This is a genomic window from Thalassobacillus hwangdonensis (assembly GCF_042675915.1).
GTDB lineage: Bacteria > Bacillota > Bacilli > Bacillales > Halobacillaceae > Thalassobacillus_A > Thalassobacillus_A hwangdonensis.
Window position 1 is genome coordinate 910,138 of sequence record NZ_JBHTKL010000005.1, and the last position, 115,343, is coordinate 1,025,480.

General features: G+C 44.5%; 119 protein-coding genes, 1 tRNA gene and 1 riboswitch (2 of these 121 only partly in view). Of the genes, 93 read left to right on the plus strand and 27 right to left on the minus strand.

Annotated features, from left to right (window positions below):
• Window positions 1–1,157 carry the 5' portion of a C39 family peptidase gene (locus tag ACFQ2J_RS13925; protein WP_386061601.1) on the minus strand. 64 nt of this gene lie to the left of the window's left edge, so the window shows 1,157 of its 1,221 coding nt (coding positions 1–1,157); the start codon lies at window positions 1,155–1,157; the stop codon falls past the left edge of the window.
• Between the two features lie 133 nt (window positions 1,158–1,290).
• Window positions 1,291–1,710 carry a hypothetical protein gene (locus ACFQ2J_RS13930; protein WP_386061603.1) on the minus strand — a complete coding sequence of 140 codons (420 nt, stop codon included), beginning with the start codon at window positions 1,708–1,710 and terminating at the stop codon, window positions 1,291–1,293.
• Window positions 1,711–2,048: 338 nt separating this feature from the next.
• On the opposite strand from ACFQ2J_RS13930, the gene ACFQ2J_RS13935 reads away from it, so the two are divergent.
• The 5 genes from ACFQ2J_RS13935 to ACFQ2J_RS13955 all read left to right on the plus strand — a co-directional run bounded on the left by ACFQ2J_RS13935 (window position 2,049) and on the right by ACFQ2J_RS13955 (window position 5,521).
• Window positions 2,049–3,776 (plus strand): phospho-sugar mutase, encoded by a 1,728-nt coding sequence (locus tag ACFQ2J_RS13935; RefSeq protein ID WP_386061606.1) that lies wholly within the window; start codon window positions 2,049–2,051, stop codon window positions 3,774–3,776.
• A 183-nt stretch (window positions 3,777–3,959) separates the two neighbouring features.
• A riboswitch (cyclic di-GMP riboswitch) is annotated at window positions 3,960–4,069 on the plus strand.
• A gap of 28 nt (window positions 4,070–4,097) precedes the next feature.
• The gene (locus tag ACFQ2J_RS13940; protein WP_386061609.1) at window positions 4,098–4,256 is read left to right on the plus strand and encodes an anti-repressor SinI family protein; all 159 of its coding nucleotides are present in this window, start codon (window positions 4,098–4,100) and stop codon (window positions 4,254–4,256) included.
• Window positions 4,257–4,435: 179 nt separating this feature from the next.
• A complete protein-coding gene (locus ACFQ2J_RS13945; protein WP_386061612.1) occupies window positions 4,436–4,885 on the plus strand; it encodes an IDEAL domain-containing protein in 450 nt (149 codons plus the stop codon).
• A gap of 267 nt (window positions 4,886–5,152) precedes the next feature.
• Window positions 5,153–5,377 carry a helix-turn-helix domain-containing protein gene (locus ACFQ2J_RS13950; protein ID WP_386061614.1) on the plus strand — a complete coding sequence of 75 codons (225 nt, stop codon included), beginning with the start codon at window positions 5,153–5,155 and terminating at the stop codon, window positions 5,375–5,377.
• A gap of 3 nt (window positions 5,378–5,380) precedes the next feature.
• Window positions 5,381–5,521, plus strand: a complete 141-nt coding sequence (locus ACFQ2J_RS13955) for an anti-repressor SinI family protein (RefSeq protein WP_386061617.1) — start codon at window positions 5,381–5,383, stop codon at window positions 5,519–5,521.
• Window positions 5,522–5,547: 26 nt separating this feature from the next.
• Here the strand turns inward: ACFQ2J_RS13955 and ACFQ2J_RS13960 are convergent, their stop codons facing one another.
• The gene (locus ACFQ2J_RS13960; protein WP_386061620.1) at window positions 5,548–6,198 is read right to left on the minus strand and encodes a YigZ family protein; all 651 of its coding nucleotides are present in this window, start codon (window positions 6,196–6,198) and stop codon (window positions 5,548–5,550) included.
• 161 nt (window positions 6,199–6,359) lie between these two features.
• Between ACFQ2J_RS13960 and ACFQ2J_RS13965 the strand changes: the two genes are divergently transcribed.
• From ACFQ2J_RS13965 to ACFQ2J_RS14075, 23 genes are all read left to right on the plus strand, one after another.
• Entirely contained in the window at window positions 6,360–7,499 is a 1,140-nt protein-coding gene (locus ACFQ2J_RS13965) for a sensor histidine kinase (RefSeq protein ID WP_386061623.1), read from the plus strand.
• 163 nt (window positions 7,500–7,662) lie between these two features.
• Window positions 7,663–8,343, plus strand: coding sequence for a response regulator (locus ACFQ2J_RS13970; protein ID WP_386061625.1), 681 nt, complete (start codon window positions 7,663–7,665; stop codon window positions 8,341–8,343).
• Window positions 8,344–8,547: 204 nt separating this feature from the next.
• Window positions 8,548–9,390 carry a DegV family protein gene (locus ACFQ2J_RS13975; RefSeq protein WP_386061628.1) on the plus strand — a complete coding sequence of 281 codons (843 nt, stop codon included), beginning with the start codon at window positions 8,548–8,550 and terminating at the stop codon, window positions 9,388–9,390.
• A gap of 51 nt (window positions 9,391–9,441) precedes the next feature.
• Entirely contained in the window at window positions 9,442–10,896 is a 1,455-nt protein-coding gene (locus tag ACFQ2J_RS13980; protein WP_386061630.1) for a DEAD/DEAH box helicase, read from the plus strand.
• Window positions 10,896–11,576, plus strand: coding sequence for a ComF family protein (locus tag ACFQ2J_RS13985; protein WP_386061633.1), 681 nt, complete (start codon window positions 10,896–10,898; stop codon window positions 11,574–11,576). The genes ACFQ2J_RS13980 and ACFQ2J_RS13985 overlap by 1 nt, the downstream gene beginning before the upstream one ends.
• Before the next feature lie 161 nt (window positions 11,577–11,737).
• Complete coding sequence (locus ACFQ2J_RS13990; protein ID WP_386061636.1) at window positions 11,738–12,151, plus strand: TIGR03826 family flagellar region protein; 414 nt, start codon at window positions 11,738–11,740, stop codon at window positions 12,149–12,151.
• Between the two features lie 79 nt (window positions 12,152–12,230).
• Window positions 12,231–12,494, plus strand: a complete 264-nt coding sequence (flgM, locus tag ACFQ2J_RS13995) for a flagellar biosynthesis anti-sigma factor FlgM (RefSeq protein WP_386061638.1) — start codon at window positions 12,231–12,233, stop codon at window positions 12,492–12,494.
• 16 nt (window positions 12,495–12,510) lie between these two features.
• Window positions 12,511–13,005, plus strand: a complete 495-nt coding sequence (locus ACFQ2J_RS14000; protein WP_386061641.1) for a flagellar protein FlgN — start codon at window positions 12,511–12,513, stop codon at window positions 13,003–13,005.
• A 15-nt stretch (window positions 13,006–13,020) separates the two neighbouring features.
• On the plus strand, window positions 13,021–14,619 hold the full coding sequence (gene flgK / locus ACFQ2J_RS14005) for a flagellar hook-associated protein FlgK (protein WP_386061644.1): 1,599 nt from the start codon (window positions 13,021–13,023) through the stop codon (window positions 14,617–14,619).
• A gap of 10 nt (window positions 14,620–14,629) precedes the next feature.
• Entirely contained in the window at window positions 14,630–15,508 is an 879-nt protein-coding gene (flgL, locus tag ACFQ2J_RS14010) for a flagellar hook-associated protein FlgL (protein WP_386061647.1), read from the plus strand.
• A 58-nt stretch (window positions 15,509–15,566) separates the two neighbouring features.
• A complete protein-coding gene (locus tag ACFQ2J_RS14015; protein WP_386061650.1) occupies window positions 15,567–16,154 on the plus strand; it encodes a DUF6470 family protein in 588 nt (195 codons plus the stop codon).
• A gap of 13 nt (window positions 16,155–16,167) precedes the next feature.
• Window positions 16,168–16,632 (plus strand): flagellar assembly protein FliW, encoded by a 465-nt coding sequence (fliW, locus tag ACFQ2J_RS14020; protein WP_386061653.1) that lies wholly within the window; start codon window positions 16,168–16,170, stop codon window positions 16,630–16,632.
• Window positions 16,604–16,846 carry a carbon storage regulator CsrA gene (csrA, locus tag ACFQ2J_RS14025; protein ID WP_386061656.1) on the plus strand — a complete coding sequence of 81 codons (243 nt, stop codon included), beginning with the start codon at window positions 16,604–16,606 and terminating at the stop codon, window positions 16,844–16,846. The genes fliW and csrA overlap by 29 nt, the downstream gene beginning before the upstream one ends.
• Before the next feature lie 125 nt (window positions 16,847–16,971).
• Window positions 16,972–17,835, plus strand: a complete 864-nt coding sequence (gene hag, locus ACFQ2J_RS14030) for a flagellin Hag (RefSeq protein ID WP_386061680.1) — start codon at window positions 16,972–16,974, stop codon at window positions 17,833–17,835.
• Between the two features lie 57 nt (window positions 17,836–17,892).
• Entirely contained in the window at window positions 17,893–18,936 is a 1,044-nt protein-coding gene (locus ACFQ2J_RS14035; protein WP_386061683.1) for a flagellin N-terminal helical domain-containing protein, read from the plus strand.
• Between the two features lie 287 nt (window positions 18,937–19,223).
• Window positions 19,224–21,287 (plus strand): flagellar filament capping protein FliD, encoded by a 2,064-nt coding sequence (gene fliD, locus ACFQ2J_RS14040; RefSeq protein ID WP_386062513.1) that lies wholly within the window; start codon window positions 19,224–19,226, stop codon window positions 21,285–21,287.
• Window positions 21,288–21,398: 111 nt separating this feature from the next.
• Window positions 21,399–21,740, plus strand: a complete 342-nt coding sequence (gene flaG, locus ACFQ2J_RS14045; RefSeq protein ID WP_386061686.1) for a flagellar protein FlaG — start codon at window positions 21,399–21,401, stop codon at window positions 21,738–21,740.
• Window positions 21,741–21,761: 21 nt separating this feature from the next.
• On the plus strand, window positions 21,762–22,151 hold the full coding sequence (gene fliS / locus ACFQ2J_RS14050; RefSeq protein WP_386061689.1) for a flagellar export chaperone FliS: 390 nt from the start codon (window positions 21,762–21,764) through the stop codon (window positions 22,149–22,151).
• On the plus strand, window positions 22,151–22,507 hold the full coding sequence (locus ACFQ2J_RS14055) for a flagellar protein FliT (protein ID WP_386061691.1): 357 nt from the start codon (window positions 22,151–22,153) through the stop codon (window positions 22,505–22,507). The genes fliS and ACFQ2J_RS14055 overlap by 1 nt, the downstream gene beginning before the upstream one ends.
• 8 nt (window positions 22,508–22,515) lie before the next feature.
• On the plus strand, window positions 22,516–22,896 hold the full coding sequence (locus tag ACFQ2J_RS14060; protein WP_386061694.1) for a hypothetical protein: 381 nt from the start codon (window positions 22,516–22,518) through the stop codon (window positions 22,894–22,896).
• A gap of 100 nt (window positions 22,897–22,996) precedes the next feature.
• On the plus strand, window positions 22,997–23,272 hold the full coding sequence (locus tag ACFQ2J_RS14065; RefSeq protein ID WP_386061697.1) for a DUF4190 domain-containing protein: 276 nt from the start codon (window positions 22,997–22,999) through the stop codon (window positions 23,270–23,272).
• A 221-nt stretch (window positions 23,273–23,493) separates the two neighbouring features.
• Window positions 23,494–24,048, plus strand: a complete 555-nt coding sequence (gene hpf / locus ACFQ2J_RS14070) for a ribosome hibernation-promoting factor, HPF/YfiA family (RefSeq protein WP_386061700.1) — start codon at window positions 23,494–23,496, stop codon at window positions 24,046–24,048.
• 290 nt (window positions 24,049–24,338) lie between these two features.
• Entirely contained in the window at window positions 24,339–24,539 is a 201-nt protein-coding gene (locus ACFQ2J_RS14075) for a hypothetical protein (protein ID WP_386061703.1), read from the plus strand.
• A 16-nt stretch (window positions 24,540–24,555) separates the two neighbouring features.
• Here ACFQ2J_RS14075 and ACFQ2J_RS14080 read toward each other — a convergent pair whose 3' ends face one another.
• Window positions 24,556–24,762 carry a hypothetical protein gene (locus tag ACFQ2J_RS14080; RefSeq protein WP_386061705.1) on the minus strand — a complete coding sequence of 69 codons (207 nt, stop codon included), beginning with the start codon at window positions 24,760–24,762 and terminating at the stop codon, window positions 24,556–24,558.
• Window positions 24,763–25,170: 408 nt separating this feature from the next.
• Between ACFQ2J_RS14080 and secA the strand changes: the two genes are divergently transcribed.
• The 15 genes from secA (at window position 25,171) to ACFQ2J_RS14155 (ending at window position 42,842) form a co-directional block, all read left to right on the plus strand.
• Window positions 25,171–27,684: a preprotein translocase subunit SecA gene (gene secA, locus ACFQ2J_RS14085; RefSeq protein WP_386061709.1), complete on the plus strand. Its 2,514-nt coding sequence runs from the start codon at window positions 25,171–25,173 to the stop codon at window positions 27,682–27,684.
• Window positions 27,685–27,762: 78 nt separating this feature from the next.
• A protein-coding gene (gene prfB, locus ACFQ2J_RS14090; protein ID WP_386061712.1) for a peptide chain release factor 2 occupies window positions 27,763–28,864 on the plus strand; the annotation gives its coding sequence in 2 pieces (ribosomal slippage) (window positions 27,763–27,834 and window positions 27,836–28,864; 1,101 coding nt in all).
• A gap of 112 nt (window positions 28,865–28,976) precedes the next feature.
• On the plus strand, window positions 28,977–29,255 hold the full coding sequence (locus tag ACFQ2J_RS14095) for a YhdT family protein (protein WP_386061714.1): 279 nt from the start codon (window positions 28,977–28,979) through the stop codon (window positions 29,253–29,255).
• Window positions 29,252–30,688 carry a sodium/pantothenate symporter gene (panF, locus tag ACFQ2J_RS14100; RefSeq protein WP_386061717.1) on the plus strand — a complete coding sequence of 479 codons (1,437 nt, stop codon included), beginning with the start codon at window positions 29,252–29,254 and terminating at the stop codon, window positions 30,686–30,688. The genes ACFQ2J_RS14095 and panF overlap by 4 nt, the downstream gene beginning before the upstream one ends.
• 207 nt (window positions 30,689–30,895) lie before the next feature.
• On the plus strand, window positions 30,896–31,765 hold the full coding sequence (gene galU / locus ACFQ2J_RS14105) for a UTP--glucose-1-phosphate uridylyltransferase GalU (RefSeq protein ID WP_386061720.1): 870 nt from the start codon (window positions 30,896–30,898) through the stop codon (window positions 31,763–31,765).
• Window positions 31,766–31,966: 201 nt separating this feature from the next.
• Window positions 31,967–32,833, plus strand: a complete 867-nt coding sequence (locus tag ACFQ2J_RS14110; protein ID WP_386062515.1) for a YitT family protein — start codon at window positions 31,967–31,969, stop codon at window positions 32,831–32,833.
• Between the two features lie 64 nt (window positions 32,834–32,897).
• Window positions 32,898–33,257: a cytochrome c551 gene (gene cccB, locus ACFQ2J_RS14115; protein ID WP_386061723.1), complete on the plus strand. Its 360-nt coding sequence runs from the start codon at window positions 32,898–32,900 to the stop codon at window positions 33,255–33,257.
• Window positions 33,258–33,733: 476 nt separating this feature from the next.
• A complete protein-coding gene (gene ftsE / locus ACFQ2J_RS14120) occupies window positions 33,734–34,420 on the plus strand; it encodes a cell division ATP-binding protein FtsE (protein ID WP_386061726.1) in 687 nt (228 codons plus the stop codon).
• Complete coding sequence (ftsX, locus tag ACFQ2J_RS14125; protein ID WP_386061729.1) at window positions 34,410–35,306, plus strand: permease-like cell division protein FtsX; 897 nt, start codon at window positions 34,410–34,412, stop codon at window positions 35,304–35,306. Before ftsE ends, ftsX begins: the two co-directional genes overlap by 11 nt.
• Before the next feature lie 54 nt (window positions 35,307–35,360).
• Window positions 35,361–36,728: a murein hydrolase activator EnvC family protein gene (locus tag ACFQ2J_RS14130; RefSeq protein ID WP_386061732.1), complete on the plus strand. Its 1,368-nt coding sequence runs from the start codon at window positions 35,361–35,363 to the stop codon at window positions 36,726–36,728.
• 134 nt (window positions 36,729–36,862) lie between these two features.
• Window positions 36,863–38,398, plus strand: coding sequence for a S41 family peptidase (locus ACFQ2J_RS14135; protein WP_386061735.1), 1,536 nt, complete (start codon window positions 36,863–36,865; stop codon window positions 38,396–38,398).
• A 107-nt stretch (window positions 38,399–38,505) separates the two neighbouring features.
• Entirely contained in the window at window positions 38,506–39,690 is a 1,185-nt protein-coding gene (locus ACFQ2J_RS14140; protein WP_386061738.1) for a PDZ domain-containing protein, read from the plus strand.
• 150 nt (window positions 39,691–39,840) lie between these two features.
• A complete protein-coding gene (locus tag ACFQ2J_RS14145) occupies window positions 39,841–40,413 on the plus strand; it encodes a YdhK family protein (RefSeq protein WP_386061741.1) in 573 nt (190 codons plus the stop codon).
• Between the two features lie 146 nt (window positions 40,414–40,559).
• Window positions 40,560–41,882 carry an APC family permease gene (locus ACFQ2J_RS14150; protein ID WP_386061744.1) on the plus strand — a complete coding sequence of 441 codons (1,323 nt, stop codon included), beginning with the start codon at window positions 40,560–40,562 and terminating at the stop codon, window positions 41,880–41,882.
• 72 nt (window positions 41,883–41,954) lie between these two features.
• The gene (locus tag ACFQ2J_RS14155; protein ID WP_386061747.1) at window positions 41,955–42,842 is read left to right on the plus strand and encodes a multicopper oxidase family protein; all 888 of its coding nucleotides are present in this window, start codon (window positions 41,955–41,957) and stop codon (window positions 42,840–42,842) included.
• A gap of 46 nt (window positions 42,843–42,888) precedes the next feature.
• Here the strand turns inward: ACFQ2J_RS14155 and ACFQ2J_RS14160 are convergent, their stop codons facing one another.
• Entirely contained in the window at window positions 42,889–43,434 is a 546-nt protein-coding gene (locus ACFQ2J_RS14160) for a hypothetical protein (protein WP_386061750.1), read from the minus strand.
• A 147-nt stretch (window positions 43,435–43,581) separates the two neighbouring features.
• Between ACFQ2J_RS14160 and ACFQ2J_RS14165 the strand changes: the two genes are divergently transcribed.
• The 5 genes from ACFQ2J_RS14165 (at window position 43,582) to ACFQ2J_RS14185 (ending at window position 49,814) form a co-directional block, all read left to right on the plus strand.
• A complete protein-coding gene (locus tag ACFQ2J_RS14165) occupies window positions 43,582–45,114 on the plus strand; it encodes a multicopper oxidase family protein (protein ID WP_386061753.1) in 1,533 nt (510 codons plus the stop codon).
• A 147-nt stretch (window positions 45,115–45,261) separates the two neighbouring features.
• Window positions 45,262–46,647, plus strand: coding sequence for a sensor histidine kinase (locus ACFQ2J_RS14170; RefSeq protein WP_386061755.1), 1,386 nt, complete (start codon window positions 45,262–45,264; stop codon window positions 46,645–46,647).
• Window positions 46,640–47,323, plus strand: a complete 684-nt coding sequence (locus ACFQ2J_RS14175) for a response regulator transcription factor (RefSeq protein ID WP_386061758.1) — start codon at window positions 46,640–46,642, stop codon at window positions 47,321–47,323. Before ACFQ2J_RS14170 ends, ACFQ2J_RS14175 begins: the two co-directional genes overlap by 8 nt.
• A gap of 109 nt (window positions 47,324–47,432) precedes the next feature.
• Complete coding sequence (locus tag ACFQ2J_RS14180; protein WP_386061761.1) at window positions 47,433–47,660, plus strand: SHOCT domain-containing protein; 228 nt, start codon at window positions 47,433–47,435, stop codon at window positions 47,658–47,660.
• Window positions 47,661–47,678: 18 nt separating this feature from the next.
• Entirely contained in the window at window positions 47,679–49,814 is a 2,136-nt protein-coding gene (locus ACFQ2J_RS14185; protein ID WP_386061764.1) for a heavy metal translocating P-type ATPase, read from the plus strand.
• Window positions 49,815–49,871: 57 nt separating this feature from the next.
• Here ACFQ2J_RS14185 and ACFQ2J_RS14190 read toward each other — a convergent pair whose 3' ends face one another.
• Both ACFQ2J_RS14190 and ACFQ2J_RS14195 read right to left on the minus strand, forming a co-directional pair.
• Window positions 49,872–50,885 carry a F510_1955 family glycosylhydrolase gene (locus ACFQ2J_RS14190; protein WP_386061767.1) on the minus strand — a complete coding sequence of 338 codons (1,014 nt, stop codon included), beginning with the start codon at window positions 50,883–50,885 and terminating at the stop codon, window positions 49,872–49,874.
• An 80-nt stretch (window positions 50,886–50,965) separates the two neighbouring features.
• Entirely contained in the window at window positions 50,966–51,175 is a 210-nt protein-coding gene (locus tag ACFQ2J_RS14195; protein WP_386061771.1) for an SHOCT domain-containing protein, read from the minus strand.
• Window positions 51,176–51,379: 204 nt separating this feature from the next.
• Between ACFQ2J_RS14195 and ACFQ2J_RS14200 the strand changes: the two genes are divergently transcribed.
• A complete protein-coding gene (locus tag ACFQ2J_RS14200) occupies window positions 51,380–52,111 on the plus strand; it encodes an urease accessory protein UreH domain-containing protein (protein ID WP_386062518.1) in 732 nt (243 codons plus the stop codon).
• Window positions 52,112–52,172: 61 nt separating this feature from the next.
• Here ACFQ2J_RS14200 and ACFQ2J_RS14205 read toward each other — a convergent pair whose 3' ends face one another.
• Window positions 52,173–52,502, minus strand: a complete 330-nt coding sequence (locus ACFQ2J_RS14205; RefSeq protein WP_386061774.1) for a four-helix bundle copper-binding protein — start codon at window positions 52,500–52,502, stop codon at window positions 52,173–52,175.
• A 111-nt stretch (window positions 52,503–52,613) separates the two neighbouring features.
• Here ACFQ2J_RS14205 and ACFQ2J_RS14210 point away from each other — a divergent pair, with 111 nt between their 5' ends.
• Window positions 52,614–53,105, plus strand: a complete 492-nt coding sequence (locus tag ACFQ2J_RS14210; RefSeq protein ID WP_386061777.1) for a metallophosphoesterase family protein — start codon at window positions 52,614–52,616, stop codon at window positions 53,103–53,105.
• Window positions 53,106–53,216: 111 nt separating this feature from the next.
• Window positions 53,217–53,492 carry a hypothetical protein gene (locus ACFQ2J_RS14215; RefSeq protein WP_386061780.1) on the plus strand — a complete coding sequence of 92 codons (276 nt, stop codon included), beginning with the start codon at window positions 53,217–53,219 and terminating at the stop codon, window positions 53,490–53,492.
• A gap of 97 nt (window positions 53,493–53,589) precedes the next feature.
• On the opposite strand, the gene ACFQ2J_RS14220 is transcribed toward ACFQ2J_RS14215, so the two are convergent.
• From ACFQ2J_RS14220 to qoxA, 5 genes are read right to left on the minus strand one after another with little or no spacing between them, the layout of a single operon-like run.
• On the minus strand, window positions 53,590–53,805 hold the full coding sequence (locus ACFQ2J_RS14220) for a hypothetical protein (protein ID WP_386061783.1): 216 nt from the start codon (window positions 53,803–53,805) through the stop codon (window positions 53,590–53,592).
• Between the two features lie 22 nt (window positions 53,806–53,827).
• On the minus strand, window positions 53,828–54,211 hold the full coding sequence (gene qoxD / locus ACFQ2J_RS14225; protein ID WP_386061786.1) for a cytochrome aa3 quinol oxidase subunit IV: 384 nt from the start codon (window positions 54,209–54,211) through the stop codon (window positions 53,828–53,830).
• 1 nt (window position 54,212) lies between these two features.
• Window positions 54,213–54,818: a cytochrome aa3 quinol oxidase subunit III gene (gene qoxC, locus ACFQ2J_RS14230; RefSeq protein WP_386061789.1), complete on the minus strand. Its 606-nt coding sequence runs from the start codon at window positions 54,816–54,818 to the stop codon at window positions 54,213–54,215.
• A gap of 2 nt (window positions 54,819–54,820) precedes the next feature.
• Complete coding sequence (qoxB, locus tag ACFQ2J_RS14235) at window positions 54,821–56,758, minus strand: cytochrome aa3 quinol oxidase subunit I (protein ID WP_386061792.1); 1,938 nt, start codon at window positions 56,756–56,758, stop codon at window positions 54,821–54,823.
• A 29-nt stretch (window positions 56,759–56,787) separates the two neighbouring features.
• The gene (qoxA, locus tag ACFQ2J_RS14240; protein ID WP_386061795.1) at window positions 56,788–57,726 is read right to left on the minus strand and encodes a cytochrome aa3 quinol oxidase subunit II; all 939 of its coding nucleotides are present in this window, start codon (window positions 57,724–57,726) and stop codon (window positions 56,788–56,790) included.
• A 258-nt stretch (window positions 57,727–57,984) separates the two neighbouring features.
• On the opposite strand from qoxA, the gene ACFQ2J_RS14245 reads away from it, so the two are divergent.
• On the plus strand, window positions 57,985–58,281 hold the full coding sequence (locus ACFQ2J_RS14245) for a DUF3892 domain-containing protein (RefSeq protein ID WP_386061798.1): 297 nt from the start codon (window positions 57,985–57,987) through the stop codon (window positions 58,279–58,281).
• A 174-nt stretch (window positions 58,282–58,455) separates the two neighbouring features.
• On the opposite strand, the gene ACFQ2J_RS14250 is transcribed toward ACFQ2J_RS14245, so the two are convergent.
• The gene (locus tag ACFQ2J_RS14250) at window positions 58,456–59,805 is read right to left on the minus strand and encodes an FAD-dependent oxidoreductase (RefSeq protein ID WP_386061800.1); all 1,350 of its coding nucleotides are present in this window, start codon (window positions 59,803–59,805) and stop codon (window positions 58,456–58,458) included.
• Between the two features lie 20 nt (window positions 59,806–59,825).
• Entirely contained in the window at window positions 59,826–60,476 is a 651-nt protein-coding gene (locus ACFQ2J_RS14255; RefSeq protein ID WP_386061803.1) for a haloacid dehalogenase type II, read from the minus strand.
• A gap of 119 nt (window positions 60,477–60,595) precedes the next feature.
• Between ACFQ2J_RS14255 and ACFQ2J_RS14260 the strand changes: the two genes are divergently transcribed.
• Both ACFQ2J_RS14260 and ACFQ2J_RS14265 read left to right on the plus strand, forming a co-directional pair.
• The gene (locus ACFQ2J_RS14260) at window positions 60,596–61,147 is read left to right on the plus strand and encodes a zinc dependent phospholipase C family protein (protein WP_386061806.1); all 552 of its coding nucleotides are present in this window, start codon (window positions 60,596–60,598) and stop codon (window positions 61,145–61,147) included.
• A 123-nt stretch (window positions 61,148–61,270) separates the two neighbouring features.
• Window positions 61,271–62,152 (plus strand): COX15/CtaA family protein, encoded by an 882-nt coding sequence (locus ACFQ2J_RS14265; RefSeq protein ID WP_386061809.1) that lies wholly within the window; start codon window positions 61,271–61,273, stop codon window positions 62,150–62,152.
• A 68-nt stretch (window positions 62,153–62,220) separates the two neighbouring features.
• On the opposite strand, the gene ACFQ2J_RS14270 is transcribed toward ACFQ2J_RS14265, so the two are convergent.
• Complete coding sequence (locus ACFQ2J_RS14270; RefSeq protein ID WP_386061812.1) at window positions 62,221–65,430, minus strand: DEAD/DEAH box helicase; 3,210 nt, start codon at window positions 65,428–65,430, stop codon at window positions 62,221–62,223.
• A 481-nt stretch (window positions 65,431–65,911) separates the two neighbouring features.
• On the opposite strand from ACFQ2J_RS14270, the gene ACFQ2J_RS14275 reads away from it, so the two are divergent.
• The 17 genes from ACFQ2J_RS14275 to ACFQ2J_RS14355 all read left to right on the plus strand — a co-directional run bounded on the left by ACFQ2J_RS14275 (window position 65,912) and on the right by ACFQ2J_RS14355 (window position 85,476).
• Window positions 65,912–67,498, plus strand: coding sequence for a peptide chain release factor 3 (locus ACFQ2J_RS14275; RefSeq protein WP_386061815.1), 1,587 nt, complete (start codon window positions 65,912–65,914; stop codon window positions 67,496–67,498).
• Window positions 67,499–67,771: 273 nt separating this feature from the next.
• Window positions 67,772–69,754 carry an excinuclease ABC subunit UvrB gene (gene uvrB / locus ACFQ2J_RS14280; RefSeq protein ID WP_386061818.1) on the plus strand — a complete coding sequence of 661 codons (1,983 nt, stop codon included), beginning with the start codon at window positions 67,772–67,774 and terminating at the stop codon, window positions 69,752–69,754.
• A gap of 7 nt (window positions 69,755–69,761) precedes the next feature.
• A complete protein-coding gene (gene uvrA / locus ACFQ2J_RS14285) occupies window positions 69,762–72,635 on the plus strand; it encodes an excinuclease ABC subunit UvrA (RefSeq protein ID WP_386061821.1) in 2,874 nt (957 codons plus the stop codon).
• A 108-nt stretch (window positions 72,636–72,743) separates the two neighbouring features.
• The gene (locus ACFQ2J_RS14290; protein WP_386061824.1) at window positions 72,744–73,115 is read left to right on the plus strand and encodes a YojF family protein; all 372 of its coding nucleotides are present in this window, start codon (window positions 72,744–72,746) and stop codon (window positions 73,113–73,115) included.
• Window positions 73,116–73,118: 3 nt separating this feature from the next.
• Window positions 73,119–73,787, plus strand: coding sequence for a bacillithiol biosynthesis deacetylase BshB2 (gene bshB2, locus ACFQ2J_RS14295; protein ID WP_386061827.1), 669 nt, complete (start codon window positions 73,119–73,121; stop codon window positions 73,785–73,787).
• 157 nt (window positions 73,788–73,944) lie between these two features.
• Window positions 73,945–75,015: a DUF4097 family beta strand repeat-containing protein gene (locus tag ACFQ2J_RS14300; protein ID WP_386061830.1), complete on the plus strand. Its 1,071-nt coding sequence runs from the start codon at window positions 73,945–73,947 to the stop codon at window positions 75,013–75,015.
• A gap of 17 nt (window positions 75,016–75,032) precedes the next feature.
• Window positions 75,033–75,233: a PspC domain-containing protein gene (locus tag ACFQ2J_RS14305; protein ID WP_386061833.1), complete on the plus strand. Its 201-nt coding sequence runs from the start codon at window positions 75,033–75,035 to the stop codon at window positions 75,231–75,233.
• Window positions 75,230–75,574: a phage holin family protein gene (locus ACFQ2J_RS14310; RefSeq protein WP_386061836.1), complete on the plus strand. Its 345-nt coding sequence runs from the start codon at window positions 75,230–75,232 to the stop codon at window positions 75,572–75,574. Before ACFQ2J_RS14305 ends, ACFQ2J_RS14310 begins: the two co-directional genes overlap by 4 nt.
• 575 nt (window positions 75,575–76,149) lie before the next feature.
• Window positions 76,150–77,085 (plus strand): HPr(Ser) kinase/phosphatase, encoded by a 936-nt coding sequence (gene hprK, locus ACFQ2J_RS14315; protein WP_386061838.1) that lies wholly within the window; start codon window positions 76,150–76,152, stop codon window positions 77,083–77,085.
• Window positions 77,086–77,097: 12 nt separating this feature from the next.
• Window positions 77,098–77,937, plus strand: a complete 840-nt coding sequence (gene lgt, locus ACFQ2J_RS14320) for a prolipoprotein diacylglyceryl transferase (RefSeq protein WP_386061841.1) — start codon at window positions 77,098–77,100, stop codon at window positions 77,935–77,937.
• A gap of 15 nt (window positions 77,938–77,952) precedes the next feature.
• Entirely contained in the window at window positions 77,953–78,915 is a 963-nt protein-coding gene (locus ACFQ2J_RS14325; protein WP_386061844.1) for a nucleoside recognition domain-containing protein, read from the plus strand.
• Window positions 78,890–79,528, plus strand: coding sequence for a pyrophosphatase PpaX (gene ppaX, locus ACFQ2J_RS14330; protein ID WP_386061846.1), 639 nt, complete (start codon window positions 78,890–78,892; stop codon window positions 79,526–79,528). Before ACFQ2J_RS14325 ends, ppaX begins: the two co-directional genes overlap by 26 nt.
• A gap of 3 nt (window positions 79,529–79,531) precedes the next feature.
• Window positions 79,532–80,059: an acyltransferase gene (locus ACFQ2J_RS14335; protein WP_386061849.1), complete on the plus strand. Its 528-nt coding sequence runs from the start codon at window positions 79,532–79,534 to the stop codon at window positions 80,057–80,059.
• Between the two features lie 302 nt (window positions 80,060–80,361).
• Window positions 80,362–81,855: a glycerol kinase GlpK gene (glpK, locus tag ACFQ2J_RS14340; RefSeq protein WP_386061852.1), complete on the plus strand. Its 1,494-nt coding sequence runs from the start codon at window positions 80,362–80,364 to the stop codon at window positions 81,853–81,855.
• Between the two features lie 219 nt (window positions 81,856–82,074).
• Window positions 82,075–83,727, plus strand: coding sequence for a glycerol-3-phosphate dehydrogenase/oxidase (locus ACFQ2J_RS14345; RefSeq protein ID WP_386061855.1), 1,653 nt, complete (start codon window positions 82,075–82,077; stop codon window positions 83,725–83,727).
• 91 nt (window positions 83,728–83,818) lie between these two features.
• Window positions 83,819–84,808, plus strand: coding sequence for a hypothetical protein (locus tag ACFQ2J_RS14350; RefSeq protein WP_386061858.1), 990 nt, complete (start codon window positions 83,819–83,821; stop codon window positions 84,806–84,808).
• A gap of 29 nt (window positions 84,809–84,837) precedes the next feature.
• Window positions 84,838–85,476 carry a GNAT family N-acetyltransferase gene (locus ACFQ2J_RS14355; RefSeq protein ID WP_386061861.1) on the plus strand — a complete coding sequence of 213 codons (639 nt, stop codon included), beginning with the start codon at window positions 84,838–84,840 and terminating at the stop codon, window positions 85,474–85,476.
• 51 nt (window positions 85,477–85,527) lie between these two features.
• Here the strand turns inward: ACFQ2J_RS14355 and ACFQ2J_RS14360 are convergent, their stop codons facing one another.
• Together ACFQ2J_RS14360 and ACFQ2J_RS14365 are read right to left on the minus strand one after the other, a co-directional pair.
• The gene (locus ACFQ2J_RS14360) at window positions 85,528–85,734 is read right to left on the minus strand and encodes a helix-turn-helix transcriptional regulator (RefSeq protein WP_386061864.1); all 207 of its coding nucleotides are present in this window, start codon (window positions 85,732–85,734) and stop codon (window positions 85,528–85,530) included.
• A complete protein-coding gene (locus ACFQ2J_RS14365; protein WP_386061867.1) occupies window positions 85,724–86,137 on the minus strand; it encodes a hypothetical protein in 414 nt (137 codons plus the stop codon). The genes ACFQ2J_RS14360 and ACFQ2J_RS14365 overlap by 11 nt, the downstream gene beginning before the upstream one ends.
• Window positions 86,138–86,277: 140 nt before the next feature.
• Between ACFQ2J_RS14365 and ACFQ2J_RS14370 the strand changes: the two genes are divergently transcribed.
• From ACFQ2J_RS14370 to ACFQ2J_RS14450, 17 genes are all read left to right on the plus strand, one after another.
• On the plus strand, window positions 86,278–87,105 hold the full coding sequence (locus ACFQ2J_RS14370; RefSeq protein WP_386061870.1) for a hypothetical protein: 828 nt from the start codon (window positions 86,278–86,280) through the stop codon (window positions 87,103–87,105).
• Window positions 87,106–87,204: 99 nt separating this feature from the next.
• Window positions 87,205–88,875: an acyl-CoA dehydrogenase family protein gene (locus ACFQ2J_RS14375; RefSeq protein ID WP_386061873.1), complete on the plus strand. Its 1,671-nt coding sequence runs from the start codon at window positions 87,205–87,207 to the stop codon at window positions 88,873–88,875.
• Between the two features lie 162 nt (window positions 88,876–89,037).
• Window positions 89,038–90,222 (plus strand): ATP phosphoribosyltransferase regulatory subunit, encoded by a 1,185-nt coding sequence (locus tag ACFQ2J_RS14380; RefSeq protein ID WP_386061876.1) that lies wholly within the window; start codon window positions 89,038–89,040, stop codon window positions 90,220–90,222.
• Window positions 90,215–90,853 (plus strand): ATP phosphoribosyltransferase, encoded by a 639-nt coding sequence (gene hisG, locus ACFQ2J_RS14385; RefSeq protein WP_386061879.1) that lies wholly within the window; start codon window positions 90,215–90,217, stop codon window positions 90,851–90,853. The genes ACFQ2J_RS14380 and hisG overlap by 8 nt, the downstream gene beginning before the upstream one ends.
• The gene (gene hisD, locus ACFQ2J_RS14390) at window positions 90,850–92,127 is read left to right on the plus strand and encodes a histidinol dehydrogenase (RefSeq protein WP_386061881.1); all 1,278 of its coding nucleotides are present in this window, start codon (window positions 90,850–90,852) and stop codon (window positions 92,125–92,127) included. The genes hisG and hisD overlap by 4 nt, the downstream gene beginning before the upstream one ends.
• A complete protein-coding gene (gene hisB / locus ACFQ2J_RS14395; protein WP_386061884.1) occupies window positions 92,120–92,713 on the plus strand; it encodes an imidazoleglycerol-phosphate dehydratase HisB in 594 nt (197 codons plus the stop codon). The genes hisD and hisB overlap by 8 nt, the downstream gene beginning before the upstream one ends.
• 1 nt (window position 92,714) lies before the next feature.
• The gene (hisH, locus tag ACFQ2J_RS14400) at window positions 92,715–93,359 is read left to right on the plus strand and encodes an imidazole glycerol phosphate synthase subunit HisH (protein ID WP_386061887.1); all 645 of its coding nucleotides are present in this window, start codon (window positions 92,715–92,717) and stop codon (window positions 93,357–93,359) included.
• Window positions 93,356–94,084, plus strand: coding sequence for a 1-(5-phosphoribosyl)-5-[(5-phosphoribosylamino)methylideneamino]imidazole-4-carboxamide isomerase (gene hisA, locus ACFQ2J_RS14405; protein ID WP_386061890.1), 729 nt, complete (start codon window positions 93,356–93,358; stop codon window positions 94,082–94,084). Before hisH ends, hisA begins: the two co-directional genes overlap by 4 nt.
• Window positions 94,084–94,842, plus strand: a complete 759-nt coding sequence (gene hisF / locus ACFQ2J_RS14410; protein WP_386061893.1) for an imidazole glycerol phosphate synthase subunit HisF — start codon at window positions 94,084–94,086, stop codon at window positions 94,840–94,842. Before hisA ends, hisF begins: the two co-directional genes overlap by 1 nt.
• Window positions 94,839–95,465, plus strand: a complete 627-nt coding sequence (gene hisIE, locus ACFQ2J_RS14415) for a bifunctional phosphoribosyl-AMP cyclohydrolase/phosphoribosyl-ATP diphosphatase HisIE (protein ID WP_386061896.1) — start codon at window positions 94,839–94,841, stop codon at window positions 95,463–95,465. Before hisF ends, hisIE begins: the two co-directional genes overlap by 4 nt.
• A gap of 95 nt (window positions 95,466–95,560) precedes the next feature.
• Window positions 95,561–96,574 (plus strand): tetratricopeptide repeat protein, encoded by a 1,014-nt coding sequence (locus ACFQ2J_RS14420; RefSeq protein WP_386061899.1) that lies wholly within the window; start codon window positions 95,561–95,563, stop codon window positions 96,572–96,574.
• 129 nt (window positions 96,575–96,703) lie between these two features.
• Window positions 96,704–97,654: a thioredoxin-disulfide reductase gene (gene trxB, locus ACFQ2J_RS14425; protein ID WP_386061902.1), complete on the plus strand. Its 951-nt coding sequence runs from the start codon at window positions 96,704–96,706 to the stop codon at window positions 97,652–97,654.
• 298 nt (window positions 97,655–97,952) lie between these two features.
• Window positions 97,953–98,420, plus strand: a complete 468-nt coding sequence (locus ACFQ2J_RS14430) for an 8-oxo-dGTP diphosphatase (RefSeq protein WP_386061905.1) — start codon at window positions 97,953–97,955, stop codon at window positions 98,418–98,420.
• A gap of 37 nt (window positions 98,421–98,457) precedes the next feature.
• Window positions 98,458–99,354 carry an RNase adapter RapZ gene (rapZ, locus tag ACFQ2J_RS14435; RefSeq protein ID WP_386061909.1) on the plus strand — a complete coding sequence of 299 codons (897 nt, stop codon included), beginning with the start codon at window positions 98,458–98,460 and terminating at the stop codon, window positions 99,352–99,354.
• Between the two features lie 2 nt (window positions 99,355–99,356).
• Window positions 99,357–100,310 (plus strand): gluconeogenesis factor YvcK family protein, encoded by a 954-nt coding sequence (locus tag ACFQ2J_RS14440; RefSeq protein ID WP_386061912.1) that lies wholly within the window; start codon window positions 99,357–99,359, stop codon window positions 100,308–100,310.
• Window positions 100,311–100,345: 35 nt separating this feature from the next.
• Window positions 100,346–101,305, plus strand: a complete 960-nt coding sequence (whiA, locus tag ACFQ2J_RS14445; protein WP_386061915.1) for a DNA-binding protein WhiA — start codon at window positions 100,346–100,348, stop codon at window positions 101,303–101,305.
• A 128-nt stretch (window positions 101,306–101,433) separates the two neighbouring features.
• Complete coding sequence (locus ACFQ2J_RS14450; RefSeq protein ID WP_386061918.1) at window positions 101,434–101,685, plus strand: HPr family phosphocarrier protein; 252 nt, start codon at window positions 101,434–101,436, stop codon at window positions 101,683–101,685.
• Between the two features lie 43 nt (window positions 101,686–101,728).
• Here ACFQ2J_RS14450 and clpP read toward each other — a convergent pair whose 3' ends face one another.
• From clpP to ACFQ2J_RS14495, 9 genes are all read right to left on the minus strand, one after another.
• Window positions 101,729–102,337, minus strand: coding sequence for an ATP-dependent Clp endopeptidase proteolytic subunit ClpP (clpP, locus tag ACFQ2J_RS14455; protein WP_386061921.1), 609 nt, complete (start codon window positions 102,335–102,337; stop codon window positions 101,729–101,731).
• Window positions 102,338–102,909: 572 nt separating this feature from the next.
• Window positions 102,910–103,512, minus strand: coding sequence for a response regulator (locus ACFQ2J_RS14460; RefSeq protein ID WP_386061924.1), 603 nt, complete (start codon window positions 103,510–103,512; stop codon window positions 102,910–102,912).
• Window positions 103,509–104,873: a sensor histidine kinase gene (locus ACFQ2J_RS14465; RefSeq protein WP_386061927.1), complete on the minus strand. Its 1,365-nt coding sequence runs from the start codon at window positions 104,871–104,873 to the stop codon at window positions 103,509–103,511. The genes ACFQ2J_RS14460 and ACFQ2J_RS14465 overlap by 4 nt, the downstream gene beginning before the upstream one ends.
• Before the next feature lie 15 nt (window positions 104,874–104,888).
• Entirely contained in the window at window positions 104,889–105,479 is a 591-nt protein-coding gene (locus tag ACFQ2J_RS14470) for a DUF6305 family protein (protein WP_386061930.1), read from the minus strand.
• A gap of 138 nt (window positions 105,480–105,617) precedes the next feature.
• Window positions 105,618–106,511, minus strand: coding sequence for a nickel transporter permease (gene nikC, locus ACFQ2J_RS14475; RefSeq protein ID WP_386061933.1), 894 nt, complete (start codon window positions 106,509–106,511; stop codon window positions 105,618–105,620).
• A 17-nt stretch (window positions 106,512–106,528) separates the two neighbouring features.
• Window positions 106,529–107,533, minus strand: coding sequence for an ABC transporter permease (locus tag ACFQ2J_RS14480; RefSeq protein WP_386061936.1), 1,005 nt, complete (start codon window positions 107,531–107,533; stop codon window positions 106,529–106,531).
• Between the two features lie 128 nt (window positions 107,534–107,661).
• The gene (locus tag ACFQ2J_RS14485; protein WP_386061939.1) at window positions 107,662–109,326 is read right to left on the minus strand and encodes an ABC transporter substrate-binding protein; all 1,665 of its coding nucleotides are present in this window, start codon (window positions 109,324–109,326) and stop codon (window positions 107,662–107,664) included.
• A gap of 36 nt (window positions 109,327–109,362) precedes the next feature.
• Window positions 109,363–110,364, minus strand: coding sequence for an ABC transporter ATP-binding protein (locus tag ACFQ2J_RS14490; protein WP_386061942.1), 1,002 nt, complete (start codon window positions 110,362–110,364; stop codon window positions 109,363–109,365).
• A complete protein-coding gene (locus tag ACFQ2J_RS14495; protein WP_386061945.1) occupies window positions 110,357–111,358 on the minus strand; it encodes an ABC transporter ATP-binding protein in 1,002 nt (333 codons plus the stop codon). Before ACFQ2J_RS14495 ends, ACFQ2J_RS14490 begins: the two co-directional genes overlap by 8 nt.
• Before the next feature lie 169 nt (window positions 111,359–111,527).
• On the opposite strand from ACFQ2J_RS14495, the gene ACFQ2J_RS14500 reads away from it, so the two are divergent.
• The 5 genes from ACFQ2J_RS14500 to ACFQ2J_RS14520 form a co-directional block, all read left to right on the plus strand.
• A tRNA-Arg gene (locus ACFQ2J_RS14500) sits at window positions 111,528–111,603 on the plus strand.
• Window positions 111,604–112,320: 717 nt separating this feature from the next.
• The gene (locus tag ACFQ2J_RS14505; protein ID WP_386061947.1) at window positions 112,321–112,554 is read left to right on the plus strand and encodes a glutaredoxin family protein; all 234 of its coding nucleotides are present in this window, start codon (window positions 112,321–112,323) and stop codon (window positions 112,552–112,554) included.
• Window positions 112,555–112,709: 155 nt separating this feature from the next.
• Window positions 112,710–113,738: a sugar-binding transcriptional regulator gene (locus ACFQ2J_RS14510; RefSeq protein ID WP_386061950.1), complete on the plus strand. Its 1,029-nt coding sequence runs from the start codon at window positions 112,710–112,712 to the stop codon at window positions 113,736–113,738.
• A 37-nt stretch (window positions 113,739–113,775) separates the two neighbouring features.
• Window positions 113,776–114,783: a type I glyceraldehyde-3-phosphate dehydrogenase gene (gene gap / locus ACFQ2J_RS14515; protein WP_386061952.1), complete on the plus strand. Its 1,008-nt coding sequence runs from the start codon at window positions 113,776–113,778 to the stop codon at window positions 114,781–114,783.
• A gap of 217 nt (window positions 114,784–115,000) precedes the next feature.
• Window positions 115,001–115,343: the beginning of a phosphoglycerate kinase gene (locus ACFQ2J_RS14520; protein WP_386061955.1), read on the plus strand. Its footprint extends 839 nt past the window's final position; 343 of the gene's 1,182 nt are visible here — the first part of the coding sequence; the start codon lies at window positions 115,001–115,003; its stop codon lies beyond the right edge, outside the window.

Genomic DNA, 115,343 nt, shown 5'->3' on the forward strand with positions numbered 1-115,343 from the left:
GCGACACGTTGGTTTTTATGGCCGAACGGGTTATTGATATAGAAGTGTGTCTCGTCATATCCGGTCAGCACTACGCTGTGAAGGCGGAAGGTTACATCGAGCTGTCCGCGAGGGGTGCTCCATGTTTCCCATTCATTGACCGGCGCGAATGGAGAAGTGACGATCACCCATACAGGCAATCCCTTATCCAAGTACTCAAACAGCTTCTCAGGTTCGCTTCCTGAAAAGTCGATGACACGATCGCCTACATAGTTCCGGGTCGTCTCTGCCAATGGCGCATGGTAAATGGAAAGTCCAGGACCGTTCTCCATGTCTCCGACGAACCCATCGTTCGGATTACCTTTTTGTCCATTAGAGTAGTTCAATGGAACGCGAGGTACCGCATTGGCGAGCTCGGTTTTTGTAACGTGTACGTCGTGATAATTAAGGATCATCGCCATACTCGTAACTTCACATCCGTTGTACAACTGTGGATCGGCCATTTGATTGATCAAAGGCACGTCCAATGGGAAATCAGGCTTTTCCACGATGGCCTTCCCTAAATTGATATCTCCGTTTTCCAGAGTTTGTACATCATAATCAAGTTCGGATTCGGCGAAATCCAATGGTATGTACAGCTTGTCTTCCTTTTCGAAAGCGGGATGATTTCCTTCAAAATCCCCTTCCTCGATCATAATCGGTATGCCGTTCTTATGTACAACTGAACTTCCTGAAACGATTGTGTAAGCCGTCTCCTCTTCGGTATGCAGTTCGAAGTGTCCTTCTTCTGCCTGTTCCAGCTCATGCCCCATCGCTTCAGCTACTTCTTCTAGAGGTGTGTAAATATTTTCTTTGTATTCGTGGATTGTAAGCTCAGGTTTAGGTTCTCCATGTATGTAAACCTCTGTTTCCTCCACCTCTTCGAATTCGTTTAAATTCACACTTGTATGTATGGGTTGTTCGGTTTCGGTTGGAACTTCTTCTTGAAGCACCTGTGTTTCTACAACTTCCTGATTCTCTTGTAATTGCAATTGATTTGTCTGGGATTGTTGAGATTCTTTGCCGGTAGCACTCCCTGTGTTTTGGAAAGGTAGAAAAATATAAAGACAGATTGCCAGAGTAGTGATCACCGATAGAATCAGTAGATTCTTGTTGAATTTGATAATAAAACCCTCCATTTCTTATTCGTACAGTTCACTATTATACAAGTCGAAAACTGACGAACAATGAAAGTGGAGAGTTTGTCATGCATTTGTAATATAAATATAGAAACAGCCCCAGCATTTGCATGGGGCTGTTTAAGACTATGATTTAGTTTTTACTGCTCAACTTGATGGATACATTTTCCACACCAAGAACTTTGACTGCTTCCACCATTTTTTTAATTGTTTCTTCCGCTTGGGAAATATTGATATTTTCATTGGTGATTTCAAATGATGGCGTTTCTAAGCCGTCAGTCGCGTTATTAGAAAGTACTTTTTCATCAGGCTGAAGTACCGGGGTTTCCGCGGGTTTGACTTTCACGACCTGCTCTCTTTCCACGGAAGGTGTTGTTTCTGTTACATCATTCGTTTTGTACCGTTTCCCTCTGATTTTCCGTCCGTGATAGACGACGTTCGAGTATGGGCAGCCCGTTTCCTGAGCAATCTGGCGATAGTTTTTATCGGACTCTTCTAATAGTTGTTTGACTTGGCTAAGATCGTAATCATATTTCTTATTTGCGTGTGCCATTGAAATGCTCCTTTACAATAGAATAATAAAAAAAGAATACTTATTTATCATAAGCGATATACTTTTATTTGTCATATCAAAAATTCCGACAAATAATTTTGAAAAATAATTATCCTTTTTCAGTTAAAAATTGTAATTTTCACTATTATGAACCACTAGAGTATGCAATATTCAAGAAATGTTAATCGAAATTGAAACTTGTATAATAAAATCATATACCACCCGATTATGTCGAAAACTATTTAGACATATGCGCGCATCAGCAGAACGAATTTTGTTATAATGAGGTTGTTTCTACAAAATCATACATATTAACAATAGAGGAAGGTAGGGGTAGGATGGACTGGAAGACAAACCACCTCAGATGGAAAAATGCTGCATCATTGGATGCGGAACTTACAACTCAATTACAGCAGCTGCAGGAGGATGAAACCTCTTTGGAGGATGCTTTCTATAAAAACCTTGAATTCGGTACAGGAGGCATGCGCGGTAAGCTTGGCCCTGGAACGAACCGAATGAACCTCTACACGATCCGCCGTGCAGTTGAAGGTTTAGCGAAGTACATAGAAAATCGTGGGCAGGAGTGGAAAGAAAAAGGAATTGCGATTGCCTATGATTCTCGTCATATGTCAAAGGAATTCGCTGTCGAAGCGGCTCGCGTCCTTGGTGCACACGGCATCAAAACCTATGTGTTCACTTCCTTGCGCCCGACTCCTGAACTTTCGTTTGCGGTACGTTACCTGCACACGGCAGGTGGTATTGTCATCACAGCGAGCCACAACCCGCCCGAATATAACGGCTTCAAAGTGTACAACGAAGATGGCGGACAACTGCCATTGGAGCAGGCAGCTGAAGTCATCGATTACGTCAATCAGGTCGAAAACGAACTCACTGTCGATGTAGCTGACCAAGTTGAGTTGGAAGAACAAGGCTTGCTGGAATGGATCGATAAGAAAGTGGATGATGCTTATTTGAAAGAGCTTCGTTCGGTAAGCTTCAATCCGCATATGAATCACGACATGGCTGACGAATTGCAAGTCGTCTTCACACCGCTTCACGGTACAGCGAAGTTCCTGGTCGAAGAAGGCCTGAAGCAGATGGGCTTGAAACACGTGCATACCGTCGAAGAACAGGCACAGCCTGACCCTGAATTTCCGTCAGTGGAATCTCCGAATCCTGAGGAGCATCAGGCATTCGAACTTGCGATTAAAAAAGGGAAGCAGGTAGGCGCGGATATTCTGATCGGCACGGATCCTGACGCAGATCGCCTCGGTGTAGCTGTACCGGATGCAGATGATGATTATACGGTACTATCCGGAAACCAGCTCGGCGCGCTGATGCTGGATTACATCCTTTCCCAGCATTCGGATCTTCCGGATAATGGACTACTTATCAAGACGATCGTAACGTCCGAGTTCGGCCGCAAAGTCGCAGACTACTATGATGTCGCGACCCTCGACACCTTGACAGGCTTTAAATTCATCGGAGAAAAAATTCGTGAATTCGAACGCACCGGAGAATATGAATTTTTATTCGGTTATGAAGAAAGCTACGGTTTCCTCGTAAAAGAATTCGCTCGTGACAAGGATGCAGTCCAGGCTGCTATCCTTGCTGCAGAACTGGCCTTGTTCTGGAAGTCGAAAGGGAAGACGCTGCTGGAAGCGCTGGACGAACTTTATCAGCGTTATGGCTATTACGTGGAGGACCTGCAATCCATCAAGCTTGATGGAAAAGAAGGTACTGAAAAAATCCAATCAATTATGGAAGCCTTCCGTGGCATGGAAATCGATCAAGTAGGATCGTTGAAGGTCGTCGCTGTCGAAGACTATGCATCCTCCAAGCGCCACCACGTGGCAGAAGGTAAAGAGAGTGAAATTACACTGCCGAAATCGAACGTACTTAAATTCATCTTGGAAGAGGATTGCTGGTTCTGCCTTCGTCCATCAGGTACGGAGCCGAAAATTAAATTCTATTATGGGGTGAAGTCGGATTCCTTCAACGAAAGTCTGGATCGCCTCGAACAACTGAAAACCTATGTGAATGAAAAATTGCATGCACTCGTTTAATCCGAAAGGCCGCCTGAATGGTGGCCTTTTTTGGTCAAAATTATTCTATTACCATACATCGACAAATCCTGCATTTTGAGTATGCTAAAACGCAACTTTATACCTATGTAAATGTTATAAAAGGACTAGTAATTTGTCAGATAGTATAGTAGACTGTATTTATCAGAAAATTAAAAATAAGTCGCTAGTCAAAGGCAAACTTATCGAAAGGTAAGGACGCAAAGCTTCGGATCTAATGCTGCTCTTCCCGGGATCCATACATAAAAAAGAGCGAAGATGGCCGAGCTGCCTAAGGTGATGGATGATGGAGGATGATCATTCATGCAAACGAATTGGCGCAAGGAAGCAATCGATGTCGAGTGGGTAGTATTGATGTCAGAAGCCAAAGCCTTAGGTTTATCGAAACAAGAAGTTGAAGCATTTTTAAAAGAAAGAGCAGAGAGAAAGCCGACACTGCAGAGCAAATCTGCCGGCATTTAGACGACTGAGATCTTGTATAGAAAGATAAGACGCAAGCCGTACGTTGCCCTGGGACCTAAGGAGCAAATACGGCTTTGTTAATTTTTACAGAGAAAAAAAGCTTTTCTTTTTCAACGATCTGTCACATACTATAATTATGAATACTGAATATTCAGAATTCTATGGGGGTGGACAAGTTGTTGACCGTTAAGATGCTCAAGCCCTATTATGTGAAAGAAGACAGCCACTACACGCGCATCGTGCTTGCATATCAGTACTTTTCTGTATTGGTGGACGGACAGTTGTATCACTTCATTCCGAAAGAATCGAAAGAGATTATCATCGATCGCAAGAAAAACCGGATTCATAACGTCTATGATATTTTTGTTTTCCAAAGAGGTAAAAAAGTGATTTATGTGGCAGTTGCGGATCTGCTCGTGCTGCCGGAATTCATGACTCAGATCCAGTCGATTTTAAAAACGCATGACCGAATCGAAGAAAAAGAAGAAGATCCCTCAGAGTCCATTGGCTTGTTCGAAGAATTGGAAAAAGGGAACCTTCGCAGGTTGATTGACAAAGCCATTGATAATGGGGATGAAGTGCTTTTCAATCAATTGACCCAGAAGCTGAACCAAACGATAAGAAGTTGATGACTAGTGGGTGCCTAAATTCAGGCATCCATTTTTGTGGGAAAAGGTGAAAAAGTGTGCAGGATGGCGAAAAAATGAGAAAATGGCATAAGATGAACGATAACCTGCATAATATGAAAGGATATAGGGGTTTTCAAGCATAGTATTGTTCTTTATAATGAAATTAATAATTCTTTATTAAGAACGTTCAGAACGCTGACGTACTAATTATTTTTTTGATTTGCAGTTCTTTTTAAAGAACGACCTTACTGAGTGGAGGTTTGTACATTGATTGGACGACGATTGAAAGAACTGCGATTGGACAAAGGTATATCTCTGAGTGAGCTCTCGAGAAGGTCGGGGGTGTCTAAATCCTATATCAGCAATATCGAGCGCGGGGTCCAAAAAAATCCATCATTGATTGTACTGAGAAAGCTATCGAAGACGCTGGACGTTACGATTGAGCAGCTTGTTGCCTGGAAGTTTGCCTCAAAGGACGAAAAAAGCAGTTAATGAATGGAGATGGTGAACGCGGTGGAAACGAAAGTACTGGATGAAGAGTGGATCATGCTGATGAAGGAAGCGAAAGGGTTAGGGTTGTCGATTCAAGATGTTGAACGATTGCTGCAAACAAATAATGATGGAAGTAAAGAATAATCCCGTGACATAACATTGTCGCGGGATTATTCTATCTCGTCATCAGTTACCTCAATCTCTGCATAGTTGACATCTCCATGAATGAGCTCTGCCTGGCCACTTGTTAAATCGGTGATCCAATTCGAGAATTCGTCTTCACGTCCACTTTCTACGTAGACAACCAATTCCACAATTTCGAGATAGTTGATCGTCTCCAGATGGAAACTTGAGTTTCGAATTTCATTTTCCAATTTACCAAGAAGTGAGTAATCCGCCTTTACTGTCATTTCCCGCATCAATTGTCGTTTTACGATTCCAGTCGCTTTGATCGCTTCCGAGGTAGTACTCGAATAAGCACGGATCAGACCGCCTGCACCAAGTTTTATTCCTCCAAAATACCTTGTAACGACGACTGCAGTATCCTTCAGCCCTTTTCGTTTTAGTACTTCAAGCATAGGTACTCCGGCAGTTCCGCTTGGTTCCCCATCATCATTCGCCTTCTGGATCAGGTCATGTTCCCCGATCATATATGCCGAGCAATTATGGTTGGCATCGTTATGTTTTTTCTTGATTTCCTTAATGAACGTCTGTGCTTCTTCCTCGGTATCACATCGGCGTACATAGCCGATGAAGCGTGACTTTTGTATCGTTATCTCTGTGTATCCTTCTTTTTTTACGGTATAATAACTTTCTAACATGGTTTTAGAAAACCTCCTAAGCTTTAATTATAAGGCTGTTAAAACATCCCTGCAAATGAAATTTCAAGGATGGAATAAATGTATTTTTTCTTACGAAGACCCCCACAAAACGACATAGGAAAATCGAATGAGTATGTGAAAATTGATGGAGGAGAGTTAGGATGAGTGAATTGAAAACTGGGGAAAAAGCACTTGATCATATCATCAAAGAGATGGTCGATACCGTATCCAACAGTAAAGATGAAATTTTTCATATCGGCGAAGATTCACGCAATGAATTTGAAAAACTTCATAACGAACTGCTGGAAACGAAACAGCAGGTCATTTCCCTGATTGATGAAGGGGACAAGTTGGAACAGCAGGTCCGATTTTCCCGGAGAAGACTCTCTGAAGTCAGTAAACACTTCAAGAAATATTCCGAAGAGGAAATCCGCGAAGTGTATGAACAAACCCATGAACTGCAAATGAAACTCTCTGTAAAAAGAGAAAAAGAAAAGCAGCTAAGAGAACGACGGGATGATCTCGAGCGCCGGTTGACGAACCTCGAGAAGACGGTTGAACGCGCAGAAGGGCTCGTTGGAAAAATCTCCGTCGTATTGAATTACCTGAATGACGACTTCCGTCAAGTTACCGAAGCTCTTGAAGACGCTAAGGAAAAGCAGGAGTTCGGCTTGCAGATCATCGAGGCGCAGGAAGAGGAACGCCGGAAGCTGTCACGTGAAATCCATGACGGTCCTGCACAGATGCTTGCAAATGTGATGATTCGTTCCGACTTGATCGACCGCACGTTCCGTGAACGTGGTGTTCAGGAAGCGTTGCAGGAAATCAAGGATGTGAAGATGATGGTTCGCAGCGCCTTATATGAAGTGCGCCGCATCATTTATGATTTGCGTCCGATGGCACTGGATGACCTTGGTCTGATCCCGACACTGAAAAAATATTTAGCTACCGTCAAGGAGTACGACGGAATCGATATTACATTCACACCACTTGGCCGTGAGCGCCGACTTGAAAATAAATTCGAGGTCGCGCTGTTCCGTCTTGTCCAGGAAGCAGTGCAGAACGCGGTGAAACATGCGGAAGCGACTGAAATCCAGGTGAAAGCAGAACTTAAACATGATGCTGCCATCCTGATCATTAAGGATAACGGGAAAGGTTTCGATACATCTGTGAAAAAAGACAAGTCATTTGGCCTCGTCGGCATGCGTGAACGCGTTGACATGCTTGAGGGAGAGCTGACCATCGACTCCAAGCTTGGAAAAGGGACTCTGGTCATGATACAGATGCCGCTGAACCGGTAATTTCAGGTAACACTACCTAAACTTATGGAAATGTTTTATAATGAAATGTAACTCTAGGGAAATCGGCTAGTATACATTTGACCAACAAGTGGTTTCCCTTTAACCGATTAGGGGAAAACGTAGTACTAAAAAATATAGAGAACCGGATATGGGAGGAATTACCATGACCACGAAGATTGTTTTGATTGATGACCATAAATTATTCCGCGAAGGCGTAAAACGAATTCTTGATTTCGAATCCTCATTTGAGGTAGTTGCTGAAGGCGATGACGGGGACACGGCCATCGACCTGATCGAGCAGCACGATCCTGATATCGTATTGATGGATATCAACATGCCGAACATGAACGGTGTGGAAGCGACTGCTGAAATCATCAAGCGCTACCCAGACCTGAAAGTCATCATCCTGTCCATCCACGATGATGAAAACTATGTGACACACGCGCTGAAGACTGGCGCCCAGGGGTACCTGTTGAAAGAGATGGATTCCGATGCATTGATCGATGCGATCAAGGTGGTCAGCGATGGAGGTTCCTACCTTCACCCGAAAGTCACTCACAACCTAGTGGCAGAATACCGCCGCCTGGCTGAATCGAGTGAAAGTGGACAAACTCTTAAAGCGATCGAATACCGCAAGCCACTGCACTTGTTGACTCGTCGTGAGTGTGAAGTGCTGCAATTGTTGGCTGATGGGAAAAGTAACCGTGGTGTTGCTGAATCACTTTATATCAGTGAAAAGACGGTCAAGAACCATGTGAGTAACATTCTTCAAAAGATGAGTGTGAACGATCGTACGCAGGCAGTTGTTACGGCAATCAAGAATGGTTGGGTTGAAGTACTTTAATAGAAATGTTTGCTCTGGGCTTATGCTCAGAGCTCTTTTTATTTTACACATGTCCGTCGCCAGATAAGTAGTAGGAGGGCAGGAGAATCCTTGAACTTCCGATGATGGAAGAGAAGTTTGTGGTGATTTACAGTTGGAATTCATGTAAAATAGGGACATACAGACAGAGAAAAAGGAAATCAATACGAGGGAGAATGATAACTTATGAAAACGGCGGTGTTGACGGATAGTACGGCCTATATACCTGAAGACGTCCGATCGAGCAAGCATATACATATGGTGCCGCTTAATGTCATCTTCGGCAATGAAGCATATAAAGAAGAAGTGGACATTGAAGCGGATGAATTTTATGAAATGGTCAGAAATGCAGATCAATTACCGAAAACATCTCAGCCTTCGGTCGGTCTGGTAGCCGAGAAGCTCGAAGAACTGTCAAAGGATTATGATGCGGTGGTCGCGATCCATCTTTCAAGTGGAATCAGCGGCACGTTCAATGGTACACAGGCGGCTTCGGAGATGGTCCAGGGAATTGATGTCCATGCCTTTGATTCTGAAATCAGCTGTTATATCCAAGGGTTTTATGTTCTGGAAGCGGCTGAGATGGCGGATAACGGTGCTACACCAGAACAAATCCTTGCTCGATTGGAAGAAATGAAACAATCAATCAATGCCTACTTTATGGTGGATGACCTCAGTCACCTTCAACGTGGAGGGCGTTTGAGCGGAGCGCAGGCATTTGTCGGTAGTCTGCTGCAAGTGAAACCTCTGCTTCACTTTGTTGATAAAAAGATTGTACCTTATGAAAAAATCCGCACACGTAAAAAAGCAGTCAAGCGCTTAGTTCAGCTTTTTGATAAAGAAAAAGTGGCAGGCGAAAACTATGCCTGTTCTGTAATCCATGCAAATCGACCTGAAGATGCAAAAGAGCTTAAAGCAGAATTGGAAGCGAAGTACGATGATGTTGAAGTGATCATCAGCTATTTCGGTCCGGTAATCGGTACTCACTTAGGCGAAGGTTCACTCGGCCTAGGCTGGTATAAAAAGTAAACTAGAGGAGGGTTACACCCTCCTTTTCTAGTAAAGGAGCTGATCTATAAGTTGAAACTCTTACAACATTTTTTCTCTTCTGAACCCATTCCGCCTTTCGACCACACCTTCCAATCTCCAATTATTTCCCCGGAAATATCTTCAGAATTCGATCCCAAACTCCAGCAATATCTTTCAGGAAAACTACTTCTCCGACATGAAATCCCTCTTATTGATGACCAATTAAACACCTATATCTCAAAGCGCCTCATCCAAACAATAGATGCGGTGAGCGTCAGGGGATCGAAAGCGATTTGTCTTCGGTGTGGAAATGAAAAGAAGCACCTTTTTGGAGTGATGCCCCATGCCTCATGTAACAAGGACTGTCTGTATTGCAGGAAATGTATCATGATGGGCAGGGTGAATGCATGCACTAAACTCTATTATTGGGCAGGCCCTGCACCCTCAACTGAATACCCTGATCCATGTACCTGGGAAGGTGAATTGACACCTTTTCAAAACAAAGCAGCACAACAGCTCGTGGAAGTTATTCAGAAGCCAGGTGAGCGGCTGTTGGTATGGGCGGTATGTGGAGCCGGGAAGACTGAGATGTTATTTCCTGCTTTGACAAAAGCTTTTGAATCAGGAAAGCGGGTTTGTCTAGCAACACCTCGAGCGGATGTTGTGCAGGAACTGCTGCCGCGTTTTCAAGCCAGTTTTCCGAGCGTTTCAGTTCAGGCGCTATATGGAGATAGTCCTGATAAGACAGGAGATACTTCATTTATCCTTGCCACCACACACCAATTGCTGCGCTATTCCCAAGCGTTTGATGTAATGATCGTCGATGAGGTCGATGCTTTTCCCTATCATGCTGATAATTCGCTCCCGTACGCAACCAATCGCGCAACCAAGACTAACGGAGTTCAGGTTTATCTAACCGCAACCCCTCGTCCAAAACAACTGCAGGAAATCCATTCTAAAAAACTTCCAACTGTCTTTGTTCCGCAGCGATTTCATGGTCATCCCCTTCCTGTTCCTAAGCTTCAATCTAGTTTCTCCTTAACTAAAAACCTTAATAATAACAAACTCTCGCCCGAGTTTTATCGATGGTTGGATACTCGGAAAAAACCGAACAGACAATTACTTGTATTTGTCCCGACCATTGAAAATGCATCAAAAATCGAAAAGATTCTTCAACAGAAATTCAATTCCGTAACCTCCGTACATGCAGCAGATTCTAATAGATCAAAAAAAGTCCAAGCGTTTCGTATGAAGGAATGGTTGGTTCTTGTGACGACTACAATCCTTGAACGCGGAGTAACTTTTCCATCTGTTGACGTGGCTATATTGGATAGCGGGCACACGGTATTCGATCAGGCAGCACTTGTTCAGATTGCTGGGAGGGCTGGAAGAAGTCCTGATGATCCGGATGGGGACGTTGTCTTTTTCCATCAAGGGGTAACGAATGCGATGGTGGACGCCGTGGAATCTATCAAACGAATGAACCGGTTAGCGAGTAAACTGTAATGCATTGTGTCATCTGTCATGAGCTGATAATGCCGGAAGTGACCTGGTCAAATTTGTTTATCCCTTCAGAAGAAGAATTTCTGTGTGTCACTTGTAAAGACCAGTTGCCTATTATAGAAGAACCGATTTGTCAGAAGTGTCACCGACATATGGATAAAGACGATATATGCACGGATTGCAATAGGTGGGAGAACGATTCGAAATGGAATGGGATCTTAGAGAGGAACGTCTCTATCTACAGTTACACTCCGTGGATGCAAGAGTTGATCGCTAAATGGAAGTATCGTGGTGATTATATGTTGGTACATGCTTTCGAAGAGATGTGGAAAGCAAGAACAATGGCACACTTCTCTCAGCAGGAATGCATTTATGTACCAATCCCCCTAAGTGAAGAAAGACTTCAGGAAAGAGGATTTAACCAGGCAGAGGCACTGGCAAGGTTTCTACCTTCCCCTCCCCGAAATCTATTATCACGTGCACACAGTGAAAAGCAGTCGAAAAAGAAACGTCAGGAACGGATAACCTCAGCTAACCCATTCTCTCTAAATGAGAAAGTGTCGAAACCTGTCGTTTTAGTAGACGACATATACACCACCGGAATCACCCTGAGACACGCAGCAAAACTCCTAAAAGAAAACGGCTGTCCTAAGGTCTATTCGTTGTCTCTAATAAGAAGTTAATTGGTAGGTTCTTTGATTATTAATTAGATAGGGGGGTGGGTTCCCATCTACCCCAAACCAACCTAAAGCAAGCTACCTGTCGAATAAATAATAAGAAAGCCTTTTTATTTTCAAAACCATGCCGATATAATGGAAAGAGAGAGTACAGGGAGGAACGAGACGTGGGAGAATTAGCGAACTGCCCTCAATGTGGGGCACTTTTTGTGAGTGGACCTCAAGCTGTCTGCAGGGACTGCTTCAAAAAAGAAGAAGAAGCCTTCGAAATCGTTTATACATTCATCAGAAAAAGAGAGAATCGATCGGCTACGATTCCTGAAGTAGTGGAAGCGACTGGTGTGAAAGAAGACTTGATTATAAAGTTCATCAAGAGCAAGCGGATTAGATCAACACATTTTCTAAATATGAATTACGGTTGTGAAAAATGTGGGGGGCCAATTACTGAGGGAAACTTGTGTGATAAATGTACCTCACATTTTCGAAAAGAGCTGGATAGAGTGAACGAACTCGCTTCTAAGCAGAAAGAACGAGAAGAACAGCAAACGAATACGTATTATTCAGTTAATAAAGGAAAATAGTAGCATTCAACATTTCATTGAAATGTCCGATATAAAGGTCAGAAGAAGTTTCGGAAGTTTGTAAAGCGAGGTGTAACGGATGAAAATCAATGGACCGAATCAACCCAATTTCAACCCGTATCAGAAGCAGTTGAATAATCAGACGGAGTTGAAAAAGGGAGCGGGAAACCAGGATCGTATCGAGATTTCCAGTCAGGCGAAGCAGATGCAGGAAGGTGCGAAGGTGGATCCTGCACGACAGAACTATGTGAACCAAATCAAGCAGTCTGTCGATAACGGAGAATACAAGGTAGACGCACAAGCAACAGCTAAGAAAATGATCGACTTCTGGTCGAAGCAGTAACAAGGAGGACGTCAACGTGTGCCTTTCAACAATCATCAACCAAATGGAACACCTCCATCAATTGCATCAGAGTTTGCTGAACCATTCCATCGAAAAAACAGCGGCTTTGAAAAAGAACGATATCACTGCCCTCCAATCATTGATGGCAAAAGAACGAAAGCATATCCAGGCGATCGATAAGATTGAAAAACAGCGTATGGAAACGGTGAAGGTGTTTTTCGCGGAACATAACATTAACGATGAAGAACCTACAGTATCTAAAATGCTGGAGGTACTGGATGACAGTGAAGAAAAGAATCAGCTGCAGTTTCTGTTTGAACAGATGATTTACGTGTTATCCGATCTCAGACAACAGGAACAATTGAATGCAGAGTTGACGCAACAGTCGATGCAGTTCGTCCAGCTATCGATGGACATGCTTCAGCCGCAGATGAAAAATTTAAACTATACGAATACCAATGCATCGACCCCTTCTGCAGAGAAGCGGTCTGTGTTTGATTCGAAGGCGTAAGAAAGGGGTCTATTCATGGTTTCAACATTTCATGGTTTGGAAGTAGCGAAGCGCGGTCTGTATGCACAGCAATCCGCCCTTTACACGACTGGACACAACATTTCCAATGCGAATACAGAAGGATATACAAGGCAGCGTGTCAATTTTGAACAGACTGGCCCATTTCCACCAGCTTCACGTAACCGTCCAGAAATCCCTGGACAGGTCGGCAGTGGTGTCATGGCTGGTGCAATTGAACGTGTACGGGAGAAATTCCTGGATGCTCAATACCGTGGAGAACAGAATAAAGTCGGGTATTGGGAGACAATGGCGGATAGTATTGGAAAAATGGAAGAAATCATGAATGAGCCGAGTGAACATGGTTTATCCAATACAATGGACAGCTTCTGGCAGTCGCTTCAGGACCTTGCATCAAATCCGGATGAAGGTGCGCGATCTGTAGTTGTCGAACGAGGCATCGCTGTAGCAGAAACATTCAATTACCTATCCACTTCCCTGAAAGGTGTTCAGTCAGACCTTCAGCATGAATTGGATGTCACCGTAACAGACGTAAACTCTACACTCAATCAAATCGATGAACTTAACAAAAAAATCGCAGCAATCGAACCACATGGTTATTTGCCTAATGATCTGTATGATGCACGTGACCGCCTAGTAGATAAACTGTCCGGAATGATGGATATCGAAGTGCAGTATGATGGCAAAGAGCAGGCCGATCAAATGGGACAGGCTAGCATTGTCATGATCAATGGTGGTGAGCGCCATACGCTGATTGACCCGAGTGAGCAAAATGTCGAAGACCGAGTGAAACAGATACATATCGATTACCCGACAGTTGATGGTCAAAAAGTGATGGGAACGATGACTGTCGGTGGAGAAGTCAATGATGATGGAACACTAGTTGCAGGTACCGGTACAACTGTATCGGATTTTCAATCACAAGGTAAGCTGTTGGCATTGAAAGAAACGTTGGGGTACACAGATGGATCCGGCAACCTTAAAGGGGAATACCCTAAAATGCTAGGTAATCTTGATAAAATGGCGTACGCTTTTGCGAAAGAATTCAATGACGTGCATCGAAGCGGAGCGAGCCTAAAAGATATCGAAGCCGGGTCAATAACACCGATTTCCTTTTTCGTTTCTGGGGCGGATGATCTTACCTCAGAAGGAATGGATTATACTGGGCTGGCAGGATCACTTGAAGTAAATCAATTGATTCAGGAAGATAGCAATTATATTGCAGCGGCTGAAGTTGACCCGGACACAGGAGAAGCTTTTTCCGGTAATGGTGAAAATGCGTTAAACCTGGCAAATGTAAAAGACGCGACCTTGAGCGATTTAGGCAACAATGCCACTGTAAAAACCTATTACGAAGGTGTAATCGGAAAAATGGCGGTGGCCTCCCAGGAAGCGCAGCGTATGAATCACAACTCATTGACTCTACGTCAATCTGTCGATGAACGCAGGCAGTCAGTAAGTGCCGTATCGCTTGATGAAGAAATGACCAATATGATCAAATTTCAGCATGCATACAATGCATCGGCCCGAAATATCACAGCAGTCGATGAAATGATTGACCGTATCATCAACCAAATGGGATTAGTAGGAAGGTAGGTGACTGAACATGCGAGTAACACAAGGAATGCTTAGTAACAACATGCTACGTAATTTAAGCAACAGCTATGAGCGGATGGGGAAGTACCAGGAACAGTTATCAACTGGTAAGAAAATCAGTCGTCCTTCCGATGATCCAGTGGTAGCTATGAAGGGCATGAACTATCGCACGCAGCTTACAGAAGTGAAACAGTTCCAGAGAAACCTTGGGGAAATGTACAACTGGATGGATAACTCTGATAGTGCATTGGATAAAGCGACCCAGGCAATGCAACGCATCCGTGAATTGACTGTTCAGGCGAGTAACGGAACATATGAGGATGGACAGCGTAAAAATATTGCTGAAGAAGTTGGTCAGCTGAAAGAACACTTAGAGGATATTGCAAATACAAAGGTAAATGGTAAGTATATCTTCAACGGAAGTGACACACAAAACAAGCCAGTTGATTTAGGTACCACACCTAAGCAATTCAGTGAAAATAACCTACCGGTAGAGATTGAAATTTCTAAAGGTGTGAAGCTGAAAGCGAATATTGATCCGCGGGAAGTCTTTTCGGAAGGGCTCTTTACCGATCTGGAAAAACTGGAGACTGCACTTGATAGTGGCAGGGATGAGGAAATTGGCGACTTCCTAGGAAACCTGGATCAGCGAATTGATGATATTGTAAATGAACGAGCTGATCTGGGAGCACGGATGAATCGAGTGGAACTGGTCGAAGATCGTCTGGCAAACCAAGAATATAATGCGACGAAAATGTTGTCTGATAATGAAGATGCAGATATAGATAAATTGATCACAGACTTGAAGACCCAGGAAAGTGTACATCGTGCAGCACTGGGAGTAGGTGCGCGTATTATACAACCTAGTCTTATGGATTTTCTAAGATAAGCTATCTGTCTATCAGATGGCTTTTCTTTTAGTGAAAAAGTTGATAGGGGGTCAGCGTATGAATTTTCCACAAATAAGAATCCAATCTCAGTCGGCACGGATTGGAATGGATAGTAAAGATGCAGAGTTAACTATGCAGCAACCAAATGCGCAAGTTAGTATTCAACAACCAAAAGCTGACCTTTCTATTAAACAGAAAAAAGGAAAGCTTTCGATTGACCAGACAAATGCCTGGAACAACATTGGATTAAAAAGCAGTTTTGTACGTACAAGGGAAACAGCTGATCATGCAAGGCAAGCGCTTCTTGAAGGCATTGCTAGGATATCGCAAGAAGGGGACGAACTGATGCGAATTGAAAATGACGGAAATCCTATTGCAGCACAGGCGGAAAGAAATGCAAGGTATGAATTTTTCGTCCAGCATGGAGGCATGCCAACTTATGACCTCGTTAATCTTTCCTATGAAGTTGGGGGAGCGGAAATAGACGTAAGACCAAATAAGCCGGTAATTGACGTTATTCCTCAAAAACCTCAAATTAATTACACAAAAGGTGATGTTTCTATTTACATAGAGCAGTATCCTGAGTTGAACATTGATTTTGATGGATTGAAATATGTAGGCTACCGTTTTGAAACAGAAATATAATGGAGGGTATTCAATGAAGATCAACACGAAATATTTTGGTGAAACAAGTATTGACTCAAATCAAGTGATTCACTTTGTACAAGGACTGCCTGCATTTGAAAATGAAAAGGAATTTGTTGTTCTCCCGTTAAATGAAGAAAATATCTACCACGTGCTTCAATCTATACATAATGAACAAGTCGCTTTAATTGTTACCAATCCCTACTTATTCTTTAGTAACTATGAATTTACTCTTAACGTCAATACAAGGGAAGCGATTGAAATTCAATCCTCTTCTGACGTGATGGTGCTCGCTGTACTTACAATACATGACCCTTTTGAAAAAACTACAGCAAATCTTCAAGCGCCAATCATTGTGAATTACAAGAAGGGTACAGGAAAACAGGTAATACTGAATGATTCGTCCTATAAAACAAAACACCTCCTTATAGAAAAGGAGGAAGAGAAACATGCTCGTATTAAATCGGAAGCCAAATGAATCGATTAAAATCGCTGATGATATCGAAGTGAAAGTGATTTCTGTTGATGGAGATCAAGTTAAAATTGGAATCAGTGCGCCAAGGCATATTGAAATCCATCGCCAGGAAATTTATATCAAAATACAAGAAGAAAATAAACAAGCAGCTCATACTCCGGATAATTGGATGGATTTGTTGAAAAAAAGTACTGAAAAAAGTACTGAAAAAGATTAAACAATTTCAGGTCAAGCCGATATAAGTAGTAGATCAAATGAAACTAAAGGCGGCCGACTTTAGCCATTTGTGACTGTGTTTCACAAGGATGTGAAACAAACATATATTCAAGGAGGAAATTAATAATGAGAATTAATCACAACATTGCTGCTTTAAATACTTACCGTCAACTAGGAGCTGCAAACAATGCTCAATCAAATTCTATGGAAAAGCTATCGTCAGGGCTTCGTATTAATCGTGCTGGAGATGACGCAGCAGGTCTTGCAATTTCTGAAAAAATGCGGGGGCAAATCCGTGGTTTAGATCAAGCACAAAGTAATGCACAAGATGGCATTTCATTAATTCAAACTGCGGAAGGTGCATTGAATGAAACACATTCTATCCTTCAGCGGATGCGAGAATTATCAGTACAATCTTCTAACGATACTAACACTGCTGATGATCGTAAGGAACTTCAGAAAGAAGTCAATGAGTTAATTGATGAAATAGACCGAATTGGCAACCAAACTCAATTTAATACTAAAAATTTATTAGATGGTCAAGGTGATGCCACGAATATGAAGTTTCATGTTGGTGCAAATGCTACTCAGTCAATTTCACTAACAATAAATGACATGAGAAGTACAGCAATAGGAACAAATTCAGGTACTCAGGTTAATGCATTAAAAGATGCAACTTTAACAGGATCTGGTGGAATACAGACTCAGAGTGATGCAGATTCAGCTATCACAGTAGTGGATGATGCAATAAAGCAAGTATCTGCTGAGCGCTCGAAACTAGGAGCATACCAAAATCGTCTAGAACACACTATTAATAACCTTGGTACTTCATCAGAGAATTTAACTGCTGCTGAATCCCGTATTCGTGATGTTGACATGGCTAAAGAAATGATGAATCAAACAAAGAACTCAATTCTTGGCCAAGCAGCTCAAGCTATGCTTGCTCAAGCTAATCAACAACCTCAAGGGGTGCTTCAACTTCTAAGGTAACTTTATAAGGAATACAAGGATGTATCCTAATATAATCAAGGAGGATTAAGTTTAAAAATGAGAATTAATCATAATATTGCAGCTTTAAACACTTATAGACAGTTGGGTGCTGCAAATAATGCCCAGTCAAAGTCAATGGAAAAGTTATCATCAGGATTACGTATTAACAGAGCTGGTGATGATGCTGCAGGTCTGGCAATCTCTGAAAAAATGCGTGGCCAAATTCGTGGTTTGGATCAAGCATCTAGAAATGCTCAAGATGGGATTTCTTTAATTCAAACAGCCGAAGGGGCATTAAATGAATCTCATTCTATACTACAGCGTATGCGAGAACTAGCGGTTCAATCTTCTAACGATACTAATACTGATTCAGATCGAACAGAACTTCAAAAAGAAGTTAATCAACTTTCTAAAGAATTGTCACGAATTGGTAATAATACTGAATTTAACACGCAGAACTTATTAGACGGTTCATTTTCAGGTAAATTCCAAATTGGATCTAATAATGGACAAAACTTAAGTTTAGCCATTGATGATATGAGAGGGAATACACTTGGAATGGCATCACAAGACCTTGTAGGAACCATTGGTGGCGCTTCTACCACTGCTACTGATGCAACTCATAAATTAGAAGCAGGAGATTACTCAGTTGTAAGTAACGCTGGCACTCTAGAAATTCAAGACGCTAACGGAAATGTAGTTGCAACTGATGCGGGTAGTGGTGATTTTCAAGATGCTGGTGGTACTACATTAATTAACAATGCAACCTTAGCTGCGGCAGATTCTTTTTCAATTGCAGGTCTTGATATTTCAAGTCAAGGAACTGCAGATAGTGCTATTAGTGCAATTGATAGCGCAATTACTACCGTATCGGCGGAACGCTCAAAATTGGGGGCTTACCAAAACCGATTAGAGCACACGATTAACAACCTAGGTACATCTTCAGAAAATTTGACTGCTGCAGAATCGCGTATCCGTGATGTAGATATGGCAAAAGAAATGATGAATCAGACAAAAAATTCAATACTTTCACAAGCAGCTCAGGCAATGCTTGCTCAAGCTAATCAACAACCACAAGGTGTTTTACAACTTCTTCGTTAATTATTTTTGAAGGGGCTCTAGTTTTCTAGGGTCTCTTTTTTAGGCTCTACAATATATGTTGGGTAATGAGAATTTTTTTCATAGTGTAATGGATTACACTATAAGAAAGTATCAAATCCTGTCAACTTCTCATACACTTAATTCAAAAGATTTCTAACGTGTTTATCAGGTTTTAATGGTATATTTAGCATTTTGGAGTAGAAAAGACCTATTTCTATTAAATGCATTAAATGTACACATTCTTAACCGATACATAGAGTAAGACTTTAAATTGGACGGTGAAAGCTATGAACAATATGCGCATAGGTGGTTTAGCGAGTGGAATTGACACAGACTCCATCGTCAAAGATCTAATGAAAGTGGAACGTATGCCTTTAGATAAACTTACTAAGGAAAAGCAATCACTCGAATGGAAGCGTGATGCATACCGCGAGATGAACACCTTGCTTTTTGAATTAAGAAATCTTTCTATTGATATGACTCTTTCGAAAAATTATAAAAGTAAAAGTGTTACTTCTTCCAATGAACAAAATGTAAGTGCTACTGCTACTCCAGCTTCTGGAGACAATTCCTACACGATTTCCAAAGTAGATCAGCTTGCCACAGCTGCTACTAAAATAAGTAACGGTTCCATATCTAATACCAATAAAATTGATCCATCCTTAGGGTTGATGCATGCAGAAAACAACTTTGCTACACCTATTACTTGGAATTATGGTGTAATGGAATCGGAAACGATCAAAGTGACTGAAGAAAGAAATGATATAGCCTTAACCCATACTTACGGTAATTTTACCAATTCGCAGAATATGAATGTATTAGTCGACGGAAAAAACTATACAGTCAATACTACTGCCACTTCTGAAGCGGATTTAGCTGAAGGCGAGGTATGGTTGAACACTTCCACAGGTGTACTTACCTTTAAAGATCCGCTTTCAAAAAACAACAATGTAGAAGTTGATTATTACCTGGATCAAAAGATTGCTGACTTCACTGGTAACGGCACACAAAAAGTTTTCAGCCTTGGTAAGCGCGGGATTGAGGAAAGTACGTTTAATGGTGGAACTACTATTACCGTAGGTACTACCCCGTACACTATAACTACCGAGCCGGATGTTTTCGAAAGTCAAGCAGCTGATGCAAACATAGTGCTCCTCGATGAAACAGCAGGGAATCTGGTTTTTAAGGACGCTATTGCTGATGGGGAAAGTTTTTCTGTATCCTTCCAGCAGAAGTATGGAACGTTCGGACTGGAAACCTATGATGAAGAAGGAAATGCTTCAAAGCTGAATTTTGCTTTTGATGGTTCTAAATCATTAAATAATGTGATCAATGACATCAACAATTCAGATATTGGTGTAAATGCATTCTACGATTCTTTTTCTGATAAATTAACACTGACTCGGGATCAAACTGGTAACTTGAATGACTCTGGTGATGAAATCATTACATCAGGCACTTTTTTGAATAATGTCCTGGGTTTTGCTGGAGTTACTGAAGATGGTGGTCAAAACGCATCTTTCACTATAAACGGTTTGAGCACTGAACGTTTCTCTAACACCTTTGAGATTAATGATGTAACTTTCACTTTGAAAAACACATTTGATTCTACTGTAGCTGGATCTGGGCATGCTCCCGCTACAATCGGCGTCAGTACCGATAGCGAGAAAGTGTTTGAGAATATCAAAGGTTTCATTGAAAAGTACAATGAGACAATAGGTAAAATCAATGAAAAACTGAATGAAGAATATTATCGTGATTATAAGCCTCTGACAGATGAAGAACGAGAAGCGATGACTGAGAAACAGGCAGAGCTTTGGGACGAAAAAGCTCAGAGTGGGCTGTTAAAGAGAGACCCTCTTCTCTCAGGGGGATTAAGTCAGTTACGGACTGATTTCTACTCCCCAATCTCAAATATTTCTACTCAGTTCAGCCAGCTTGCTCAAATTGGAATTACTACTTCTTCTAATTACCGGGAAGGCGGTAAATTAGAAATTAATGAGGCTGATTTGAAAAAGGCAATCCAGGATGACCCAGAAGCAGTGAAGGAATTGTTTACTGCAAATGGAGATACTTATCAGGAGAAAGGCATTCTTCGTCGTATGCAGGACTCCTTGAAGGGTACAATGGATCGTATCTATGAACGTGCAGGTAGAACGACATACACGAATGAACAGTTTACGATGGGAAGAAATCTAAAGGATATGAACGACCAAATTGATCGTTTCCAGGATAGGTTAGTTCAAATCGAAGATCGTTACTGGCGTCAGTTCACCGAGATGGAGAAAGCGATCCAACGGATGAACTCCCAATCGTCACAGTTGATGAACTACTTCGGTGGAGGCATGTAAAACTCTCAAAGCTCAAATCTCACAGGTTTGGGCTTTTTCTATTAGAAAATACTTCAATTTTGATGCTTTTGTCCGATATAAAAGGTAAATTGAATAAGGAGTTGCGTGGTTGTGAATGTGACTAATGTGTCTGATTCTCAATCCTTACAACGAGTGAACCAAACAGAACCAATCATCCACGAGAAGGTAGAGAACGAATCTAAGAAAACTGAAGAAAAAGAACCCTTGACGAAGGAAAAAGCAGAAGAGGTTGTCGAAGGCCTGAACGATTTTATTGACGGAACGGATACATCCTTGCAGTTCGTCTTTCATGATAAACTGGAAGAGTACTATGTGACCGTCGTCGATTCTGTTACAAATGAAGTCGTCAAGGAAATTCCGCCGAAGAAACTGTTGGATATCTATGCTGCTATGGCTGAAAAGCTTGGCTTCATTGTCGATCATAAAATTTAGCAGGATAAGGAGTGTTGCTGCATGTCCATTACCGCTTACCAGAATAATTCCGTTGAGACCGCATCACCAGGGGAACTGACGTTGATGCTCTACAACGGTTGCCTAAAGTTCATCACCCAGGCAAAAAAGGCGATGGAAACAGGTAATTTTGAACAAAAAAATACAAGCATTCAAAAAGCACAGAACATCATTCGTGAGCTGATGGTGACGATGGATCCGGACGCACCGATCACGAATGAAATTATGCCGCTCTATGATTATATTAACCGTCGTCTGATGGATGCGAACTTGAAAAACGAACAGGAGATCTTGGACGAAGCTTATAGTCTTGTAGCTGATTTCCGTGATACTTGGAAGGAAGTCATCAAACAGACTCGCATTCAGCAATATGGCCAAGGTGGGAATGCGTAGTGAGTGAGGTGACAGCTTACTACAAACTGACGATGGAGCTGAAAGAGCTGCTACAGCAAAAGGTGACCAACAGCAATCGGGAAGAAGTGCTACAGGAAGCGAACCGAATTCTTGATCAACGGGAGCTGAAGATGCAGAAACTTCCGGAGGCTTTGGAAACAGAAGAAGAGAAGCAGCAGATCAAAGCGGTTCTAAAACTGGATCCTGCTCTTCAAAAGCGTTTCCAGATCATTTTCACAGACCTGAAGACGGAAATGCGCAATACGAAGAAACAGCGAAATTCCAATCAGAAATACACAAATCCTTACCAGAACGTATCCAACTATGACGGGATGTTCCTGGATAAGAAAAAGTAGGTGATTCTTTGTCAGTCATAAGTGTTACGCAAAGTGAAATGCTAGTCGAATACAATCAGATGTTGAATGTGCTAAGTGAAGGTTTTGACTACTTGGAGAACAACCTTGAAGACGAAGCTCCACCACAGGTGCAGCAGGTTTTTGTCGACACACTGAACGCGTTCGACCAGTTGAGCAAAATACATAACCAGATGGAACAGCTGCTTGAAGAGGACGGACTTGAACCGCTCCTTGCCGACTTCAGCGACATCATCCGCTCATTGGCGAAATGGTTCGACCAGCCAACCAATGATGAAAAACGCGACTTGTTGATCAAGGAAGTGTCCCCATCATTCAAAAGCTGGAAGCAGCGGATGCAAGCATTGATCCATCCATACGTAGCCCACTGATTATAAACAGCCTGAATCCTGAACGGAATCAGGCTGTTTTTATGTGAAGCGAATATAGCTTAGCGGATGTCCATATTTATTAGAAAGGAGGTATGAATCAATGGAAACGAAACATGAACAGCAAACTGCACCAGAACAAGTGAACGGACTGGCAATTGCATCAATGGTATTAGGAATTGTAGGTCTTGTGTTGGTCATCATCCCGATTATTCCTTATATATTGGCCATTCTTGCGGTCGTTTTTGGATTTATTTCAATGAATCGTTCTGTTAAAAAAGGTTTCTCCATTACCGGAGTGGTGACAGGCTTCATCACACTCGGATTGAAAATTCTGTTCTGGGTATTAGTGTTTGGCTTTGCAAATTCAGGCTATTAAGTACATATAATTATTCGACTTTTCACCCTCATGTTCACACAATGTCCATCGTATAATTGTGTCAAAACGGGTAAAGTAAAAGTAGACCCTGTTAAACATTTCTACACCACCCAACAAATTCCGACACAAATTATTCAAATAATTCCGAAAGTTTATGCAGGAATGGAGCAGGGTATGATAGAATAATAATCACATAAGGATGAAAGGAGGACACTTCTATTATGAAATACAACATTCGTGGTGAAAATCTAGAAGTGACCGAAGCAATCAAGGACTATGTCGAGAAGAAAGTTGGCAAACTTGAAAGATACTTCGATGAGCCAGTCACTTCCGAGGTTCATGTTAATTTAAGTGTCTATAATGATGAGCAGGAAATCGAGGTCACCATTCCAATGAAGAACCTTTTGCTCCGAGCTGAGGAGCAACACACAGACCTGTATGCTGCCATCGACCTTGTGGTTGATAAATTGGAGCGACAAATCCGTAAGCACAAGACGAAAGTCAACCGTAAATTCCGTCAGGACGGAGCTCCGAAATATGTATTTGCAGAACTTGAAAAAGAAGCGAACAATCTGCCGGTGGAAGAGGATGACTCTGATCTCGAGATTGTGAAACAAAAACGCTTCGATCTGAAACCGATGGACTCTGAAGAAGCTATCCTCCAAATGGATATGCTGGGTCACAATTTCTACGTTTATACGAATTCTGAAACAAATGAAACGAATGTGGTCTACCGTCGTCGTGATGGACGCTACGGTTTAATCGAACCACAGTAAAATTAAATGAAACGAAGGCGATCCTGAAACAGGGGTCGCCTTTTTAAATGCGCTGAAAAGGAAGCGAGGTCTGGTATCGCATAATTTGTCGAAAGCATTTAGAAAAAGTAGGTGTTTTTCGATATTGGATGTCGAATGATGTAGAAAGTGAACCTGAATCCGTCAATAACCGCGTTTTATCTCCTCAAATCACCTCCATTCTTCAATTCCTGCAATTGGTTCACCCGACAATGTCCATGGTATAACTTTAGTTGTAGTCATCAACCACAGGCGAAAGGAGACGTATGATCATGACTTGTAAACAATCCTATCAAGACCTGCAACATAGGCTGAAGCAACAGGAACAGACGATTGCTCAGCTGGTTGAAATCGTTGCTGCTACAAACAAGCGTGTCTTTGAACTGGATCGCAGGCAATCTGGAGTGGAACACCTCCTCCTCACTCAAGAAGCCAAGGTTGCGTACCGTTCATCACCCCTGGCACGCTTGTAACTCTCACTTCCAAACGCTAAACCCTAAGCGTACCACGCAAGCCTCCCCGCAATACACTCCCATACGTCTCCAGATCAGAAGCAGCCCATCCCCAGGACTGCTTCTTTTCTTTATAAATAGTTAAACGGTACTTGATGTAGATAAAAAAATGGTCAGTGAATTCACTCGCTTTCCGCGGACGAACGGTCAAGCCTCCTTGCTTCGCTGCGGGGTCTCGACTCATTCGTTTTTCCGCTGGAGTCTCGCAAATTCCCATTTTCACCTAATGAGAGAACCGCTTAACATCCTAAATTAAGTAAGCTAGTATCAAAGTATCCTTTTTCTAAAGCTTTATATAAGTGTTGTTCCATTCCACTAACAATCATAAAGGGTCTGGGAAACTCCGAGACTCCTGCGGGAATAGATGGATGGCAAGACCCCACAGAGCGATAGCTCGAGGAGGCTTGCCTTCATCCCCGCGGAAAGCGAGTAGTTTCCCCGAGCCGTTATCCAAAACCCAGAATGGAACAAGCCATCCCGTAAGCTTTTCCCATATTGGCAGGATGTTTGTGGAAGTGTTATTATAGTTTAGGACGAAACTATTATTATAAGAAGATTTAAGCATATAGATTTTTTATGAGGAGCGGTTATCATGCTTGAGGCCTTAAAAAAGATTTTCGGTGATGGCAACCAACGCCACGTCAACCGGATGCAGAAAATTGCTGACGATATCGAAGCAATGGAGCCTGACATGGAAAAGCTGTCAGACGACGAACTTCGAAACAAGACAGAAGAATTCAAACAACGTTATCAGAATGGCGAATCGCTGGAAGATTTGCAGGTAGAGGCATACGCAGTAGTTCGTGAAGCGGCGAAGCGTGCACTTGGCATGCGTCCATTCAATGTCCAGCTGCTTGGTGCGATCGCACTTCATGACGGAAATATCGCTGAGATGAAAACCGGTGAAGGTAAAACGCTAGCTTCCACGATGCCGGCTTACTTGAACGCAATCTCTGGTAACGGCGTCCATATCATCACGGTCAACGACTACTTGGCGACGCGTGATGCGCGTGAAATGGGTGAGCTTTATAGCTTCCTTGGTCTTACTGTCGGTCTTAACCTGAACGGCATGTCCAAGGACGAGAAACGTGAAGCATATGCTGCAGATATTACGTACGGTACGAACAACGAATTCGGGTTCGACTATCTGCGTGACAATATGGTCCTTTACAAAGAGCAGATGGTTCAGCGTAGCCTGCCATTTGCAATTATTGATGAGGTCGACTCTGCATTGATCGATGAGGCGCGTACGCCGTTGATCATTTCAGGGTCTGCATCGAAATCCGCTGATATGTACCAGCGGGCAAATGCGTTCGTTCGATTGCTCGATAATGAAGAGCACTTCACTTATGATGTGAAAACAAAGGGTGTACAGCTTACAGAAGAAGGGATCAACCGGGCAGAAGAATTTTTCAAAATTGATAACCTGTTCGACCTTTCCAACGTTTCGCTTACTCACCACATCAACCAGGCGCTGAAAGCACACGCTGCGATGCACAAAGATACGGATTATGTGGTCGAAGAGGGTGAAGTGGTCATCGTTGACCAATTCACCGGTCGTCTGATGAAAGGTCGTCGCTACAGTGACGGTCTGCACCAGGCTATCGAAGCGAAGGAAGGCCTGGAAATCCAGAACGAAAGCATGACGCTTGCGTCGATCACATTCCAGAACTTTTTCCGTATGTATGACAAGCTTGCCGGTATGACTGGTACAGCGAAGACGGAAGAAGAGGAATTCATCAACATCTACAATATGCGCGTTATCGCAATTCCGACGAACAAGCCGGTCATCCGTGATGACAGAGCGGATCTCGTCTACAAATCGATGGATGGGAAGTTCCGTGCGGTTGTTGAAGATATCAAGGAAAAATATGACCGCGGCCAGCCGGTACTTGTCGGTACGGTTGCCGTTGAAACTTCCGAGCTGATTTCAAGGTATTTGACGAAAGCCGGAATCAAGCACAACGTTTTGAACGCGAAAAACCACTTCCGTGAAGCAGAAATCATTGAAAACGCCGGTCAACAAGGTGCAATTACAATTGCGACAAACATGGCCGGTCGTGGTACGGACATCAAGCTTGGTGAAGGCGTCAAAGATCTTGGCGGTCTTGCGGTCATCGGAACCGAGCGTCACGAATCCCGCCGTATTGATAATCAGCTGCGTGGTCGTTCCGGACGTCAGGGAGACCCTGGTGTATCCCAGTTCTATCTTTCCATGGAAGATGAATTGATGCGCCGCTTCGGCTCCGATAACATGCGTGCAATGATGGACCGCTTCGGAATGGACGACAGCCAGCCAATCGAAAGTAAAATGGTTTCCCGTGCTGTAGAATCTGCTCAGAAGCGTGTCGAGGGTAATAACTTCGACTCTCGTAAAACGATCCTTTCCTATGATGATGTACTTCGTCAGCAGCGTGAAATCATCTACAAACAGCGTTTTGAAGTACTTGATTCCGAAAACCTGCGCAATATAATTGAGGAAATGATTCAAACAACGGTGACTCGCACGGTAGAGGCGCACACTTCCGAGGAGCTTGATGAAAACTGGGAGCTTGATAAGATTGTAGATTACCTTCGAGCTAACCTGCTGGAAGAAGGCGATGTGACTACATCGGATCTACAAGGTAAAGACCCAGAAGAAATGATTAATCTGATCATTGATAAAATCAAGCAGCGCTACAATGAGAAGGAAGAAGAGCTTACAGCAGAGCAGATGCGTGAGTTCGAAAAAGTCATCCTGCTTCGTACAGTTGACCAGAAGTGGATGGATCATATCGACCAGATGGATCAGCTGCGTCAGGGAATCCACTTGAGAGCTTACGGACAAAACGATCCGCTTCGTGAATATCAGATGGAAGGCTTCGCGATGTTCGAAGAAATGATTGCAAACATCGAAGAAGAAGTTGCCCGATATGTCATGAAAGCACAGATTCGCAGTAACCTGGAGCGTCAGGAAGTCGCCAAAGGTGCTACAGCTGTTTCCGGCGGTCAGGATCAGTCTGCTAAGAAGAAACGTCAGCCATTCGTCAAGAAAGACAGTGTCGGACGCAACGACCCTTGCCCATGCGGTAGCGGTAAAAAATATAAAAATTGTCATGGTAAGTGATAGAGGAGGACACTCTCTCAATCTGGAGAGAGTGTTTTCCAATGTAAACGCAACATACTACTTTTTGAGGTGATCATTATGGATATGGCAGAAATTCGTCATGAATTGGATAAAATGGCTAAGTTATTAGCGGACTTCAGGGGGTCTCTTTGACGTCGATGAGAAGAAGGCCCGCATTGCAGAACTAGAAAATGAAATGACCGCACCTGATTTCTGGAACGACCAGAATGCAGCGCAGAAGGTCATCAACGAAACAAATGCACTGAAAGACATGGTCGTAATTCTTGAAAAACATGAGGAAACCCATGAAAATCTTGAAGTTTCCTATGAGCTAGTCAAAGAAGAAGGCGATGAGGAACTGGCGGAAGAGCTTGTCGAAGAAGTCCAGCAGCTTTCTGCTGACCTGAGTCAGTTCGAATTGAACATGCTGTTAAGTGAACCGCATGACAAGAACAACGCAATTCTTGAACTTCACCCAGGTGCAGGCGGAACAGAGTCCCAGGACTGGGCGAGCATGCTTCTGCGTATGTACACGCGTTGGGCTGAGGATAAAGGTTTCAAAGTGGAAACGATGGATTATCTCCCTGGTGATGAAGCCGGTGTGAAAAGCGTTACACTTCTGATCAAAGGTCATAACGCATACGGATATTTGAAAGCGGAAAAAGGGGTACACCGCCTCGTCCGTATTTCACCATTTGACTCTTCAGGCCGTCGTCACACCTCATTTGTATCATGTGATGTCATGCCGGAATTTGATGACGATATCGAAATCGACATTCGCACCGAGGACTTGAAGATCGACACGTACCGTTCCAGTGGTGCAGGTGGACAGCACGTCAACACGACGGATTCCGCTGTTCGTATTACCCACACACCAACAAACACGGTAGTAACCTGTCAATCCGAGCGTTCACAGATCAAGAACCGTGAAAAAGCGATGAAGATGCTGAAGGCAAAGCTTTATCAGCTTGAAATTGAACGACAGCAGCAGGAACTGGATGAAATCCGAGGAGAAAAGAGCGAAATCGGCTGGGGAAGCCAAATCCGTTCCTACGTGTTCCACCCATACTCCATGGTGAAGGACCACCGTACGAATAAGGAAATCGGAAACACCCAAGGCGTCATGGACGGAGATCTCGATCCATTCATCGACGCATACCTCCGCTCACAAATGAATTAAGACAAACAGAGAGGATGCCCACACCAGGACATCCTCTTTTCTTGTTACTGATTCATTAATAACGTTTACACTATTGTTCTGTTAAAATACATGTAAAAGGAGGACGTACATAATGGAAAGAAAAAAATCAGATCCTCGATTTAAAATCGCCAACCGTGAAGCACTCATCGGCGTGGCGCTCGTCATTTTCAACTTCATCTGGTGGTACGCCTTCGCTTATGGACTCGGATCCAAACCACCGGAAGAATATACATTCATCTTCGGACTACCAGCCTGGTTTTTCTACAGCTGTGTCGTAGGCTTTCTCGTGATGGTGCTACTCGTTACTATCATCGTAAAGAAATGGTTCGTCGAAGTCCCATTTGATGAGGAAGGGAGGAGCGAACCGTGAACTGGGCAGTCATTTTACCGTTAGTCATTTTTCTTATTATCATTTTCGCAATCGGTTTTTGGGCGAGCAAGTCGCTCCGAACCACCGATAATTTCTTATCAGAGTATTTTCTTGGCGGCCGTCAATTAGGTGGGTTCATCCTCGCCATGACGATGATTGCTACATATGGAAGCGCCAGCAGCTTCATCGGCGGGCCAGGAGTCGCGTACACGCAAGGACTAGGTTGGGTACTCCTTGCCATGTCCCAGGTTGCTACCGGCTATTTCGTCCTGATGATCCTTGGGAAAAAGTTCGCCATCATGGCGAGGAAATACAATGCTGTAACGCTGATCGACTTTTTGAAAGGTCGTTACAATAGCAAATGGGTTGTGCTCATTTCTGCCTTCAGTATCATCATTTTCCTATTTTCAGCAATGGCAGCCCAGTGGGTCGGAGGAGCAAGATTGATTGAATCGCTGACTGGCCTGTCTTATCTCGGTGCGCTGTTCATTTTTGCAATCTCAGTCATCATCTACGTCATCATCGGTGGATTCCGTGCGGTCGCTTTGACCGATACGGTCCAGGGGATCATTATGCTGCTTGGCACATTGATTTTACTGATTGCTACGATTGTTGCCGGTGGAGGAATCAGCAACATCATGACGGACCTGCAAGCGGAGAATCCAAACTTAATCACGCCATATGGTCACGATGGTTCTTTATCCGCTACCTATGTATCCTCGTTCTGGATTCTAGTTGGTGTTGGCGTTGTCGGTCTACCGCAAGTGACCGTCCGCGCAATGTCCTATAAAAATTCGAGAGCGATGCATCGCGCATTGATCGTTGGTACGATTGTCGTAGGGTTTATTATGTTAAATATGCATTTAATCGGTGTGTTCGCACGTCCGATTTTGCCAGGCATCGAAGTTGGGGATAAGGTCATGCCACTGATTGCATTAGAAGTGCTGCCGGCATGGCTTGCAGGAGTCGTTCTGGCCGCTCCGATGGCGGCAATCATGTCAACCGTCGATTCGCTGCTCTTACTTGTAAGCTCTGCAGTCGTGAAGGACGTTTATCTCAACTATGTCGAACCGAAAGCATCCCATAAAAAAGTGAAGCGACTTAGCATCGGTGTCACAGCTATCTTAGGAATCGCTGTCTTCCTGATGGCGCTCGACCCGCCGAACCTGCTGATCTGGCTGAACCTATTCGCATTTGGTGGACTTGAAGCAGCCTTCATCTGGCCGGTGGTACTTGGACTTTACTGGAGCAGAGGTAACAGCCAAGGCGCGCTCGCTTCCATGCTGACTGGAATTGGAAGCTACATTCTGTTCCACTACCAGTTCCCATCAGCCCTGGGCATGCACACCGTAGTCATCCCAGTCCTCCTATCTCTGGTGGCCTTCATTACTGTAAGCTTACTAACAAAAAGGGATTTGGAGAGCTTTGCTTAAATTATATAAATGAATCCATTGATACTACTGGGTAAAGTGGAAGGAAAACTGCGAGACTCCAGCGGGAATAGATGGGCGGCAAGACCCCACCAGGCGAAGCCTGAGGAGGCTTGCCCACATCCCCGCAGGCAAGCGAGTAGTTTCCCTGAAACGGTATCTTGTCATTAGGTAATGGATTCCTTTTATTCAGAAAGGGGTCAGCATTCCATGAGAGTAAGAAAAGCAATCATACCCGCAGCAGGACTAGGCACACGCTTCCTCCCAGCGACAAAAGCAATGCCGAAAGAAATGCTCCCGATCGTCGACACCCCGACCATCCAGTACATCGTCGAAGAAGCGATCGATTCCGGCATCGAAGACATCATCATCGTCACCGGAAAAGGGAAACGCGCCATCGAAGACCACTTCGATCATGCGGTCGAACTCGAGGACAACCTTTTGAAAAAAGAGAAGTTTGATTTACTGGAAAAAGTGAAGCAGTCCTCTGACGTCGACATCCATTACATCCGGCAGAAAGAACCGAAAGGACTCGGACATGCCGTCTGGTGCGCTCGGAAATTCATCGGAGATGAGCCATTCGCTATTCTCTTAGGTGATGATATCGTCCGTGCAGATAAGCCTTGTCTAAAGCAGATGATTGAACAGTTCGAGCAGACAGCGTCCTCGGTCATCGGTGTCAAACAGGTTCCAGAAAACGAAACACACCGCTACGGGATCATCGAACCTGAATCACAGGATGCTAATCTCTACAAAGTCAGGAATTTTATTGAGAAACCTTCTATAGAAGAAGCGCCGTCCAACCTTGCTATTATGGGCAGGTATATTCTAACGCCTGAAATTATGACGTTGCTTGATGACCAGGACACCGGCGCCCAAGGTGAGATACAACTTACAGATGCCATTCAGCGGCTCAATCAGTACCAGCGTGTCTATGCTTATGAATTTGAAGGGAAACGCTATGATGTCGGTGACCAGCTCGGTTTCATCCAAACTACGATTGAAATGGCACTGGAGCGTGACGATATGCGTGAAGAAGTCATGTTAATGCTCCGAGAAATATTAAATGAACAACTTTAATCCAAGCGGTGCCCATCTAAAACGATGGGCACCGTTTTTTCTATGCTGCTTTACCTCGTTAATGCGTTATCCTGATCGCGTTTACACCTTGTACCCCAAGTGATATACTCCTCTCTTGTGAGCATAAAAACAACACAGCAACGGAAGCTAAAGCAAGCATTCATTCATAAATTTTACAGCTTGAGGTGAGCAACGATGATGATGTCTCAGAAATACCGCAGAAAACCGATGCCGACACTGACACGAAACATCCTAGAATACAGCCTTGTCATCTTAGGATCGTTTTTCGTAGCATTGGCATTCAACGTATTTTTATTACCGAATAACATTGCATCCGGAGGCGTTTCGGGGATCAGTACGATCACTAAAGGTGTCTTCGGCTGGGAACCTGGAATTGTCCAGTGGGTGTTGAACGTACCATTATTCATCATGGGCGTGGTCATCCTTGGGAAAAATTTCGGTGCGAAATCGTTCGTCGGCACAATGGTTCTGCCCCTGTTCGTCTTGTTGACGAGTGGATTAGAATCGGTAACTCCGAACCCATTACTCGCTGCCATTTTCGGCGGAATGGGTGTCGGTTTAGGATTAGGAATCGTGTTCAGAGGGAGAGCATCTACCGGTGGCATCGACCTTGCCGCCCAAGTGCTCCACAAATACACGCACCTGCCACTAGGCATCTCGGTCGCGCTATTGGACGGAATGATCGTCATCACATCAGCGATGGTCTTTTCCCTAGAAGAAGGTCTGTATGCACTGATCGGACTGTTCGCGACAAGTCGTACGATTGATTTTGTCCAGGTAGGATTGAACACATCCAAAAATGTGATGATCATTAGTGATTATGTGGATGACATCCGTGAAGCGGTATTGAATGAAATCGATCGAGGAGTAACCGTACTGAACGGTTCAGGTGGATTTACCGATCAAGAACGACGGATCGTCATGTGCGTCGTCCAACAGAACGAATTCATCAAATTGACACAAACTGTCAAGATGATTGACCCCCATGCGTTCGTGGTCGCTATGAACGCTACAGAGGTACTTGGAGAGGGTTTTAAATCTTCATAAGTGGGATATAATATCCTTGATAGTGCTCTGCTATCATACTTTACTTCGTTAGGGGGAGTAACAGATGAAAAAGAAATTATTAGCTGTCCTTTTCGGCTCAGCACTTGTACTAGGTGCTTGTGGCGGAAATGACGAAGGTGCCGAAGAGCCTGCAGATAACGGTGGCGACACTGGCACAGAAGAATCTGCTGGCGGTGACGTTGACGCAGCAGCTGCTGAAAAAGCATACAAGCAAAGCTGTGCGAGCTGTCACGGTGCAGACTTATCCGGAGGAGCTGGACCATCATTGAAAGATGTAGGATCCAAGTACTCCAAGGATGAAATTGCTGACATTATCAAGAATGGTAAAGGAAGCATGCCAAAAGGACAAGCAACAGGCGATGACGTAGACTTGATTGCAAGCTGGCTAGCAACTCAAAAGTAAAAAACGTACTTACCCAAAAAAGCCCGACCGCCAAAGGTCCGGGCTTTTTTGTATGGGAATGGATGTAAAGATATTGTTGATGATCTATGGCGTTGAGGAGGTGAAAATGGGCCGACTCCTGCGGGAAATGAAGAAAGACGAGACCCCACAGGGCGTTAGCCGAGGAGGCTCGTCATCTTCCCCGCGGAAAGCGGTCCATTTTTTCTCCCTCAACATCCAAGTAGGAGTTCTGTGAAAATTTGTCGAAAAGTATTTCAAAACAATGTCGAAAAATAAAGAGGGATTTAGGCGCATTTTGCAGAAATATTAAAAATAATCCATAAATTGAAAAGAAACTGTAACATAAATTTGTCTAATAAACCAAACATGAGATGTTATAATGTAAAAGAATTGTCGAAGTAAAGTAGGAAGATTTGGCAATAGAGGAGATAACATCCTAAGAATTAACAACAATTGGAAATAAAGGTGATAAATATATGATTGATATGCAAGGAATTTATAAAACCTATCCAAATGGCGTAACCGCATTGAATGGGTTGGATGTACATATTGAGCAAGGAGAATTCGTCTATGTCGTCGGACCAAGTGGCGCAGGAAAATCGACATTTATCCGTCTGATGTTCCGTGAAGAGAAGCCGACCAAAGGTTCGATCATGGTAAATAGCACGAATCTTAATAAAGTAAAAGAACGGAAGATTCCGAATTTCCGCAGAAACATCGGTGTCGTGTATCAGGACTTCAGACTGCTGCCAAAACTATCAGTCTATGAAAATGTCGCTTTCGCACTTGAAGTGATCGAAGAGTCCCCTAAAAATATCAAACGCCGTGTGATGGATGTTTTGGATCAAGTCCGTTTAAAAAATAAAGCGCGCTTCATCCCTGATGAATTGTCAGGTGGAGAGCAGCAGCGTGTGTCGATTGCACGTGCCATCGTCAACCATCCTCAACTACTGATTGCCGATGAACCTACTGGAAACTTGGATCCAGATACTTCATGGGAAATCATGCAGATTTTAGAGGAAATAAACGCGACAGGTACGACAGTTGTCATGGCTACGCACAGCAAAGAAATTGTCAACACGATCCGCAAACGTGTCATCGCAATTGAAGATGGACAGATTGCTCGTGACGAGAAGCGAGGTGACTACGGCTATGAAGCTTAGAACAGTCGGAAGGCACATTCGTGAAGGTGGAAAGAACGTGTGGCGAAATGGATGGATGACGATTTCATCTATAGGAGCGGTCACGACCACACTTTTACTTGTAGGGATCTTTCTTGCACTGATGCTCAACTTGAATGAAATCGCAGAAAAAGTTGAGAAAGATGTCGAAATAAAAGTATTAGTCGATCGTACCGTTGAAAAGGACTCCGAAGTCGAGGCAATTGGTGATAAAATCAAAGACATTTCAGGAATTGGAACGGTCACATTCTCACCCAAAGAAGAAGAACTTAAGAACTTGATCGACAGTATGGGTGACGAAGGTAAGGCTTTCGAAATGTTCGAACAGACCAATCCGCTGAATGACGCTTATGTCATCAAACCGGCAGATCCGTTGGATACATTGGATATCGCGGCTGAAATTGAAGGATTTGAAGGGATCCATAAGGTCAATTACGGAGAGGAGATCGTCCAAAGGTTGTTCAAATTCAATGAGTATGCCAGAAATATCGGGTTGGCATTGATCGTTGGACTTGTATTCACAGCCATTTTCCTTATTTCAAACACAATCAAGATTACAATCATTGCGAGAAAGCGCGAAATTGGAATCATGAAGCTGGTCGGTGCGACGAACAACTTCATTCGCTGGCCATTTTTCATTGAAGGTTTGATTTTGGGTGTTCTTGGTTCAATTATCCCGATTGCAGCGGTAGTGAGCGGTTATTACTACGTGTACTACAATTTGAGAGATCGAATTCAGTTTGAATTCATTCAACTGCTACCATTCAATCCGTTTGCACTCCAATTATCATTGTTGATTCTTGGAATCGGAGCATTTATCGGAGTATGGGGCAGTGTGATGAGCGTACGTAAATTCTTGAAAGTATAAAAAAGTGACGGAAACGGATTTTCTGGAGATGGAGAAGGGGGAGCATGGATCAGGATGAAGAGGCTATTGACGTCAATTATTACCTTAGTGATGGTAGCATCAACTGTACTATACTCTACAGAAGTTGCAGCCAATAGTAATTTGGATAGTGTCCGAAAAGAGATGAAAGATTTGGAAGGCCAACAAGGCGAGCTTAAGAGCAAAGAAGGAAGCATTGAAGATAAGAAAAGTGAAACAGAAGATAAGATTGCTGCCAACAAATCCAAACAGCAACAAACAAAGGACAAAATTGCAGCATTGGACCGCAAGCTTTCTGAAACTTCCTCAAAGTTGAAAGCGAAAGAATCAGAAATTGAAAAAACAAAAGCAGAAATCGAAAAGACCCAGGCTGAAATCGAACAGCTGAAAAAAGAGATCAAAGCATTGCAGGAACGTATCAAAAAGCGTGAAGAAATCTTAGTCGATCGTCTCCGTTCTCTTCAGGAAAATGGCGGAGATGTCAGCTACCTTGAAGTATTGATGGGAGCTCAGAACTTCGGTGATTTCCTTGATCGTGCGAACGCTGTAACGACAATCATGGATCAAGATAAGAATATCCTTGATACTCACCTTGCTGACAAAAAAGAATTGCAAGCTAAAAAGGTTCAAGTCGAAGAAAAGATGAAAAATCTTGAAAATCAAAAAGCAGAACTAGAAGATCAAAAAGCTCAGCTGGAAAACTTGAAAGCTGATTTGGATAATCAAAAAGCTGAAAAAGAGAAATTGATGGCTCAGCTTGAAGAAGAAGAAGAGCACTTGCATGATCATAAACTTGAGTTGCAGGAAGAGCAGGAAGCAATCCGTAAGCAGCAGGCTTCCATCCAAGCAGCTATGCAGGCAGCGAAAGAGCAGGAGGCTGAAATCCAGGCAGAGATCAAGCGTAAGGAAGAAGAAGCCCGTAAAGCAAGAGAAGCTGCCAAGAAGAACAATTCATCCTCGAGCAGTTCTAATGAATCAACCCCTGAACCAGTATCCACAGGAGGCGGTTCATCGAACTTCATCTGGCCAGCAGCAGGATATGTTTCTTCCGGTTTCGGAGGACGTTCTCTAGGTCAGCATTATGGAATCGATATCGCAAAAGCAGGCACAGTACCGATCAGAGCTGCGGCAGGAGGAACGGTATTCCGTTCTTACTACTCAGGCACATATGGTAACACGGTATGGCTAACGCATTATGTCGATGGGCAGGTATATACAACTATTTATGCACACATGAGCTCTAGGACAGTAAGCGAAGGACAGACTGTTAAACAAGGACAGTTGTTAGGTAACATGGGGAACACCGGTCAATCCTACGGACAGCACTTGCACTTCGAGCTTCATAAAGGAACATGGAATGCATCTAAATCAAATGCAGTAAACCCGCTACCGTATCTTCCATAAAATTTATACTGGACATGCATAGGGGTTTTATGGCATAACATAGAATAAAGGCATCGCACAATTTCGGTGTGATGCCTTTTTGTTACATCTGAAACATACACCTCTTGAATTCTAACTACAGAAGGGTGAATACGATGAATCTTAGAATGCGTTATGTCGCTATACTTATGGTCTTGGCGCTGCTTTTGGGAGCTGCCGGTTCGTATGCAGGAATCAAGATTGCTCAATCGGAAACACCGAAGACGGAAACAACAGATGAGGGCCAGACGGCCAATGCGGATAAAGAAACGAAGAATTTTGCCGAGCTGGATGAAGAAGAAAGAAAAAGTCTTTTTGAAAGCATAGCAGGCAAAGGCTCTGATGATAAAGATGCGTCAGAACTTGAGAAAATCGAGAAAGCTTACGATATCATCGAAGAAAATTATGTCCAGAATGTGGACAAGGATCAGCTGATTGAAGGCGCTATCCAGGGGATGCTTGGCACATTGGAAGATCCATACAGCGTCTACATGGATAAAGAAACGATGGCGCAGTTCAACGATTCGATCGAATCCTCATTCGAAGGAATCGGTGCAGAAGTAAGTATGGTGAATGGAAAAGTGACGGTTGTCGCACCTATCAAAGGATCGCCTGCTGAAAAAGCTGGTCTGAAACCGAATGATCAGATTTTAGAAGTCGATGGAGAAAGTGTAGAGGGACTGGACCTTTACGATGCCGTTTTGAAAATTCGTGGGGAAAAAGGAAGTAAAGTAACGTTGACGATTCAACGTCCAAGTGCTTCCGAGCCACTGAAGGTGGATATTACCCGGGACGAAATTCCATTGGAAACGGTCTACTCTGACATTAAAGAAGTCGATGGCAAAAAAGCAGGTGTGATTGAAATCACGTCGTTCGCTGAGCAGACAGCAGAGGACTTCTCAAAAGCATTGAAGGAATTGGAAGGTAAAGGAATCGATGGACTCGTCATCGACGTGAGAGGGAACCCTGGTGGCCTCTTCACAGATGTTCAGGAAATTTTGAAAGAGTTCATTCCGCAGGATACTCCTTATGTACAGGTGGAAGATCGTAACGGTAAGAAAACACGATACAAATCAACAATTGATAAGAAGAAAGACTACCCGATCACTGTACTGCAGGATGAAGGCAGTGCGTCTGCATCTGAAATCCTCTCAGCTGCTATGAAAGAAGCTGGAAAGTACGAAGTCGTTGGTACGAAGAGTTTTGGAAAAGGTACGGTGCAACAGGCGATTCCGCTGGAGGATGGTAGCACGATCAAGCTTACCCTCTTCAAGTGGCTGACTCCTGAAGGTAACTGGATCCATGAAAAAGGTGTCAAGCCGACCATAGAGACGAAGCAGCCGGAACACTTCTACACGAATCCGGTCAGCATCGAAGAACCTTTCGAGTACGATGACAATCATGAAAAGATCAAAAACCTCCAGGTCATGCTTGAAGGATTGGGGTATGATCCAGGACGAACAGATGGTTATTTCAGTAAAGCTACTGAACAGGCAGTCAAAAAATTCCAGAGTGAAAATGATCTGACTGCAAGCGGTAAGCTTGATCAGGAAACCGGTGGAAAAATCGAAGAAAAAGTGATTGAAAGTGTCCGTGATGATAAAAATGATAAGCAAATGGACAAAGCACTCGAAGTATTATTCGGTGCGTAAGCAGGAATTTGCTGACAGATAGCGAAATATATCCGTAGTCGATAACGGCTGCGGATTTCCTGTTTTTTTAAAAAGAGAAAGCTGGATACATATTAGGAGGAATCATCTTGGGGGACTGGTTAATCGAGTTGTTGAAAGGAACAGGGCGACTGTTTTTACAGCCATTGTTTTATTGGGCGATTATGCTTGCACTCGTCTTATCCTATAAACGAATAAAGAAAGAACGAAGGCTATTCGGGACCCGTATTTTTGATGTATTTGCTGAAAGTAAACGGACAATTGGAGTGAGTTTGATTACTGGGCTGATTCTCTCAGCACTTTTCCTTGTTGGCGGGTTCGTTGTTTCCTTCCCGGTCATCTTACTGATTTCCTTGGCAATCATCCTTTTTACATTGCCGTTGAAATTGAAATGGGCATCTGCTGCCTATACGTTTCCTATTGCACTTATCGCGTTAATTATTATTAATGAACGTGACCTTCTCCCTGAATATTGGAACGACGCACTCTCTGATGTTTCATTGACTGGAGTGGCATTGATGATGGGAGCATTACTGCTCGTCGAATCTCTGATCATGTTGCGAACTGGTTACCGTGAAACCTTCCCTGAACTGGTCCCTGGTACGAGAGGGAAATGGGTAGGTCAACACCGATTGAAAAAGTTGATGGTCATTCCTTTCTTCCTGTTCATTCCAGGTGGTGCCATCCTATCCTTCGCTCCTTGGTGGCCACTGTTGGACATTGGAGGAGAAAGTTATGGTCTGATGCTTGTACCTTTGATCAGTGGTTACGAATTCATCGCGCGGGGCCAGAACCCTGTTTCAGCTGCCAAACATATCGGCAGAGGTCAATTTTTCCTAAGTTTTATCGTAATCGGTATGGCAGTTGGAAGCTACTGGTTGGAAGCTCTTGTCATCGTTGGGCTTGTTACTGCTCTGATTGGCAGAGAGTTCATCCATCTATTCCATCGGATCCGTGATAAAAAACAGCAATACTTTTCAGCTACAGGTCATAGTCTCAAGATTCTCGGTATCATCCAAGGAAGTCCTGCAGATAAGATGGGCTTGCTTGAGGGAGAACAGATCGAGCGCATCAATCAGCGACGCGTAACGAATGAACGTGAATTCTATGAAGCGATCCAAATCAACCGTGCGTTTTGCAAAGTCGAAGTACGGAATCATAAAGGACAGGTGCGCTTTGCTCAAAGGGCTATTTATGAAGGAGAACATCATGGCTTAGGGATCATTCTAGTAAAAGAAGACGGAGCCCGAAAGCAACAGAAGAGTTATGGTTGAACACCTAATAGAATGAACCCTGCTAAACGATTGAAGCTGCTTACATTGTAAGCGGCTTTTTTTTGGTACAAAGCACCTATCTTTTCTCGATAAAAACTGCACGCAATCGAAATATACTTTTGCTCATACCATATTAGAGGAGAATGTCCAATGTTGAAAAAGTATTCTTTCATTCTGGTGATTTTTATCTTTTTGTTGGCTGCATGTTCAGACAATAGTGAGAACAATGCAAGCAACGAGAACTCAAACGAACAACAAGTAGAAAAGAACGAGTCCGACCATAGTGGAATGAGTCATTCAGGTTCTGGAAATATACCTGAAGGGTTAAAAGAAGCAGAAAGCCCAAAATTCGCGGTTGGTGATAAAGCCATCATCGAGGATAGTCATATGGAAGGAATGAAAGGGGCGGAAGCGACAGTTGTAGGTGCCTTTGATACGACAGTTTATACTGTCTCATACGATCCTGTAAACGGTGGAGAGACAGTGACCGACCATAAATGGGTCATTCATGAAGAACTGAAGAACCCTAGTGAGGTTGCGTATGGTGTCGGGGACGAAGTGATTCTTGAAGCTGACCACATGGATGGTATGAGCGGAGCAGCAGCAACGATTGATTCAGCAGAAGCTGCTACAGTGTACATGATAGATTTTACACCGACAGACGGTGGAGAAGAAGTGAAAAATCACAAGTGGGTTAGTGAAGATGAATTAAAACTATATTGACCAACCCTTAGACTATTCAATGTGAATAGTCTATTTTTTATCTCCAATCCATTTGCTCTCCTTTTCGAAGCATCCTATTCTCTGCATAAAATCTGCAAATTCCATGGGTACAGAAGCATAATAAGCAAGTGAAAGAGGTGGGTCTTATGGGTGAGTATAAAGAAAACAGCCTGTCATTGATAGGAGCAATAGGTTTAGGGACTGGAGTCATGATCAGTGCCGGCATTTTTGCCCTGCTTGGACAGGTTGCTGAGTTAGCGGGGACATGGTTTCCCCTTATCTTCATCGTAGGGGGCATCGTTACCGGGTTCAGCGCCTATTCCTATGTGAAAATGAGTAATGAATATCCATCTGCTGGTGGTATTGGTATGTTCCTTATGAAGGCTTATGGAAAAGGAACGATTACAGCATCTGCCGCTATGCTGATGGCGATCTCGATGGTCATCAACCAAAGTCTGGTTGCGCGGACATTCGGAACGTATACATTGCAGCTTTTTGGAGGAGATGAACTAGGTTACCTGGTTCCTATATTGGGCGTTGGTCTACTGATTTTCGCTTTTTTAGTGAATATTTCAGGAAACGCGTTCATTCAGACGTTTACATCAATCGTATCTTTATTGAAAATTATCGGATTGGTCATATTCGCCTTGGGTGGACTTTGGGTAGCCGGGTTTTCCATTACACCAGCTGAAGGTGGTGGTGGAACAGCGGATTCTACAATCGCAAGTATTGTTGCTGCGGTTGCCCTTACCATCCTATCATTCAAGGGGTTTACGACAATTACAAACAGTGGTTCTGAAATCGTCAAGCCGAAGAAAAATGTTGGGCGGGCGATCGTAGCTTCCATTTCCATCAGCTTGATTGTTTACTTACTGATCGCATGGGCAGTTTCCAGCAATCTCCCACTTGGTGAGATTATCAAGGCAAAGGATTACTCCCTTGCTGAAGCTGCAAGACCGGCATTTGGTGATCTTGGCGTCTGGTTCACGGTAATCATAGCGATCATTGCTACCATTTCCGGAATTATCGCAAGTGTGTTCGCTGTATCCAGGATGCTTGCGATGTTGACGAATATGAAGCTGATTCCTCATAAACACTTCGGTATGCCTGGTCGTATCCAGAAACATACTCTGGTTTATACCATAGTCCTGGCAATGGTACTGGCTGTAGTGTTTGATTTGAGCAGAATCGCTTCTGTTGGAGCTATTTTGTATTTGGTCATGGACATGATCGTTCATTGGGGTGTGTTGAAACATTTACGGAACAAAGTGGACGCCAAGCCTGCCATTGTCATAACTGCGCTTATTTTGGACGCGATCGTGCTAGCTGCATTCATATGGGTGAAAGCAGTCAACGATTGGCTCATTGTTGCTGTGTCCGTAGTATTCATCCTGCTTATTTTCGTAGGTGAATATCTGTTTTTAAAATCGAATCCAGTAGAAGAGGAAGAACACGGTCATGACCACTGATAAGCAGCACTTTTCGATGATATAAAGTTTAAATTTACCATTGTCTACAAATTTCATTGGGAGGGAACAACGATGCATACACCAAACCTTAACCAGTTGTTTGGAGAGATCGAGGATGGGGTCAAATATTTTGAATTGAGAGCTGAACCAGTTCGGCAGGAAGTGCTGGATGGGATATTCATTGAAGGGTGGGGCTATAATGGCTCCATTCCCGGACCAACCATCATAGTGAATCCTGGTGATGAAGTTTGTATAAAGGTATATAATGAATTGCCGGAAAAAACGAGCATCCACTGGCACGGGATGGATATTCCGCAGAAAATGGATGGAGCGGCACAACTTCAGCCATCTCCAACTATAGAGCAGGGTGACTTCTATGAATATCGATTCAAAGTGGTCAATCCACCAGGCACACATATGTATCATACCCATCTTAATACGCAGGTGCAGCAAATGATGGGATTAGGAGGTGGGTTCATCATAAAAGACGAGAATGATGAAGTGGATTATGACTACTTTCTTTTACTGCAGGAGTTCGCGGTCGAGGATTTAGAACACATGACCTTAGAAAAGGGGACGTATAAGGTGGATGCTCATTCTCATGATTTCAATTTCTATACGATCAACGGTAAATGCTTTCCTGCTACTACACCGATGAAAGCCGAGGAAGGGAAAGATTTACGGATCCGGATGGGGGCACTTGGTCATAGTCTGCACCCGATGCATGTCCACGGGCATCAGTTCACAATCGAAAATCAGGACGGTAATCCACTTCCTGAAACGATGAAAATGAAGCGCAATAGTGTTTCATTATCATCAGGGGAAACCTTCGAAGTGAAGATTCATGCCAATAATCCAGGTTCATGGCCATTTCATTGCCATACGCCCCACCACATGGCTAATAATCATACAGAAGGTCATGGAGGGATGATGACTTCAATTGAATATATTGAAAAATAATTCAAAAGGGGACTCCTCATTGAGAAGTCCCTTTTGTTATATGCATTTACATGGAATGTGATCCATGTCCAGAATGTCCATGATTCTCAGGAAAAACAGAACCTGAGTATTCCAATGCGAAAAACAGACACAAAAAAACAGCAAGATAGAGAAGGGGATGATTCAATCGTTGGGTTCCCCTCAATATAAGAAGATTGTAAATGATGAGGAGGGTGTACATGAAAAACAACAGTTTTACGATTACATCATCGTAAGGAGGAACAATCATTACACCAAGCATCGCTCCCATCATCCCACCCATCACTCCGGACGATATCCCTTCCAATACAGCTGATTCACTGATGGCCCCACCCAGCAATCCACCAATGATAAATCCAATCATCATGCCGGAGAAAGTAGGTATGAACAGATTACCAGATAAAACGATTCCTGCAATCGTGCCTCCAAGCATACTTACATTCATGCTGATCGCCATTGTTCCTGCCATCCTGTACATCTCCGTAACAGCCTCTCTATTTTTATAAAGAAACAATCCACTTGTTACAGTCAACATAAAAGTTGCAACAATTATGATCAACAGTGCAATAGTCAAACCTGTCCCCCCTTGTCCTTTTTCTAATGGTATGAAAAGGATAGCAGCTTCTATTCCTGGATTTTTTCAGTGAACTGCATAGTATCTGCAAAATTATCGGGAACACCCATACTGGTATATGAAAATCAGGATAGGAGTGTACTTAATATGAACAGAAAAGTGATTGGATCCATTTTGATCATTTTCCTATTAAGTGTTTTGGTTGCAATGTATTTCCTCTCGTCTTCGAGGAGCGACAACCAAACACTTCCAAATGGAGTGAAAGAGGATGGGGAAAGTATATTGAATCTGAAAGCTGAAGCGTCAGGGGATCGCCCAATTAAAGAGTTCAAGTTGACCGCAAAAGAGTCAGATTGGAAATTCGATGCGGAAAATAGAGTACAGGCATGGACATATAACGGAACTGTCCCTGGTAAAGAATTGAGGGTACAGGAAGGCGATTATATCAAAGTCGATTTGAAGAATGAGTTGGATGTACCTGTGACCATTCATTGGCACGGCGTCATCTTACCTAACAAAATGGATGGAGTACCAGGATTGACCCAGGATGCAGTTCAGCCTGGTGAAACCTTCATGTATGAATTCGTTGCTGGTGACGCAGGTACTTACTGGTATCATTCCCATCAGCATAGCTCAGAACAGGTGGACAAGGGATTATATGGCATGTTTATCGTAGAAGAGAAAGAAAAGACCTATGCAGTCGATCAGTCATTTATTTTGGATGAATGGGCAGTCAACTCGGAAAAAGAGAGCATGTCCAACATGGCTGGTATGATGAGCGGCAGCATGCAAGGGGATGGAGAAGCGGATACGAAAGAAATGTATGATACGTATACAGTAAACGGAAAGACAGCATCTGAAGTGGAAGCCCTTGTGCTTGAAAAAGGAGAAAAGGCAAGGGTGAGATTAGTGAATGCAGGTTATCAGCAGCATCGACTCGTTTTTCCAGAGGGTACAATGAAAGTAATTGAAGTGGATGGAGAAGCAGTAAAAGGCACAGCAAACTCTTCCAATGTCCTGGAAATCGCCCCTGGAGAAAGAATGGATGTGGAAATCACTCAAAAGAAAGCAGAACCATGGGTCATCAGTGGTGTTGATTCTCCTGAGAATTCACCTGGAATTACAATTCCCGTAAGTCCGAAAAAGGGAGTTGATGTTACTGAGCTTAAGAATGCGACAACGAATCAATCTGAAGCTATTATGGAAGGTACCTCTGCAGGAAGTGAAGAACTGATTTTCAATGAGGAGCCGGAGAAAGTGGATGTGTCCTACACAATGGATTTGAATATGGGGATGAACATGGGGGAAGGGATGGTCTTCCAGATCAACAACGATACATTCCCTGATACACCACCGATCCGGGTGGAAGAAGGTGACGTGGTGAAGGTTGACATAAAGAATTCGGGGAGATTGAATCATCCGATGCACCTGCATGGTCATCGTTTTCAAGTGGCATCCAAAAATGGTGAGAAGTATGATTCTCCGATTGTCAAAGACCTGCTGAATGTTAAACCGGGTGAAACCTATGTCATCTACTTCAAAGCTGATAATAAAGGGGAATGGCTCTTCCATTGTCATGATAACAACCATGCGGACAGAGGAATGGTGACGGTCTTGGACTATGAAGGCGTTTATTCTCCATTCGGTCTGGATGGTAAGGCAGACAATCAGCCGAATTGATCATATAATCTCCATTATTTCTGCATCACTTAGCCTTAAACTGTAATGTAGAGAGATTTTGACCTTTTCTATCACATTCTTTATGGTGATCTTTTTCATTGGTAAGATAGAAAGTACTCAGTACAAATAAGAGAAGAGGATCACTCTATGTGGAATAAATTATCATTCAGAATAGCCTTGTTGTTTTTCATTTTTATCACCATCATTGAATTGTTGTTGTTCTTTGTTTTGTATTCCGGATTGGCATCCAATCGGATCGAGGAAGTGCTGGAAGGACTGCAGGCAAGGGGAAACAGTCACAGGGATGTATTAGAAAAGAATTTTGATGTGGCCACTCTCAACCATGTTGCATTGATGGAAACAGAAGCCTCTACAGATGTAGTCATCATCGATATGAATGGAGAGGTCCTTGCAACATCGGCACCTATCAGCCTAGAAAAGGACAAGTTAATCAAAGCGCATGATCATCATGACTCGCATCAGGGAAGGGTGATTGAAGAGAGATGGAAGACTGAGCCGTATATCGCAACCCTTGCTCCGATTGTGGTAGAAGGGGAACTACGGGGATATCTTTACATGTTTTCACCTTCCAGTTCAGTTGAGAATGTAGTGACGGAACTATCTACACAATTTTTATATATCAGTCTGGTCACCATCATCCTGACGGTCATCACGATTTTCATTCTGACACGCTTCATTACGAGACCATTGATCAATATGAAAAAGGTTACTGAAAAAATCAGTACAGGTAAGACGAGTGTTTCTTTACCGACATTACGTAATGATGAGTTAGGGGAATTATCACGGGCGATACAGACATTAGCCAGTGATCTGGATCATTTGAAACAAGAGAGAAATGAATTCCTTGCGAGCATTGCACATGAGCTGCGTACCCCTCTGACCTATGTCAAAGGTTACGCTGATATAGCAGCTCGTGAGAATCTCTCTCAGCAGGACAGGGAAAAATACTTGCAAATATTGAAGGAAGAGGCCACTCACCTGACGATGCTCGTTAAAAATCTATTTGATTTAGCTAAAATGGATCAAAATGAATTTGCCATTGAACAGGCATGCACACCACTGTGTCAGCCACTAAAAAAGGTGACAGAACGTGTAGCTCCTGTTTTTGAACAGCATAAAATCCAGATTCATATGGACTGTCCTGATGAACTGGAAGTGTACATCGATGAAGAACGAATCCAACAAGTGATACTGAACCTTTTGGACAATGTATTGAAGCATAGTCCGCCTGAATCGAATGTGAATATTACCGCTAGTGAAAAACAAAAACATGTCCAATTGAAGATTCAGGATGAAGGGGAAGGGATCCCTGATGAGGACCTTCCATATGTGTTCGACAGACTCTATCGTGTGGATAAGTCTCGTTCCAGGGCAAGCGGAGGTACTGGTCTTGGTCTAGCGATTGTACAAGAAATCATCCGGTTACATGGAGGTTCCATTTTTGTAGAAAGCCAAATGGGAAAAGGCACAACATTCATCATAGAGTTGCCAAGGGGGAAAGATGATGAATAAATTACTGATTGTCGATGATGAACAGCGAATGGTGGATTTATTGCAGCTGTATTTAGAACCAGCAGGATTCTACTGTGATGTTGCTACAAATGGAGATGAAGCACTTCGGAAATTGGATGCCAATCATTATGACCTGGTTCTGCTGGACATCATGATGCCAGGAACAAGCGGGTGGGAAGTATGTAGGAAGGTTCGCCTGAATTCCCGAATTCCCATCATCATGATCACTGCCAGAGAACAGAAAGAGGACATCATCAAAGGCTTGAGACTAGGCGCGGATGATTATATCACTAAGCCATTCGATTCAGAAGAATTGATCGCCAGGATAGAAGCGCTTCTTCGTCGAACGGGTGTGGAAACAATGCTCGAAGTGGATGGATTGATATGGGATGAAACCAATCACAACGTATCCTATCAGAAAAAAGATATAAGGCTCACGCCTAAAGAGTTTTCCATCCTTGGATATGTGATGCGTCATCCCGGCCGTGTATATGAAAGGGAACAGCTGATTGAATTGATTTGGGGATTCGAAGCGGAGACAGAAGGAAGGACGATCGACTCTCATGTCCGAAATATGAGAGAGAAGATAAGAAAATCTGGCTTCCCGATCGATAGCTATTTCACTACAGTATGGGGAGTCGGCTATAAATGGCTGAACCAGCCTAAACACCAATAAGGTTCATGAGGAAATAAGGAGCAGTTGAATAGCTGTCCTTTCGTTTAATTAAATACCATACCGGGAATGGGTATAACATATAAAAATTATCAAATAGGAGATGATAATGATGATGAATGGCGGCGGAGGAATGGGCGGCTTTTTTGGATTCGGGTTCATTGGAATACTGATTATCATTGCAATCATTTTTATCGGGTTTTGGATGATGAATAATTCGGGTTCAAATCGAAATGGAAAATCAGGCAGTTCTTCGATTGATACATTGAAAGAGCGCCTGGCAAGAGGGGAAATTTCAGAAGAAGAGTATGATCGTCTGAAAAGGAAAATGGACGAATAAAAAGAAAGGAGAATAGCGATGAACGACAAACACAATCATAATCACACGTCTGATCATGAACATGAAAACGAACATAACCATTCACAGTCCAATGACGGCAATAATGATCATGAACATCATCATGACCATGGTGACCATGAAGACCATGAAGATCATGGACATGACCATAGCGATCATGATCATTCCGGTCACGATCATAGTCATCATGGCCACGACCATGGAGATATGCTGAATGATTTTAAGAAACGTTTCTATATTTCGTTGATTCTAACTATACCTATTTTGATATTGTCGCCAATGATCCAGGACTTCATCGGGGTCGATTGGCGTTTCCCTTATGATATGTACATTCTGTTTGGCTTATCTACCATTGTGTTTTTCTATGGTGGCTGGCCTTTCCTCACTGGTGCTAAAGATGAATTGAAACAGAAGAATCCAGGGATGATGACTCTGATCGGGCTTGCAATATTAGTCGCTTATGGATACAGCTCGCTAGTTGTTTTCGGGTGGTCCGGTAAGAACTTCTTCTGGGAACTTGCTACCCTGATTGATATCATGCTGCTCGGTCATTGGATCGAAATGAAGTCCGTAATGGGCGCATCCAATGCATTGGATGAACTGGTCAAACTGATGCCGAATGAAGCACATCGACTCAAAGAAAACGGGGAAACAGAAGATGTAGAGGTGTCTGAGTTATCATCTGGTGATAAGGTACTTGTAAAACCAGGAGAGAAGATCCCAGTTGATGGAATTATTACAGAGGGTAAATCAGCCATTGATGAATCGATGCTGACAGGTGAGTCCTTGCCTGTAGAAAAAAATGAACAAGACGAAGTGATCGGAGGTTCCGTCAATCAGGAAGGATCCTTGACGATCGAAGTGAAAAATACAGGGGATGATACCTATCTCTCGAAGGTAGTAACATTAGTAAAAGAAGCACAGGAATCCAAGTCAAAGACACAGGATTTGGCTAACCGGGCCGCTAAATGGTTATTTTACTTAGCATTGACTGCCGGAATTACCACTTTGGTCATCTGGCTCGCATTAGGCTATGCGTTCGATGTGGCGCTAGAGCGAATGGTGACGGTGATGGTCATTACTTGTCCACACGCCTTGGGACTTGCTGCTCCATTGGTAACTGCGGTATCTACAGCTATCTCAGCTAAGAAAGGTCTATTGATCAGGAACCGCACCAACTTTGAAGGCGCGAGACAATTGAATGCAGTAGTATTTGATAAAACAGGAACGCTGACCGAAGGTGAATTTGGCGTCACCAATATCATTCCACTTGGCAGCAATGAAGAGAATGAAGTACTGCGCTGGGCTGCAAGTGCCGAGCAGAATTCAGAACATCCTCTAGCTGCAGGAGTGTTGAATGAGGCTGAAAAGCGGGAAATCAAGTTGAAAAAAGTGTCCGATTTTGAATCGATGACTGGAAAAGGCTTGAAAGGTACAGTGGAAGGCAAAGAAGTGTTGGTTGTAAGTCCAGGCTATGTGCAAGCACAGTCTTATGAATACGATAAAGAAGAATTCCAACGCCTGGCTGAAGAAGGAAAGACGGTCGTATTTGTTTTACTAGACGGAGATTTGATCGGGATGATTGCAATGGCAGATATGGTTCGTGACTCTGCAAAAGAAGCGATCAGTGAACTGAAGGAAATGGGAATCCATCCGATCATGCTTACTGGTGATCATCAAAAAGTAGCTGACTGGGTAGCGAACCAGCTCGGTATAGAAGAGGTATATGCGGAAGTACTCCCGCATGATAAGTCCGACCAGATCAAGAAGATAAAAGAAAAAGGTTGGAAGGTTGCGATGACTGGAGACGGTGTCAATGATGCACCAGCGCTAGCTACAGCAGATCTGGGTATCGCGATCGGAAGTGGAACAGATGTCGCAATGGAAACAGCGGATGTCGTACTAGTCAAAAGTAACCCAAAAGATGTCGTCAGCATCATGGAGCTCTCCAAGAAGACGTATCGCAAAATGGTACAGAACCTTTGGTGGGCGGCCGGTTATAACATCTTTGCCATTCCATTAGCAGCTGGCGCACTTGCTTTCATGGGGATCGTTCTGAGCCCTGCAGTGGGTGCTGTACTGATGAGTCTGAGTACTGTCATTGTAGCGATCAATGCAAAATTACTGAAAGCTTGATAAGCATAGTGAAAACCCCTGCTGCCTTCTCATCGGCAGCAGGGGTTTTGTGTGCATTTACTCATTCACAGTTTTTCCATTTTCAATGATCGATTTCCACTCCGTACCCTTGCCTTTGTTGACAAAAGCCTTGCCATTAAAGGTGAGTATCGTAAATGCTTCAGAGTCATTAGGATTTTGTGCCATATACATAACGCCATCCTGTTTCATTTCAGGAAGTTCGACGGTTTCCTTGGATTCGTTTTCCAAATCATATTGGACCAACTCAGGGTTTTGATAATAGGTTGCAAAGTACAAGTGAGTGTCAGTGAAATGGACGGCAGTCCCTTGTCTGTCTTCTGCAGAAATCAATTCGAATGTGTTACCGCCATCTGTGCTTAAATAGACCCCACTTTTTGCAGCGGCTGCTACGACTTCTTTGTTTTGAGGGTGGACTGCAATCGTATACAGCTCTTTTCCAAGTCCTTCGGCTTTGGCTTGCTCCCATGACTGTCCGTCATCGAAGCTTTTGTATAGTCCTGTACCGATCTCAGAGTTTTCATGTTGGTTGTACACATAGATGGCATGACTTTCATACCCAACTCCCATCAGATGAAAGTCTGTTTCCCCTTCAAAAGCCAATGCCTCCAAGGACTTTCCTCCATCTGAACTTTTCTGTAATCCGATTGGATTAGGCAGGTCTGACTCCGGTCCAGGGTGACCAGATGTGTAAAACCCTTCATTGACCGCATTGAAACCCATATAATCGTTATTCATCTCTTTTGTGCTATACCATGATTGCCCATCGTAAAGTTTCAATCCCGAGTGTGATGCTACCATGAGGTTATTGGTTTTATCGTAACCGATGCCATGGACGTGCTCGACTGCTCCATCGAAGGCTTGATAAAAATCATCATTCGAAATGGATGATTCAGAGGCAGTTGTACTGCTTTTGTCTTCTTGTTTTGTTTGATCCTGGCTTTCTTCCTGTGCTGGTGCTTGTGTGTCCGTTTCTGTCTCGTCTGATGAATCATTACAACCTGCCAGGAACACTCCTAAAGCCAAGCTGCTGATCAATACTGTTTTCTTCATGTTCATATCCTCCATGTAGTGTGCTTACAGAATCATTTCTACAAGGATCCTGTGCTGATTCAATTGTGAGTGTGTTCACTTCAGCTTCTTGTAATTCTATACTTTATCCGATAGAATTCCTCTTCACTTATTTCTCCATTTTTGAATCTTTCTTCTAAAATTTCGATAGGGGTGTCGGTACTCAGATAACTTCTCATTAACACAATCCCCACCAAAGAAAGGATAATAATCCCGATCATGAAAACAAAAATCATCCACCCTGAATTTCCGTATCCATGAATCATGTGCATGATTTTCACCCTTCTCTTAGTATTGAATCTAACATAGCAGAATTATTTGAAGAAATTTTGCAGGACTGAGATTTTTATTGAAAAAGTTCACTTCGCAAACACAATAACTTACGCACCCCGTTCATCACTTGATCCTCTTCACAGTTTCTTCACACTTACCCGTTATAATGAGGGAAGTACTTATTAATAGGAGTTGAAAGCATGTTGTACCAGTGGTTCAGTCAAATCAGCAACCTTTTCAGTGAACCTTTTTTCAGCTTGGCAAATCAATGGGAAAGCATACCGATTCTATTTGCGCTTTTATTAGGAGTAGTCGGATCGGTGGCACCCTGTCAATTGACCGGAAACATCGGAGCAATCACTTTATATGGCAATCGCTCGTTACAAAGAAATTTTCCTTGGTCACACATACTACTTTTCATCCTTGGAAAGATTGTTGTATTCTCCTTATTAGGTTTAATGGTGTGGTTGATTGGAAGCGGAATAGAAAAGCAGTTTACGACATACATACCTTTTTTAAGGAAAAGTATTGGCCCTTTAATCATTTTGATTGGTGTTTTTCTTGCAGGATTTATAAAATTTCATAAAAACATTACCATTTGGAAAGTTCCTGAGAAATATTTGAAGGAGGGCAGATGGGGAAGTTTTTTAATGGGGGTCAGTTTTACCCTTGCTTTTTGTCCGACCATGTTTGTATTGTTTTTTCTGACTCTTATGCCGATTGTTGTGAGCACATCCTATGGGATGGTGTTGCCTGGAATATTCGGAATAGGGACTTCAGTGCCGTTGCTTCTTTTTATTTTCCTGATTTGGTATTTCGGTTTAGGTGGTACGTTTATGAAGAAAAGCAGAAATGTCGGAAGGGTCATTCAGAAACTTGCAGGGTGGATTCTGATTATAATCGGTATTTTGGATACACTGGCATATTGGGGATGATGGAAACCCTGGTAGAAGTAAAAAAAGAGCTCCAGCCAAAAAGGGCTGGAGCTTTGCTGTTTTATGCAATAAGCTTTTCACATTCATCTGCACACTTACGGCAAGCATCGGCACATTTCTGGCAGTGGTCATGATCATGCTTCGCACATTCATCTCCACATGCACGACAAGCTGCCACACATAACTGAGCGTATTCTTTAACGAATTGAGTACCAAGGGTCAATGCTTTTTCAAACTCAGAGCAGATATCTGCACATTCGCGATCGAGACGGACACATTCTGCCATATGTTTCAAATCTTCTTCTTGCAAACATGATGTATAACAGTGGTTGCAGGCTTCCATGCATTCGTGTAACGACTTAATGACTCCAGCGTACTGTTCATGACTCATAATTGAATACCTCCTAAGGTTTTGGTTACAGTTTGTATAATTCCACAAACCTGTCTAGATAAACGTCTTATTTTAACAAAATAAGGGAATACAAGGAGCAGAGGTGATTGCATGAAGGTCGTCGTCCTATCCGACACGCATATGCCAACAAAAGCGAAACAGCTGCCTGTCAGGCTGCTTGAAGAATTGAAAACTGCGGAGCTGATCCTACATGCCGGTGATTGGCAGTCTTTGAATGTCTACGATACATTAAGCACATTTGCTGAAGTGAAGGGTGTAACAGGTAATGTTGACGGGAATGATATGAAGGAGAAGTTCCCTGAACAACAAATCATTGAAGTGGGAAAGTACAGGATTGGACTTGTGCATGGTCACGGTGAAAAGAAAACGACGGAAAAACGGGCAATCGAAGCCTTTGAGGACACTGAGGTAGATATCATCGTTTACGGACACTCCCATATCCCAGTAACGAGGTATTTCAAAAAGACGCTGTTGTTCAATCCTGGATCGCCTACGGATAAACGGGCACTTCCATACTACTCGTTCGGCATCCTCCATCTAGGAGAAGAGTTGAAAGCTGAGCATATCTTTTTCCAGCATTAAAACTTTTTGCCTAATTTGTGAACTTTTTGTGTCAAAACTGCGAACGATTTGTTACAATTATTAGTAAGAATACGCTTACACGGAATTTACACAAAGAAGGAGATGAATCTAATGGGGATCATATTAATGTTCATGCTGCTTGCATCAGTGACTCCATTCATATTCGTCCAAATGAAAAAGCTGTCACTGGCAATTGCACAGACGGTATTGCTTGTAGGAATGTGGCTGTACTATTTTGCAGCGGTTTTCCAAACAGCACCAGCGGCATTTTCACTCACTTGGACAACATTCTATTTGAGCCTGGTGTTGGCTGAAGTGGCTTGGGTGATGTTCATCATCGCTGCCGTAAAGTCTTCCGAAGCATTCCAAAACATGATTTCTGAATAAAAATAAATCCCTCTTCCATCGTCGGAAGAGGGATTTTTTATCGTCCAGAGGAAGTTTACTCTGATGAGTAGTGACCAACTAGGACGCTTATGCTTATTCATGTCTGATCAGTCAGTTGCTTCAATTGGACGAGTTGGATGACTGCTTGAGAAAATGCGAGTACTGCTATCCCGACAAGCAGGGTCTTTGGTGAGTATTCTGAGTAGAATGCCACCCAAAGGGTGAATGCGGTCAAAACAATACATAGGACGAAACCGATCATCGGCTTCCACTGACTTACAGCTTCATTCTTTTGCGTGGGTTGAAAATTCATGTTTGTTCACCATCCAACTTTCTTAATGTCCGGAATGATTATTTCCCTCATGCTGCTCTTCCTGATGCTGTTGATGTCCGTCACTATCATGACCATCGTGATCATGAGTGAATCCGAAGGACATCGTGAACAGGGAACCAGCAACGACAATTGCTGCCAGCACAGCACCGTGGAACATCATATTCCATGGCACATGGCCATTGCGGCTTTCTGACTCTGTAACGTGCATGAACATGAACAATTGGATTCCTGCCTGGATGACTGCCAGAATCATAATTCCAGAGATGACCCATACAAGCGGCAGGTCAGATTTCAGTGCTGCCCACGCTGCTACGAGTGTCAGCACGATTGATAATAGGAATCCAACAACATGATTGGTCGGAATACGTTTTGAGTGATTTGCCATACTATATCACCATCCCAATCAAGTAAACTCCAGTGAAAATGAAGATCCATACGACATCAAGGAAGTGCCAGTATAGGCTGATGATGAAAAACTTCCTGCTTGTCACATTCGTCAATCCGCGTTGAGCGATCTGGATCATAAGAAGGATCGCCCAGCCGATTCCGAGTGTGACGTGTAATCCGTGCGTTCCGGCCAACGTGTAGAACCCTGACCAGAATGCACTGGACTGCAATGTCGCACCTTCATGTGCATAGTGATAGAACTCATATATCTCAAAGCCAAGGAACCCAAGTCCAAGTGCTAAGGTGATGCCCATCCAAATCAGGACGCCGTTCACTGAGCCGCGACGCATGTTATGAATCGCAAGTCCACAAGTGAAACTACTGGTCAATAGAAGGAAGGTCATGACCAGGACGATGCCGGGTTCGAACAATTCACCCGGCGTCGGGGCATCTGCTGTACGACCGAACAGCACAGCATACGTTGCGAAAAGTGTTGCAAACAACACGATTTCAGCTGCAAGGAAAATCCAGAAGCCCATGATTCCCATCTGGTTTTCCTGTGTGCGATATTCCAATGGTCCGGTTTTCAATTCATGTGCACCCATGGTCACAACCTCCTCGCTGAGCGTTCGATGCGCTTGATTTCATCAACTTCCACATAATACCCATCGTCATAATCGAACGAGCGGATCACCATCATTACTACTCCAGCAATCAATGCGATTACGGCTAGGGTAATCCATTCGAATACAAGGAAGAAACTTGCGAAGAACAGGATTCCCATCATGATGAATGGTTTTCCTGAGTTGCTCGGCATATGAATCGGCTCGAGCATCTCTTCATCAAAAGTCGTTTCTCCTTTTTCCTTCATTGCAAGGAATGCATCTGTATTATCTACTGTCGGTACCGTAGCGAAGTTATAGAACGGCACCGGGGTCGTAGTAGCCCATTCAAGTGTACGACCATTCTCCCAAGCGTCACCGTCTTTCTCACGCTCGCTGTTACGGTAGCTGTAATAGATATTGAATACGAATACTGCAAAACCTGCTCCCATTCCGAATGCGCCGATTGTTGAAATGACGTTCAACGGCATCCATTCTGGAAGGATATAGAATACACGGCGTGGCATTCCGTCCAGACCCACGAAGTACTGCGGGAAGAAGCAGACGTGGAAGCCGATCAGGAATAGCCAGAATGACCATCTACCAATACGTTCGTTCATCTTATGACCAAACATTTTCGGATACCAGTACACAAGTCCTGCGAAACAAGCGAAGACTGTTCCGGCGATCAGCACGTAGTGGAAGTGTGCGATCAGGAAGTAGGAGTTATGGAACTGGAAGTCCGCTGCTGCCATACCGAGCATGACCCCTGTAACACCGCCGAGAATGAAACTCGGGATGAAGGCCAGTGACCACATCATCGGTACCGTAAACTGTATTTTCGATTTATAGAGTGTTCCGAGCCAGTTGAAGATCTTCACTCCTGTAGGGACGGCGATAAGCATCGTCGAAACAGAGAATACTGAGTTGACGAATGCGCCTTGCCCCATCGTGAAGAAGTGGTGGACCCAGACTAGGAAACTTAATCCTGCGATCAGGATCATCGACCATACCATCGCTTTGTAACCGAATAGCTGCTTACGAGCGAAAGTGGCGATGATTTCAGAAAATATACCGAACGCCGGCAGGATGACGATATATACTTCAGGGTGTCCCCACATCCAGAACAAGTTCGCCCACATCATCGGCATTCCTTCCCCTGTCAGGGTGAAGAATTGGGAACCGAAGATACGGTCGATTGTCATCAACGCAAGTGCTACAGTCAAAATCGGGAATGCGAACACGATGATGAATGCAGTTACAAGTGTAGACCATGTGAAGATCGGCATTTGGAAAAGTCTCATTCCTGGTGCACGCATTTTCAAAATCGTTACCATCAGGTTGATTCCAGTTGCAAGTGTACCGATACCGGACAGCTGCAGTCCCATTAGGTAGAAGTTCTGACCTGGTCCAGGACTCATTGCGGCACCTGCAAGTGGTGTGTAGCTGGTCCATCCTGCGTCTGGTGATCCTCCGATGACGAAGGAAATGTTGAACAGTAAAGCTCCGAATAGGAACGCCCAGAAACTCAACGCGTTCAGGAACGGAAACGCAAAGTCTCTCGCCCCGATCTGTAATGGAACAATGATATTCATTAATCCGATCAGGAACGGCATCGCCATGAAGATGATCATGACCGTTCCGTGTGTCGTGAAAATTTCATCGTAGTGCTGTGCGTTCAAGAAATTCATATTTGGAAAGGCTAATTGCACACGCATCATCAGTGCATCCATCCCACCGCGGAACAGCATGGCAAGTGCACTCAGGATGTACATGATTCCGATTTTTTTATGGTCAACGGTCGTCAACCACTCGCGCCAAAGCCATCCCCAACGTTTGAAATACGTCAAAAGGAAAATGGCAGCGGAGGATACGAGTGCGATGGAAACCATTCCACCGTAGATCAGTGGTTCGCCCGTTACGAAAAATTCATCTAATTTCATCGATTGTTCACCTGCTTTCTTTCTATCTATTAGTGACCTTCTTGTATTCCTTTTTCTCCGTGATTTTCGTAGTGTTTGTTTTCTTGATAGCCATCTCTGTGCAGTTCAATGGAATAGCCTCGACCATCATTCGTACCATGGTCGACGTAATCCAAGTGTGTATTGGAAAACTCCATTGTGTCTACCAGTCCAGGAGTAAGCAGTTCATGGTATTTTTCTTTTGTAAGTTCAGGAGCTTCCTGCTGAACTTCGGTAACCCAGTCATTGAATTCATCTTCGCTCTCTGCATGTACCTTGAAGGTCTGCATCGCGAAGCCTTCTCCATTGAAGTTGGAGTTACGTCCGTCATAGACGCCCTCTTCATCGGCCTGTAGGTACAGCTTATTCTCCATACCTGCCATGCCGTATTTCTGTCCGCCTAAGCGTGGAATCCATAATGCTGCCATCGAATCGGCAGAAGTAAGTCTGAATTCGATTGCTCGATCGGTCGGAATATGAAGATAATCGACCGTTTCAATTCCCTGCTCCGGATAACTGAAGAACCATTTCCAGTCTGCGGATGTAGCATAAACGACAAGCGGCTCTTTATCCTGTGAGGATTCTGGTGGTTTCTCCAGGTCATAAAGGGCTTCAACAGTAGCGACAGATAGAAGTCCGACAATCACGAATGGAATGATCGTCCAGATGATTTCGAGCTTCGTGCTGCCGTGCATATGTGGTGCATAGTCGCTTGCTTTACGTCCAGGACGGTCCCTGTATTTGATGACGACGTAGGCGAATACGCTGAACACGACGATAATGATTCCGAGCATGAACCATAAGGAATAGACGATCAGATCTTTCTGGATCTGCCCGACCGGCCCTTTCGGATCCATGACGGCCATCTCTGAACAGCCGCTTAAGATAAGTACAAGTCCTAGTGGCATCAATGCGAGCCATTTTTTGATCGGCTGCCATTTATTTTTCATGAGCGGTACACTCCTTTACAGTTAAAAATATTAACAAAGCGAAAATAGTGAAAAGCATTGCTAGTTATGGAGTAGATTATAGCAGAGGATTTCAAAGCTGAGTCATCTATTACAAAATCGTAATATAATGTTCAATTTTCTGTGGAAATTTAGACACATTTTGTTCACGATTCGGGCAAAAGTTGATACTTCAGGAAAATGATTCCTGTGATAACCACCTCTCAAAGGGCATGCTAAGTGAAAAAGGAGGCCAAACACATGGCAGATAACTTTGAAGAAGTGTACCAGGAATATAAAGAACTAGCAGAAGTCGCCGACAATGAAATCGATCCGAATAAGGAACAGATCGTTGCTGTCCGGAAAAATGACGAGGGTGACTTGATCGCATTCAAAACAAATCAAGGCAGGGAGCTCGATTACGTCACTGCCTTACAGGAAGCGAAGAATGGAACCTTGGCCAATGTCGATGTCTTTCATAAGTATGGAAGGGACATTCTCCGCAGTGAGCCGGACGGCATCAAATCGAACAATCTCGACAACCTGCCGGACTTCTAACCCCATTCCCTTTTCATAGGTAAACTACACTAGTTCAGGCGCAATAAAGACAAGGAAAAACAGCCATGCAGAGTTCTTCTCTGCATGGCTGTTTATATGGACATATTTAATAGAAAGAATAGGGATTTGGAGACTTTATAAAAATAATCAACAGTAGCTGGAACAGTGATCGTGTCAGGCCTTTCTCCGCTTCGCTTTTCTTGCTGCCTGCTGAAGTGGATCCCACACACTGTTATATGGAGGAGCATAAGACAAATCAAGATCAAGCAGTTGTTCCGTTGTCATTTCATGATAGAGGGCCGTAGCGAGTACATCGATCCGTTTATCAATGCCTTTCTTTCCAATAATCTGTCCCCCGAGCAACTGCAGCGTTTCTGGATTATAGACAAGTTTCAAGGTCATGGTGTCTTTCCTGGAATCAGCATAATAACCGGCTGCATGGGTGGACTCGATTGTGACCGAATCATAAGGAAGATGCAGGGATGCTGCCTCTCGCTCGGAAAGCCCCGTTTTTCCAAGTGTCAAATCGAAAAATTTCAGAATCGATGTACCGACAATTCCCTGGAATGCTTTCGGCTGATCGATCATGTTCAAGCCTGCAATCTGACCCTGCTTATTGGCATGTGTACCCAGCGGGATATGGTCATCACGCTGTTTGATACGATGGTACTGGGTGGCGCAGTCTCCTGCTGCGTAGATGTCTTTGATGCTTGTTTCCATGAAACGATTGACACTTATTGCTCCGTTAATACTTTTTGACACGCCTGTCCCATCCATGAAAGCAGTATTCGGAACAACGCCGATGGCTGCAATGACAAGGTCAGTTTCATGGGACCCTTTATCGGTAAGAACGGTTTCCACTGTTGTATCCCCTTCGAATCCTTCGACCGATTCACCAAAATGAAGCTGTACACCTTTTTCTTCTGCATGTGTATGGATCAGTGCTGCCATATCCCAATCGAAAATCTTGGCGAGCTGATCCCCTCGTTCAATCAAGGAAACACGCTTACCTATAGAAACTAAGCTTTCAGCCATCTCAAGGCTGATATATCCTCCGCCAATTAGTGTGACGTCCTTGGTGTCATCGTTCATGTATTCCATAATCGCTTCTGCATCGGGGATGGTCTTCAAACTGAAAATCCCGTCCAAGTCCTTGTTCTCCCAAGGGGGAAGCACTGGACTTGCTCCTGATGCAATGAGCAGGCGGTCATAGCTTTCCTCGAAAGCTTCACCTGTTTGGAGGTTGGTTCCGAATACTATTTTTTTCTCGCAATCAACCTTTGTGACTTCATGATAGGTATTTGTCCTGATGCCGTACTTTTCTTCAAACGTTTCCGGTTTTCGAGCGATGAGATCTTCGGTGGATTTCACTTCTCCATTGATAGCATATGGCAGTCCACATTGCCCATACGAGTAGATCGAGCCTCTTTCGAAGGTGATTACTTCATTTCCTGTACTGTTTCTGACGATTTGCATGGCGGCACTCATGCCGGCAGCATCGCCTCCGATTATGATGAATTTCATCTTTTCACCTCTTCATCTGATTACAAATTTATAATTCCGTGTAAGTCTTTGAATGTGTACGTCGGTTTGATACCTAGCTCCGGCCATTTGACGCCTTGTCGGTTGATCCATGCCGTTTGGAAGCCGTAGCTCGCCGCTCCAGCAATATCCCAAGGGTTGCTCGACATGAACAGGATGTCGCTTTTGTTTTCGATTTCAAGTTTATTCTGTGCATATTGATAGGCTTCAGGCCTCGGCTTATATACTTTGGCATCATCCGCACTTAATAATGAGAATTTGTTTTCTAGTTGGTTGTTTTTCAGGAGCGGCTGGAGCATACCTTCCGTTCCATTTGAAAAAATAGTAAGAGCTTTATCCTGCAATTGATCCGTTACCGTCGCCACTTCTTCATATGGTTGAAGGTGCTGATAAGCTTCCATCAAATCCTCGATATCTTTATCCTCGTAAGCTACCTCGCTTGCTTCCAGTGCATCGATCAATGCTCCTTTAGTAAGCTGGTCAAACGGAAGGTAGCCATCAATCAGTTGACGGATCATGAAGTATTTTACTTGGCGAGTCCGCCATTCCTTACTGATTGTGTCACTTTTCTGCGGGAACTTTTCTTCTATTTTTTGCATGACTGAATGCACATCAAACAAAGTACCGTAAGCATCAAATACGTATGCTTTCAATTCGATCAACTCCTCTGTTAGAAACTTTCCCTACGGTATCGTTTGTAAAACGGCTCCGTGCATGACTTTTTCTACGTTTACCGATACACTTGAAAGGGAGCAGTGAAAAGGGGGAGTACATGAACACACTCCATCACGGGTTCTGGACATATTTTTTTATTCGAAAAAAGCAGTTCGTTAAGTATTTCATAGTTGGCAGCGTCTTTCCCGATCTCGTTTATTATGTGATGTTCTTCTTTATATTTTTCAAAAGAAAGGCGTGGGAGCTGTTAGCAGATGCACCACCAGGATATGTTCTGCATCAGCTTGTACATGAAATGTTCGACAATCATGCGGTCATCATCCTGAGACAGGCTGGGCATTCGATATTCGTGTGGGGCGTAGTCTTCTTGATTATACTTATTTGGAAAGGGAGAAAACTAACTGCCTGGCATGCGTTACTTTATGGATGGTTCGGCCATATCATCGTGGACCTACTGACGCATGTGGAAGATGCTGTTCCAGTCTTTTATCCAGTCAGCAGTCTGGTGATCAGAGGTCCGGTTTCCTACTGGGATGACGATCATTACGGAGATATCTTTTCGATCGTAAATGGTGTGTTGATTGCGAGCACTATACTGTATTTAATAGGAAAAAAGCTGCTGGATTTAAGGAAGCGGAGGAGGAATTAGGCTTTCTTTCACAAAATGTCCATGTTTTGATTTTGGATGTTGTGATAAAATACGTTGAACGATTTACTATGTTTTTTCATACTAATACGAGGTTCGCGCAACCGATATAGAGAGGGTAAGAGGATGCGTAAATTTTCAATCTTTACCGTTATATTCACATTTATTGCGCTGATTCTTGGTAATCTCGTCGTTGCCACACATTCTGGGGATGCCTGTGGTACGGATTGGCCATTTTGTAATGGCAGCCTGATTCCGGACTTTACAGATTATCATGTAGTCATCGAATATTCACATCGTATATTTACAACCTTGCTAGGACTTGTCATTCTGATTAATGCGATTGGTGCACTGGTCAGCGAGCATAAAACGAAAGCGGTCCGTAACCTTGCGTTTGCAAGTATCGGTCTGTTGCTTTTCCAGTCGATGATCGGCGGACTGAATGTCCTGCTCGGTACACCACCTGGATTCTCGACGTTTGACGTCCTGTTCAGCCAGTTGCTTTTACTGGTCATGGTTCTGTTGAGTTACAGCCTGCACGAAAACAAGGTGCCGGTCGAAGCAGCACACCGGGAAGCAGTGAAAATGAGCTATCGCACGTTCGCGATCGGCTTCATCGTTTATATTGCACAAACTGCATTAGGAGCATTCTTCAAGCACAGCCGTGCATCGAATGTAGTATTGGATATCCCGGCAGCAGAATACTTGATTGAGACGTACCAGGCGGCCAACGTCGTCTACTTCCTGCACTGGGTAGGAACTGTCATCATCTTTGTCAGTGCACTGTGGTTCGTCATTTATAACTCCAAGTTCAAGTACCATTTTTCGCTGGCATGGCTTTACTTCGCTTCGATTCTTTTGAATGCTGGAGTCGGGATTGCCATCGTCGTTACGAAAAATGTCGTGTTCCTGTCTTCCATGCACATGCTTGTGTCAACGATTACGATGATCATCGGCGGAAGTATTCTTGGAGGCTACTGGTTCAAAATGCAAAAACGCCATATATAGAAAAAAGGAACTTCCAATCGAGCTGGAAGTTCCTTTTTTTGTGTTTTTACCTACTCACGAGAAAAATTCTACATGTTCAGTAGGCTTTTGATTTCTTCCTGGTCCAGGCTGGTGAGCATCGTTTCACCTGGCTGGATAATTTGGTCGACGAGGTCACGTTTCTTCTGCTGAAGTTGGTGGATACGTTCTTCAATCGTTCCTTCAGCGAGCATGCGGATGACTTGGACGACTTTCTTCTGACCAATTCTGTGAGCACGTCCAGCTGCCTGCTCTTCGATAGCTGGGTTCCACCATAGGTCGTATAGCAATACAGTGTCGGCTCCCGTAAGGTTCAATCCTGTACCACCCGCTTTCAAGGAAATGAAGAAAACATCTTTCTCTCCTTCATTGAAGCGCTCGACCTGATCGATACGGTCCTCCGACTTCGTGCTTCCATCAAGGTAGAAACCTTCAATTCCTAGTTTCGTGAGTTCTTCATAGAGCACCTTCAGCATGCTGGAAAATTGAGAGAAGATCAGCATGCGATGCCCGCCTTCCTTCATTTCCAGGGCGAGTTCCTTCAGTTGATTCAGCTTTCCGGATTCTCCTTCGTAATTTTCTAAGAAGAGTCCTGGATGACAGCAAATCTGTCGCAGCCTTGTAAGTCCTGCAAGAATTTCCAGCTTCCCACGTTGGAACCCTTTAGTTGCTATCGTGTCGTTGACGTCGCGCTGGATTTTTTCAAGATAGGCAAGGTAGACTTGCTTCTGATCTTTTGTCAGCTCAGAGTATTGAGTCGTCTCGATTTTATCCGGCAACTCACCCAATACATCTTTCTTCAAACGTCTCAGTATGAAAGGACGCGTCATTCGTGAAATCTTCTCAGGTTTCATCGCAAGGAACTTTTTCTTGTTCGTGTAGAAGCCAGGCATGATCGTACGGAAGATCGACCATAGTTCCGTCAAGGCATTTTCGATTGGTGTTCCACTCAACGCGAAGCGGTGTTCAGCCTGAATCGCTCTTGTCGCCTTGGCGGTTTTCGTCGCTTCATTTTTGATTGCCTGTGCTTCATCAAGGAACAACGCATGGAACTTATAGTCCTTATAATTTTCATTGTCCTGACGCAATAATGGATAGGACGTAATCCAGACATCTGCGTCTGTATCTTCGTTCCAAATTGCTTCACGAGTCTCTTTGTCTCCGGAGATCACTCTGACGGTCAGGGTAGGCGCGAAACGTTCGATTTCCTTTTTCCAGTTATATACGAGCGATGCAGGTGCAACGACAAGAGAAGGGTGCTCAGGGTTGTGCATTTCCTTTTCTGAAAGGATGAAAGCGATGCTTTGCAGCGTTTTCCCAAGTCCCATATCATCTGCAAGGATGCCGCCGAAGCGATAGTGCGCCAGTGTCTTCAACCAGCGGAACCCGGTAAGCTGATACTCGCGCAAGTCTGCATCAAGGCTTTCAGGTACGGATACTTCGAACGTGTCAGGCTCTTTCAGACGATTAACGAGCGTATCGTAACTGCTGCTCCGCTCGGTTATTCCAGGTTGCAACGCTTCTTCGACCTGCATACTGCGCGCCTGCGATACTTGAATGTGATTGTCCTGGATATCGTTCGCCTGGAGGTCGAATTCATCGGTCAACAGCCTGAACCGGTCGAAGGAGTCCGAATCGAGTGCCAGCACTCCTCCATCGGAAAGCTTATAATACCGCCTCTTCTCAATGATCGCCCGCATAACTTCGGAGATTTCATCTTCGGTAATGCCATCCATTTGAAACGCAATATCGAGCCAGCTGCCCTCTGCGTTCATATCGATCGTAGGCGTCAATTCCGTTTTGGAAAATTGCAGCATTCCTTTCACGGCAGAAGAAAGGTAGACATCGGAAACCTGTTTCAATTCGGGTAAAGCTTGAACTAAAAACAAGTAGATTGCCTCTTCGTCATCCAGATAAACGACTTCGCCATCGTATTTGAATTCAGCCTGTTCAATTACATCCATGATCGCCTGTTCCTGTGCCGATTGCCGCTGGATGATTTTTTCTTCATTTATAACGGTCGGCTGGAACGGATGGATCGTCACCTCTCCATAATGGAACTGGATATCCGCTGTAAGCATATCGTAATGAAAATCGAGGTACACCTGGGCTTTAAGCGGCTGCTGAATCAAATCCTGCTGGACATCGGATGCATAATGGACGTCCGCAATCGAGGATAAAGCGGGCACAACCTCGGATACAATCGTCTCCATATACTCCTTTGAAATCGTATGGTTTCCATTAGAGCGGTAAGGAAGTGTCCCAAGTAGCGCCTCATAAACCGGGACCTTTTCTTCCGGTATATGATAGAACTGACCATTCCGGTAAAGCAGTCCGTAATTGGAGATATATTGATACTTCTTCAAATCTGACATCAGCAGCTGATAGGTGCCCTGCTCTTTCGTCACATGGAGATTCATTTCCGGCATCTCACCATACCATTCCCACTGTTGATACGTATGTTTTCCATCTACCAACGTACAGTTCCGTTCAGCAAGTCTGCTCAATAACGAAGCAGCATCTGCTGGTGGGATAGAAAGGTATCGCTCATCTCTTTTAGGATGAAAGAAAGGGTCGTGGTAAAACTCTTCCTGCTGCGCGATTTTATGCAGCTGCTTGAAAATCTCATCGTCTTCTGGAGTGAGCACATGCTCATCAGGCAAAAACGTAAACTTGCTCGTAATATCGTACTCTCTCTGCTTTACGACATGCTCGAGCAATTCACCGATATCTTTGATCACATACGTCCGCTTCGCGCCAAACTTCATTTCAAGACGGAAGGTCGTTTTGCCGACTTTGGACTGCATGTGGAGGATATATTCCACATCAAGCGGTGTTCGTTCCTGGTTGCTAAAGGTTGTATTCTCCTGCAGGAACGTTTCCGTCAACCGTCTGGAGAAGTCATCTTTTCCTATCGTGAAGAAACGGGATTCATAGGTTTCCTCGCGCTTTGTGGGGCGTGACGTTTCTGCAATCGCCTGACCGCGGATCGCCCAGAGAACTGCAGCGATGTGCTTGCAGGAATAGTAGCTTTCATAAGCAGGACATTCGCAGCTTGCTTCGAGATCGTCATCTTCGAAAAAGAAGATACGAACCTCGTAGTCATAGGTGCCGGTAACGACGGCACGCCAAGAATTGATCGAGGTATTATGGGATAATCCATACACGCGACCGTTCTTGTAATATTCTTTTCCGCGCTCTGAAAACGCAGCGCCTGTCACTTTTTTGATATCTGAAGGTTCCAGTAGATAAGAGTGCATACGGAGCCATCCTAACTTTAAAAGTTTATCTCTTTATTATAGCAAGGAAATCAAATCTTTTCTTATGAAAATATTATTAACTTTTGGTCAAACCTTATTAAGTGTATCGGTTCAGGGAAACCGTCTGCTTTCCGCGGGGAAGATGCCAAGCCTCCTCGGGCTATTCGCCCTGTGGGGTCTTGTCAATCTTGCATTTCCCGCAGGAGTCAGACGGTTTCCCTGCCCGTTAACGAGAGTATGCAAGAGCCTCTTTCTGAATTTAATATTATAAAAGAATCGGTCTTTCTCTACATTATAGACAAATCAGCTGGTTTCCATTGCTTTTGATGGGGGCTTTGTTGGATTGATTTTTGGGTGGGTTTGTGCTAGTTTTTGTAAGGATGATTTTATTAAGTGAACGGAGTTGAACGGTCCAATGTGATTTTTATATCCTGCCTTGAAAAGTGAAGCGGATATTAATTGAATACTGGAGGATATAAATATGAGTATTAAAGAAGAAATGAGTAAACGCCGGACATTCGCGATCATTTCCCACCCGGATGCGGGGAAAACGACGTTGACGGAGAAGTTGTTGTTGACCGGGAATCTGATTCGATCGGCTGGTACGGTAAAAGGTAAGAAATCCGGAAAGTTCGCCACTTCCGACTGGATGGAAATCGAGAAGCAGCGTGGAATTTCCGTCACGTCCAGTGTGATGAACTTCCCTTACCGCGATTATCAGGTGAACATCCTTGATACACCTGGGCACGAAGATTTCAGTGAGGATACGTACCGCACATTGACTGCGGTGGACAGTGTTGTCATGATCATCGATGCGACCAAAGGGATCGAGGCACAGACATTGAAGTTGTTCAAAGTCTGTAAAATGCGCGGTATTCCAATCTTTACGTTCATCAACAAGATGGACCGTGAAGGACGCGATCCATTCGAATTGATGGAGGAAATCGAAGACGTATTGGAAATCGAAACCTATCCGATGACATGGCCGGCTGGCATGGGGAAACGGTTCCTAGGTGTCTTTGACCGCAACCATGAAACGTTCGTCCGCTATACTGGAAACGAAACGGAAGACGTCATCCCTTATAAAGAATTAGAGAATAGTCAGTATGCAGAACTGACAGACGATGCTACTTACCAGGAATCGGAAGAACAACTGATGCTGCTGGACGAAGCTGGAGAAAACTTCGATCGTGAAAAAGTGATGCGTGGAGAGCAGACGCCGGTATTCTTCGGAAGTGCGCTTGCGCCATTCGGTGTCGAAGCATTTTTCGATACATTCATCGATATGGCACCGGAGCCTGCACCACGTCGTTCTACTGAAGGTGTCGTTTCACCGGATGACCCGGAATTCTCTGGTTTCATTTTCAAAATTCAGGCGAACATGAACCCACAGCACCGTGACCGTGTAGCATTCGTACGGATTTGTTCCGGCAAATTCGAACGGGGCATGAACGTGACGCTTGGCCGGACAGGAAAGACGTTCAAGCTTGCACAATCCCAGCAGTTCGTAGCATCTTCACGCGGTACTGTCGAAGAAGCATATGCAGGAGACATCATCGGTATTTATGATCCGAACGTCTACCGCATCGGTGATACGATTCTGACTGGCAAAAGCGTGTTCGAATATGATGAACTGCCGCAATTCCCGCCTGAGGAATTTAAAAAAGTTACTGCCAAGAACGTTATGAAATCGAAGCAGTTCAAAAAAGGGATCGAACAGCTCGTGCAGGAAGGTGCGATCCAGCTGTTCAAGCGCTACCGCTTTGAGGATTACATCCTTGGTGCAGTCGGTCAGCTGCAGTACGACGTTTTCGAATACCGGATGAAAAACGAGTACAACGTCGAAGTTGATCTGCAGACGCTTGGAGAACGGATCCCGCGTTGGTTGAATCCTGAACAGGTCAATGAAGCTTTGTTCGATGAGCGCAATATGCTCGTCCAGGACCGTGAGGGTAATCCGCTCGTACTGTTCAAAAATGATTTTTCATTGAAATGGTTCAAAGATAATAATCCTGACATCGAGTTGATCGACTTGTTCGAAGTCAATCAGTATGACCAGCAATACTAATTATGGAAGCCGTCTACCTTATGGAGGTAGGCGGTTTTTTTGTGTTTCGGTCAAAAATTGAGAAAGTCGGTCATAATTCTGGATTTTCGGTCATAATCCTGAAAAGTCGGTCATAAAACACGAAAATCGGTCATAATCCCAGATTATCGGTCAAGCCCTCACCAATATTTTCCCCTCAAGCATATCTATCGAATATTTGTTCGCATCCATGTTAGAATTGTTAGATATTGTGGTAAACTAATGTTGTATATTTATCTGAACGGAGGATGCGTTGTGGAGAACAAATTCGAGCTAGTTTCCCAGTTTGAACCACAAGGAGATCAGCCACGGGCGATCGAGGAACTTGTGAGCAAGATCAATAAGGGAGAAAAACACCAGACATTGCTTGGTGCGACTGGTACCGGTAAAACATTCACCATGTCGAATGTCATTCAGCAAGTGAATAAGCCGACGTTGATCATTGCGCACAACAAGACGTTGGCTGGACAATTATACAGTGAGTTCAAAGAGTTTTTCCCTAATAATGCAGTCGAATATTTCGTCAGCTATTACGATTATTATCAGCCGGAGGCGTATGTCCCACAGACGGACACATTCATTGAGAAGGACGCAAGTATCAATGATGAAATCGATAAGCTGAGGCACTCCGCAACGTCGTCTTTATTTGAACGGAATGACGTTATCATCGTAGCCAGTGTTTCCTGTATCTACGGCTTGGGTAATCCGGAAGAATACAAGAGTCAGGTGCTCTCTGTCCGGGTCGGCATGGAAAAAGACCGCGACCAGCTGCTGCGGGAACTCGTCGATATCCAATATGCCAGGAATGACATCGACTTTCAGCGTGGAACATTCCGTGTCCGCGGTGACTCAGTCGAGGTCATTCCTGCTTCGCGAGAAGAGCATGCGATGCGGGTCGAATTTTTCGGTGACGAAATCGATCGCATCCGTGAAATCGATGTATTGACCGGCGAGATTGTCGGCGATCGCGATCATGTTGCGATTTTCCCGGCATCCCACTTCGTAACCCGTGAAGAAAAGATGAAGGTCGCCATTAAAAATATTGAAAAAGAACTGGAAGAACAGCTGAAAAAGCTTCGTGACCAAAATAAATTGCTGGAAGCCCAGCGCCTCGAACAGCGTACGAATTATGACCTTGAAATGATGAATGAAATGGGATTCTGTTCAGGAATTGAGAACTATTCCCGTCATCTGACACTTCGAGAAGCGGGTGCGACTCCTTATACATTGATTGATTATTTTCCGGATGATTTCCTGATCATGGTGGATGAATCGCACGTTACGTTGCCGCAGGTTCGGGGAATGTTCAATGGTGACAAAGCGCGTAAACAAGTGCTTGTCGACCATGGCTTCCGTCTACCGTCTGCATTGGATAACCGTCCACTCAAATTTGAGGAATTCGAGAAACATATCAACCAGATCATGTATGTATCAGCGACGCCTGGACCATATGAGCTGGAGCATACTCCATATATGACCGAACAGATCATCCGTCCGACAGGGCTGCTTGATCCGGAAATCGACATTCGTCCGATCAAAGGACAGATTGATGACCTGATTGGTGAAATCAATATTCGCAAGGAGAAAAATGAGCGTGTCCTTGTTACGACTCTCACGAAGAAGATGTCCGAGGACCTTACCGATTACTTGAAGGAACTCGGCATAAAAGTCGCGTACCTCCACTCTGAAATCAAGACGCTTGAGCGGATTGAAATCATTCGTGATCTACGTCTAGGTAAATACGATGTGCTGGTCGGAATCAACTTGCTTCGTGAGGGAATTGACATACCAGAGGTATCACTCGTTACCATACTTGATGCAGATAAAGAAGGCTTCCTTCGTTCTTCTCGATCCCTCGTTCAGACGATCGGGCGTGCTGCACGTAACGAAAACGGCCGCGTCATCATGTATGCGGACAAGATTACCGATTCGATGCAGTTTGCGATTGATGAGACGAACCGGAGACGCGAGAAGCAGATTGCCTATAACGAAGAACATGGAATTACGCCTACAACCATCAAGAAGGAAATCAGGGACGTCATTCGTGCGACAGTTGCTGCAGAGAATGCAGAGGAATACGAGACTACTGCACCGAAACCTTCAGAGATGAGCAAGAAAGAACGTCAGAAGATGATCGAACAGATGGAACAGGAAATGAAGAAAGCGGCCCGCGAACTCAACTTCGAAAAAGCTGCCGAGCTTCGTGACGTACTATTGGAACTAAAAGCGGAAGGATGATGGCGAGATGCCCAGCAAATCAATCAGCATAAAAGGGGCTAGAGCCCATAATTTGAAAAACATAGATGTGGAGATTCCGAAAAATAAACTGGTGGTGCTGACCGGGCTATCTGGTTCAGGGAAATCTTCCCTTGCCTTCGATACCGTCTATGCAGAGGGGCAGCGACGTTATGTCGAATCGCTTTCTGCCTATGCCCGTCAGTTCCTCGGTCAAATGGATAAACCGGATGTCGATTCGATTGAAGGATTGTCCCCGGCAATCTCCATCGACCAGAAAACGACCAGCAAGAACCCACGTTCCACAGTGGGAACTGTAACTGAAATCTTTGATTATCTGCGCCTATTGTTTGCACGTGTTGGGCGGCCGACGTGTCCGAATCACGGAATCGAGATCAGCTCACAGACGGTGCAGCAGATGGTCGACCGCATCATGGAATATCCGGAGCGGACGAAACTGCAGATCCTGGCACCAGTGGTATCTGGTCGTAAAGGTGAGCACGTCAAAGTTTTTGAAAAGCTTCAGCAGGAAGGTTACGTCCGTCTTCGCGTCGATGGCGAAATGAGGGAAATTTCCGAGGAAATAAAATTGAATAAGAACCAAAAACACTCGATTGAAGTCGTAATCGATCGAATTGTCGTAAAAGACAGCATTGAAGGACGTTTGTCTGATTCACTTGAATCTGCCCTTCACCTTGGGGATGGACAGGTGATTGTCGATGTCATTGGAGAAGAAGAGCTGTTGTTCAGTGAACATCATGCATGTCCGATTTGTGGCTTTTCCATCAGTGAACTGGAGCCGAGGATGTTCTCGTTCAACAGCCCGTATGGTGCATGTGGCCGTTGTGATGGACTGGGTACACAGCTTGAAGTCGACCTGGATCTCGTCATTCCGGATTGGACAAGGTCACTTAACGAGCACGCGATTGTAGCGTGGGAGCCGAACAGCTCACAATATTATCCACAGCTGCTGAAAAGTGTCTGTGATCACTACGGCATCGACATGGATATCCCGGTCAAAGATATTCCTAAGAGCCAGATGGACAAAATCCTTCATGGAAGCGGTAAGGATAAGGTCTATTTCCGTTATGAAAATGATTTTGGCAGAGTACGTGAAAACGAGATTTATTTTGAAGGGGTCGTATCGAACATTTCGAGACGATACCGGGAGACTTCGTCTGATTACATCCGTGAACAGATGGAGAAGTACATGTCCCAGAAGGCGTGTCCGAAATGTAAAGGCTACCGCCTGAAAGAAGAATCGCTTTCCGTACGGATCAACGGGAAGCATATTGGTCATACAACTGAGTATTCCGTTACCGATGCAAAAGAATTTTTCGAAAACATCGAGCTTACCGAAAAAGAAGAAAAAATCGCTCGAATGATTTTGAAGGAAATTTGTGAGCGATTGACGTTCCTGATTAACGTAGGATTGGATTACCTGACGCTTTCCCGATCAGCAGGAACGTTGTCGGGTGGGGAAGCACAGCGGATCCGGCTTGCTACACAGATCGGTTCTGCGCTCACCGGCGTGCTGTATGTCCTTGATGAACCTTCGATTGGACTTCATCAGCGTGATAATGATCGTCTGATTCAGACGCTGCAACGCATGCGTGACTTAGATAATACGTTGATCGTCGTCGAGCATGATGAAGATACGATGCTAGCGGCCGATCACCTGATCGATATCGGCCCTGGTGCTGGTGCGCACGGAGGCGAAATCATCTCCCAGGGAACACCGAAGCAGGTCATGAAAGACCGCAAATCATTGACAGGGCAGTACCTGTCCGGGAAAAAGTTCATCCCGTTACCGACTGAACGCCGCAAGCCGGATGGACGTTACCTGGAAATCAAACAGGCAGAAGAAAATAACCTGAAGAAAGTCAACGCGAAGATTCCGCTTGGATTGTTGACCGCTGTTACAGGTGTGTCCGGTTCAGGGAAAAGTACGCTGATCAACGAGATCCTTTATAAGTCCTTATCTATGAAGCTTCATAAGGGCAAGAAGAAGCCAGGTAAACATAAGGAAATCAAAGGAATCGATCAGCTGGAAAAAGTCATCGATATCGACCAGTCACCAATCGGGCGTACTCCGCGTTCCAACCCGGCGACCTACACGAGTGTATTTGATGATGTCCGCGATGTTTTCGCTCAGACGAATGAAGCGAAAATCCGTGGCTACAAAAAAGGCCGGTTCAGTTTCAACGTAAAAGGCGGACGCTGTGAGGCATGCCGTGGAGATGGAATCATCAAGATCGAAATGCACTTCCTGCCGGATGTATATGTTCCATGTGAAGTGTGTCATGGGAAACGCTACAACCGAGAAACACTCGAAGTGAAATATAAAGGGAAGAACATTGCTGATGTATTGCAAATGACGATCGAAGAGTCACTTGAATTTTTTGCGAACATCCCGAAAATCAAGCGTAAGCTTCAGACGATGTTCGATGTCGGACTGGGTTACATCAAGCTCGGTCAGCCTGCGACAACACTTTCCGGAGGGGAGGCGCAGCGCGTGAAGCTTGCCAGTGAATTGCATCGCCGTTCCAATGGGAAATCGTTGTACATTCTTGACGAACCTACCACAGGTCTGCACGTTGATGATATTTCACGATTGCTGAAAGTATTGCAGCGCCTTGTCGATAATGGAGACTCCGTACTGATCATCGAGCACAACCTGGATGTTATCAAAGCGGCCGATCATATTCTTGATCTAGGTCCTGAAGGTGGAGAAAAAGGTGGACAAATCATCGCATCCGGCACACCTGAAGATATCGCTGTACATGAAGATTCCTATACAGGACATTATTTGAAGCCGGTATTGGAACGTGACGTGAAGCGTATGGAAGAACGATTGAATAACACAGAACGCGTAGCGAAGTAATGACAGCATATCGCTTTATCGATCCTGCACTTTACTATAGGATGAATCTATAAGAATCGGATGCAGGTTGCATTCAGAAACAACTGTTGATGAGAGGGGATTTATTCGATGGAAGCGATCGATATGGAAAAAGTACAAGCCAAAATCGATGCATTTGCAAATAAAGATGTCTATGTCCATTTGGAAACGACGAACGGAGCCTACGCTAGCCACTTTGATGAAAAAGCATATAACGTAGGTGCGTTCATCCGTAATGCCAATGTTCGTTATGAGCATGGTAAAATAGTCGAAACCGGGGGTTCCTATCGCGTCGGTCTGAAGCTTGAACTTGGCTGGGTTTATGCTGAAGGTGTCACTGATTATGAAATCGATGACAAGGACCGCTTGCTGATGGCAGGTCATGATCGGGAAGGTAGACTGATGGTCGCACTTGAAATTAGTGAAACACCTTTTTCCCATGAATCGAAAGGAAATGGATGAACGATGAATAAACACCTCGTCGTTATCTATCCGCACCCCGATGATGAATCCTTCGGGGCATCCGGGACGATATCCAAACATCGCGAAGAAGGAATTCCGGTAACCTATTTGTGCGGCACACTTGGAGAAATGGGGAGGAACATGGGCAACCCCACCTTCGCCAATCGAGAAACGTTGTCCACATTCAGAAAAAAAGAGTTGCTGGAAGCCTGCGAAAAACTCGATATCCAGGTGAAAATGCTCGGGTATCGCGACAAGACATTGGAATTCGAGCCAATGCATGAAGTGGCCGCTCACTTAAGAGAGCTGCTGGAGGAGATCCAGCCTCATCTAGTGATTACCCACTACCCTGGCTATGCGGTCCATCCGGATCATGATGCTTTAGGGGCTGCAGCTGTAGAGGCGGTTCGTTTGATGGAGCCTGAGAACCGTCCGGAACTTTGGGCACAGGCGATTTCCAATCACCACGAAGAGGAACTGGGCAAACCTGATATCACCAATGACATCAAGCCGTACTGGGAAAAGAAAATGGCAGCCATCGAAACACATCTCTCCCAGGCACATGGTATGATGACTCTGATGAAGAACAGCAAAGCCTTCAACGAGAATATGGATGAACAATTAGCAAGACTCCGGTACGAGCGTTTTTACAAATGGACATTCAATGATTGATACAACACCACGAGAAGCACCTCATGAAATCGAATCATGCAGGTGCTTTTCTGCTACCTGCACTCACATAATCACCCGGGAAACCACATACAATGGTATGATTTGAAAAAGCAGCGTGTCAGAGACTATAGAACTTTTCAGAAAGGGGAAAGCTTATATGGATGAAAAAAGAATCAGGATTTTGAAAAAGATTGAGGAAGGAAGCTTATCTGCAGAAGAAGGTGCAGAGCTTCTTGAAGCAGCAGATGCTCAGTCCCGTCATGAAAAACAGGATGGATCAGTTTCCACCAAAGTCGACTGGGACCAAGGAGCACAGCAGAAAACGAAAGAAAAAACGAAGAAAAAGAAAAGCATCATGACATATGTTGAGGATGCATTCCACAAAATAAAGAATGTTGATCTGGACTTGAACTTTGGCGATCACGTGAGCGTGTCACATATCTATCATACGGAGGATACATTCAAGCAGATGGACATCCAGATTTCCAATGGTGGGCTCGAGCTGAAGTCGTGGAACGAAGCCTCTGTAAGACTCGAGTGCGAAGCGAAAGTCTATCAGACCGATGATCAGGATGAAGCAAGAAAACGATTTTTGAAGGAAACGGATTTCAAATTGGAAGACGGAACGCTTCTCTTTGCCAGCCCATCAAAAAAACTCAAGACTGATGTGGTTATTTACGTGCCTAAAGGGGATTATGAAGAAATTCACAGCAAGCTTTTCAATGGATCGATCACAGCAAGTGAGTTGAACTGCAGGGAGTTCAATCTGAAAACGACAAACGGATCGATTACGATGGAAGGACTCCGCGGAGATGAATGTGATGCTGAAACATCAAATGGGTCCATTCGTGCGAAACAAAGTGCATTTGATGACTTTGAAGCAGATACGGTCAATGGTTCTGTAAAGCTGTCCGGTGATTTTGGAAAAGTTGATGCTTCAGCAGTAACCGGAAGTGTATCGTGTGAGTATTACGGGAAAAAAGCTCATACAGGATTTTTCCAGACAACGACAGGAAGCGTCCGAGTCAAGGTGCCGGAAAACGTCCGGGTTGATGGAAAGCTGCAGACGAGTATGGGAAGCATCAAATGTGATATTGATGATGCTAAAATCTACAAAGAGAAGAAGGAAATGATCCGGAAAGAACTGTACTTCGTCATTAATGAAAATTACGAGCAGGCATATCATTTGGAGGCGGAAACGAAAACCGGCTCTGTCAAAGTCGAATAAAAAGGAAGTGATTCTTGATGGCAGGTAATTTGAAACGCTCTAAGTCAGACAGGATGGTCGCCGGGGTCCTCGGTGGACTTTCCGATTATATAGGAATGGACGCCAACCTGCTTCGAATTGTCTTTTTGATTCTATGCATCCCGGTCTCTCCACTGATCCTCGTCTATTTAGCAGCAATCTTCATCGTACCGAATGAAAGGAGAGGCAAAACCCAATGAAATCATGGCTGTTGCATATTGTAGTCAATGCTCTTGCAATTTTCATAGTGGCATCCATATTTGATGCGGTGGTAGTAAGTGGAGTGGTCGCAGCGCTGATTGCTGCATTGATTCTATCTGTCCTTAACGCGATCGTCCGACCGATCCTGGTCGTGCTGACACTGCCGATCACTATCGTAACACTAGGATTGTTTTTACTGGTCATCAATGCCATTACATTACTACTGACGGATGCACTGATGGGAAGCAGCTTCGAGGTGAATGGATTTTTCGTCGCCATCCTGGCCGCCATCATCATCGCACTCATCAACCTCGTGTTGAACAGCTTCATAAAAAAATGAGCCAAAAAGCCTTTATGCCGTGTTGCATAGAGGCTTTTTTATTGGCTTCAAGAACAAGTTCAAGTTTTCGAGGTGGTTGAAAGAGTTTAGGTTCGTTTGGGAAGGATTCGCTTTCCTGTGGGGAACTCGAGAGCTTTCTTGGGCTATCGCCCTGCGAGATCTCGCCAAGCTCCTTCACGCATGGGAGTCTTAACCTTCCCCAACGAACCTTGCTTCATTGCATACTAGAAATTTCTAGTGGTATCGTCATTCTTTATAAGTCCACATTCCAACGCTTTGTGTTAATTAAATTCATTAGTTCTTATATAGTTCCGTTATTAAGTTCAAAGTAAAGGGTGGAGGGAAACGGTGAGACTCCTGCGGGAAAAGAATGACAGACGAGATCCCGCAGGGAGGGACGACCGAGGAAGCTCGACGTCTTCCCCGCGGAAAGCGAGCCGTTTCCCAGAACCCGCTCATCTTCCTAACATAGCGGAATCATATAAGAAACAAAGGTAGACGGTTTATTACCAAAGCATTTGGAAAAAATGCTACAATAGGAGACAGTGATTCAGAAAGAATGGAGGATCAGCAAAATGGCGAAAGTTCGCACACAGGATTTGTTGGAGCGGTTCAAACTCGAACTGGTTGCCGGGCAAGACGGCACCCATCGTGAAATACATACAAGTGATATCTCCCGTCCAGGCGTAGAAATGACGGGTTATTTCAAATTCTATCCAAAAGAACGCCTGCAATTATTAGGCAAGACAGAATTGTCCTACTTCAATGAGCTTACATCGGAGGAACGTGTCGATCGCGTTGAACGATTATGCACCGATGTAACGCCTGGCATCGTCATCACCAGGGGGATGGATATTCCACCTGAGCTTGTCACGGCAGCTACAGAAGCAGGGGTACCATTGATGCGCTCACCTTATAAAACGACACGCGTCATCAGCAGGCTGACAAACTTTCTGGAAGGGAAGTTCGCTCCATTCACCGCCATCCATGGCGTCCTTGTCGACATCTATGGAATCGGCGTACTTATTACAGGTCAGAGTGGAGTCGGTAAAAGTGAAACTGCATTAGAGCTTGTAAAGCGGGGGCACCGGCTTGTGGCTGACGACAGTGTGGAAATCAGGCAGGAGGATTATGACACATTGATCGGTAATAGCCCACCGTTGATCGAACACCTTCTGGAAATCCGTGGCCTTGGCATCATTAATGTCATGACGTTGTTCGGAGCAGGAGCCGTCAGGAGTTACAAGCGGATTTCAATGGTGATGAATCTTGAAATTTGGGATCAGAAGAAACAGTATGATCGCCTCGGTCTTGATGAAGATACGATGAAAATCATGGATGTGGAAATTCCGAAAGCAACGATTCCTGTACGTCCTGGTCGGAACTTGGCAGTCATCATTGAAGTGGCTGCGATGAACTTCCGTCTGAAGCGGATGGGTGTCAACGCTGCAGAAGAATTTTCCGATCGGCTTACAAGTGTAATCGAAAAAGATCGTCATCGTGAGAGTTAGGGGGAAATCAAAGTGTCATGTAGTGCAGAACAGCTGGACCGTGTATTTTTACAGTTAGGACCGCTGCCAATCTACTGGTATGGTGTCATCATCGCTTTTGGTGCCTACCTTGGACTATGGCTCGCTATCCGTGAAACTGAGCGGTTAGGCTTGAAAAAAGATCTGATTATTGATGCAGTGGTTATTGCAATTCCGGTTGCGATTCTATCTGCGAGAATCTATTATGTCATTTTTGAATGGGATCGTTATATCGGCGGACCTTGGTGGGATGTCTTCGCAATCTGGGAAGGTGGCATCGCCATCCACGGAGCGCTGATCGGATCCGTCATTACCGCAATCGTTTATGCAAGGGTCAAAGGAGTATCCACTTGGATGCTGATCGATATCGTGGCACCAAGTTTGATTCTCGGACAGGCAATCGGGCGCTGGGGAAACTTCATGAACCAGGAAGCGCATGGTGGGCCGGTATCCGAAAGCTTCTATAATAATTTCATGCAATACTTACCGAACTTCATCAATCAGCAAATGTGTATTGATGGCACGCTTTACCATCCGACATTCCTATATGAATCAGTTTGGAACATCATTGGATTCATCCTGCTTCTAGTTCTACGCAGGTACAATCCGCTTCGAGGCGAGTTGTTCTTAAGCTATGTCATCTGGTATTCAGTAGGCAGATTCTTCATCGAAGGCATGCGTACAGATAGTCTTTATCTGTTCGGACCGCTTCGTACGGCTCAAGTCATTTCCATCGTATTGGTCATTGCGAGTATCGCAATCATCATCTACCGTCGGAAAAAAGGGCTTGCCGATAAGCATTACAATGGAAAGAAAGCGAAGATAGCGAAGTAGCAAGGGGGAGCAGCAGTGCTTGGAATCATCCAGAGAGGCTTGAAGCAGGGACTACAACTGACATGGACATTGGGGAAAGTCATTTTTCCGGTCACACTGATTGTCACCATCCTTCAGTTCACGCCGGTTCTCCCTTGGATTGTGGAAAAGATCTCACCATTGATGAAATGGATCGGCTTATCCGGAGAAGCCGCTGTACCGCTCGTATTAGGGAACTTTCTCAATCTGTACGCAGGTATTGCGGCGATTATTTCATTTGAATTTACGGTCAAAGAAGTGTTCATCCTTGCAGTGATGATGTCGTTTTCCCATAACTTACTGATCGAATCTTCCGTAGCGTCAAAAGTCGGTGTCAACTGGTGGTTCATCGCCGGCATTCGACTTTCGCTGGCATTTGTTTCGGCAATATTAATCAACTGGTTATGGGACGGCGGCCAGGAAATCGCCAAGTACGGGATGGCTCCATCGAGAGACACAATCCCTGAAGGCTGGATAGAAATCCTTCTGCAGGGTGTCCAAACTGCGCTATTAGGCGTCATACAGCTTGCATTGATCGTCATCCCGCTGATGGTCGTCATGCAGTATATGCGCGAAAAGGGCTGGCTCGACATTTTTTCAAAATGGGTTGCCCCGTTCACTAAATTCCTTGGAATGAAGCCGAATACATCAATGACGTTGGTGGCGGGATTGACAATCGGGCTGGCATACGGTGCTGGTCTGATGATCCAGGCTGTCAAAGAGGACGGCGTGTCGAAGAAGGATATGTATCTTGCTTTGATCTTCCTCGTTTCCTGTCACGCGGTTGTAGAAGATACGCTGATCTTCATTCCTCTCGGGATTCCAGTTTGGCCACTGCTAGCCATTCGTCTGGTCACTGCAATTGTACTGACAGCAGCGATCGGTTTCATCTGGAATAAGAAGAATAAACAACAGGAGAGAAAGGATGCCACCTATGAGCATAAATACAATACTTTTTGATTTAGATGGGACATTGATCGACACGAATGAACTGATCATCGCTTCCTTCTTCCATACAACTGAAGCATATGCAGACCGCCCCTATACACGGGAGGAAATCCTGGACTTCATCGGCCCGCCATTAAAAGATAGTCTGGCAACGATCGATCCTGATCGTGTGAATGAAATGCTTGCTACTTACCGTGAGCATAATATCAAGCATCACGATGATTATGTTGAAGCATATGAAGGCGTTGTTGAAACGATCCGAACGTTGAAAGAACGTGGATTCAAGCTGGGAATTGTAACGACGAAAATGCGGAAGACTGTGAACATGGGACTGGAATTGACGGAATTGGATGGATTGTTCGATGTCGTCGTCACGTTGGATGATGTCACGAATGCCAAACCGCACCCTGAACCGATTGTGAAAGCGCTAGATGCATTAGGCGCAAAAACCTCCGAGTCCATGATGGTCGGTGACAACACACATGATATTATGGCTGGGAAAAATGCCGGCACCGCTACTGCTGGCGTTGCCTGGACAGTAAAAGGAAGAGAAGTGCTCGATGCCCTTGAGCCGGATCATATGCTGGAAGAGATGAGTGACTTACTGGAAATTGTGGGAGGATGACCGATGCGTAATACCGAGCGTTACCGTGTGGAAAGTGCGAATTCCCTTTGGCATATCTATAAGACTGTTCCTTTTTGGAAAGTCGTGAAAAACTTCATTTTCATCCAAATGGCACGCTACACTCCTTTTTTAGGGATGAAAAATTGGCTGTACCGTACATTCTTACGGATGAAGATCGGGGATGAAACTGCTTTTGCACTGATGGTGATGCTCGATGTTATGTTTCCGGAGCGTATTTCGGTCGGGCGAAATACGGTCATCGGCTATAACACGACCATTCTCGCTCATGAGTATTTGATCAAAGAGTATCGCCTCGGTGATGTGAAAATCGGAGATGAAGTGATGATCGGCGCCAACACGACAATCCTGCCAGGTGTGACAATCGGAGATAGAGCGATCGTGTCTGCAGGAACACTTGTACATAAAGATGTACCTCCAGGTTGTTTTGCCGGCGGAAATCCGATGCGTGTCATCTATACGAAGGAAGAGATGGAAGAACGAGCATCAGAGGATGATTTTTTCAATAGTTGAGCCATATCTGTCATTAAGGCAGGTATGGTTTTTTCATTTGTATAATAATATCCATCATTTGTATAAATAGCCTTCGGGCTTGTATTAATAACACCCGAATTTGTTAAATAAAATCCACCATTTGTTTAATAAACCTTGAGATTTGTAAGTTCCCCTTCTGCACGTGCACATTTTAAAGTGGTTACATGAATGAATTATGCAGGATTAGATACAATGAAAGAGAATTCATATAATACGTTTCAATTATTTGATTCATAGGGAAAGTAACACATAATACATAGTTGAGATGAGGAGGAAGGATAATGGAAAAATTCATCATGGCACTTGATCAAGGGACAACCAGTTCGAGGGCGATTCTTTTCAATCACGATGGTGATATCGTGGAAACTGCTCAAAAGGAGTTCGAGCAATTTTTTCAGAAACCTGGATGGGTCGAGCATGATGCCAATCAAATCTGGACATCGATGCTGGCATGTATCGCGGACGTGCTCCGAAAAGCGGATGTTGAACCTGCACAGGTAGCAGGTCTAGGCATCACCAATCAACGGGAGACAACCGTTGTTTGGGATCGTCATACCGGAAAGCCGGTTTATAAGGCGATAGTGTGGCAGTCTCGTCAAACACAGGATATTTGCAATGAGCTCCGTGAAAAAGGCTACAACGACACGTTCCGCGATAAAACCGGGTTATTGCTAGATCCATATTTTTCCGGTACGAAAGTCAAATGGATCCTCGACAATGTTGAAGGAGCACGAGACAAAGCGGATAATGGTGATCTGATGTTCGGCACGATCGACACGTGGCTTGTCTATAAGCTGTCAGGCGGCAATGCCCATGTAACAGATTACTCGAATGCCTCCAGGACACTTATGTACAATATTTATGATTTAAAGTGGGATGATGAGTTGCTTGAAATCCTTGGAGTCCCGAAATCGATGCTGCCGGAGGTGAAGCCTTCTTCTGAAGTTTACGCAAATACCGTAGATTATCATTTCTTTGGAAAAGAAGTTCCGATTGCAGGAATTGCTGGGGATCAGCAGGCGGCATTATTCGGACAGACATGCTTTGAGAAAGGAATGGCGAAAAATACGTATGGAACTGGTGGTTTCATGCTGTTGAATACTGGTGAAGAGGCGGTGCCTTCAGAGAATGGCCTGCTCACGACCCTAGCTTGGGGTGTAGACGGGAAAGTGGAATATGCACTTGAAGGCAGCATTTTTGTAGCAGGTTCTGCAATCCAGTGGCTTCGGGACGGCTTGGAGATGATCCGTGATTCTGCGGAAAGTGAAGTTTACGCGAAGACGGTCGATTCTACAGACGGCGTGTATGTGGTGCCTGCTTTTGTTGGTCTGGGGACGCCGTATTGGGATAGTGATGCCCGCGGTGCTGTGTTCGGTTTGACACGAGGGACTACAAAAGCCCATTTCATCCGCGCAACGCTTGAGTCGCTTGCTTATCAGACGAAGGATGTCGTCAGATCGATGGTCGAGGATTCCGGGATTGAACTGAAAAAATTGCGGGTGGATGGCGGTGCCGTTAAAAATAACCTGCTGATGCAATTCCAAAGTGATCTGCTGGATGTCGAAGTTGAGCGTCCGAAAATCAATGAAACGACTGCACTTGGCGCAGCTTATCTGGCAGGACTTGCTGTTGGATTCTGGGAAAGTAAAGAAGAAATTGCAAGACAGTGGGACATTGAAAAGACGTTCACTCCTGATATGGATGAAGAGAAGAGTGCGACATTGTATAAAGGCTGGCAGACAGCGGTTGAAGCTACCCGGATATTCAAACATTGATATCCGTCCCCTCTATTGATAGACTGAGTGTACAAATGCATGTGACCGGTTGGAGATGAAGAGAGACCACAGTAGCTTATTGTGCAATAAGCGCTACTTGTGGTCTCTTTTTTATTAATCAAGTATTCCAGAGCAGCCAACCCTCATACATGAAATGCAGCAGATATGGGAATAGAAAAAAGGACACGAATATTGTTCTACGGAAAAAGGAGTGGAAACATGGGGAGCTTATCGAGCTTTGAAAGAAAACAAACAATTGAGGAAATGACAGCCCAGCAATTGGATGTCCTCGTCATCGGTGGAGGAATCACTGGTGCAGGGATCACATTGGATGCTGCTTCAAGAGGAATGAAGACGGCTGTCGTTGAGATGCAGGATTTCGCTGCAGGTACATCCAGCCGTTCGACGAAACTCGTCCACGGCGGATTGAGATATTTGAAACAGTTTGAAGTGCGGATGGTTTCCGAAGTTGGGAAAGAGCGTGAAATCGTTTATGAAAATGGGCCACATGTCACGACACCAGAGTGGATGATGCTTCCATTCTATGAAGGCGGTAACTTCGGTCCGTTCCTTTCCAGTATCGGTTTGCGTGTATATGATTACCTTGCCGGTGTTAAAAAATCGGAACGCAGAACCATCCTCTCAAGGAAACAAGCGCTTGAATATGAACCACTGATCAAGCATGATGGTCTCAAAGGTGCAGGCTATTACGTGGAATATAAGACGGATGATGCAAGACTGACCTTGGAGGTACTGAAGAAAGGCGTCGAACATGGTGCACTTGCTGCCAACTATATGAAAGTGGTCGATTTCCTTTACGATGAAAACGGCAAAGTGAATGGTGCGATCGTAGAGGATCAGATTGATAACTCTCAACATAAGATTCTTGCGAAAAAAGTCATCAATGCAGGTGGGCCGTGGGTCGATGAACTGAGGGAAATTGATGGATCGAAACGAGGAAAGACGCTTCAGCTGACGAAGGGTGTCCACCTTGTTTTTGATGAGGGAAGTTTTCCTCTAAGACAAGCAATTTACTTTGATTCTCCTGATGGCAGGATGATTTTCGCAATCCCTCGGGATGGTAAAACTTATGTCGGCACGACGGATACAGCTTATGATGCTGATATTGCTCATCCAACCATGACGGAAGCGGATCGTGATTATCTGCTTGAGTCTATTCATTATATGTTCCCTTCACTGAACATCACGGAGGAAGACGTGGAGTCGAGCTGGGCTGGATTACGACCGTTGATTCATGAAGAAGATAAAGACCCTTCTGAAATTTCAAGAAGAGATGAGATCTTCGTTTCTGATTCCGGTTTGATTTCAATGGCAGGAGGCAAACTGACAGGTTATCGTAAAATGGCAGAAACCGCAGTCGACCTTATCCGTGACCAGTTCGTCGAAGAATATGAAATCAAATATTCGGATACGGAAACGAAGCACATGCCGATTTCGGGTGGAGAAGTCGGTGGATCGAAAGGGTTTGAAAAGTTTTCCCACGAAAAGGCGATCGAGGGAATCAAACTTGGTCTCACAGAAGCCGACGCAAGAATGCTGGTCAAATTATATGGTTCAAATGTAACTAAAGTGTTTGACTATTATAAGAATGCGGATACTGCTTTCGACCCTGTCGTTTTCGCGATGCTCCGCTATGGTCTAGAGCAAGAATTGACCTATAAACCGGTCGACTTCTTTGTCCGAAGAACAGGAGCATTGTTCTTCCAAATCGACTGGGTGCACGAGCACAAAGAGGCTGTCATCAACTACATGCATAGGGAACTTGGCTGGACAGATGAACAGAAACAGACTTATGAGGCAGAATTGGACCAGCTGCTGGAAGAAGCGGTAAAACCTACGGAGCACGTTTAACATTGAGAAAGTATGGAATCCCACTGGGTTCCATACTTTTTTATTTGTGGTACAGTTGAGAATGGATGTATTTGTAAAAGGAGATTTACATATGAAGTACAAATCTATTGTTTTAATTATCGGCCTGGTCATTTTTGGATTCATTGGTCTCTTATACTGGGAAGGAGAAGATACAGTAGAAGAGCGGGAAGAGATGACGCAACCGACACCTCCGCCTGTCGAACCCCCTGAAATCCTACCTTATGAAGGAGAGCCGTTGACAATTGCCGTGGTAGGCCAGGCACCAGATATCAAAGAAGAGGCACTCATCACCTTTGAAGAAATGGAATTCGATAAGCTCACTGAGTTGGACGAAAGCAGCTACGATGCAGCATTTATCATGAAGGACCATCATGAGAGGGCTGCTGAGCCTGGAGCTGCTCTTACATATAAGCAATCGAACCTTCCATTCTTTTTCATTGAATCAGAAAAAATGTATTTCACCTATACTCTCGAAAAGCAGTCCTATGAGAACGCTCCGGAAAATGAATACTTCATTATTGGTTATCACTCCAACAGGGATGGGACGAGCAACTTTTGGCAAATAGGAGAAGTGGATAAAAAAGCTGCAGAAAAAGAGTATTATAGTCAGGTATTCTCCATGATTGAACATCAATCGAATTCTCAAATAGCACCATATCTGACTGAACTGATTGAAGCAGAGGAACATTTCACCCATATCCTCCATGAAGAAAATGGGCATGAAAGAAAGATTGTATTTTACCAGGTACAGAAAGGTGATAAGAAGGGAATTGGATTGGCATTGTACGAAAGGGATACAGATGTCGCGTGGCAACTTAAGGAGTTTACTTCCGAATTCATTGGACTGGGTGAACTAGGTTCAGGTTCAATCCAACTGGATTCATCCTCGAAACTGGTCTATGGATATGAAAACAGCTGGCCGATGCACCAGTTTGAAAAAGTAGATGAACTCTCCGAAGGAAAGCTGCTTGTCAGAAACAGCATGCTCACCTATGCGATTGTAGATAATAATCAAACGTTCACCGTTGAAAGAGGCGGGTATGACACGGATACTTGGTAACCATTGATGAAATGGAGAGTGGTGTACTTATGCAAATTAAGATAAGAAATGAACGTCCTGAAGATTATAAAGTGGTTGAAGAAGTTGCCAGAGAAGCATTTTGGAATTTATATTTTCCAGGATGTCATGAACATTACGTAATTCACAAAATGAGAGAACATGAGGATTTTATCAAGGATCTTTCATTTGTTATCGAAGTGGAAGGTAAGATTGTCGGTGGTATCTTCTATACTCAATCAAAAATTGTAGCTGAAGATGGAAAAGAATATAAAACGATCAGTTTTGGTCCTGTGTTTATTTCTCCTGAACACCGTAGGAAAGGACTCGGGAGAAAGCTGATCACTCATTCTATCCAAGCAGCGAAAGAAATGGGCTACCGTGCGATCCTTACATTAGGTTATCCATATCATTATGAACCTTATGGATTTCGAGGTGGGAAAAAGTACAGCATATCCATGCCCGATAAGAAGTTCTATAAAGGGTTGCTTGTATTACCGCTTTACGAAAATGCGTTGGATGACATTTCAGGTCATGTGGTTTTTTCAGATGCACTGGAGGTTAACGAAGAAGATGTGGAAGCTTTTGATCAATCATTTCCTCCTAAAGAAAAGAAATTTCAAGAGAGCCAGATTGAATTTGAGAAAGCTGCTTCATTGCTTGATGAATAACAACAGAAACAAAGAAAGCTCGCCTTCAAGAATGGCGAGCTTTTTGAATATCTATGAAAGATCTTTTTCATCAAGCAGAAACACTTCTTCAATCGGTGTCTCTAATTGGCGTGCGATTTTAGCTGCTAATTTCAATGATGGGTTGTATTCGCCTTTTTCCAAGAAGACGATTGTTTCTCGTCGGACGCCAACTTGTTTGGCAAGGTCCGCTTGGGTCATTTGGAATCGAGCGCGAAGTTCTTTAATTCTAGTGATCATGGATGAAATCCTTTCTTTTTCTTACAATCAGCCAGCTGATTGCGAAACTGAAGAACATGCCAGCAAGCCCAAGCATTAAAAGGTCATCCTGTTGGAAGTGTTGATGGAATGCGAACAATGTAAGCCAAATGATCAGAGAGATGAAGTAGGAATAGCCTGCTGCAAACAGCTTCACTTTCTTCGAGCGCTCATCGTCATGAGGATAGCCCGCACTCACATCCTTGAATAGCCTGATTATGACCGGGATAAGGATGAGGCCGACCAGGATAATTGAAATAGAGAGTAGAAGAATTGAAGTAATCGCTGCGTCCGCTTCCAATAGTGTTTGGGCTTGGAGGATTAATCCTATCACAAGCGATGCACCTAATAAAGTGATGACAATCAAGAACAACTTCGAATTCATAAACTTTTCCCTCCTTAATGTTAGAAATAATTAACCTTATGTTATAAATATATAACATAGAAGGGGAATTGCAACCTTTTTCTGAAACATTTATCCAAAAAGTACGTAGTTGTACTATACATAAAAAAGGAGTGCGTATTATGAAGGATATGGCACAATTGCTGGAACAGGACGGGAGAAAGCAGTTGATCATTGGTATCATCAGTGCTTTGATTGGTGCGTTGTTCATCTTTGGACTGTTCGTTGTAGAGGTTGATGGGGTTAGCTATCTGGTCACTGGATTTTTCATTTTCATCTTCCTTTTCATCGGTCTCACTCAACTTTCAGCGGGAGCAAGGGATCTAAGGCAGTCACGTTCTGGTACGAAAAATTTCACAGATGGAGTCGAGTCGGTTGCACATGAATCTTTACCTAAGCGTATGTATCTTGGCTTTCATTCAGGGTTTGATACGAGGACACGGCTATACGACATGGATGGAAACACATACGGTGAGGTAAAAGAGCAGGGGCGTCTAAATAGAGCAGTGAAATTTTTGGGAGGAGCAGTTCATGCTACCCCATTCTTGCCGGGGACGTATGCTTTCTATGACCAGGATGCTAACTTGATCTATTCATTAGATAAAAAGGGAGGATTGCGCTGGCGAAGCTATATTGAAGATGAATCAGGCCATCCAATTGCATATATTGAAGAACCATCAGGAAATAAAGGGAAAGTGCTTCATTACCTAAAAGGAGATCAGCTTATCTGGAAAGCGGAAACGGATTCCTATGGTGATTTTGTAAAAATATACGATACAAGTGGGAAAATGCTTGTTGAAATGAAGCGGGATGCCATTCCTGTAGAAGCTGTCGATCGCTTCGGTTCATCCTCAGGTTTCTTATTGGAATGGCACGATGCGAAAGATGTTACCGATGAACTGCTCGTGTTCACTTTTACGCTACATCTTCGTCGGTTCATGAATTACTGATCATGCAACACCAAAATGATTTCATCTAACCATCCAGGATCAGAGAATTTGTGATAAAATTTATATATCAGAAAATTCTGTATAAACGAGGTGGTCGTGTTGAATTTTTACGAACAGGATCCAAATCTGGCGTTCCAGCTGAAGCATCGGTTACCGGCTGCTTTTTTCGTATGGGCAGATCGTGAATTGCATGCATTCGGAGCTTTGTGTGCTGGAGAAATCGACCAGCGTGCCGTTCATACCGACCGGGAAGGCCAGCCAAAATTGATCAAGTATGATCGGATGGGTGACGATGTTTCGGAAGTATGGCTCAATGAGGGCTATAAGAAAACAGTAAAAGAAACGTATGACCGAGGGATTGTCGGCTATGTCCATAAAGATATCCCCGAGCTCGGACAGAAAGGAAATTACCTCTATTCTTACGCGCAAGGATACCTTCTGTCCCATGCAGAACCTGGCTTTTACTGCCCAGTCACGCTGACGATGGCGACTGCCTACTTGCTGGACCGCTATGCAGACGAACAATTGAAGGAAGCCTACCTTCCTCATGTACTCTCAACCGGGGAGACGGAATTATATGAAGGAGCAACATTTTTAACAGAACGGCAAGGAGGCTCGGATGTCGGTGCGAACGAAGTGCTGGCAGTCAAGAAAGGCTCGGAGTACCGGATCTATGGAGAAAAATATTTTGCAAGCAATGCTGGTGCATGCGGGGTAGCGATGGTGCTGGCGAGACTTGATGGGGCACCGAAGGGTTCAAAGGGGCTGAGTCTATTTTTAGTACCGTGGAAGAAAGAAGACGGAAAGAACAATCATATAAAAATCAGAAGGCTGAAGGATAAGCTTGGAGTGAGGGCGGTTCCATCTGCAGAAGTGGAATTCGAAGGTGCAAAGGCGTTTCTGGTCGGTGAAGCGGAACGGGGTTTCTATTATATGATGGAAGCTTTGAACCTTTCACGAATATGTAATGCTGTCGCATCTATTGGTATTATGAGGCGGGCTTATCTGGAAGCAAGAGAGTACGCGAAAAAGCGGGATGCTTTTGGAAACAAGCTCATCGATTATCCGATGATTCAGGATAGTCTTGCAAAAATGGCAGTGAAACAGGAAGTGGAGACATCGGCCATCTTCGATCTTGTCGCTTCGTTTGATGATTGGAATAAAGGAAATCAGAACGAGGTGAAAACAGTTCTGAACCGCCTGCTGATTGCGATTCTGAAGAAGGAAAGCGCGGAGCAGGCGATTCATTTCTCACATGAAGCGATCGAGATGCACGGTGGGAACGGCTATATTGAAGATTTCGTGACACCTAGACTATTAAGGGATGCACAAGTGCTGACGGTCTGGGAAGGGACGGCAAACATCCTCGGCCTTGAGGTGCTGAGGCTACTTCGTAAATATGAGGCACACAAGTTGTTTGAATCCGAGGTCCTCGAGCGGCTTGATCACGTACCTGACAAACTTCAACCGTTGCGAAAACAGCTCCGGGTTGCTGTCACATCTCTGACTGATGACTGTCAACACATTCTCGAACAGGAAGAGTCGATTCAAACCTTCCATAGTAAGAAACTTGCGGAGAGAATGGCAGCTATCTTCGAAGGGCTGATCGCGTTGGAGGATGCTGCTAAAGGGGATGAGCGCAAACAGAAAGTGGCTGAAATCTATTTTCATCAGACATTCATTCATGAAGAACTCGAAACCGATCCCCTTACATTGAAGTATTTCGATGCAATCATCTATCAGAAATGGGATACGACGATCACGGACTAAACAGAGAGGCGCACGTGCTTCTCTGTTTTCTTTTTGAGCAAAAGGGAAAACTGGATTACAGGAACTACACTGTTGACGGTATTGCTCTGTTTTGGTAGCATGGTAACATATTAGCGAGGTAAAGGATTAAAGAGTATTCAATGGATAAAGGGGTGCACACCATTGGCGAAGCGACTAATGTTCGAAAAACCATTAGGAATGCGGGATACGCTCCCGTTTTTTTATAAACAGAAAAAGACGATCCGGAACAAATTGACCGAAGCGATCGATGCTTACGGTTATTCTTTCATGGACACACCGCTACTGGAATATTACGAGACTGTCGGTGAAGTGAGTGCGACTTCCAATCAGCAATTGTTCAAACTGCTCGATCAGCAAGGGCATTCGCTTGTGCTGCGTCCTGATTTGACAGCCCCAATCGCTCGGGTTGCCGCTTCACAGATGAAAGAAGCTCAATTCCCATTGCGTCTGGCTTATGATGGTCCAGTTTTCCGTGCACAGCAGAAGGAAGGCGGGAAGCCTGCACAATTCGAACAGGTTGGAACAGAACTGATCGGTGACCATTCCATCTATGGCGATGCAGAAGTGATTGCATTGCTAGTAGAGTCCTTACGTGAGGCAGGGTTGGAAGATTTCCAGATCACAGTCGGACATATCGGTTATGTTCGTGCCTTTTTCCAGGAGTTTTTAGGGGAGGACCAGGATGCTACCGATGAGTTGATGGGATATTTGTACAGAAAGAATTATGTCGGCTATCGTGAAGCAGTTGACTCGTTGCCATTGAATGAAGAAAACAAGAGGGCTTTGAAGGAGTTACTGAAACTGCGTGGGAGTGATGAGATTTTCAGTGAAAGTAAATCACTTGCCCGCAATCAGGGTTGTCTGCAGGCAATCAATGAATTGAAACAGCTCCACAAGCTGTTGAAAAATTATCAAGTGGGCGATTATGTCAGCTTTGACCTCAATCTGATCAGCCACATGCATTATTACACAGGGGTGCTGTTCGAAGGGTATGCGCCTAACTTAGGCTCATTGCTTTGTAATGGTGGAAGGTACGATAAACTGCTTCCGTCCTTTCAATTAAATGCCTCCGCTACAGGTTTTGCGGTGCACTTGGAACGATTGGTCGAAGCAATCGGGGCATCAAATGGTCAAGACCAGCGGGTCGGAGTCCTTTTCGACGATGATAGCTTCAAAGCAGCATTGGACGCTGCAAGGGCATTGAGAGCTGAAGGGAAAAAGGTGCTGATGCAGCATGTCGATCAGATCATCGACTTGGAACAATTCCAGGCTGCGCTTGAGGAAGTCGTAGATGTAACGCAGACGGGAGGTTTCTTTGATGAATGAATCGCTTACGATCGCAATGCCGAAAGGGCGTATTTTTGAAGAAGCGGCCGAACTGATGAAAGCTGCTGGATACGACCTTTTGGAAAATATGGAGGAAACGAGGAAACTGATTCTCCAATTCCCTGACCAGAACATTCAGATCATGATGGCTAAGCCGATGGATGTCGTCACTTATGTAGAGCATGGTGCTGCAGATATCGGGATTGCAGGGAAAGACGTGCTTTTGGAACAGGACCGCGATGTCTATGAAGTACTTGATCTTGGAATCAGCCCTTGTTATCTGGCGGTCGCAGGTTTGCCGGATACACAAATGGGAAAAATCGCACCAAAGATCGCGACAAAGTATCCGCAGATTGCTTCGGATTATTTCCGTGAACAAGGTGAGCAGATCGAAATCATTTCATTAAACGGGTCAATCGAGCTTGCTCCTTTGATCGGACTTGCGGACAGGATCGTCGATATCGTTTCCACTGGTCGGACATTGAAGGAAAATGGCCTTGTTGAATATGAAAAAATCGTTGATGTCACATCGAGATTGATCGTCAATCCTGTCAGCTATCGGCTTAAAAGTGCCCGGATTGATGAGATGGTACGAAGCTTAAGCAGGGTGATTGAGGAGAATGCGGTATGAAAATAGTAACAGAGGAATCGATTGAATCGCTGAAACGTACGGTCGATACCGGAACGGAAGAACAGCGGAAAGCGGTCCAGGTAATTATCGAAGGGGTTAAGACGGATGGTGACGAAGCTGTACGCCGTTACACTTCTAAGTTTGATGGAGTAGAATTGGACACGTTCCGAATTCAACCGCAAGAAATCGAGCGTGCCTATCATGCACTAGATGCGGAAATGGTCGCTGTACTCAAAGAAGCTGCCGAAAACATCAGAAATTTTCATGAAAAACAACGCACGCATTCCTGGTTCGATACAAGTGCAGATGGCAGTATCCTCGGTCAGAAAATCACCCCACTTGATGCTGTTGGAGTTTATGTACCTGGAGGGACTGCTGCCTATCCTTCTTCCGTGTTCATGAATGTCATCCCTGCCCAAGTAGCAGGGGTGGAACGGATAGCGATGGTTACGCCTCCTAGTGTGGATGGCACTGTTCCGGCTGGGGTTCTTGTCGCAGCCGACATTCTTGGTGTAGAGGAAATCTACAAAATTGGTGGTGCCCAGGCGGTAGCTGCTCTAGCATATGGGACCTCTTCCATCAATCCAGTGGACAAAATCGTCGGTCCCGGCAATATTTTTGTCGCACTTGCAAAGCGGGAAGTGTTCGGCGACGTTGCGATCGATATGATTGCGGGTCCGAGTGAAATCGTCGTATTAGCGGATGACACAGCCGATGCTTACGAAATTGCTGCAGATCTGTTGTCACAGGCAGAACATGATCAGCGGTCTTCCTGTATGTTCGTAACGACAAGTGAGAAGCTTGCAACTGAAGTGCAAAAGGAAGTTGATGATCAACTGTCCACACTTCCACGTAAGGAAATCGCGTCAACAAGTATCGACGATCATGGTGCAATTATCGTTTGTGAGTCGATGGATCAGGCAGTAGCTGTGGTTAATCGACTGGCACCGGAACACTTGGAAGTGCTGACTGCCGAGCCATTCCAACTGCTTCCGCAGATCAAGCATGCGGGCGCAATTTTTCTAGGAAAATACAGCAGTGAACCGATCGGCGATTATTTTGCAGGACCGAATCATGTGTTACCTACCAACGGGACTGCGCGGTTTTCCAGTCCGTTGAATGTTGGCGATTTCGTGAAGAAGTCGAGCATTATCTCTTATAGTCGGAAGGCGTGGGAGGAAAACCATCAGAAAATTGCAGCCTTTGCCCGGTTGGAAGGACTGGAAGCACACGCAAGAGCAGTGGAGAGCAGGAAGGGGAAAGAAAATGAGTGAAGCAAGGACAGCCGCGATTGAACGAAAAACGAGAGAAACAGATATAGATTTGAACATAAATCTGGATGGAACAGGAAAAGTGGATCTTGATGTACAAGTTCCTTTTCTTGCACATATGCTGGAGTTATTTGCGAAGCACGGATTTTTCGACCTGAATGTGAAAGGCTACGGGGATATCGAGGTCGATGACCATCATCTGACGGAGGATATCGGAATCTGTCTCGGTCAGACGATTCGCCAGGCACTTGGAGATAAATCCGGAATCAAACGGTACGGATCTATGACGCTACCGATGGATGAGACGCTTGTCACGGTAGCGGTCGATTTAAGTGATCGCCCACACTTAGAGTGGAGAGCAGAGTTGCCGAAAGCCAAAGTCGGTACATTCGATACGGAGAATGTCCACGAATTTTTCTGGAAGCTTGCATTGGAAGCTAGGATGAACCTGCATATTGTTGTGCACCATGGTGAGAATACCCACCATATCATTGAAGCGATGTTCAAAGCGTTTGCACGTGCACTCGATGAAGCTACACTAAAGGATCCGCGTGTCCAAGGCGTCCCAAGTACGAAAGGAAGCTTGTAACATGATTGGAATTATCGATTATGGGATGGGCAATCTGTTCAGCGTTTCGAAGGCGTTGGAACGGTTGGACGTCCCTTATGTCATCGGTGACAGGCCGGAAAAGCTGGAAGGCTGTGATGGCTATATCCTGCCAGGTGTAGGGGCTTTCCCGGATGCGATGAAAGCACTAGATCAGCATGGATTCACCGATTTTGTCAAAACACTCGTCGATGAAAGCATCCCGCTATATGGAATCTGTCTCGGCATGCAGCTGCTGTTTGAGAAAAGCGAAGAAAACGGCAGCAATAAAGGACTGGGCTTGCTTCCAGGCAGTGTGATCCGGTTTGTCGGTCATGACAAAGAAGGGAAGAAATATAAAGTTCCACATATGGGCTGGAACAAGCTTGAGGTGTACCAGCCCTACAATCAACTGATGCGGGGAATCGAAGAGGATTACGTTTATTTTGTTCATTCCTTCTATGTGGATACGACAGATCGTTCGATTTTACTGGCATCGAGTACGTATGATGTCGAAGTACCTGCTATCGTTGGCAAAGGTTCGTTATATGCAAGTCAGTTCCACCCTGAAAAGAGCGGGGAAGCTGGCATGAAGTTATTGAGGAACTTCTGTGACCAAGTAGAGCAGAGCAAGGGAGGAAGACGATGAGTTTTACATTATATCCTGCAATCGATATGCGTGGTGGTAAGTGCGTCCGCCTCGAACAAGGGGATTTTGCAAAAGAAACCGTTTATGGAGATGATCCATTTGAAGTTGCGAAGGGTTTCGTAGAAGCAGGCGCAAGCTGGATCCACATGGTCGACCTTGATGGTGCGAAGCAAGGGTCGAAAATGAATGGAGCATTCGTCCTGCGTGTTGCAAATGAACTCGACTGCAACGTTCAAATCGGTGGCGGCATCCGTTCGGAAGAAGATGTCCGTTATTATTTGGACAATGGAGTCGACCGCGTCATCCTAGGATCCCTTGCTGTACGCGATCTTGAATTGACGAAGCAGCTGATCCGCACGTATGGAAATAAAATCGCCATCGGTCTTGATGCTCGTGATGGGTTCGTTGCCACAGAAGGCTGGCTGGAAAAGTCAGAAGTGAAGGCGGTCGATCTCGGAAAAGAGCTGACAGCAGCCGGAGCCGAGACGTTCATCTATACCGATATTGCGAAAGACGGCATGCTTTCCGGACCAAATACGAAAGAAATCGTCCGCCTGGCGAAAGAAACCGGTGCTGATGTCATCGCTTCCGGTGGCATAAAAGATTTGGATGATATTCGGACACTGAAATTATACAAGGATCAGGGAGTTGCGGGTACGATCATCGGAAAAGCACTGTACACAAACCAGTTCACATTAGAAGATGCGCTGAAGGAGGAAATGTGATGCTATCCAAACGGATCATCCCATGCCTCGATGTAAAAGAGGGCAGAGTCGTGAAAGGCATACAGTTCGTAGATATACGTGATGCAGGTGACCCGGTTGAACTTTCGAAAGTGTATGATGAGCAGGGAGCTGACGAACTAGTCTTTCTTGATATTTCTGCAACACACGAAGGTAGGAAAACGATGGTCGACGTCGTTCGTAAAGTAGCCGCGGAACTAGCCATCCCATTTACGGTCGGTGGGGGGATCGGCTCACTGGAGGATATGAAAGAAATACTCCGCAACGGGGCAGATAAAGTTTCCTTGAATTCAGCAGCGATCCGTCGTCCTGAGCTGATTCGTGAAGGTGCGGATTACTTCGGCACTCAGTGCATCGTCGTGGCCATCGATGCTAAATATGAGGAAAGCATTGGGACGTGGCGCGTCTATACCCATGGCGGAAGAAAAGCGACGGAATGGACCGTGCTGGATTGGGTAAAGGAAGCGGTCCGTCAAGGTGCGGGAGAAATCCTGCTCACCTCGATGGATCAGGACGGAGCGAAGACAGGTTTCGATCTTCCATTACTGAAGGCCGTCCAGGAAGTGGTGTCCGTTCCTGTAATTGCTTCAGGCGGTGCTGGGAACAGCGACCATTTTTACGAAGTATTCAAGGAAGCAGATGCAGATGCGGCACTTGCTGCTTCCATTTTTCACTACAAGGAAACATCTGTACAAAAAGTGAAAGAAGCTTTGGCTGAAAAAGGGGTGATCGTCCGATGAACGTAGATACGATACAATTTGATGAAAAAGGGCTTGTCCCGGCTATCGTCCAGGATGCAAGAAGCAGAGAAGTACTCACGTTGGCTTATATGAATAAAGAAGCATTGGAAAAGACGCTTGAAATCGGAGAGACGGTATTTTTCAGCCGTTCACGACAGGAGCTATGGCATAAAGGTGAAACGTCCGGGAACACCCAGAAAGTCACAGCGATCCGCTATGACTGTGATAAAGATGCACTGCTTGTCCAAGTAATCCCAAGCGGACCTGCCTGTCATAAAGGGGATTACAGCTGTTTTTCTGAGAATCTCACTGAAGAATCAGAGAAACCGAAGCTGAATCGTTTCGAGATGCTCGACCAGCTCGAATCTTTACTGGCAGAACGTAAGACTACGCTCCCGGAAGGTTCGTACACTAGTACGTTGTTCCAGGAGGGTGTCGATCGGATTGCCAAGAAAATCGGTGAAGAGGCGGGGGAAGTCATCATCGCTGCGAAAAACGATGATCCGGAAGAACTGGCGATGGAATCGGCGGATCTCCTGTTCCATTTACTGCTTCTATTGACCGATCGTGGGGTACCATTCGACAACGTCATCCAAGTGTTAGAAAAAAGACATGCCAAATAGACTATAGAACGAGCAGATTTGACAAAATCCTCTATATCCGCATGTCAATTTATGATATACTTCTAAAGTATTGACAAGGTGATAGGAGGACAGTAATGCGAACTTCTGAGAATGCTACAGTAGAACAAGTGAATAATAAAGTCATCACTTTTGTACCGAATGGAGATCTCTACTTCTCATATGGTGTACAGGCCTTTCAGAAGCGAAAGTTTGACCTGGCAGAAAAGTGGCTTAAGATGGCGTTGGAGAAATCCCCGGAGGAAGCCCTCTATGCTTGCCAGCTTTCGGTCATTTACACAGAGCAGGGTTCCTATCATGCGGCAAATCAAGTGCTGACGGAAGTTCTATCCCAGCACGGGACTGAGTATATCGATTGCTATTATCTGATTGCTAATAATTACGCGCATTTAGGGTTATTCAATGACGCGAAAAAATATGCAGAGAAGTATCTTGAGAAATCTGAAGACGAAGGTGAGTTCAAAGAGGCGGCGGACCAGCTGCTTGAGCTGATCCATACGTTGAGTGATGAAGAAGATGATGAGTGGGCGCTTGATGATGAAGATGACCTGCTGATCTATCAGGAAACAGCTTTTTATCATATCCAGCATCAAGAATGGGATAAAGCGCTTGTCGTGCTTGAAGAAATGATGCAGCTCTTCCCGGATTACACTACTGCCAAGCACGAGTACACATTCGCTCTCTTTTACCAGGGCGATCAGAAAGGCGCGATTGAACTGGAACAGAGATGGCTGGAGAAGGATCCTGAGAACTTGAACAGCCATGTGAACCTCGCGATCTTCTTCAAGGAACGCAACGAAACCGAGCAATGTGAATATCATGTACAGATATTACGGAATATCTACCCGATCCATGATCAGCAGAAGCTGTATATTGCACAGACGTTGACGGTTGCAGGTTATTATGAAGAAGCCTATCAGCGCTTCAAGATGATTCGCTCCAGAGATATCAAGCAGGCAAAAGCATTTTATAAATGGCACAGCGTAGCTTGCTACCATAATGGATACCCGTCGAAAGCATTGCAGCTTTGGGAACAAGGATGCAGAAAGTACCCCGCATTATCGAATGAAGGAGGCCCATGGAGCAACTGATTGCTCCAATGCGCTCCAATCGTTCTTTCTGAGCATATCGATAGACGCTGGGACTACTGTTTAATAAGATGGGTAATGTATAAAGTATAGAATCGTCTCAGAGTCAAAAGCGTTAAGGAGTTGATATGAATGTCTGAAGAACACATTTATGATGTGATTATCGCAGGAGCAGGTCCTGCAGGTATGACTGCAGCTGTATATACCTCCCGTGGTAATCTGGATACACTGATGATCGAACGTGGAATCCCTGGTGGCCAGATGGCAAACACAGAAGATGTTGAAAACTATCCAGGCTTTGAAAATATTCTGGGTCCGGATCTTTCCAACAAGATGTTTGAACATGCCAAGAAATTCGGGGCTGAATATGCGTATGGCGATATTAAGAAAATCATCGATGGAAAAGAATATAAGACAGTCGTAGCAGGTAATAAAGAGTACAAAGCACGTTCTGTCATCATCGGTACTGGCGCGGAGTATAAAGAACTTGGTGTACCAGGTGAAAAAGAGCTCAGCGGCCGCGGTGTTTCCTATTGTGCGGTTTGTGATGGTGCCTTTTTCCGTGACAAGGAACTGGTAGTTGTCGGCGGAGGTGACTCTGCGGTAGAAGAAGGTGTCTACCTTACGAAGTTTGCCAGCAAAGTGACGATCGTCCACCGTCGTGATGAGCTTCGTGCACAGCCGATCCTTCAACAGCGAGCGTTCGATAACGATAAGATCGATTTCATTTGGAATACCGAAGTGAAGACCATCAATGAAAAGGATGGAAAAGTCGGAAGCGTTACGATGCACAACAACAAAACAGGTGAAGATCAAGATTTCGACACGAATGGGGTATTCATCTATATCGGTATGATTCCTTTGAGTGGTCCATTCAGCGACCTTGGGATCACCAACGAACAAGGGTATATCGAAACAGATGAACGCATGGAGACAAAAGTCCCAGGAATCTTCGCTGCTGGAGATATCCGTGAGAAAGAGCTTCGTCAAATTGTGACAGCTACCGGAGACGGAAGTATTGCGGCTCAATCCGCCCAGCATTATATCGAAAATCTAATGGAAGAATTGAAGGCGGTAAAATAAGCTGCAATGGCTTTGTCGAGGAGGGTCGAATTTCCTCTGTGACAAAGTAACTGCATCTTAACCCTCTTGTAACACGCCTGAAACATTGATGGGGTACAATAAAAGTAATTAATTGACCCCCTTTTAATAGATATATCTATTAAGCACAGGTGAACGTTCGCCTGTGTTCTTTTTTTGTGCAAAAACAGCCGAACCTCCATGTTCCGACAAACCATCGGAAAACATAACATTGTAGGTGGAATCTGATTCATTGTATAATGATAAAAGGTGTCCTCACATAAGAACGAGGTGAAAAGTGATGCAACGCGTAACCAATTGTATCCTGAAATCCGGCGATCAGATGCTGATGCTGAAGAAGCCGAGACGTGGCTGGTATGTAGCGCCCGGCGGGAAAATGGAGCCAGGTGAGTCGATTAAGGAATCCGTCGTCCGTGAATTTCAGGAAGAAACAGGATTGACCGTACAGACCCCGGAATTGAAAGGGTCATTTACTTTTATCATTCGCGAAGGCGATCGCACTGTAGATGAATGGATGATGTTTACTTTTTACTCAGAATCCTATACAGGTACGATGCTGGAAGAAAGCGAAGAAGGGGAGCTAGAATGGGTTCCTGTCGATGAAGTACTGAATAAACCGATGGCGGAAGGAGATCGCCATTTTTTACATCATATACTTTCAACAAACGAACAGGTGTATGGAACATTCGTCTATACTCCAGATTTTCAATTGCTGGAAATGGACCTTGATCCGACGAAGCCTGAGTAAGAGTAGAGATTGAGGATATAGGGAGAGTGGATGGATCATGACGGAAAAGGTACTTGATAAAGAAACACAGCTGGTCATCATTACCGGGATGTCCGGTGCAGGAAAGACAGTCGCAGTCCAAAGTTTTGAAGATCTCGGTTTCTTTTGTGTCGATAATCTTCCACCTGCATTGTTACCGAAGTTTCTGGAACTGATGAAAGACTCCTCCAATGACATCCAAAATGTCGCACTTGTGATGGATCTTCGCGGAAGAGAATTCTTCGAAGCGTTATTTGAAGCATTGGACAAACTGGGAGAAGAAAGCTGGCTGCATGCCCACATCCTGTTTTTGGATGCACAGGATCAGTCTCTTGTTTCGAGATATAAAGAAACAAGAAGGTCCCATCCACTTGCGAAGGAAGGGCTTCCTCTGGAAGGAATCAGACAGGAAAGAAGACTGCTGGATGAACTTCGCGGAAGGGCGCAGACAATCATCGATACAACCAGTCTGAAACCAAGAGAATTGAGAGAGCAGATCATCGAGACGTATGCTGATACGAAGCGGAAACAGGAAATTTTCTCTGTACAGATGGTTTCATTCGGCTTCAAATACGGAATTCCGATCGACGCAGACCTCGTCTTCGATGTCCGTTTCCTTCCGAACCCGCATTATGTCGAGCATATGCGTCCATTGACCGGTCTGAACACAGAAGTATCATCGTACGTATTCAAGTGGTCGGATTCTCAGAAATTCCTGGAAAAGCTGATGGATCTGCTGCAATTCATGCTGCCGCAATATAAGCGTGAAGGAAAAAGTCAGCTGATTATCGCAATCGGCTGTACAGGCGGTCAGCATCGTTCTGTTGCTATCGCTGAACACTTGGCAAAACATTTCTCGACAGATTTTGTGACCCATGTGACTCACCGTGACATTGAAAAAAGAAAGGGTCATTGAACATGGGAAATGAATCATTGCCTAAAGTCGTGGTCCTTGGAGGAGGAACAGGTATGCCTGTCCTTCTTCGTGGACTGAAAAATTACCCGATCGATTTGTCAGCCATCGTCACGGTCGCAGATGATGGAGGAAGTTCGGGCAGATTAATCAATGAGATGGCCATCCCTGCACCTGGGGATATCCGAAATGTCATCGCAGCATTGTCGGATGCCGAGCCGATGCTTCTGGACCTTTTTCAACACCGATTCAAAAATGGAAATGGATTATCCGGGCACTCGATGGGAAACCTATTATTAGCTGCATTGACATCAATGACAGGAGATTTCTTCACTGGAATCAAGGAGATTTCCCGGGTGTTGAATGTCAAAGGGAAAATTTACCCGATTGCAAATCAGAATATGTCTTTACACGCCGAGATGGCAGATGGTACGTTTGTTTCCGGCGAATCGAATATTCCGAAACAGAACAAGCGAATCAAGCGTGTCTTTCTACGACCTGATCCGGTCCAGCCTTTACCTGAAGCAGTAAAGGCGATCAAGGAAGCGGATCTTGTCGTCATCGCACCTGGCAGTCTTTATACGAGTACCTTGCCAAATCTGATTGTACCTCAGATTTCCCAGGCATTAAGAGAAACAAACGGGAAGGTCACGTATGTATGCAACGTCATGACCCAGCAGGGAGAAACGAAAGGGTACACTGCAGGCGATCACGTCCAGGCAATCTATGATCACATCGGTGAAGGCTGTGTCCAATCGGTCATCGTTCACAACCTGCCGATTGAACAGGACGTAAAGAAAATCTATGCGGAAGAAAACGCGGAACCGGTCATCTACGATAAAGAGCGTATTGATACGATGGGTCTTGAGATCATCGAAGAAGACATTGTCGATCACCAGCGCTTGGAACTGCGTCATAATACAGATAAAATCGCCAACCTGCTCTATTCGATGATATAGAGTCCAGGTTGTTTTTATGGGGAGGTGTGGAAGTCTTGTCATTTGCATCAGAGATAAAGAAGGAACTTACCAATGCTGAAATCGGTGATTGCTGTGCCCAGTCGGAGCTTGCTGCATTGATCCGAATGAATGGAACGGTGTCTTTGACATCGGAAAAGCAATATATGCTGGACGTACAGACGGAGAACGCAGCGATTGCAAGGAGAATCTATAAGCTGATCAAAAGTCTTTATCCATATCCTGTAGAATTGCTTGTAAGGAAGAAAATGCGCCTTAAGAAAAACAATGTCTACATTGTACGGCTGAAAGAAAAGGTCAATACGATTCTTGAAGATTTGGATATTCTTAAAGGTCCATTCTCATTCAATAGGACGATTTCCGATCGATATAAGCAGGATACGTGCTGCAAGCGTGCATACTTGAGAGGTGCGTTTCTGGCTGGCGGTTCAGTCAACAATCCGGAAACATCCTCGTACCATTTGGAGATCTATAATTCCTATAACGAACACAACGAGGCGTTGTGTGAACTGATGAATGAGTTCTCCCTTCATGCAAGGACGTTGGAACGGAAAAAAGGGTTCATCACCTATATAAAAGAGGCTGAGAAAATCACTGAATTCCTTAGCAATATCGGCGCGCATCAGGCTTTATTCAAGTTTGAAGATGTGCGGATCGTACGTGATATGAGGAACTCCGTCAACCGTCTCGTCAATTGTGAAACAGCCAATCTCAACAAAACGATCGGCGCTGCATTCAGGCAGGTGGAAAACATCAAGTTCATCAAGAAGACAGTAGGGATTGAAGCACTACCTGAGAAGCTTCAGGAAATTGCAATGCTGCGTCTCCTCCATCAGGAGGTCTCTCTTAAGGAGCTTGGAGAACTTGTCTCGACAGGCAACATCAGTAAGTCAGGCATCAATCATCGCTTACGCAAAATTGATGAATTTGCTGACAAAGTCCGTCGAGGAGAATTTATTGAAAACAGCCAAAAATGATGCACCTGAAAAAACATTCATGCTATAATGGATGCAATCAAAAAACGCTTTCATAAGGGAAGCGTTTTTTCTTCCCTTATAGTGATAGCGCTTACGAAGAATTGAGTGACGGAGAGAGGAGAATGAGGGTGATTGAACGGTCGATAACAGTAGAACTGGAAGCAGGTCTTCAGGCGAGACCGGCAGCACAGTTTGTCCAAAGGGCGAATAGCTTTTCGTCCAACCTTTTTATTGAAAAGGATAAGAAACGGGTCAATGCGAAAAGTATCATGGGCCTGATGAGTCTTGCAGTCGGATCCGGAGAGGAAATTCTCCTGGTCGCAGAAGGTAAGGATGAGGAAGAAGCAATGGAGGAGCTAAGCGCCTTCGTAAAAGAATAAGAAAAGCGTTGCTAATTTGTTAGCAACGCTTTTTTAATTAATGTTATTCAGTTGGTTTCTTTTCCATTACTTTGTCGATCAAGCCATATTCCTTCGCTTTGTGCGCCGGCATGAAGTTGTCACGATCCGTGTCGCGCTCGATTACTTCAAGTGGCTGACCAGTACGGTCTGCTAGGATGTGGTTCAGTTTATCACGCATTTCAAGAATACGCTTCGCGTGAATTTCGATATCTGCAGCCTGACCTTGTGTACCGCCAAGTGGCTGGTGAATCATCACTTCACTGTTCGGAAGCGCATAACGTTTTCCTTTTTCACCTGCTGCAAGCAGGAATGCTCCCATGGATGCAGCCATACCGATACAGATTGTGGATACATTCGGCTTGATGAATTGCATCGTATCGTAGATGGCCATACCTGCAGTGATGGAACCACCAGGTGAGTTGATGTATAACGAGATGTCTTTTTCCGGATCATCTGCAGCAAGGAAAAGCAGCTGCGCTACGATAGAGTTGGAGATGTTATCGTCGATCGGGCTTCCAAGCATGATGATGCGGTCTTTAAGTAAGCGTGAATAGATATCGTATGCACGTTCTCCGCGGTTTGTCTGTTCAATAACTGTTGGGACTAGATTCATAATAGGTTCCTCCTTCATCACTTTTATCTTTTTGATGATGTGATATGTTTATCATACATCGATGGTCAATTAAGGTCAAACAAAACCCCCTGACCTCCGATGGTCGAAATCCTTCTACCATGATTCCCTATTTTAAAGAGAATAAACACGGCTTTTTCTCTGTTTTTCCTGAACTGGTAGTGGGGTTGTTGATGGGACTGGAACGGATTCCCTTTCCGCGGACGAACGGTCAAGCCTCCTCACTTCGTTGCGGGGTCTAGACGCGCTCGTTTTTCCGCAGGAGTGTCACCCGTTCCAGTCCCATCAACGCTATGGTTAATTACAGTAGGACGACAAAAAAATTCTCATGTAATTTAGTTTCGTTCTTTCTATAAATGGAAGAGTGGTGAGGAAAATGGTGAGACTCCTCGAAAATAAGTTCGTATTTTCTTCGTGCGGTGTTATTTCAAGATGTATTTCAAAGTCCAGCGGGAAGAAAAGACTGACGAGACCCCACAGGGAGGTACGACCGAGGAGGCTCGACGTCTTGCCCGCGGAAAGCGAGCCATTTCCCTCACCACGATACTCTAATGATGGATAACGAAACTTATTTATATAAGCTGGTATTTGTTTTTGGGGCGGCCTCTTGAGCCGTAGTCGCAGAGGACTTCGACTTCTCCTTTTTCCACCATATAGTGCAAGTACCGATGAACGGTCTGATAGGCGATCGGGAGGGAGGACTGGATTGAATTGATGGTGACGGCATTGTCCTGGCTGAACAGGTAATGCCTGATTTTTTTCATCGTATCAGGGTTGATACCTTTGTCCACAAATGCATCTTTGTCCGCATTTGATAGTTTTGCAACTTTCAAATTCAATCGGATCCGTGAAATGAGATCAGGTGCTTTGATCGGTTTCAGTGCGAAGTCGGTTGCACCTGCTTCGATGAACTTGTTGGCGATTTCCTGTCGTTCTTCGACGGTGAGGATGATGATCGGTGTATGCTTATCCCGTTTGCGGATTTCTTTGACCGTCTTCAATCCATCCCACTCCGGCATATGGTAATCGACCAGCACAAGATCCGGTTGTAATTTTTCGAACAGGGAGACACCTTGCTTTCCATTGGTTGCTTCGACTGCTGTCCACTCAGAAAATTCGCAGATTTCTTTCAAGGTGAAACGGATGGTTTCATTATCATCAATGATCAAAATCATGATACAGCTTCCTTTCCTTGTTGGTGTGGTAAGGTGATCGTCGTTTTTGTATGTGATCCTGGTATGCTTGCTACGTTGATGGTTCCCTGGTGGTTTTCGATGACCCGTTTCACAAAAGGCAGGCCGATTCCAGATGAATTCTTCGTACTGAATCCTTCCTTCCATATATGGAGGAGGTCCTCTTTGTCGATGCCGGGCCCGTCATCGATCACTTCAATGGAAACATGCGCTTCCGTGGCACGCACCGTAACGGTGATTTTCCCTCCTGTTTCGTGAAGGTAAATCAGTGAATTTTCAATGATGTTCGATATGGCTCTTGCCATTCGGATTTTGTTGACCTGAATGGTTGGAACCGGATCTTCGGTGATCAGTTCAAATTCGATGGATTGCTCATCCATTGACAGGTGACTCAGTACATAATCCATCAGTTCTTCAATTTCGATTTCATTTCTTACATCCTCAGAAAGCATATCTGCGATCATATCCTTCATTTTCGATATGGACTGATGAATGCGTTCGTAGTAGTTCATTGTTTTGGTGTCAGAAGCGTCGGCTTTCATTTCCATAAGTGAGATGAGTCCTTCCACTGAGACAAGTGGAGTCTTCAGGTCATGCACCAAGGTGTGCATCTCCTGATACACTTTCGATTCGATCAGGTCATCCTTCGTTTTCTGAAGCTCGATTCCCTGTTCATGAAAGAGACGTTGTGTCTCGAGTTGATTGGAGAAAAGCCGGATCAGCATCGTGAAAATCAAGGCGATGAAGATGAAAGCGAGAAAGAAGATGATCGACATGGAATTCAATAAGCTTTGCCCCGTCAAATATTCATCCACTGCTTTCAGACTGACCGCAAAATCATTTTGACCGAACCCGTATCTACTGAGCGACGGCGTGAGATTCAGCCATTGCATGGCACCGATCGTAAGCAGCAGCAGAATGAAGAACAATAGGCTGTGATAGCGTTCGGCATGCAGTTGCCTGTTAAATAATAATATGCATACGACCGTCAGCAGATGTGGCAGGTATGCGTAATACTCGCTATAAAGAATGTTCAGCGTGTAGATGGCGATGACAGCCTGCACAAGGAAGACCGATTGAAAAAGCAGATCCCGCGCTGTATTGGTCATGTATTTTGTCAGTAGCATGATGCCGAAGTAGATCATCGTGAACGTAATTGCGTTTCGTGCGATATAGGAAAAAGTGACGACGAGCAGCTGGCCACTGTCTTCGCCTTGCATACTGATTTCGATTTTTTCAAAAATGAAGCCGGACCATTCCGTACTTAGAGCGGGGAAGAGCATCCCGTAGAAAAGCAGGACGAACCCGGAAATGCCCCAGGCACCATTCATCTTTCTATTCATGCCGATCCTCTCCTGTCATCGGAATACAGAGTTGAATGGGGTTTTCAAATCTTCCAGCTGGTCAACGAATGTGGATGGAATATGATAGTGTTCAAGGTTTTCAAGTAAGGTATCGAGCGGCTTTTCATGTCTTCTGCCAATGAAGTAATCCGCATAAGATAAGACTTCTTCTGTCAGCTTCCACGTTTCTTGGTTATCCCGGTATTCTACATCCAGATCGATCAATACGATCGGCTTGCCCGAGTGTTCTGCTTGCTGTGCAAGTTTCCGGATCCGTTTCCTTTCCTGTTCGAATTGCCTTTGTTTGTGTAACAAGCCATTGTAGCTGTATCCAAGTATGATTATGATGGTGTCATATTCATATAAGTCGGTGGCAAGTGCTCTTGGGCGGTAATCAGCATCAAGGTGTAACTGCCTTGCAATGTTCTCCACCATTCCACCCTCGACTGACTGACCTGCTGAAGTGATCAGAATAGGTTCTTTTCCAATAGGAGAAGGGAGGTTAGGGTACATATGCATCGGCTGACTCGAGGTCTGGTAGGCATTCATTCCCATGATGATGAAACTGATGATGAGACAGATCATGACGACGATATATTTCTTCAACGCTTCTCCTCCTTGGTTATGTATGGTGAGGCGGGGATTTCGCGAGTTCAGCTGATATTCTCGCAACAAACGGAAAAAAGAAAGCCTAGCATAGAGGCTTTCTTTTATTCTACCTAAATATTCAGATTTTTAAAGGGTCTATTGCTTCAATCGTGGATCCAGTGCATCTCTCAATCCATCTCCGAACAGGTTGAAACCAAGTACTACAAGGAAAATGGCGAGCCCTGGAAACATGACGACCCATGGAGCAGTCTGTAAGGCGGAACGTCCATCACTCAGCATTGCTCCCCATTCAGGCTTTGGCGGCTGGGCACCAAGACCAAGGAAGCTCAGTCCTGCAGCATCAAGAATGGCAGTACCTACAGTAAGTGTCGCCTGTACAATGATCGGAGCAGCACAATTCGGCAGAACGTGCGAGAAAAGAATTCTTCCATTCTTTGCTCCAATTATCCGTGAAGCCTCAATATACTCCGTCTCTTTGACGGAAAGTACGGTAGAGCGAACGATTCTGGCAAAGTGCGGGATCCCTACGATCCCTACCGCAATCATTGCGTTTGTGAGACTTTTACCAAGAACTGCAATTAAAGCGATTGCCAGCAGGATGCTTGGGAATGCCATCATGATATCGATGATCCGCATGATGATCTGGTCGACCCAGCGGCCAAAGAATCCGGCTACCGCCCCAAGCAGAACTCCGACGATCATTGAAATGCCGACAGAAATGACACCGATTTGAATTGTAATCCTGGAGCCATAGATGATCCTGGATAAAATATCCCTTCCTAATTCATCCGTTCCTAAAATATGCTCAGCAGAAGGAGCTTGATAACGGTTGATGATGTCCTGTTCATCAGGTGTATAAGGTGCAATCACTGGTGCTAGGATTGCCACAGTGAACAACAGCAGAATAATGATCAATCCAACAAGCGATGTCTTACTTTTTATGATTCTGGAAAAGGAATCCAGCCACAGACTTGATCGTTGTCTTTTCACTTTGGGTTCAACTTGATTCACATTTGCTTCAACAGCCACCTATGTCACGTCCTTTCCTAATCCAGTTTGATCCGCGGATCGAAGTACTTGTATAGTATGTCGGTCAATAGGTTGACGAGCACGAAGATAATCGCGACGATCAGGATTGTAGTCTGAACGACTGGGTAATCCCTAGCCAGGATGGCATCAACGACATAGCGCCCCACACCCGGCCATGAAAAAATCGTTTCTGTCAATACTGCCCCGCCAAGTAAGAATCCAAATTGCAATCCAATGACAGTGAGGACCGGCAGGGAGGCATTTTTCAATGCGTGTTGGAAAATGACAAGCTTGCTTGCCAGACCTTTCGCATTTGCCGTCCTTATGTAGTCCTGTTTCATCACTTCCAGCATGCTTGAACGCGTCATCCTTGCAATGATTGCCATCGGAATGGTTGCTAATGCCAGTCCTGGCATCAATAAATGCATGAATACATCTGCAAAAGCAGTGAAGTTCAATGTTAGGAGACTATCAAGCAAGTATAAATTGGTGTATGCCGTCATCTCAATATCATTGGATAACCTTCCGGATGGTGGCAGCCAATTCAATTCGACAGAGAATAACCAAATCATCATCAAACCTAACCAGAATATCGGCATCGATACTCCGAACAAAGCGCCGGTCATACTGATATTATCAAACCAGGAATACTGCTTGACGGCAGCTATGACTCCAGCTAGTACCCCTACAACAATGGCGATTGTCATTGCAAATAATGTGAGTTCGATCGTAGCAGGCAGTTTCCCGCCAATTTCAACAATGACAGCTTCTTTTGATTTGATGGATGTACCCAAGTCACCCTGGGCGATATTTCCCATGAATCGTCCGTATTGGACAATCAATGGATCATTAAGATGAAGTTCCTCACGAAGCAGCTCAAGCTGTGCTTCCGTCGCTTTTTCACCTAGAATGCTTTTTGCGGGATCACCAGGCACGAGGTGCATCAATGAAAAAGCTAAAATCGAAACACCTATGATGACAGGGATCAATGAAACGAGTCGTCTGATGATGTAATTCAGCATGATACATTCCTCCAAAAAATAATGGCAGGGAGCCCTTCAGGTATTCAATGATGCATCCTGAGGCTCCACGGCCACTTCATATTATAAGGGGAGGGTAGGAAGGGGACATGCCCCTTCAATTACCTCTATCAATTAATATCAAGATAGTTGAATGGCTCACTTCCAGTTGGGTGAGGGATGTAGTTCTCTACACCCTGCTTAACTGCAAGTGGTGGTGTCGTATGAGCAATCGGGAACCAAGGAGCATCCTCATGAATCAGCTCTTGAGCTTCCATATAGTACTCGACACGCTTATCTTGATCGAGTTCAGTCTGTGCTTTTTTCAACAGGTCATGGACTTCATCGCTCTTATAGAATGCGATGTTACCAGCAGATCCGACTTTTGCATTGTCTTTATCAAGCAATACATACAAGAAGTTATCCGGGTCACCGTTGTCACCAGTCCACCCTAGGAAAGCCATGTCATGTTCGCCATTTTCTGTTGCTACAAGGTGGGAGTCCCACTCGTTTTCAACGATTTCGACGTTGACATTGATTTCTTTCAGCATTTCCTGGATCGCTTGTGCAGCGAATTTAGGCTGTGGCAGGTATGGGCGTGGGTTGGACATTGTATAAAGTGTCACATCGAACCCATCCGGATAGCCAGCTTCGGCCAATAGGGATTTAGCTTCTTCTACGTCGTAACCATAATCTTCAATGTTGTCATTGTAGCCCCATAGGGATGGAGGCATCGGGTTTTTCGCTGGTTTACCAATCCCTTCGAACAAGGAAACCAGTTTTTCTTTATCAATAGCAAGGTTGACAGCCTGACGTACTTCTTTGCTTTGCATCGGACTTCCTTCTTTATCAGTGTTCAATGCCATGTATCCTACGTTCATGGAAGGACGGCGAATGACTTTCAAGTCTTCATTATCTTCTGCTTGTGCGATGTCCTGTGGGTTCATTCCGTTCATTGCATCAATGGATCCGGACTGAAGTTCCATGAAACGAGCACCGTTATCCGGGATGACACGGAAGATGACTTTATCGACTTTAGCAACTTCGCCGAAGTAATCTTCGTTCTTTTCTACAGTGATCTGATCATCCTGTTTCCACTCGACAAATTTGAATGGACCTGTACCAACAGGATTTTTGAAGTAGTCATCGCCATGCTCTTCTACTGCATCCGGGCTTGCAATTCCGAATGGAGGCATCGCAAGGGTGTTCAGGAATGGAGCATTAGGCTCGGAAAGTGTGAATTTGACTTCGTAGTCGCCTGTTGCTTCCACTTTTTCAATGATTCCACCAAGGTCATCTTCGGAAGCGCCGAACATGTAACCGTAGTAGACGTAGTCTCCACCGCTTGCCCAGCGTTCAAAGTTGAACACGACATCTTCTGCTGTGAAGTCAGTTCCATCGTGGAATGTAACATCGTCACGAAGCTGGAAGGTCCACTCCTTACCATCATCGCTTGTTTCCCATTTTGTTGCCAAAGCAGGTACTACTTCTGTTCCTTCCTGCTCATAGCGGACCAATGTGTCATAAAGCTGATTTGTTACATAGATGGACTCACCATCAGTAACTTTTGACGGATCAAGTTCCACTGCATCCGCACCACGGCCGAATACGAATGTCTTTTCACCGCCATCATCGCCGGAATCTGCAGTTTCTCCAGAATCAGCAGTTTCCTCAGAATCATTGGTATCTTCAGAATTGTCATCATCGGAGTTGACTTGCTCACCTTGACATGCAGCAAGGACAAGCATCATTGCAAAAACACTTAATAATAACATCCAAAATGCTTTCTTCTTCAAGGTTGAATCCCCCTTTAAATTTTTTGGAACTAAGTATCAGACATGCGTTGGTTCTATGTCTTCAACCACCTCCTTAACTAAATGGCAAGCTACTTCATGTTCCTGACCAGGAATCTGCTTCAAGACAGGGCGTTTATGCTTACATACTTCCTCCGCAATCGGACACCTCGTATGGAATTTACACCCTTGAGGTGGATTGGAAGGGGAAGGAAGGTCACCTTGTAAGATGATTCGATCTGTTTCCTGATTCGGTTTCGCCTCAGGAATCGATGAAAGCAGAGCCTGTGTATATGGGTGCTTCGGATCGTTGTACAACTCCTCCACTTCACCTGTTTCTACGATTTCACCAAGGTACATGACTGCAACCCGGTCACTGATATGATGAACGACACTCAAATCATGAGCGATGAAAACATACGTCAAATCGAATTCCTTCTGTAGATCCTCCAGCAAATTGATGACCTGGGCCTGAATGGATACGTCAAGCGCGGAAACAGGCTCATCGCAGATGATCAGTTCCGGATTCAATGCTAACGCCCGGGCAATTCCGATCCGCTGACGTTGACCGCCACTGAATTCATGTGGGTAACGCGACTTGTGATACGTATCGAGGCCGACGACATTCATCAGCCGATCGAGCCGCTTCTGTCTTTCTTCCTTATCGATACCGAAAATCTTCATCGGTTCGGTCACTGTTTTTTCAATCGTTTTACGTGGGTTCAGCGATGCATATGGATCCTGGAAGATCAATTGCATCTCTTTTCGTAGCTGGCGTAGTTCCTCACCTTTGACGTTGGTGATGTCTTTTCCTTTATAGAACACTTGCCCTTCCGTAGGATCCAACAGCTTAAGGATGGTACGGCCTGTCGTCGACTTTCCGCACCCACTTTCACCTACAAGCGCCAGTGTCTCACCCTTTTTCACGGAGAAAGACACGCCATCGACTGCTTTTACTGCTCCGACTTGTTTAGGGAAAAGCGCCCCTTTATAAATAGGAAAGTGTTTTTTCAATCCTTTTACACGTAACAGTTCACTCATGGATGCTCACCTTCTCTCCTTGCTCATACAGCAGGCATCGAACAAAATGGTTCTGCTGTTCTTCGGTCAATGCAGGATCGACCTGCAGGCATTCCTCTTTGACATGGGCACACCGTGGTGCAAAGCTGCACCCTGTCGGTAAATTCCGTAAATCAGGTGGAAGACCAGGAATCGCTTCCAGTCTGTCTTTCCTTTCCTTGATTTGCGGGATGGAAGATAATAATCCCCATGTGTATGGATGCTTCGGTTCGCTGAACAGTTCATTCACTTCGGAAAACTCGACAGGTTTTCCTGCATACATTACCATCACCCTGTCACATACTTCTGCAACGACCCCAAGGTCGTGGGTGATCATGATGATCGCCATTCCGAGTTCTTTTTGAAGCTTGTTCAACAAATCCAGAATCTGTGCCTGGATGGTAACGTCCAGTGCAGTGGTCGGTTCGTCCGCAATCAGCACCTTCGGGTTACAAGCGAGCGCCATCGCTATCATCACCCGTTGTCTCATTCCACCACTGAATTCATGTGGGTAGTTTCTCAGACGCTCCTTAGGGCTTGGAATTCCTACAAGATCAAGCAGCTCGACTGCTCTCGCTCGTGCCTGTTCCTTCGTTTTCTTTTCATGGGTGCGAATCGTTTCAACCATCTGTTTCTCGACCGTGAAAACCGGATTCAGAGAGGTCATCGGATCCTGGAAAATCATCGAGATTTCCTTTCCGCGAATCTTCCGCATCTGTTTCTGTGATTTGGCTAACAGGCTCTCACCGTTATACAGAATATCTCCTGATACGATTTTTCCTGGTGGAGAAGGGATCAAGTTCATAATCGACATTGCTGTGATACTTTTTCCTGAACCGGATTCCCCGACTATGCCTAATGTTTCTCCTGGTTTTACACTGAAGCTGACACCATCGACCGCCTTGACGGTCCCGTTTTTCGTGAAGAAATGGGTATGTACATCTTTTACTTCCAGTATTGGTTCTTGACCATTCATAGGGAACCTCCTGTAACAAACATGAATCTTAATTAACATTTGTGTAACATTATACATAATTTCTGAAAATTAAGAGTTTTTTCTCTTTTTTCTCAAAAATAAATAGAGAAAAGAAAACATCTTGCGTTTTTATGGTGGAGTGCTTATAATATGTAATGCATGTCATCTTGCGCCCGTAGCTCAGCTGGATAGAGCGGTAGATTCCGGTTCTACGTCAGTCGGAGGTTCGAATCCTCTCGGGTGCGCTCATAAAAACCCCCACGTGCTATTGAGAGCACGTGGGGGTTTTTTGTTTCTATTATTGATAGATTTTGATCAAGCTGCGGATACTTTCCTTTCTTATAATAATGATAGGAGTGCTATTATTAATTAAATGGGGTCGTGGGGAATTGGAGAGAGTCTCACAGGAAAGCTACTATCCATCGACTAATCATTGCTCAACTCCTGTAAAACCCCTGTATAACTTGGAGTGGGGATTATTAGAAAAACATATATTAAAATAGCATTACATATCGAACGGTTGTTTCTATTACTGGTAATACATGTTATGATTAGAGAACAGATAAGAAAGCATCTGTACTTTAAAATAATGGGGTGTTACTACGAAAATACTTCGTTACACGATCATGGGGACAGAGAAAGTATCAGGAGATCGACGCATCCATATATTCGATATGGCTGAACAACGCAAAATTTCATTCAATTACGCATCGATCAAAAGAAGTTCTGTCCAACGGGCCGGCGAGGAGCTGTCACGTTTTCTGGAAACGAAAAGTAAAAAAATCGATCGAGGTTTTTATGATAACAAGGGGCGTGCATCATGACGCCCTTTTTTGTACCCTAATAATAAAGTAAAGTATAGAAGAAGCCCGGCTTTCGCCATAAGTGTTTGGTGACAAGCCGTTTTTTTATTTTGTATAATATAGAGGAAGATGACACACGTTAAGAGAGGAATGTTCGCAATGAAAGAAGTCATTCTTTATATGAGGGAAAATTGCTGTCTATGCGATGAAGTGAAAGTGTTGCTGGATCTACTGCAATCCGACCATGAATTTGAGATGATAGAAAAGGATATCGAATCAGACGAAGCATTGCTGCAGCGATTCATGATTGAAATCCCTGTCGTAGAAATCGACGGTGAACTGCTCTATTACAAGGAAATTGACTTGATTTCATTAAGAGAGCGTTTACATTAGAAAAATCATAGGTTTTACTTGTGCGGGTAAACGGGTACTGTTAATATGTGAACTGTAGAAAATATTTTTTTGCTCTTCGTGGGACGGAATATGACGCACCGGGACAGAAGTTATCCCGCATGAGTGAGATTCATTCAGTAAAGGAGCTTTTTTCCGTGAGAGCTTTAGTGGACCTGCAAAAAAAATTGTTCCCTGAACTGCTAGATGTGATGCAGCGCAGATATCAAATCTTACATTATATCCAGCTGATGGAGCCGATCGGAAGAAGAGGGCTTGCCGAGAATATAGAAATGGCAGAGCGCACGATCCGAACGGAAGTGGATTTTTTCAATCAGCAGGGATTCATCGATATCACATCAAAAGGAATGAAACTGACTTTGGAAGGACATGCCGTACTCGAGCAGCTTGCGGCATTCATTAAAGAAGTGTCAGGTGTCAGGGTTTTAGAAAATCAATTAAAGGATAAATTAAAGCTAGATTATGTTCTGATCGTTCCTGGTGATAGTGATGAGCTGGATTGGGTAAAACAAGAAATGGGAAAAGCATGTGTCCATTATTTGAATGGTGTGCTTCATTCGGGGCAAACTGTAGCAATCACTGGTGGTTCCACCATGGCTGCTGTTGCCAAGATGATGAAGCCGTTGCCTGAAGCGGAACATTGCTTATTCGTTCCTGCACGAGGCGGGCTTGGAGAAAGAGTAGAGAACCAGGCAAATACCATCTGTGCGGAAATGGCGAACAAAGCCAGAGGCGAATACCGTCTATTATATGTACCTGATCCATTGAGTGAGGAATCCTATCATATCATCACAGAAGAACCATCTGTCAGGGAAGTGCTGGATTATATCAAAAGTGCTGAAGTCGTCATCCATGGAATTGGAGAGGCGCTGACGATGGCAGAACGAAGAAAGACCCCGCAAGAGCAGATAGAAAAGATTGCTGACGGACATGCAGTAGGCGAAGCTTTCGGCTATTACTTCGATCAGCAGGGAGAAATTGTCCATAAGGTTCGTACGGTCGGCCTTCAATTGGAAGACCTGTCGAGCTCAAAGCACGTCATCGCAGTCGCAGGCGGAAAGTCTAAAGCTCAGGCGATCGCCTCGTATTTCAAACCAGGGCAAAGCAACGTCCTGATCACCGATGAAGGTGCTGCACAACAGCTTTTAAGGGATACTTCCCTTTAAATAAATTTTAGTAACACAATCCAAGGAGGAATTCAGAATGACTGTAAAAATTGGTATTAACGGATTTGGACGTATTGGACGTAACGTATTCCGTGCATCTTTAAAAAATGAAGACGTTGAGGTAGTGGCTGTAAACGACTTGACAGATGCTAATATGCTAGCTCACCTTTTACAATATGATACAGTTCACGGTACTTTGGAAGAAGAAGTGACAGTGAACGGCTCCAACCTTGTTGTTGGCGGCAAAGAAATCAAAGTACTATCCGAAAAAGATCCTGCGCAGCTTGGTTGGGGAGATCTTGGTGTAGAAATCGTCATCGAATCCACTGGCCGCTTCACAAAGCGTGCAGACGCTAAGAAACACCTTGATGCTGGAGCGAAGAAAGTTGTCATTTCTGCACCTGCACAAGAAGAAGACTTCACAGTAGTAATGGGTGTAAACGAAGACAAGTATGATGCTGGAAGCCACCACGTAATTTCCAACGCTTCTTGTACAACGAACTGTCTTGCACCATTCGCAAAAGTATTGAACGACAAGTTCGGTCTTAAGCGCGGTATGATGACTACTGTACACTCTTACACGAACGACCAGCAGATCCTTGACCTGCCGCACAAAGACTACCGTCGTGCACGTGCAGCAGCACAGAACATCATCCCGACAACTACTGGAGCTGCAAAAGCAGTTGCTAAAGTACTTCCAGAGTTGGATGGCAAGTTGAACGGTATGGCAATGCGTGTACCAACAGCGAACGTATCCATCGTCGACCTTGTTGCTGAGTTGGATAAGACCGTTACAGCAGAAGACGTTAACGCAGCATTCAAAGAAGCTGCTGAAGGTGAATTGAAAGGAATCCTTGGCTACAGTGAAGAACCACTTGTATCCAGCGACTACAATGGAAACACGCACTCTTCCATCGTTGATGCGATTTCTACAATGACTTTGGAAGACAACATGGTGAAAGTCGTTTCCTGGTACGACAACGAGTTCGGTTACTCCAACCGTTGTGTCGACCTAGCTGTATTCCTTAAAGAAAAAGGACTTTAATATCTGAGTATATTAAAGGACTCATAGAAGACAATGAAAAAGGAGGAGGTCCATAAATCCTCCTCCTTTCTCACTGTCCAAATGACTATTACTTAACAATCAGCTGACAATTTAAGAGATTCTTTTTCTTTAGTAGCTTTCTTTTATATAATGGAAGTTGTGGAAAAGATTATTCAGCTTTCATGAAGCTGACAATACAAAAGGAGGTCCTCATCCCGTGAATAAACAAACGATCAAAGACGTGGAAGTACAAGGGAAGAAAGTTTTCTGCCGTGTAGATTTCAACGTTCCGATGAGCGGTGGCGAAGTTACTGACGATACTCGGATCAAAGCGGCAATTCCTACAATTGCTCATCTTGTCAAAGATGGCGCGAAAGTGATTTTGGCGAGCCACCTTGGCCGTCCAAAAGGGGAAGTGAACGAGGAGCTTCGTCTTGATGCCGTAGCAAAGCGTCTAAGCGACCTGCTTGGACAGACTGTGACCAAGACAGATGAAGTATTTGGAGATGAAGTCAACCAGGCTATCTCTGAAATGGAAAATGGCGATGTGCTGTTAATTG

Coding starts and splice junctions, on each gene's coding strand:
- ACFQ2J_RS13930 (WP_386061603.1), bottom strand. CDS start 1,710: ATGGCACACGCAAATAAGAAATATGATTACGATCTTAGCCAAGTCAAA.
- ACFQ2J_RS13935 (WP_386061606.1), top strand. CDS start 2,049: ATGGACTGGAAGACAAACCACCTCAGATGGAAAAATGCTGCATCATTG.
- ACFQ2J_RS13940 (WP_386061609.1), top strand. CDS start 4,098: ATGCAAACGAATTGGCGCAAGGAAGCAATCGATGTCGAGTGGGTAGTA.
- ACFQ2J_RS13955 (WP_386061617.1), top strand. CDS start 5,381: ATGGAGATGGTGAACGCGGTGGAAACGAAAGTACTGGATGAAGAGTGG.
- ACFQ2J_RS13960 (WP_386061620.1), bottom strand. CDS start 6,198: ATGTTAGAAAGTTATTATACCGTAAAAAAAGAAGGATACACAGAGATA.
- ACFQ2J_RS13965 (WP_386061623.1), top strand. CDS start 6,360: ATGAGTGAATTGAAAACTGGGGAAAAAGCACTTGATCATATCATCAAA.
- ACFQ2J_RS13970 (WP_386061625.1), top strand. CDS start 7,663: ATGACCACGAAGATTGTTTTGATTGATGACCATAAATTATTCCGCGAA.
- ACFQ2J_RS13975 (WP_386061628.1), top strand. CDS start 8,548: ATGAAAACGGCGGTGTTGACGGATAGTACGGCCTATATACCTGAAGAC.
- ACFQ2J_RS13985 (WP_386061633.1), top strand. CDS start 10,896: ATGCATTGTGTCATCTGTCATGAGCTGATAATGCCGGAAGTGACCTGG.
- flgM (WP_386061638.1), top strand. CDS start 12,231: ATGAAAATCAATGGACCGAATCAACCCAATTTCAACCCGTATCAGAAG.
- flgK (WP_386061644.1), top strand. CDS start 13,021: ATGGTTTCAACATTTCATGGTTTGGAAGTAGCGAAGCGCGGTCTGTAT.
- flgL (WP_386061647.1), top strand. CDS start 14,630: ATGCGAGTAACACAAGGAATGCTTAGTAACAACATGCTACGTAATTTA.
- ACFQ2J_RS14015 (WP_386061650.1), top strand. CDS start 15,567: ATGAATTTTCCACAAATAAGAATCCAATCTCAGTCGGCACGGATTGGA.
- fliW (WP_386061653.1), top strand. CDS start 16,168: ATGAAGATCAACACGAAATATTTTGGTGAAACAAGTATTGACTCAAAT.
- csrA (WP_386061656.1), top strand. CDS start 16,604: ATGCTCGTATTAAATCGGAAGCCAAATGAATCGATTAAAATCGCTGAT.
- hag (WP_386061680.1), top strand. CDS start 16,972: ATGAGAATTAATCACAACATTGCTGCTTTAAATACTTACCGTCAACTA.
- ACFQ2J_RS14035 (WP_386061683.1), top strand. CDS start 17,893: ATGAGAATTAATCATAATATTGCAGCTTTAAACACTTATAGACAGTTG.
- fliD (WP_386062513.1), top strand. CDS start 19,224: ATGAACAATATGCGCATAGGTGGTTTAGCGAGTGGAATTGACACAGAC.
- fliS (WP_386061689.1), top strand. CDS start 21,762: ATGTCCATTACCGCTTACCAGAATAATTCCGTTGAGACCGCATCACCA.
- ACFQ2J_RS14065 (WP_386061697.1), top strand. CDS start 22,997: ATGGAAACGAAACATGAACAGCAAACTGCACCAGAACAAGTGAACGGA.
- hpf (WP_386061700.1), top strand. CDS start 23,494: ATGAAATACAACATTCGTGGTGAAAATCTAGAAGTGACCGAAGCAATC.
- ACFQ2J_RS14075 (WP_386061703.1), top strand. CDS start 24,339: ATGACTTGTAAACAATCCTATCAAGACCTGCAACATAGGCTGAAGCAA.
- ACFQ2J_RS14080 (WP_386061705.1), bottom strand. CDS start 24,762: ATGAGTCGAGACCCCGCAGCGAAGCAAGGAGGCTTGACCGTTCGTCCG.
- secA (WP_386061709.1), top strand. CDS start 25,171: ATGCTTGAGGCCTTAAAAAAGATTTTCGGTGATGGCAACCAACGCCAC.
- ACFQ2J_RS14095 (WP_386061714.1), top strand. CDS start 28,977: ATGGAAAGAAAAAAATCAGATCCTCGATTTAAAATCGCCAACCGTGAA.
- galU (WP_386061720.1), top strand. CDS start 30,896: ATGAGAGTAAGAAAAGCAATCATACCCGCAGCAGGACTAGGCACACGC.
- ACFQ2J_RS14110 (WP_386062515.1), top strand. CDS start 31,967: ATGTCTCAGAAATACCGCAGAAAACCGATGCCGACACTGACACGAAAC.
- cccB (WP_386061723.1), top strand. CDS start 32,898: ATGAAAAAGAAATTATTAGCTGTCCTTTTCGGCTCAGCACTTGTACTA.
- ftsE (WP_386061726.1), top strand. CDS start 33,734: ATGATTGATATGCAAGGAATTTATAAAACCTATCCAAATGGCGTAACC.
- ftsX (WP_386061729.1), top strand. CDS start 34,410: ATGAAGCTTAGAACAGTCGGAAGGCACATTCGTGAAGGTGGAAAGAAC.
- ACFQ2J_RS14130 (WP_386061732.1), top strand. CDS start 35,361: ATGAAGAGGCTATTGACGTCAATTATTACCTTAGTGATGGTAGCATCA.
- ACFQ2J_RS14135 (WP_386061735.1), top strand. CDS start 36,863: ATGAATCTTAGAATGCGTTATGTCGCTATACTTATGGTCTTGGCGCTG.
- ACFQ2J_RS14145 (WP_386061741.1), top strand. CDS start 39,841: ATGTTGAAAAAGTATTCTTTCATTCTGGTGATTTTTATCTTTTTGTTG.
- ACFQ2J_RS14150 (WP_386061744.1), top strand. CDS start 40,560: ATGGGTGAGTATAAAGAAAACAGCCTGTCATTGATAGGAGCAATAGGT.
- ACFQ2J_RS14155 (WP_386061747.1), top strand. CDS start 41,955: ATGCATACACCAAACCTTAACCAGTTGTTTGGAGAGATCGAGGATGGG.
- ACFQ2J_RS14165 (WP_386061753.1), top strand. CDS start 43,582: ATGAACAGAAAAGTGATTGGATCCATTTTGATCATTTTCCTATTAAGT.
- ACFQ2J_RS14170 (WP_386061755.1), top strand. CDS start 45,262: ATGTGGAATAAATTATCATTCAGAATAGCCTTGTTGTTTTTCATTTTT.
- ACFQ2J_RS14175 (WP_386061758.1), top strand. CDS start 46,640: ATGAATAAATTACTGATTGTCGATGATGAACAGCGAATGGTGGATTTA.
- ACFQ2J_RS14180 (WP_386061761.1), top strand. CDS start 47,433: ATGATGAATGGCGGCGGAGGAATGGGCGGCTTTTTTGGATTCGGGTTC.
- ACFQ2J_RS14185 (WP_386061764.1), top strand. CDS start 47,679: ATGAACGACAAACACAATCATAATCACACGTCTGATCATGAACATGAA.
- ACFQ2J_RS14190 (WP_386061767.1), bottom strand. CDS start 50,885: ATGAAGAAAACAGTATTGATCAGCAGCTTGGCTTTAGGAGTGTTCCTG.
- ACFQ2J_RS14195 (WP_386061771.1), bottom strand. CDS start 51,175: ATGCACATGATTCATGGATACGGAAATTCAGGGTGGATGATTTTTGTT.
- ACFQ2J_RS14205 (WP_386061774.1), bottom strand. CDS start 52,502: ATGAGTCATGAACAGTACGCTGGAGTCATTAAGTCGTTACACGAATGC.
- ACFQ2J_RS14210 (WP_386061777.1), top strand. CDS start 52,614: ATGAAGGTCGTCGTCCTATCCGACACGCATATGCCAACAAAAGCGAAA.
- ACFQ2J_RS14215 (WP_386061780.1), top strand. CDS start 53,217: ATGGGGATCATATTAATGTTCATGCTGCTTGCATCAGTGACTCCATTC.
- ACFQ2J_RS14220 (WP_386061783.1), bottom strand. CDS start 53,805: ATGAATTTTCAACCCACGCAAAAGAATGAAGCTGTAAGTCAGTGGAAG.
- qoxD (WP_386061786.1), bottom strand. CDS start 54,211: ATGGCAAATCACTCAAAACGTATTCCGACCAATCATGTTGTTGGATTC.
- qoxC (WP_386061789.1), bottom strand. CDS start 54,818: ATGGGTGCACATGAATTGAAAACCGGACCATTGGAATATCGCACACAG.
- qoxB (WP_386061792.1), bottom strand. CDS start 56,758: ATGAAATTAGATGAATTTTTCGTAACGGGCGAACCACTGATCTACGGT.
- qoxA (WP_386061795.1), bottom strand. CDS start 57,726: ATGAAAAATAAATGGCAGCCGATCAAAAAATGGCTCGCATTGATGCCA.
- ACFQ2J_RS14245 (WP_386061798.1), top strand. CDS start 57,985: ATGGCAGATAACTTTGAAGAAGTGTACCAGGAATATAAAGAACTAGCA.
- ACFQ2J_RS14250 (WP_386061800.1), bottom strand. CDS start 59,805: ATGAAATTCATCATAATCGGAGGCGATGCTGCCGGCATGAGTGCCGCC.
- ACFQ2J_RS14260 (WP_386061806.1), top strand. CDS start 60,596: ATGAACACACTCCATCACGGGTTCTGGACATATTTTTTTATTCGAAAA.
- ACFQ2J_RS14265 (WP_386061809.1), top strand. CDS start 61,271: ATGCGTAAATTTTCAATCTTTACCGTTATATTCACATTTATTGCGCTG.
- ACFQ2J_RS14270 (WP_386061812.1), bottom strand. CDS start 65,430: ATGCACTCTTATCTACTGGAACCTTCAGATATCAAAAAAGTGACAGGC.
- ACFQ2J_RS14275 (WP_386061815.1), top strand. CDS start 65,912: ATGAGTATTAAAGAAGAAATGAGTAAACGCCGGACATTCGCGATCATT.
- uvrA (WP_386061821.1), top strand. CDS start 69,762: ATGCCCAGCAAATCAATCAGCATAAAAGGGGCTAGAGCCCATAATTTG.
- ACFQ2J_RS14290 (WP_386061824.1), top strand. CDS start 72,744: ATGGAAGCGATCGATATGGAAAAAGTACAAGCCAAAATCGATGCATTT.
- bshB2 (WP_386061827.1), top strand. CDS start 73,119: ATGAATAAACACCTCGTCGTTATCTATCCGCACCCCGATGATGAATCC.
- ACFQ2J_RS14300 (WP_386061830.1), top strand. CDS start 73,945: ATGGATGAAAAAAGAATCAGGATTTTGAAAAAGATTGAGGAAGGAAGC.
- ACFQ2J_RS14305 (WP_386061833.1), top strand. CDS start 75,033: ATGGCAGGTAATTTGAAACGCTCTAAGTCAGACAGGATGGTCGCCGGG.
- ACFQ2J_RS14310 (WP_386061836.1), top strand. CDS start 75,230: ATGAAATCATGGCTGTTGCATATTGTAGTCAATGCTCTTGCAATTTTC.
- hprK (WP_386061838.1), top strand. CDS start 76,150: ATGGCGAAAGTTCGCACACAGGATTTGTTGGAGCGGTTCAAACTCGAA.
- ppaX (WP_386061846.1), top strand. CDS start 78,890: ATGAGCATAAATACAATACTTTTTGATTTAGATGGGACATTGATCGAC.
- ACFQ2J_RS14335 (WP_386061849.1), top strand. CDS start 79,532: ATGCGTAATACCGAGCGTTACCGTGTGGAAAGTGCGAATTCCCTTTGG.
- glpK (WP_386061852.1), top strand. CDS start 80,362: ATGGAAAAATTCATCATGGCACTTGATCAAGGGACAACCAGTTCGAGG.
- ACFQ2J_RS14345 (WP_386061855.1), top strand. CDS start 82,075: ATGGGGAGCTTATCGAGCTTTGAAAGAAAACAAACAATTGAGGAAATG.
- ACFQ2J_RS14350 (WP_386061858.1), top strand. CDS start 83,819: ATGAAGTACAAATCTATTGTTTTAATTATCGGCCTGGTCATTTTTGGA.
- ACFQ2J_RS14355 (WP_386061861.1), top strand. CDS start 84,838: ATGCAAATTAAGATAAGAAATGAACGTCCTGAAGATTATAAAGTGGTT.
- ACFQ2J_RS14360 (WP_386061864.1), bottom strand. CDS start 85,734: ATGATCACTAGAATTAAAGAACTTCGCGCTCGATTCCAAATGACCCAA.
- ACFQ2J_RS14365 (WP_386061867.1), bottom strand. CDS start 86,137: ATGAATTCGAAGTTGTTCTTGATTGTCATCACTTTATTAGGTGCATCG.
- ACFQ2J_RS14370 (WP_386061870.1), top strand. CDS start 86,278: ATGAAGGATATGGCACAATTGCTGGAACAGGACGGGAGAAAGCAGTTG.
- hisG (WP_386061879.1), top strand. CDS start 90,215: ATGAATGAATCGCTTACGATCGCAATGCCGAAAGGGCGTATTTTTGAA.
- hisD (WP_386061881.1), top strand. CDS start 90,850: ATGAAAATAGTAACAGAGGAATCGATTGAATCGCTGAAACGTACGGTC.
- hisB (WP_386061884.1), top strand. CDS start 92,120: ATGAGTGAAGCAAGGACAGCCGCGATTGAACGAAAAACGAGAGAAACA.
- hisH (WP_386061887.1), top strand. CDS start 92,715: ATGATTGGAATTATCGATTATGGGATGGGCAATCTGTTCAGCGTTTCG.
- hisA (WP_386061890.1), top strand. CDS start 93,356: ATGAGTTTTACATTATATCCTGCAATCGATATGCGTGGTGGTAAGTGC.
- hisF (WP_386061893.1), top strand. CDS start 94,084: ATGCTATCCAAACGGATCATCCCATGCCTCGATGTAAAAGAGGGCAGA.
- hisIE (WP_386061896.1), top strand. CDS start 94,839: ATGAACGTAGATACGATACAATTTGATGAAAAAGGGCTTGTCCCGGCT.
- ACFQ2J_RS14420 (WP_386061899.1), top strand. CDS start 95,561: ATGCGAACTTCTGAGAATGCTACAGTAGAACAAGTGAATAATAAAGTC.
- trxB (WP_386061902.1), top strand. CDS start 96,704: ATGTCTGAAGAACACATTTATGATGTGATTATCGCAGGAGCAGGTCCT.
- ACFQ2J_RS14430 (WP_386061905.1), top strand. CDS start 97,953: ATGCAACGCGTAACCAATTGTATCCTGAAATCCGGCGATCAGATGCTG.
- rapZ (WP_386061909.1), top strand. CDS start 98,458: ATGACGGAAAAGGTACTTGATAAAGAAACACAGCTGGTCATCATTACC.
- ACFQ2J_RS14440 (WP_386061912.1), top strand. CDS start 99,357: ATGGGAAATGAATCATTGCCTAAAGTCGTGGTCCTTGGAGGAGGAACA.
- clpP (WP_386061921.1), bottom strand. CDS start 102,337: ATGAAGGAGGAACCTATTATGAATCTAGTCCCAACAGTTATTGAACAG.
- ACFQ2J_RS14460 (WP_386061924.1), bottom strand. CDS start 103,512: ATGATTTTGATCATTGATGATAATGAAACCATCCGTTTCACCTTGAAA.
- ACFQ2J_RS14465 (WP_386061927.1), bottom strand. CDS start 104,873: ATGAATAGAAAGATGAATGGTGCCTGGGGCATTTCCGGGTTCGTCCTG.
- ACFQ2J_RS14480 (WP_386061936.1), bottom strand. CDS start 107,533: ATGCTGAATTACATCATCAGACGACTCGTTTCATTGATCCCTGTCATC.
- ACFQ2J_RS14490 (WP_386061942.1), bottom strand. CDS start 110,364: ATGAGTGAACTGTTACGTGTAAAAGGATTGAAAAAACACTTTCCTATT.
- ACFQ2J_RS14495 (WP_386061945.1), bottom strand. CDS start 111,358: ATGAATGGTCAAGAACCAATACTGGAAGTAAAAGATGTACATACCCAT.
- ACFQ2J_RS14505 (WP_386061947.1), top strand. CDS start 112,321: ATGAAAGAAGTCATTCTTTATATGAGGGAAAATTGCTGTCTATGCGAT.
- gap (WP_386061952.1), top strand. CDS start 113,776: ATGACTGTAAAAATTGGTATTAACGGATTTGGACGTATTGGACGTAAC.